This is a genomic window from Nocardioides sp. Arc9.136 (assembly GCF_030506255.1).
Taxonomy (GTDB): Bacteria; Actinomycetota; Actinomycetes; order Propionibacteriales; family Nocardioidaceae; genus Nocardioides.
In genome coordinates this window covers 4,223,608-4,334,390 of record NZ_CP113431.1, presented here as the reverse complement: position 1 = coordinate 4,334,390, position 110,783 = coordinate 4,223,608, and the positions used below count along the sequence as shown (strand labels likewise).

Annotated in this window: 110 protein-coding genes and 1 pseudogene (1 of these 111 running past the window's edge); 81 read left to right on the top strand and 30 right to left on the bottom strand. The window is 74.2% G+C overall.

Annotated elements, in window-relative coordinates; all coding sequences use genetic code 11:
- Positions 1-921, bottom strand: partial view of an ABC transporter ATP-binding protein gene (locus tag OSR43_RS20920; protein ID WP_302268759.1) — the 5' portion only. The gene continues 78 nt to the left of window position 1, outside the view; the window shows 921 of its 999 coding nt (coding positions 1-921); the start codon lies at positions 919-921; its stop codon lies beyond the left edge, outside the window.
- Between the two features lie 278 nt (positions 922-1,199).
- Here OSR43_RS20920 and OSR43_RS20915 point away from each other — a divergent pair, with 278 nt between their 5' ends.
- The 3 genes from OSR43_RS20915 to OSR43_RS20905 are packed head-to-tail and all read left to right on the top strand — an operon-like array spanning position 1,200 to position 3,480.
- The gene (locus OSR43_RS20915; RefSeq protein WP_302268758.1) at positions 1,200-1,895 is read left to right on the top strand and encodes a PadR family transcriptional regulator; all 696 of its coding nucleotides are present in this window, start codon (positions 1,200-1,202) and stop codon (positions 1,893-1,895) included.
- Positions 1,892-2,269: a DUF1707 domain-containing protein gene (locus OSR43_RS20910; RefSeq protein ID WP_302268757.1), complete on the top strand. Its 378-nt coding sequence runs from the start codon at positions 1,892-1,894 to the stop codon at positions 2,267-2,269. Before OSR43_RS20915 ends, OSR43_RS20910 begins: the two co-directional genes overlap by 4 nt.
- Positions 2,248-3,480 carry an acyl-CoA dehydrogenase family protein gene (locus tag OSR43_RS20905; RefSeq protein WP_367891506.1) on the top strand — a complete coding sequence of 411 codons (1,233 nt, stop codon included), beginning with the start codon at positions 2,248-2,250 and terminating at the stop codon, positions 3,478-3,480. The genes OSR43_RS20910 and OSR43_RS20905 overlap by 22 nt, the downstream gene beginning before the upstream one ends.
- A gap of 30 nt (positions 3,481-3,510) precedes the next feature.
- On the opposite strand, the gene OSR43_RS20900 is transcribed toward OSR43_RS20905, so the two are convergent.
- The 3 genes from OSR43_RS20900 to OSR43_RS20890 form a co-directional block, all read right to left on the bottom strand.
- On the bottom strand, positions 3,511-4,209 hold the full coding sequence (locus tag OSR43_RS20900; RefSeq protein ID WP_302268754.1) for an alpha/beta fold hydrolase: 699 nt from the start codon (positions 4,207-4,209) through the stop codon (positions 3,511-3,513).
- A gap of 36 nt (positions 4,210-4,245) precedes the next feature.
- Positions 4,246-4,614 (bottom strand): hypothetical protein, encoded by a 369-nt coding sequence (locus OSR43_RS20895; RefSeq protein WP_302268752.1) that lies wholly within the window; start codon positions 4,612-4,614, stop codon positions 4,246-4,248.
- Between the two features lie 65 nt (positions 4,615-4,679).
- Complete coding sequence (locus OSR43_RS20890) at positions 4,680-5,039, bottom strand: nuclear transport factor 2 family protein (RefSeq protein ID WP_302268750.1); 360 nt, start codon at positions 5,037-5,039, stop codon at positions 4,680-4,682.
- 143 nt (positions 5,040-5,182) lie between these two features.
- Here OSR43_RS20890 and OSR43_RS20885 point away from each other — a divergent pair, with 143 nt between their 5' ends.
- Positions 5,183-6,265 carry an acyl-CoA dehydrogenase family protein gene (locus OSR43_RS20885; RefSeq protein ID WP_302268749.1) on the top strand — a complete coding sequence of 361 codons (1,083 nt, stop codon included), beginning with the start codon at positions 5,183-5,185 and terminating at the stop codon, positions 6,263-6,265.
- 78 nt (positions 6,266-6,343) lie between these two features.
- On the opposite strand, the gene OSR43_RS20880 is transcribed toward OSR43_RS20885, so the two are convergent.
- Positions 6,344-7,669: an FAD-binding protein gene (locus OSR43_RS20880; protein ID WP_302268748.1), complete on the bottom strand. Its 1,326-nt coding sequence runs from the start codon at positions 7,667-7,669 to the stop codon at positions 6,344-6,346.
- Positions 7,670-7,744: 75 nt separating this feature from the next.
- Here OSR43_RS20880 and OSR43_RS20875 point away from each other — a divergent pair, with 75 nt between their 5' ends.
- The 17 genes from OSR43_RS20875 to OSR43_RS20795 all read left to right on the top strand — a co-directional run bounded on the left by OSR43_RS20875 (position 7,745) and on the right by OSR43_RS20795 (position 24,165).
- Positions 7,745-9,391: an MFS transporter gene (locus OSR43_RS20875; protein WP_302268747.1), complete on the top strand. Its 1,647-nt coding sequence runs from the start codon at positions 7,745-7,747 to the stop codon at positions 9,389-9,391.
- 72 nt (positions 9,392-9,463) lie between these two features.
- The gene (locus OSR43_RS20870) at positions 9,464-10,264 is read left to right on the top strand and encodes an SDR family NAD(P)-dependent oxidoreductase (RefSeq protein WP_302268746.1); all 801 of its coding nucleotides are present in this window, start codon (positions 9,464-9,466) and stop codon (positions 10,262-10,264) included.
- An 84-nt stretch (positions 10,265-10,348) separates the two neighbouring features.
- Complete coding sequence (locus OSR43_RS20865; RefSeq protein ID WP_302268745.1) at positions 10,349-12,289, top strand: FAD-dependent oxidoreductase; 1,941 nt, start codon at positions 10,349-10,351, stop codon at positions 12,287-12,289.
- A 93-nt stretch (positions 12,290-12,382) separates the two neighbouring features.
- A complete protein-coding gene (locus OSR43_RS20860) occupies positions 12,383-13,171 on the top strand; it encodes an enoyl-CoA hydratase/isomerase family protein (protein WP_302268744.1) in 789 nt (262 codons plus the stop codon).
- Between the two features lie 58 nt (positions 13,172-13,229).
- Positions 13,230-13,622, top strand: coding sequence for a Zn-ribbon domain-containing OB-fold protein (locus OSR43_RS20855; RefSeq protein ID WP_302268743.1), 393 nt, complete (start codon positions 13,230-13,232; stop codon positions 13,620-13,622).
- Positions 13,592-14,776 carry a thiolase family protein gene (locus tag OSR43_RS20850; protein WP_367891505.1) on the top strand — a complete coding sequence of 395 codons (1,185 nt, stop codon included), beginning with the start codon at positions 13,592-13,594 and terminating at the stop codon, positions 14,774-14,776. The genes OSR43_RS20855 and OSR43_RS20850 overlap by 31 nt, the downstream gene beginning before the upstream one ends.
- Positions 14,773-15,978: an acyl-CoA dehydrogenase family protein gene (locus tag OSR43_RS20845; RefSeq protein WP_302268741.1), complete on the top strand. Its 1,206-nt coding sequence runs from the start codon at positions 14,773-14,775 to the stop codon at positions 15,976-15,978. Before OSR43_RS20850 ends, OSR43_RS20845 begins: the two co-directional genes overlap by 4 nt.
- Positions 15,978-16,967 (top strand): phosphotransferase family protein, encoded by a 990-nt coding sequence (locus tag OSR43_RS20840; protein ID WP_302268740.1) that lies wholly within the window; start codon positions 15,978-15,980, stop codon positions 16,965-16,967. Before OSR43_RS20845 ends, OSR43_RS20840 begins: the two co-directional genes overlap by 1 nt.
- A gap of 33 nt (positions 16,968-17,000) precedes the next feature.
- Positions 17,001-18,227: an acyl-CoA dehydrogenase family protein gene (locus OSR43_RS20835; RefSeq protein ID WP_302268739.1), complete on the top strand. Its 1,227-nt coding sequence runs from the start codon at positions 17,001-17,003 to the stop codon at positions 18,225-18,227.
- Entirely contained in the window at positions 18,224-18,982 is a 759-nt protein-coding gene (locus OSR43_RS20830; protein ID WP_302268737.1) for an SDR family NAD(P)-dependent oxidoreductase, read from the top strand. Before OSR43_RS20835 ends, OSR43_RS20830 begins: the two co-directional genes overlap by 4 nt.
- A complete protein-coding gene (locus OSR43_RS20825; RefSeq protein ID WP_302268736.1) occupies positions 18,982-19,746 on the top strand; it encodes an SDR family NAD(P)-dependent oxidoreductase in 765 nt (254 codons plus the stop codon). Before OSR43_RS20830 ends, OSR43_RS20825 begins: the two co-directional genes overlap by 1 nt.
- Positions 19,743-20,804, top strand: coding sequence for an alcohol dehydrogenase catalytic domain-containing protein (locus OSR43_RS20820; RefSeq protein WP_302268735.1), 1,062 nt, complete (start codon positions 19,743-19,745; stop codon positions 20,802-20,804). Before OSR43_RS20825 ends, OSR43_RS20820 begins: the two co-directional genes overlap by 4 nt.
- Before the next feature lie 14 nt (positions 20,805-20,818).
- Positions 20,819-22,330, top strand: a complete 1,512-nt coding sequence (locus OSR43_RS20815) for a class I adenylate-forming enzyme family protein (RefSeq protein ID WP_302268734.1) — start codon at positions 20,819-20,821, stop codon at positions 22,328-22,330.
- A 105-nt stretch (positions 22,331-22,435) separates the two neighbouring features.
- Positions 22,436-23,056 carry a TetR family transcriptional regulator gene (locus tag OSR43_RS20810; RefSeq protein ID WP_302268733.1) on the top strand — a complete coding sequence of 207 codons (621 nt, stop codon included), beginning with the start codon at positions 22,436-22,438 and terminating at the stop codon, positions 23,054-23,056.
- An 80-nt stretch (positions 23,057-23,136) separates the two neighbouring features.
- On the top strand, positions 23,137-23,463 hold the full coding sequence (locus tag OSR43_RS20805) for an EthD domain-containing protein (RefSeq protein ID WP_302268732.1): 327 nt from the start codon (positions 23,137-23,139) through the stop codon (positions 23,461-23,463).
- Positions 23,464-23,467: 4 nt separating this feature from the next.
- Entirely contained in the window at positions 23,468-23,842 is a 375-nt protein-coding gene (locus tag OSR43_RS20800) for a YidH family protein (protein WP_302268731.1), read from the top strand.
- Positions 23,839-24,165, top strand: a complete 327-nt coding sequence (locus OSR43_RS20795) for a DUF202 domain-containing protein (RefSeq protein ID WP_302268730.1) — start codon at positions 23,839-23,841, stop codon at positions 24,163-24,165. Before OSR43_RS20800 ends, OSR43_RS20795 begins: the two co-directional genes overlap by 4 nt.
- 21 nt (positions 24,166-24,186) lie before the next feature.
- On the opposite strand, the gene OSR43_RS20790 is transcribed toward OSR43_RS20795, so the two are convergent.
- Positions 24,187-24,936 (bottom strand): SDR family NAD(P)-dependent oxidoreductase, encoded by a 750-nt coding sequence (locus tag OSR43_RS20790; protein ID WP_302268729.1) that lies wholly within the window; start codon positions 24,934-24,936, stop codon positions 24,187-24,189.
- Positions 24,937-25,052: 116 nt separating this feature from the next.
- Here OSR43_RS20790 and OSR43_RS20785 point away from each other — a divergent pair, with 116 nt between their 5' ends.
- Both OSR43_RS20785 and OSR43_RS20780 read left to right on the top strand, forming a co-directional pair.
- Positions 25,053-26,411: a DUF1254 domain-containing protein gene (locus OSR43_RS20785; RefSeq protein WP_302268728.1), complete on the top strand. Its 1,359-nt coding sequence runs from the start codon at positions 25,053-25,055 to the stop codon at positions 26,409-26,411.
- The gene (locus OSR43_RS20780) at positions 26,408-27,766 is read left to right on the top strand and encodes a DUF1254 domain-containing protein (protein WP_302268727.1); all 1,359 of its coding nucleotides are present in this window, start codon (positions 26,408-26,410) and stop codon (positions 27,764-27,766) included. Before OSR43_RS20785 ends, OSR43_RS20780 begins: the two co-directional genes overlap by 4 nt.
- On the opposite strand, the gene OSR43_RS20775 is transcribed toward OSR43_RS20780, so the two are convergent.
- Complete coding sequence (locus OSR43_RS20775) at positions 27,747-28,202, bottom strand: MaoC family dehydratase (RefSeq protein ID WP_302268726.1); 456 nt, start codon at positions 28,200-28,202, stop codon at positions 27,747-27,749. The genes OSR43_RS20780 and OSR43_RS20775 overlap by 20 nt on opposite strands.
- 200 nt (positions 28,203-28,402) lie before the next feature.
- Between OSR43_RS20775 and OSR43_RS20770 the strand changes: the two genes are divergently transcribed.
- From OSR43_RS20770 to OSR43_RS20760, 3 genes are all read left to right on the top strand, one after another.
- On the top strand, positions 28,403-29,455 hold the full coding sequence (locus tag OSR43_RS20770) for an extracellular solute-binding protein (RefSeq protein ID WP_302268725.1): 1,053 nt from the start codon (positions 28,403-28,405) through the stop codon (positions 29,453-29,455).
- 114 nt (positions 29,456-29,569) lie between these two features.
- Positions 29,570-31,237 (top strand): iron ABC transporter permease, encoded by a 1,668-nt coding sequence (locus OSR43_RS20765; protein WP_302268724.1) that lies wholly within the window; start codon positions 29,570-29,572, stop codon positions 31,235-31,237.
- Positions 31,238-31,332: 95 nt separating this feature from the next.
- Positions 31,333-32,460, top strand: a complete 1,128-nt coding sequence (locus OSR43_RS20760) for an ABC transporter ATP-binding protein (RefSeq protein WP_302268723.1) — start codon at positions 31,333-31,335, stop codon at positions 32,458-32,460.
- 22 nt (positions 32,461-32,482) lie between these two features.
- Here the strand turns inward: OSR43_RS20760 and OSR43_RS20755 are convergent, their stop codons facing one another.
- The gene (locus OSR43_RS20755) at positions 32,483-33,436 is read right to left on the bottom strand and encodes a zinc-binding dehydrogenase (RefSeq protein WP_302271743.1); all 954 of its coding nucleotides are present in this window, start codon (positions 33,434-33,436) and stop codon (positions 32,483-32,485) included.
- A gap of 79 nt (positions 33,437-33,515) precedes the next feature.
- Between OSR43_RS20755 and OSR43_RS20750 the strand changes: the two genes are divergently transcribed.
- The 5 genes from OSR43_RS20750 (at position 33,516) to OSR43_RS20730 (ending at position 37,856) form a co-directional block, all read left to right on the top strand.
- On the top strand, positions 33,516-34,538 hold the full coding sequence (locus tag OSR43_RS20750) for an NADP-dependent oxidoreductase (RefSeq protein ID WP_302268722.1): 1,023 nt from the start codon (positions 33,516-33,518) through the stop codon (positions 34,536-34,538).
- 63 nt (positions 34,539-34,601) lie between these two features.
- The gene (locus OSR43_RS20745; protein ID WP_302268720.1) at positions 34,602-35,780 is read left to right on the top strand and encodes a thiolase family protein; all 1,179 of its coding nucleotides are present in this window, start codon (positions 34,602-34,604) and stop codon (positions 35,778-35,780) included.
- A complete protein-coding gene (locus tag OSR43_RS20740) occupies positions 35,780-36,559 on the top strand; it encodes an enoyl-CoA hydratase/isomerase family protein (protein ID WP_302268718.1) in 780 nt (259 codons plus the stop codon). The genes OSR43_RS20745 and OSR43_RS20740 overlap by 1 nt, the downstream gene beginning before the upstream one ends.
- Before the next feature lie 41 nt (positions 36,560-36,600).
- Entirely contained in the window at positions 36,601-37,368 is a 768-nt protein-coding gene (locus OSR43_RS20735; RefSeq protein ID WP_302268716.1) for an SDR family NAD(P)-dependent oxidoreductase, read from the top strand.
- 32 nt (positions 37,369-37,400) lie between these two features.
- Positions 37,401-37,856, top strand: coding sequence for a MaoC family dehydratase (locus OSR43_RS20730; RefSeq protein WP_302268715.1), 456 nt, complete (start codon positions 37,401-37,403; stop codon positions 37,854-37,856).
- Positions 37,857-37,889: 33 nt separating this feature from the next.
- Here the strand turns inward: OSR43_RS20730 and OSR43_RS20725 are convergent, their stop codons facing one another.
- Positions 37,890-38,177: a hypothetical protein gene (locus OSR43_RS20725; protein ID WP_302268714.1), complete on the bottom strand. Its 288-nt coding sequence runs from the start codon at positions 38,175-38,177 to the stop codon at positions 37,890-37,892.
- Between the two features lie 227 nt (positions 38,178-38,404).
- Here OSR43_RS20725 and OSR43_RS20720 point away from each other — a divergent pair, with 227 nt between their 5' ends.
- On the top strand, positions 38,405-39,421 hold the full coding sequence (locus OSR43_RS20720) for a hypothetical protein (protein ID WP_302268713.1): 1,017 nt from the start codon (positions 38,405-38,407) through the stop codon (positions 39,419-39,421).
- A complete protein-coding gene (locus OSR43_RS20715) occupies positions 39,418-40,026 on the top strand; it encodes a hypothetical protein (RefSeq protein WP_302268712.1) in 609 nt (202 codons plus the stop codon). The genes OSR43_RS20720 and OSR43_RS20715 overlap by 4 nt, the downstream gene beginning before the upstream one ends.
- Before the next feature lie 15 nt (positions 40,027-40,041).
- On the opposite strand, the gene OSR43_RS20710 is transcribed toward OSR43_RS20715, so the two are convergent.
- From OSR43_RS20710 to OSR43_RS20700, 3 genes are all read right to left on the bottom strand, one after another.
- Complete coding sequence (locus tag OSR43_RS20710; RefSeq protein ID WP_302268711.1) at positions 40,042-40,998, bottom strand: LLM class flavin-dependent oxidoreductase; 957 nt, start codon at positions 40,996-40,998, stop codon at positions 40,042-40,044.
- A gap of 112 nt (positions 40,999-41,110) precedes the next feature.
- Positions 41,111-41,722 (bottom strand): YceI family protein, encoded by a 612-nt coding sequence (locus OSR43_RS20705; protein ID WP_302268710.1) that lies wholly within the window; start codon positions 41,720-41,722, stop codon positions 41,111-41,113.
- Between the two features lie 205 nt (positions 41,723-41,927).
- Positions 41,928-42,083, bottom strand: a complete 156-nt coding sequence (locus tag OSR43_RS20700; RefSeq protein ID WP_302268709.1) for a hypothetical protein — start codon at positions 42,081-42,083, stop codon at positions 41,928-41,930.
- Positions 42,084-42,344: 261 nt separating this feature from the next.
- Between OSR43_RS20700 and OSR43_RS20695 the strand changes: the two genes are divergently transcribed.
- A complete protein-coding gene (locus OSR43_RS20695; protein ID WP_302268708.1) occupies positions 42,345-44,060 on the top strand; it encodes a DEAD/DEAH box helicase in 1,716 nt (571 codons plus the stop codon).
- A gap of 59 nt (positions 44,061-44,119) precedes the next feature.
- Here OSR43_RS20695 and OSR43_RS20690 read toward each other — a convergent pair whose 3' ends face one another.
- Positions 44,120-45,067 carry an NAD(P)/FAD-dependent oxidoreductase gene (locus OSR43_RS20690; protein WP_302268707.1) on the bottom strand — a complete coding sequence of 316 codons (948 nt, stop codon included), beginning with the start codon at positions 45,065-45,067 and terminating at the stop codon, positions 44,120-44,122.
- A 28-nt stretch (positions 45,068-45,095) separates the two neighbouring features.
- On the opposite strand from OSR43_RS20690, the gene OSR43_RS20685 reads away from it, so the two are divergent.
- The 4 genes and pseudogenes from OSR43_RS20685 (at position 45,096) to OSR43_RS20670 (ending at position 49,207) form a co-directional block, all read left to right on the top strand.
- Positions 45,096-45,548: a MerR family transcriptional regulator gene (locus OSR43_RS20685; protein WP_302268706.1), complete on the top strand. Its 453-nt coding sequence runs from the start codon at positions 45,096-45,098 to the stop codon at positions 45,546-45,548.
- 50 nt (positions 45,549-45,598) lie between these two features.
- A pseudogene (locus OSR43_RS20680) lies at positions 45,599-46,492 on the top strand (NTF2-like N-terminal transpeptidase domain-containing protein); the annotation flags it as partial.
- Positions 46,493-46,640: 148 nt separating this feature from the next.
- Positions 46,641-47,534 carry a penicillin-binding transpeptidase domain-containing protein gene (locus tag OSR43_RS20675; RefSeq protein ID WP_302271742.1) on the top strand — a complete coding sequence of 298 codons (894 nt, stop codon included), beginning with the start codon at positions 46,641-46,643 and terminating at the stop codon, positions 47,532-47,534.
- Positions 47,535-47,740: 206 nt separating this feature from the next.
- Positions 47,741-49,207 carry an NAD-dependent succinate-semialdehyde dehydrogenase gene (locus OSR43_RS20670; protein WP_302271740.1) on the top strand — a complete coding sequence of 489 codons (1,467 nt, stop codon included), beginning with the start codon at positions 47,741-47,743 and terminating at the stop codon, positions 49,205-49,207.
- 56 nt (positions 49,208-49,263) lie between these two features.
- Here OSR43_RS20670 and OSR43_RS20665 read toward each other — a convergent pair whose 3' ends face one another.
- Positions 49,264-50,229, bottom strand: a complete 966-nt coding sequence (locus OSR43_RS20665; protein ID WP_302268705.1) for a hypothetical protein — start codon at positions 50,227-50,229, stop codon at positions 49,264-49,266.
- Positions 50,230-50,373: 144 nt separating this feature from the next.
- Between OSR43_RS20665 and OSR43_RS20660 the strand changes: the two genes are divergently transcribed.
- From OSR43_RS20660 to OSR43_RS20645, 4 genes are all read left to right on the top strand, one after another.
- Positions 50,374-50,946: a potassium channel family protein gene (locus OSR43_RS20660; protein WP_302268704.1), complete on the top strand. Its 573-nt coding sequence runs from the start codon at positions 50,374-50,376 to the stop codon at positions 50,944-50,946.
- Between the two features lie 114 nt (positions 50,947-51,060).
- Positions 51,061-51,450 (top strand): hypothetical protein, encoded by a 390-nt coding sequence (locus tag OSR43_RS20655; protein ID WP_302268703.1) that lies wholly within the window; start codon positions 51,061-51,063, stop codon positions 51,448-51,450.
- Positions 51,451-51,539: 89 nt separating this feature from the next.
- Positions 51,540-51,998 (top strand): DUF350 domain-containing protein, encoded by a 459-nt coding sequence (locus OSR43_RS20650; protein WP_302268702.1) that lies wholly within the window; start codon positions 51,540-51,542, stop codon positions 51,996-51,998.
- Positions 51,998-53,266, top strand: coding sequence for a glutathionylspermidine synthase family protein (locus OSR43_RS20645; protein WP_302268701.1), 1,269 nt, complete (start codon positions 51,998-52,000; stop codon positions 53,264-53,266). Before OSR43_RS20650 ends, OSR43_RS20645 begins: the two co-directional genes overlap by 1 nt.
- A gap of 104 nt (positions 53,267-53,370) precedes the next feature.
- Here the strand turns inward: OSR43_RS20645 and OSR43_RS20640 are convergent, their stop codons facing one another.
- The 5 genes from OSR43_RS20640 to OSR43_RS20620 all read right to left on the bottom strand — a co-directional run bounded on the left by OSR43_RS20640 (position 53,371) and on the right by OSR43_RS20620 (position 58,278).
- A complete protein-coding gene (locus tag OSR43_RS20640; protein ID WP_302268700.1) occupies positions 53,371-54,399 on the bottom strand; it encodes a LuxR C-terminal-related transcriptional regulator in 1,029 nt (342 codons plus the stop codon).
- A gap of 10 nt (positions 54,400-54,409) precedes the next feature.
- Positions 54,410-55,075, bottom strand: a complete 666-nt coding sequence (locus OSR43_RS20635) for a TIGR03086 family metal-binding protein (protein ID WP_302268699.1) — start codon at positions 55,073-55,075, stop codon at positions 54,410-54,412.
- Complete coding sequence (locus tag OSR43_RS20630; RefSeq protein ID WP_302268698.1) at positions 55,072-56,073, bottom strand: sigma-70 family RNA polymerase sigma factor; 1,002 nt, start codon at positions 56,071-56,073, stop codon at positions 55,072-55,074. Before OSR43_RS20630 ends, OSR43_RS20635 begins: the two co-directional genes overlap by 4 nt.
- A 61-nt stretch (positions 56,074-56,134) precedes the next feature.
- On the bottom strand, positions 56,135-57,694 hold the full coding sequence (locus tag OSR43_RS20625; protein WP_302268697.1) for a glycerol-3-phosphate dehydrogenase/oxidase: 1,560 nt from the start codon (positions 57,692-57,694) through the stop codon (positions 56,135-56,137).
- Entirely contained in the window at positions 57,691-58,278 is a 588-nt protein-coding gene (locus OSR43_RS20620; RefSeq protein ID WP_302268696.1) for a TetR/AcrR family transcriptional regulator, read from the bottom strand. Before OSR43_RS20620 ends, OSR43_RS20625 begins: the two co-directional genes overlap by 4 nt.
- A gap of 17 nt (positions 58,279-58,295) precedes the next feature.
- Here OSR43_RS20620 and OSR43_RS20615 point away from each other — a divergent pair, with 17 nt between their 5' ends.
- The gene (locus OSR43_RS20615; protein ID WP_302268695.1) at positions 58,296-59,915 is read left to right on the top strand and encodes an FAD-binding oxidoreductase; all 1,620 of its coding nucleotides are present in this window, start codon (positions 58,296-58,298) and stop codon (positions 59,913-59,915) included.
- On the top strand, positions 59,912-60,832 hold the full coding sequence (locus tag OSR43_RS20610; protein WP_302268694.1) for a diacylglycerol kinase family protein: 921 nt from the start codon (positions 59,912-59,914) through the stop codon (positions 60,830-60,832). Before OSR43_RS20615 ends, OSR43_RS20610 begins: the two co-directional genes overlap by 4 nt.
- Positions 60,833-60,949: 117 nt before the next feature.
- Here OSR43_RS20610 and OSR43_RS20605 read toward each other — a convergent pair whose 3' ends face one another.
- Positions 60,950-61,633 carry a pirin family protein gene (locus tag OSR43_RS20605; RefSeq protein WP_302268693.1) on the bottom strand — a complete coding sequence of 228 codons (684 nt, stop codon included), beginning with the start codon at positions 61,631-61,633 and terminating at the stop codon, positions 60,950-60,952.
- Between the two features lie 16 nt (positions 61,634-61,649).
- On the opposite strand from OSR43_RS20605, the gene OSR43_RS20600 reads away from it, so the two are divergent.
- The 3 genes from OSR43_RS20600 to OSR43_RS20590 all read left to right on the top strand — a co-directional run bounded on the left by OSR43_RS20600 (position 61,650) and on the right by OSR43_RS20590 (position 65,109).
- Positions 61,650-63,032: a GH1 family beta-glucosidase gene (locus OSR43_RS20600; RefSeq protein WP_302268692.1), complete on the top strand. Its 1,383-nt coding sequence runs from the start codon at positions 61,650-61,652 to the stop codon at positions 63,030-63,032.
- A gap of 80 nt (positions 63,033-63,112) precedes the next feature.
- Entirely contained in the window at positions 63,113-64,192 is a 1,080-nt protein-coding gene (locus tag OSR43_RS20595) for a sulfotransferase family protein (RefSeq protein WP_302268691.1), read from the top strand.
- Entirely contained in the window at positions 64,189-65,109 is a 921-nt protein-coding gene (locus OSR43_RS20590) for a hypothetical protein (RefSeq protein ID WP_302268690.1), read from the top strand. The genes OSR43_RS20595 and OSR43_RS20590 overlap by 4 nt, the downstream gene beginning before the upstream one ends.
- Positions 65,110-65,134: 25 nt before the next feature.
- Here the strand turns inward: OSR43_RS20590 and OSR43_RS20585 are convergent, their stop codons facing one another.
- Positions 65,135-66,280 carry a MalY/PatB family protein gene (locus OSR43_RS20585; protein WP_302268689.1) on the bottom strand — a complete coding sequence of 382 codons (1,146 nt, stop codon included), beginning with the start codon at positions 66,278-66,280 and terminating at the stop codon, positions 65,135-65,137.
- A gap of 45 nt (positions 66,281-66,325) precedes the next feature.
- On the opposite strand from OSR43_RS20585, the gene OSR43_RS20580 reads away from it, so the two are divergent.
- The 9 genes from OSR43_RS20580 (at position 66,326) to OSR43_RS20540 (ending at position 75,248) form a co-directional block, all read left to right on the top strand.
- Positions 66,326-67,240 (top strand): ABC transporter substrate-binding protein, encoded by a 915-nt coding sequence (locus OSR43_RS20580; protein WP_302268688.1) that lies wholly within the window; start codon positions 66,326-66,328, stop codon positions 67,238-67,240.
- Entirely contained in the window at positions 67,233-68,117 is an 885-nt protein-coding gene (locus OSR43_RS20575) for an amino acid ABC transporter permease (RefSeq protein WP_302268687.1), read from the top strand. Before OSR43_RS20580 ends, OSR43_RS20575 begins: the two co-directional genes overlap by 8 nt.
- Positions 68,114-68,866 carry an amino acid ABC transporter ATP-binding protein gene (locus OSR43_RS20570; RefSeq protein WP_302268686.1) on the top strand — a complete coding sequence of 251 codons (753 nt, stop codon included), beginning with the start codon at positions 68,114-68,116 and terminating at the stop codon, positions 68,864-68,866. Before OSR43_RS20575 ends, OSR43_RS20570 begins: the two co-directional genes overlap by 4 nt.
- Positions 68,867-69,038: 172 nt before the next feature.
- A complete protein-coding gene (locus tag OSR43_RS20565; protein WP_302268685.1) occupies positions 69,039-70,211 on the top strand; it encodes a CaiB/BaiF CoA-transferase family protein in 1,173 nt (390 codons plus the stop codon).
- The gene (locus tag OSR43_RS20560; protein WP_302268683.1) at positions 70,154-70,957 is read left to right on the top strand and encodes a glutamine amidotransferase; all 804 of its coding nucleotides are present in this window, start codon (positions 70,154-70,156) and stop codon (positions 70,955-70,957) included. Before OSR43_RS20565 ends, OSR43_RS20560 begins: the two co-directional genes overlap by 58 nt.
- A gap of 48 nt (positions 70,958-71,005) precedes the next feature.
- Complete coding sequence (locus OSR43_RS20555) at positions 71,006-72,490, top strand: NAD(P)/FAD-dependent oxidoreductase (protein WP_302268682.1); 1,485 nt, start codon at positions 71,006-71,008, stop codon at positions 72,488-72,490.
- Positions 72,491-72,568: 78 nt separating this feature from the next.
- Positions 72,569-72,763 carry a CsbD family protein gene (locus tag OSR43_RS20550; protein ID WP_302268681.1) on the top strand — a complete coding sequence of 65 codons (195 nt, stop codon included), beginning with the start codon at positions 72,569-72,571 and terminating at the stop codon, positions 72,761-72,763.
- A 208-nt stretch (positions 72,764-72,971) separates the two neighbouring features.
- Positions 72,972-74,501: a DEAD/DEAH box helicase gene (locus OSR43_RS20545; RefSeq protein ID WP_302268680.1), complete on the top strand. Its 1,530-nt coding sequence runs from the start codon at positions 72,972-72,974 to the stop codon at positions 74,499-74,501.
- Between the two features lie 51 nt (positions 74,502-74,552).
- Positions 74,553-75,248, top strand: a complete 696-nt coding sequence (locus OSR43_RS20540; RefSeq protein ID WP_302268678.1) for a CPBP family intramembrane glutamic endopeptidase — start codon at positions 74,553-74,555, stop codon at positions 75,246-75,248.
- A 132-nt stretch (positions 75,249-75,380) separates the two neighbouring features.
- Here the strand turns inward: OSR43_RS20540 and OSR43_RS20535 are convergent, their stop codons facing one another.
- Both OSR43_RS20535 and OSR43_RS20530 read right to left on the bottom strand, forming a co-directional pair.
- Positions 75,381-76,280: an NAD(P)H-binding protein gene (locus OSR43_RS20535; protein WP_302268677.1), complete on the bottom strand. Its 900-nt coding sequence runs from the start codon at positions 76,278-76,280 to the stop codon at positions 75,381-75,383.
- A 23-nt stretch (positions 76,281-76,303) separates the two neighbouring features.
- The gene (locus tag OSR43_RS20530) at positions 76,304-77,047 is read right to left on the bottom strand and encodes a MerR family transcriptional regulator (RefSeq protein ID WP_302268676.1); all 744 of its coding nucleotides are present in this window, start codon (positions 77,045-77,047) and stop codon (positions 76,304-76,306) included.
- A gap of 111 nt (positions 77,048-77,158) precedes the next feature.
- On the opposite strand from OSR43_RS20530, the gene OSR43_RS20525 reads away from it, so the two are divergent.
- The 4 genes from OSR43_RS20525 to OSR43_RS20510 all read left to right on the top strand — a co-directional run bounded on the left by OSR43_RS20525 (position 77,159) and on the right by OSR43_RS20510 (position 83,080).
- On the top strand, positions 77,159-78,370 hold the full coding sequence (locus tag OSR43_RS20525; RefSeq protein WP_302268675.1) for an acetyl-CoA C-acetyltransferase: 1,212 nt from the start codon (positions 77,159-77,161) through the stop codon (positions 78,368-78,370).
- A gap of 52 nt (positions 78,371-78,422) precedes the next feature.
- Positions 78,423-80,648 (top strand): 3-hydroxyacyl-CoA dehydrogenase NAD-binding domain-containing protein, encoded by a 2,226-nt coding sequence (locus tag OSR43_RS20520; RefSeq protein ID WP_302268674.1) that lies wholly within the window; start codon positions 78,423-78,425, stop codon positions 80,646-80,648.
- Between the two features lie 205 nt (positions 80,649-80,853).
- Positions 80,854-81,585, top strand: a complete 732-nt coding sequence (locus tag OSR43_RS20515) for an ABC transporter ATP-binding protein (RefSeq protein ID WP_302268673.1) — start codon at positions 80,854-80,856, stop codon at positions 81,583-81,585.
- A complete protein-coding gene (locus OSR43_RS20510) occupies positions 81,560-83,080 on the top strand; it encodes a hypothetical protein (RefSeq protein WP_302268672.1) in 1,521 nt (506 codons plus the stop codon). Before OSR43_RS20515 ends, OSR43_RS20510 begins: the two co-directional genes overlap by 26 nt.
- A gap of 55 nt (positions 83,081-83,135) precedes the next feature.
- On the opposite strand, the gene OSR43_RS20505 is transcribed toward OSR43_RS20510, so the two are convergent.
- Positions 83,136-83,687, bottom strand: a complete 552-nt coding sequence (locus tag OSR43_RS20505; protein WP_302268671.1) for a hypothetical protein — start codon at positions 83,685-83,687, stop codon at positions 83,136-83,138.
- Between the two features lie 40 nt (positions 83,688-83,727).
- On the opposite strand from OSR43_RS20505, the gene OSR43_RS20500 reads away from it, so the two are divergent.
- The 4 genes from OSR43_RS20500 to OSR43_RS20485 are packed head-to-tail and all read left to right on the top strand — an operon-like array spanning position 83,728 to position 87,540.
- A complete protein-coding gene (locus OSR43_RS20500) occupies positions 83,728-84,987 on the top strand; it encodes an acyl-CoA dehydrogenase family protein (protein ID WP_302268670.1) in 1,260 nt (419 codons plus the stop codon).
- Positions 84,984-85,778 carry an SDR family NAD(P)-dependent oxidoreductase gene (locus OSR43_RS20495; protein ID WP_302268669.1) on the top strand — a complete coding sequence of 265 codons (795 nt, stop codon included), beginning with the start codon at positions 84,984-84,986 and terminating at the stop codon, positions 85,776-85,778. The genes OSR43_RS20500 and OSR43_RS20495 overlap by 4 nt, the downstream gene beginning before the upstream one ends.
- On the top strand, positions 85,775-86,872 hold the full coding sequence (locus tag OSR43_RS20490; RefSeq protein WP_302268668.1) for a phosphotransferase family protein: 1,098 nt from the start codon (positions 85,775-85,777) through the stop codon (positions 86,870-86,872). The genes OSR43_RS20495 and OSR43_RS20490 overlap by 4 nt, the downstream gene beginning before the upstream one ends.
- Positions 86,872-87,540, top strand: a complete 669-nt coding sequence (locus OSR43_RS20485) for a histidine phosphatase family protein (protein ID WP_302268667.1) — start codon at positions 86,872-86,874, stop codon at positions 87,538-87,540. Before OSR43_RS20490 ends, OSR43_RS20485 begins: the two co-directional genes overlap by 1 nt.
- A 146-nt stretch (positions 87,541-87,686) precedes the next feature.
- Here OSR43_RS20485 and OSR43_RS20480 read toward each other — a convergent pair whose 3' ends face one another.
- Positions 87,687-88,445, bottom strand: coding sequence for an SDR family oxidoreductase (locus OSR43_RS20480; RefSeq protein WP_302268666.1), 759 nt, complete (start codon positions 88,443-88,445; stop codon positions 87,687-87,689).
- A gap of 137 nt (positions 88,446-88,582) precedes the next feature.
- Between OSR43_RS20480 and OSR43_RS20475 the strand changes: the two genes are divergently transcribed.
- From OSR43_RS20475 to OSR43_RS20405, 15 genes are read left to right on the top strand one after another with little or no spacing between them, the layout of a single operon-like run.
- The gene (locus tag OSR43_RS20475; protein WP_302268665.1) at positions 88,583-89,188 is read left to right on the top strand and encodes a PadR family transcriptional regulator; all 606 of its coding nucleotides are present in this window, start codon (positions 88,583-88,585) and stop codon (positions 89,186-89,188) included.
- Complete coding sequence (locus tag OSR43_RS20470) at positions 89,185-89,331, top strand: hypothetical protein (RefSeq protein WP_302268664.1); 147 nt, start codon at positions 89,185-89,187, stop codon at positions 89,329-89,331. Before OSR43_RS20475 ends, OSR43_RS20470 begins: the two co-directional genes overlap by 4 nt.
- Positions 89,328-90,050 carry an ABC transporter ATP-binding protein gene (locus OSR43_RS20465; protein WP_302268663.1) on the top strand — a complete coding sequence of 241 codons (723 nt, stop codon included), beginning with the start codon at positions 89,328-89,330 and terminating at the stop codon, positions 90,048-90,050. The genes OSR43_RS20470 and OSR43_RS20465 overlap by 4 nt, the downstream gene beginning before the upstream one ends.
- On the top strand, positions 90,047-92,686 hold the full coding sequence (locus OSR43_RS20460; RefSeq protein WP_302268661.1) for an ABC transporter permease: 2,640 nt from the start codon (positions 90,047-90,049) through the stop codon (positions 92,684-92,686). The genes OSR43_RS20465 and OSR43_RS20460 overlap by 4 nt, the downstream gene beginning before the upstream one ends.
- A 55-nt stretch (positions 92,687-92,741) precedes the next feature.
- Positions 92,742-93,380 (top strand): TetR/AcrR family transcriptional regulator, encoded by a 639-nt coding sequence (locus OSR43_RS20455; protein ID WP_302268660.1) that lies wholly within the window; start codon positions 92,742-92,744, stop codon positions 93,378-93,380.
- Positions 93,377-94,174 carry a TIGR03084 family metal-binding protein gene (locus tag OSR43_RS20450; protein WP_302268659.1) on the top strand — a complete coding sequence of 266 codons (798 nt, stop codon included), beginning with the start codon at positions 93,377-93,379 and terminating at the stop codon, positions 94,172-94,174. The genes OSR43_RS20455 and OSR43_RS20450 overlap by 4 nt, the downstream gene beginning before the upstream one ends.
- Positions 94,167-95,936 (top strand): acyclic terpene utilization AtuA family protein, encoded by a 1,770-nt coding sequence (locus OSR43_RS20445; RefSeq protein ID WP_302268658.1) that lies wholly within the window; start codon positions 94,167-94,169, stop codon positions 95,934-95,936. The genes OSR43_RS20450 and OSR43_RS20445 overlap by 8 nt, the downstream gene beginning before the upstream one ends.
- Positions 95,933-97,093, top strand: a complete 1,161-nt coding sequence (locus tag OSR43_RS20440; protein WP_302268657.1) for an acyl-CoA dehydrogenase family protein — start codon at positions 95,933-95,935, stop codon at positions 97,091-97,093. The genes OSR43_RS20445 and OSR43_RS20440 overlap by 4 nt, the downstream gene beginning before the upstream one ends.
- A gap of 29 nt (positions 97,094-97,122) precedes the next feature.
- Complete coding sequence (locus OSR43_RS20435) at positions 97,123-98,685, top strand: acyl-CoA carboxylase subunit beta (RefSeq protein ID WP_302271737.1); 1,563 nt, start codon at positions 97,123-97,125, stop codon at positions 98,683-98,685.
- A 5-nt stretch (positions 98,686-98,690) separates the two neighbouring features.
- Positions 98,691-100,592 carry a biotin carboxylase N-terminal domain-containing protein gene (locus tag OSR43_RS20430; protein WP_302268656.1) on the top strand — a complete coding sequence of 634 codons (1,902 nt, stop codon included), beginning with the start codon at positions 98,691-98,693 and terminating at the stop codon, positions 100,590-100,592.
- The gene (locus OSR43_RS20425; protein ID WP_302268655.1) at positions 100,589-101,755 is read left to right on the top strand and encodes an acyl-CoA dehydrogenase family protein; all 1,167 of its coding nucleotides are present in this window, start codon (positions 100,589-100,591) and stop codon (positions 101,753-101,755) included. The genes OSR43_RS20430 and OSR43_RS20425 overlap by 4 nt, the downstream gene beginning before the upstream one ends.
- Positions 101,756-101,807: 52 nt before the next feature.
- Positions 101,808-102,392: a hypothetical protein gene (locus OSR43_RS20420; RefSeq protein WP_302268654.1), complete on the top strand. Its 585-nt coding sequence runs from the start codon at positions 101,808-101,810 to the stop codon at positions 102,390-102,392.
- Positions 102,389-102,697, top strand: coding sequence for a hypothetical protein (locus tag OSR43_RS20415; RefSeq protein WP_302268653.1), 309 nt, complete (start codon positions 102,389-102,391; stop codon positions 102,695-102,697). Before OSR43_RS20420 ends, OSR43_RS20415 begins: the two co-directional genes overlap by 4 nt.
- A complete protein-coding gene (locus OSR43_RS20410) occupies positions 102,694-104,466 on the top strand; it encodes an alpha/beta hydrolase (protein ID WP_302268652.1) in 1,773 nt (590 codons plus the stop codon). Before OSR43_RS20415 ends, OSR43_RS20410 begins: the two co-directional genes overlap by 4 nt.
- Positions 104,463-104,978, top strand: coding sequence for a hypothetical protein (locus tag OSR43_RS20405; RefSeq protein WP_302268650.1), 516 nt, complete (start codon positions 104,463-104,465; stop codon positions 104,976-104,978). Before OSR43_RS20410 ends, OSR43_RS20405 begins: the two co-directional genes overlap by 4 nt.
- Positions 104,979-105,008: 30 nt before the next feature.
- Here the strand turns inward: OSR43_RS20405 and OSR43_RS20400 are convergent, their stop codons facing one another.
- A complete protein-coding gene (locus tag OSR43_RS20400) occupies positions 105,009-105,764 on the bottom strand; it encodes a DeoR/GlpR family DNA-binding transcription regulator (RefSeq protein ID WP_302268649.1) in 756 nt (251 codons plus the stop codon).
- 68 nt (positions 105,765-105,832) lie between these two features.
- Here OSR43_RS20400 and OSR43_RS20395 point away from each other — a divergent pair, with 68 nt between their 5' ends.
- Positions 105,833-106,216, top strand: coding sequence for a DUF4406 domain-containing protein (locus OSR43_RS20395; protein WP_302268648.1), 384 nt, complete (start codon positions 105,833-105,835; stop codon positions 106,214-106,216).
- Positions 106,217-106,232: 16 nt separating this feature from the next.
- Here the strand turns inward: OSR43_RS20395 and OSR43_RS20390 are convergent, their stop codons facing one another.
- Together OSR43_RS20390 and OSR43_RS20385 are read right to left on the bottom strand one after the other, a co-directional pair.
- On the bottom strand, positions 106,233-107,405 hold the full coding sequence (locus tag OSR43_RS20390; RefSeq protein ID WP_302268647.1) for an acyl-CoA dehydrogenase family protein: 1,173 nt from the start codon (positions 107,403-107,405) through the stop codon (positions 106,233-106,235).
- A 37-nt stretch (positions 107,406-107,442) separates the two neighbouring features.
- Positions 107,443-108,297, bottom strand: a complete 855-nt coding sequence (locus OSR43_RS20385; protein ID WP_302268646.1) for a 3-hydroxybutyryl-CoA dehydrogenase — start codon at positions 108,295-108,297, stop codon at positions 107,443-107,445.
- Positions 108,298-108,424: 127 nt separating this feature from the next.
- Between OSR43_RS20385 and OSR43_RS20380 the strand changes: the two genes are divergently transcribed.
- Positions 108,425-109,102 carry a TetR/AcrR family transcriptional regulator gene (locus tag OSR43_RS20380; RefSeq protein WP_302268645.1) on the top strand — a complete coding sequence of 226 codons (678 nt, stop codon included), beginning with the start codon at positions 108,425-108,427 and terminating at the stop codon, positions 109,100-109,102.
- Positions 109,103-109,275: 173 nt separating this feature from the next.
- Here the strand turns inward: OSR43_RS20380 and OSR43_RS20375 are convergent, their stop codons facing one another.
- Both OSR43_RS20375 and OSR43_RS20370 read right to left on the bottom strand, forming a co-directional pair.
- Complete coding sequence (locus OSR43_RS20375) at positions 109,276-110,295, bottom strand: LLM class flavin-dependent oxidoreductase (RefSeq protein ID WP_302268644.1); 1,020 nt, start codon at positions 110,293-110,295, stop codon at positions 109,276-109,278.
- Positions 110,296-110,309: 14 nt separating this feature from the next.
- Positions 110,310-110,627, bottom strand: coding sequence for a hypothetical protein (locus tag OSR43_RS20370; RefSeq protein ID WP_302268642.1), 318 nt, complete (start codon positions 110,625-110,627; stop codon positions 110,310-110,312).
- Positions 110,628-110,783: the final 156 nt, after the last annotated feature.

Here is a 110,783-nt window from a genome sequence, read left to right as displayed (position 1 = left end):
GAGGAAGACCGACTCGAGCGAGGCGCTGCGGGCCTCGAGGCCGGGCAGGCGCACGCCGCGGTCGGCCGCGGCGGTGAGCAGCGCGGTCAGCGTCGCCTGCAGGTCGCGGGACTCGATGGTCGTGGTGCCGTGGTCGGTGCCGACCCGGGCGACCGCGGGCAGACCGTGCAGGTCGGGGAGCCCGGCCGCGGTGCCCTCGAACCGGATCGTCGAGGGGTGGTCGGCGCCGAGCTGGGCGGGCGTGCCCTCGCGGACGATGCGCCCGGCGTGCATGATCGCCACCCGGTCGGCCAGCTCCTCGGCCTCCTCCAGGTGGTGGGTGGTCAGCAGCACCGAGCAGCCGCGGTCGCGCAGGCCCGCGACCAGCTCCCACACGCGGCGGCGGCTCTCCGGGTCCAGCCCGGTGGTGGGCTCGTCGAGCAGCACGACCTCCGGCTCGCCGAGCAGCGTGCACGCCAGGTCCAGGCGGCGCAGCTCGCCGCCGGAGAGGGCGCGGACCCGTACGTCGGCGCGGCCGGCCAGGTCGAGGTCGGCCAGCGCGTCGGCGACCGGCCGCGGGGCGGTCATCGTCGCCGCCCACATGCGCAGCGTCTCGGCCACGGTGAGGTCCGCCGGGAACCCACTGCTCTGCAGCAGCACGCCGGTCCGGCGCCGTACCTCCGCCCGGTCGGCCACCGGGTCCAGCCCGAGCACCCGGACCTCCCCGGCGCTCGGCGGCGCCAGCCCCTCGACCACCTCGAGCGCGGACGTCTTGCCGGCGCCGTTCGTGCCCAGGAGGGCGACGACGGTCCCGGCCTCGACCACCAGGTCGACGCCGCGGACGGCCTCGAACGCCTCGGGGCCCGTGCCGTAGGTCCGGTGGAGCCCCCGCACCTCGATGTGCGGACCGCTGGGGACGGCGGGAGCAGTGCTGGTCGTCATGCGTCCCACGCTCCCAGCGGATCCGGCGCTGCCCCAGTGCGCCGGCTCACCGGTCGGCCATGACATCTGTCAGGTCAGGCCCCGCGGGCGGTCCCGGCCCTCGGGCGGAACTCCTCAGGTGAAACCTGCGCTTCCCAGGGGAGGTTTCCCCCAAGAAGCGCAGGAATCCCCGGGGGGCCGGGGAATCCGACACCGGAGTCCTTGTCTGGACGGTCCTATCGACGTACAGTCACGATATATCGCGAACAGTTCGCGACACGTACTCGAAGGAGAGCGCCATGAAGCACCACCACCACCCCCAGCGCGGCGGCCCCGGACCCTGGGGCGCCTGGTCCGACCTGGGCGGCGGGCACCGCGGCGGCGGCCGTCGCGGCGGACCGCCGCCGTGGCTCGCCGGCCTCTTCGGCAGCCCGGGCGCCGGCGACGGCCGTCGCGGACCCCGCGCCCGCCGCGGCGACGTCCGTGCGGCCATCCTGGACGTGCTGGCCACGGCCGGCGAGACCGAGCAGCTCAACGGCTACCAGGTCATCCAGGCGATCACCGACCGCACGGAGGGCGCCTGGCGGCCCAGCCCCGGCTCGGTGTACCCGACCGTGCAGCAGCTCGAGGACGAGGGCCTGGTCGAGACCGACGCCGACCGCGGTCGCCGCGCGCTGCGCCTCACCGAGGCCGGCCGGGCGTACGTCGCCGAGCACCCCGAGGAGCTCGCCGCGGTCTGGTCGCCCTTCGAGGCGTCGACCCGCGAGGACGCCCGCGGCGGCGTCGACGTCCGTCCCGAGATCGGGCAGGTCATGAGCGCGGTCTGGCAGATCGTCACCACCGGCAGCGAGGGCCAGCGCCGCGCGGCCGTCGACGTCCTCGTCGACACCCGTCGCCGGCTGTACGGCATCCTCGCCGACGGCGACCCGGCCGAGGACCCGGCCGACGACCAGGCCGGGGACCGGCCGGACGACCGGCCCGCCACGGACGCATGAACGAGCACCTGCGCATCGGCGACGCCGAGCGCGACCGGGCGGCGGCCGACCTCGCAGAGCACTATGCCGAGGGCCGGCTGACCGCCGAGGAGCACGCGGAGCGCCTCGACCGGGTCTGGGCCGCCCGCACGCGGGCGGACCTGGGTCCCGTGTTCCGCGACCTGCCGGCCGCCCCTCCGGCCCGGTCCGTCCGGTCCGTGTCGGGCCGGGGGGCGGCCCGTCGGTCGGGGCCCTCGCCGGCGGTGCTCGCGGTCGCCGGGGGGCTGGTCGTGCTGACCGTGCTCACCCACCTGCCCCTGGTGCTGCTGGCGCTCGTGCTCTTCGTCGTGGTGCGCAGACACCGGCGAGGCGCGTGGTTACCCTCCGGTACGTGACGACACCCTCGTTCGACCTCGGCCCCGACCACCTCGAGCTGCGCGACTGGGTCCACTCCTTCGCCGCCGACGTCATCCGCCCGGCCGCGCCGGAGTGGGACGAGCGCGAGGAGTTCCCGTGGCCGGTGCTGGAGGAGGCCGCGAAGATCGGGCTCTACTCCCTCGACTTCTTCGCCACCCAGAGCTTCGACCAGAGCGGTCTCGGCATCCCGGTGACCATGGAGGAGCTCTTCTGGGGCGACGCCGGCATCGGCCTCGCCATCGTCGGCACCGCCCTCGCGGCCGCCGGCGTCAGCGCGAACGGCACGCCCGAGCAGGTCGGCGAGTGGGTCCCGGAGATGTTCGGCCAGCCCGGGGACCTGCGCCTCGGCGCGTTCTGCTCCTCCGAGCCCGACGCCGGCAGCGACGTGGGCGCGATGCGCACGCGTGCGACGTACGACGAGGCGACCGACGAGTGGGTCGTCAACGGGACCAAGACGTGGGCGACGAACGGCGGCCTGGCCGACGTGCACGTCGTCACCGCGGTCGTCGACCCCGACCTGCGCTCGCGCGGCCAGGCGTCGTTCGTCGTCCCGCCCGGCACCAAGGGCCTCAGCCAGGGGCAGAAGTTCCACAAGCACGGCATCCGCGCCTCCCACACCGCCGAGGTCGTGCTCGACCAGGTGCGCGTGCCGGGCCGCTGCCTGCTGGGCGGCAAGGAGAAGCTCGACGCCCGCCTGGCCCGCGCCCGGGAGGGCACCCGTGCCGGCGGCAACGCCAGCATGGCGACGTTCGAGCGGACCCGCCCCGCGGTCGGGGCCCAGGCCGTCGGCATCGCGCGGGCGGCCTACGAGGTGGCGCTGGACTACGCCGGGACCCGCGAGCAGTTCGGCCGGCCGATCATCGAGAACCAGGCCATCGCCTTCGCGCTGGCCGACATGAAGACCTCCATCGACGCCGCCCGGCTGCTGGTGTGGCGTGCCGCGTGGATGGCCAGCCAGGGCAAGACCTTCGAGGCGGCGGAGGGCTCGATGTCCAAGCTGGTCGCCGGCGAGACGGCCGTCAAGGTCACCGGCCAGGCCATGCAGATCCTCGGCGGCAACGGGTTCACCCGCGAGTACCCCGTCGAGCGGATGGCCCGCGACGCCAAGATCTACACGATCTTCGAGGGCACCTCGGAGATCCAGCGCCTCGTCATCGCCCGCGCGATCTCCGGGGCCCAGGTCCGCTGAGCCGCGGCGCGGGAGGCTCGCCGCCGGGGCTCAGCGCCCGGCGGTGACGACGAGCGCAGCCAGGTCCTCGGGCCGGGAGTACATCGCGAGGTGGCCCGCCTCGAGGTCCACCACCCGGCAGTCGCCGATCGCGGCGATCGCACGGTCCTGGTGTTCCACTGGCAGGGTCCGGTCCAGCGTCGTCCGGACGTAGGTCACCGCTCCCAGCCGCTGGAGCCCGGTGAGGTCGCTCGGCTCGGAGAGCAGCGCCGTGGTGTCGGCCTGCATGTCGGCGAGCGCCAGCCGTGTCCGCTCGTCGTCGAGGTCGTGGCACAGGGCGGCCCGGGCGGTCTCCTCGTCCAGGACGTAGGTGCCGTCGCCGGAACCGGCGAGCACCGCCTCCCGGATCCCCGGGTCGATGTTGTCGGCGATCGCCTCCCCGTGCGGCGGGATGGTGGAGGCCACCAGCACGCACGCCCGGAACCGCTCGGGCACCCGGTTGAGCAGGTGCGCGGCGGTGAGCCCGCCCGCGGAGTGGGCGACCAGGACCGCGTCGGTGACGTCGGCCGCCCGCACGTCCTCGGCGGCGGCGGAGACGAAGTCCTCGAAGGTGACCTCGGCGAGGCGGGCCGGGCGACGGCCTCGTCCCGGGAGGTCCACGACCACGCACGGACCGTCGAGGTGGGGCGTGACGAACCGCCAGCTGTCGCCGCCGTAGTTGGCGCCGTGGACGAGTACGTAGGTGGTCATCGGGGTCTCCTGGGACGGGGGTCGGTCGTGAGCGGCTCAGTCGGTGAACCGGACGGCGGGCGTGCGGCAGATCAGCAGGCGCCGCACCTTCCGGCCGCTCTCGTCGAGCTGGGCGCTGGCGTTGAAGGAGGCCTCGAACCCGCCGTCGCGCCGGGTCTCGCCGAGCACGAGCTCGGTGCCGTCGGTCCGCGCGCCGGCGAGGAGGTGGTGCGTGAGGACGCTGACCTCGCGCTGCTCGAGGTAGACCACGAGCCCGGCGCGGTCGCCGCGGAACTCGGCGGCCTGGCCTCCTGTGGAGAACAGGATGGAGAGCTGGAAGTCGTCGGTGATCATGTCGAGCACCCGCTCGGGGGTGCTGGAGTCCATGATCTCGAACCAGTCGCGCAGCAGGGGCGTCGTGGTCACGGTTCGGGGCTCCTCGTCCGGGTGGGTCGCGGTGGGGGTGGCGGGACAGGTGGCGGGGCCGGTGGTCACGGGAGCAGGCCCAGCTCGGGGTCGAAGGACACCTGGTAGCGCGCGATCAGGCCCTGCTCGTCGAGCCGGACCGCCGCCAGGAAGTGCCCGGTGGTGGTCGACCCGTCCTCAACCACCGCGCCGTAGACGAACTCCACGTCGTCCGCGACGGACGAGCGCCGGGGCACGTGGCGCCGGACGACGTCCCCGCGGCCGGACAGGTAGTCGACGAGGCCCTGGCGGGCCTCGCCGCGGACCGCGCGGCCGGGAAGGTGGATCGCGAACCGGACGTCGGGCGCCACCAGTGCCATGGCCGCGTCGAGGTCGCCGGCGTCGACGGCCGCGTAGTACCGGACAAGGGTCGAGGTGTCGGGCATGGATTGAACCTAGTTCAAGTCACTCGCGGCTGTCGACCCTTGTCTCCCGCGGATCGAGCACTTAACCTGAACTGAACTCAAATTAGTTCCAGTCGAGGAGGAGTGCCGTGGTGAACCCCTGGCCAGAGTCGGACCCGGCGGTCATGGCCCCCGTCGCAGAGCACGACGAGCTCCGCGAGGTCGTGCGCCAGGTGCTCGCCAAGCACGCCGGTCACGAGCAGGTGCGGAGTGCTGCCGCCACCGAGCGAGGCTGGTCCGAGGAGCTCTGGCAGCTCCTCAACGCCGAGCTCGAGGTGGCCGGCATGGCCGTCCCCGAGGAGCGCGGTGGCTCGGGGTACGGCGTGCGCGAGCTCGCCGTGCTCCTGGAGGAGGCAGGAGGGGCGCTCCTGCCCGAGCCGCTCCTCGCCTCGGCGGTGCTGGGTGCCCAGGCGCTCGCCGCCGCCGACAGTGCCGACGAGCACCGTCCGCTGCTCGACGCGCTCGTGGCCGGGCGGTCCGTGGCCACGGTGGCCCCGCTGCGGGGACCGGTCGCGCTCCGGGCCGAGCGGGACGGGGAGGCCTGGCTGGTCTCCGGCGTGCTCCCCCGCGTCCTGCAGGCCGGTGCGGCCGACCACCTCGTCTGCCGCGCTGCCTCCGAGCGGGGCGAGGTGCTGGTGGTGACCGGCCTGGCCGCCGCGCGGGTCGAGCAGCTCACGGTCGTCGACCCGACCCGGCGCCAGGCCCGGGTGTCGCTCGAGCGGTCACCCGCCGCGCTCGTGGTGGGGACCGCGCGCCACGACGAGGTCGTCGAGCGGCTGGCGCTGCTCGCCGACGTCGCCGTCGCGGCCGAGCACGCCGGCATCGTCGCCCACCTGCTGGAGGCCACCTGTGCCTACGTCGTGCAGCGCGAGCAGTTCGGCCGGCCGATCGGCTCCTTCCAGGCGGTCAAGCACCGCCTGGCCGACCTCCTCGTGGACCTCGAGCGCTCCCGCTCGGCCGTCCGGTACGCCGCGGCCGCCATGGACGCCGACCCGGTCTCGGCCGCGCTCCCGGTGGCCGTGGCGGCGGCGGTCTGCGCCGACGCTGCCGTCCGGACGGCGCACGAGGCCGTGCAGCTCCACGGCGGGATCGGCTTCACCTGGGAGCACTTCGCCCACGACTACCTGCGCCGGGTGCTCGGCGACGAGGGGCTCTTCGGTGCCTCCCGCGCGCAGCGCGCGACCGTGGCGGAGCTCATCGGCGTCTGACGCGCCAGGACGCGGCAGAGGAGGGGCGCCCGCCGGGCGCCCCTCCTCCCGTTCCCGGTGCGACGCGGTGGGTCGCGGTCAGTCCCCGCCGGTCGCCGTGCGGGCCGCGGCCAGCCCGAAGACGAGGGCGGACGCCAGTCCGCCCGCATAGGCACGGTCGTACAGCCCGCCGCTGTCGGACCCGGCGCACAGGAGCCCCGGCACGGGCGCTCCGTCCGCGCCCAGTACCCGGGCAGAGTCGTCGATGAGGACGCCGTAGAAGGGGAAGGTCACCGCAGGCACGCACTCCACGACGTACCACGGCCCCTCGTCCAGCGGTGCCGGGTCTCTGCGGCGCCCCGGGGAGACGGGCTCCTGCGCCGTGCTCGCGCGGTTGTAGGCCTCGACCTGGGCCCGGACGGCGGCGCCGTCGTAGCCCCACTCCTCCGGCAGGTAGTCGAGCTCGTCCAGGCTCTCGGCCAGCCCCACCCGTCCACCGCGCCTGCTGGCGACCGCGAACTTGTCGAGGGCGACGGCGCCCTCGACGTAGGAGCCCACGACCCAGTCGCGGTGGACGCGCGCGTCGGCGACCAGCAGGCCGCGCGACTCGGGCTGCTCCAGCAGCGCCATGGTCGTGAGGTGGTCCCCGAGGGTCTCGTCGGTGAAGCGCTGGTTCTCCAGGTTGAACAGCAGGGCGTGCTCGCTGTAGTAGAGCGAGAGGTCCACGAAGTCGGAGGGGTCCGCGAAGGTGATCCCGCTCGGGACGAGGTGGCCGTAGAAGCCGGCGTCCTGGTGCCCAGTGGCGGCACCGACTTCGGCGGCCAGCCGGTAGCCGGTCCCCGTGCTGTGCGGGTTCGACCGCAGCTGCATGCCACCCGCCCGCGGGTGGACGTGCTCGGCGAGCAGGTCGGCGTCGCCCTGGAAGCCGCCGGTCGCGAGCAGCGTCCACGGCGCCCGCAGCTCCTCGGCGGCTCCGTCCGCGCCCACGGCGAGGGCGCCCGTGACGCGTCCGCCCTCGGTGAGCAGCCGCTCGACGGTGGTCCGCAGGCGGACCTCCCCGCCGGCTTCGGTGACGAGGCGGCGGCACACGTCGACGTACTGGTTGGTGTCGAACTGGTGGCCGGAGCCGAACCCGAGGACCGGCACCGGCTCCCGGGCCTCGACCCCGGTGGACCGGATCCACGCGACGCCGTCGGCGAACCGGTCGACCAGGGCGTGCCGCAGTGTCTCGTCGCCGGCCGGGTTGACCTCGTCCATCACCTCGCGCGACGGCGCGGTCCAGGCGTACCCCGCGAACCGTGCCGAGCCGCCGACGTCGTCGGACACCTCGAGCACCACGACGCGCTTGCCGTCGCGGGTCGCGCGGGCCGCCGCGGTCAGGCCGGCCATCCCGGCGCCGATGACGAGCAGGTCGATCTCCTGCATGGAGGGGCTCCCTTCGGTGTGTGAGGTGCGTTACGGTAACCGAACTGACTTCAGTTTTCTAGGAGGCGACAGGCGGTGGACGCAGTCCCACAGCCCCCGGCGGACGCGCCCGCCGGGCCGCTGGCCGCGCTGCGCGTCCCGGTCTTCCGGTTGCTGGTCGGGGTGCAGCTGGTGAACGCCGTCGCGGTCTGGGTGCACGTGGTCTCCGTGCAGTGGATGCTCACCGAGCGTGGCGAGTCGGCCACGGTCGTGTCGCTGGCCCCGGCCGCGATGGCGGTGCCGTTCCTCGCCCTGGCGCTCCCCGTCGGCGTGGTCGTCGGGTTCGCGTCCCGCGAGCGGCTGATGGCCGCGGCCGCCCTGGCCTCGGGTGTCTCGGCGGCGGCGGCGGCCGCCCTGGCGGCCCTCGACGTCGACGGGGCGGTGCCGGCGCTACTCACGGTCGTCGTCGTCGGCGTCGCGCTCGTCGTCGTCGGCGTCGCGTGGCAGTCGTTGCTGCCGGAGACCGTCGGACGGCCGCTGGTGTCCTCGGCGGCCGTGGTCGACGGCGCGGTGTTCAACCTCGCGCGGGCGCTGGGTCCGTTGCTCGCCGGCGTGGGGCTGGGCCTGCGGGGCCCGGTGGTCACCTTCAGCGTGGTCGCCGCGCTGTTCGCCTGCTGTGCGGGCGTGCTCGCCCTCGTCGAGCTCCGCCGACCCGGACGGCGGGCGCCCCGCCGTCCGGTCCTGCCCGCCATCCGGGCCGCCCTGCGCTTCACGCGCCACTCGCCCTGGACCACCCGCCTGCTGCTGCGGATGACGATGTTCGGGCTGCCCGCCGCGGCGCTGTGGGCCCTGGTGTCGATCGTCGTCCACGACCGGCTCGGGCTCGGGTCAGGCAGCTTCGGCGTGATGATGGCGCTGCTCGGCGTCGGCGCGGTCGCGGCCACGCTCCTCCTCGGCGGGTTGCGCCGCCGGTTGAGCGTGCGAGCCTTCGCGGCGGTCGGCTCCGCGGCGTACGCGCTCACGCTCCTGGCGATGGGCTTGGCCACCACCGCCGCGGTGGTCGCGCCCTTCCTCGTGCTCGGCGGCGTCGCCTGGGTCGGGGTGCAGAGCACCTGGATGATGCTGGCCCACCAGGCGCTGCCGGACTGGGTGCGGCCGCGGGTCATCGCGCTGGTGCTCTTCCTCTTCCAGGGCACCCAGGCCGTGGGTGCCCTGCTCTGGGGCGTCGCGGCCGACCTGCTCGGCACCTCGACGGCGTTGGTGCTGGCTGCCGCGCTGATGACCGCGTCGCTGGGCGTGCTGCTCTCCTCAGGCCTGGGGTCCAGTGCGGGCATCGAGCCGGTCCTCGCCGACCCCGACGCGTCCGTCGCCGCCCTGGTCGCCGACGCGGGCGAGGGCGAGCTGGTCGTGCGCTACGAGTACGTCGTCGCGCCGGCGCGGTTGCCGGGCTTCGAGGCCGCGCTGGCCGACCTCCGGCTCTCCCGCCTCCGCCTGGGTGGGTGGTCGTGGCGGGCCCGCGTCGTCGACGCGTCGGCCGACGGACTGCGGTGGGTCGAGACCTACCGCGTCGCCGGTCGCGAGGAGCTCCTCGAGCAGGAGACCGTCCGGTTGACCGTCCCCGAGCAGCGGCTCCGGCACGCCGTGCGACGCGAGGCCGTGCGCGTCGCAGGCCCGCACGTGCTGCTCCCGACCGACCCGACGGCCGACCCGGCCGACCCGGCCGACCCGACCGACCCGACCTGAACCCCTGTCCGACCCGCCCGACCCGCCCGACCCGACCGGCCCCCCCGGGGCCTCGACCCGCAGGAGAGCACCATGACGCAGCACCCCCACACCTCCGGCCGCTTCGCCGGACAGGTCGCCCTGGTCACCGGAGGCGGCTCGGGCATCGGCGCCGCCGTGGCGCGCCAGCTCGCGGCCGAGGGGTGCGCCCAGGTGCACGTTGCCGACGTCGCCGAGCGCAACGCAGCCGACGTGGCCGCCGGCGTCGGCGGCGTCGCGCACGCCGTGGACGTCGCGGACGCCGCCTCCGTCGACGCCGTCGTCGGCTCGGTGGTCGGGACCGCCGGACGCCTCGACGTCGTCGTGCACACCGCCGGGGTCGACGACCCCGCCGCCAAGGCGCGCATCCTGGCCGCCCAGGAGAGCGGCCACCCGGTCGACGTCCTCTGCGAGCTCGACGACGAGGCGTGGCGACGGGTGATGTCGATCAACCTCGACGGCACCTTCCACGTCCTGCGTGCGGCCGTGCGGGCGATGCGGCCCCAGGGGAGCGGGGCGATCGTCACCGTCGGGTCCTCTGCCGCCTTCGACACCCTGGTCGGCTACCCGCACTACGCCGCGTCCAAGGCCGGTGTGCACGCGCTGTCGCAGTCGGTGGCCAAGGAGGCCATCGCCCACGGCATCCGGGTCAACACCGTCGCGCCGGGCCCGGTGGACACGCCGATGGCCTCGCGCACCCCGGCGGCCGTCCGGCAGGCCATGGAGGCGACGGGCGCGATCGGCTACGCGAGCGCCGAGCAGCTCGCGGACAACATCTGCTACCTCGCCTCGACCGGGGCCGGGAACGTCGTCGGTGCGGTGCTGCTCAGCAACGGCGGCCGCTTCACCGTCTGACGGCTCCTCCGCCGCCAGCCCCGGCCCACCAGCACCGGCCCACCAGCCCCCAGCACGCCAGCCCTCAGCCCGGCGAGGAGCCCCATGACCGACTTCCCCCACGTGTTCTCGCCGTTCGCCCTCGGCTCGATGACGCTGAAGAACCGCCTGGTGGCCCTGCCCGCGGGGACGAGCATGGCGCAGGGCGGTGTCCCGACCCACGGGGACACCGAGCACTTCGAGCGGCTCGCCGCCGGCGGGGTCGGGCTCGTCATCGGCGGTGCGACCGTCGTCCACCCCACCACCACCCTGCGCTCCCGCAAGCTCGTGGAGGCCTACCTCGAGGAGTTCGTGCCCGCCGCCGCGGCCAAGGTCGAGGTCGTCCACCGGCACGGCGCCCGCTTCATCGGGCAGCTCTGCCACCTGGGCCGCGAGTTCATAGGGGGCGAGTCGGACTCGCCCCCCGTGGCACCGTCGGCGGTCAAGACCGCGCGGGACGCCTACCCGCCGCACGAGCTCACCGTCCCCGAGATCGAGTCGATCGTGGAGGGCTGGCGGATCTCCACCGCCCACCTGGTCGCCGCCGGCGCTGACGGGGTCGAGATCCACGGGGCGCACGGCTACCTCCCGGCCCAGTTCATGTCGCCGCTGACCAACCGGCGCACCGACGACTTCGGCGGCTCCTTCGACAACCGGATGCGCTTCGTGCGGCTGGTCGTCGAGGCGATGCGCTCGGTGACCCCGGAGGGCTTCGTGCTCGGGGTCCGGCTCAGCGGGGAGGAGGAGGTCCCCGGCGGGATGGGGGTCGACGACTGCGTCCGCATCGCCGGGGACCTGGCCGGGCGCGGGATCGACTACGTCAGCATCACCCACGGCACCCGCGGCACGTACGTCAAGGACTCCACGGGCCCCGACGCGGTGGCCGTGCCGTCGGCCGCGCGGGTTCGCGCGGCGACTGGGCTCCCGACGCTCGTGGGTCAGCGCATCCGGGACGCGGCCACCGCCGACCACATCGTGAGGTCCGGCCACGCCGACCTCGTCGGCATGGCGCGGGCGCTGATCGCCGACCCGGACCTGCCCGTGAAGTCGCGGGACGGCCGCCTGGGCGAGGTCCGGGGCTGCCTCGGGATCAACCAGGACTGCCGCGCCTTCGACCCGCACCTGCACTGCGCCGTGAACGCCGAGGTGGGCCGGGGCCGGCACCCGGCGGTCGGCCGGCGGGCGGCGGAGGTGAAGGACGTGTACGTCGTCGGCGGGGGCCCTGCGGGTCTCGAGGCGGCCCGGGTGGCGGCCGGCCGCGGGCACCGGGTGGTGCTCTTCGAACGGGCCCGGACCCTCGGGGGATCGGCCCGGGTGGCGGCTGCGTCGCCCCACCGGGCGACGTTCATCGACGTGGTCGACTTCCTGGAGCGGGAGCTCAGGCGGTTGCGGGTCGAGGTCAACCTGGCCGCCGGCATCGACGCCGAGGACCTCGCGGAGGTCCGCCGGCTGGCCGGGCACGTCGTCGTGGCGACCGGCTCGCGGTGCGCCCCCGTCCCGGCCGCGCTCGAGGGACGACCGGCCGTCACGGTCGACGACGCCATCCTGGGCCGCCTGCCGGACCTCTCCCCGCGGCGGGCCGTCGTGTACGACGAGGGCGAAGGGTTCTGGCCGGCGTACAGCGCCGCCGAGGCGCTCGCGCAACGCGGCTGGCGGGTCACGTTCGCGACGCCGCTGACCGCGCTCGCGTCCCGCGTCCCGGCCGAGAGCGCGGGTCCCCTGCTCACCCGGCTCGGCGCGGCCGGGGTGGACCTGCGCGTCGCTCATGCCCTGGAGGTCCCGGCCGGTGCCTCGGGACCGGTGCTGCTGCGCCCGGTGTTCGGGGGTCCCGTCCTCGAGCTCGACGACGTGCTGACGGTCTGGCACCGGCCCCGTGTGCCGGTGCTCGACCTCGGGCCGGTCGCGGACCGCTCGGACCCGGCCGTGAGCGTGGTCGGGGACTGCGTGAGCCCGCGCCGGCTCAGCCACGCCATCGCCGAGGGCTACCGCGCCGGAGCCGAGATCTGAGGCGGTTCCGGGCCGACGACCGCAGGGGGTTGACACCGTAGTGAACTCAGTTCAAACTAAACTGAATCCAGTTCGGTTCTGAAAGGACCTGCCATGATCGACACCGACCACGTCCTGCTCGAGAAGGACGGCGACGTCGCCCGCGTGTGGCTCAACCGACCGCACAAGAAGAACGCAGTCACCGTCGAGCTCCTCCACCGGCTCGACGAGATCATCAAGGAGGTCGACGAGGACCCCGAGCTCAAGGTCCTCGTCCTGCGGGGCGTGGACAACCAGTTCTGCTCGGGCTTCGACCTCGACGAGCTGCTCTCGGACTTCATCGGCACGACCACCGCCATGGACGTCGCCGTGCTCTCGGCCCAGGTGTGCGACCGCCTCTACCAGATGAACACCCCCTCGGTCGCGGTGCTCGAGGGCTACGTCACCGCCGGTGGCTTCGAGCTGATGATCTCCTGCGACTTCGCGATCGCCTCGGACGACGCCAAGATCGGCGACTTCCACATCCGCCGGGCCCTCTTCGGCGGCGCCGGCCCGATCTACCGCCTCCCGCGGATGATCGGCCTGCGCAAGACCAAGGAGCTCATGCTCACCGGCAAGCTGCTGTCGGGCCAGGAGGCGAAGGACTTCGACCTCATCAACGACTCCGCGCCGGCCGACCGGCTCGACGCGTGCGTGGAGGAGTTCATCTCCACGCTCACCGACAAGAGCCCCTACATGATGCGGCTGACCAAGATGGCCATCAACCAGGGCCTGGACGCCGACGTCCGCTCGCTCATGGTCATGGAGCACCTGGCGGTCGGCAACGCGCTGCAGTCCGAGGACGGCAAGGAGGGCGTGCAGGCGTTCCTCCAGAAGCGCGAGCCCAAGTGGGTCGGTCGCTGACCCGACCCGTCCTGGGGGCCCGTCCCCCGATGCCGCTCTGGAGCAACGAGGAGATGTCGTGAACGTCGACGTGGCCGCGTCCACCCGTCCGTCCCTGGTGGGGAGCCGGTGCCGCCCGTGCGGGAACGTGGCGTTCCCGGTGGCCGCCGGCTGCCAGCGGTGCGGGAGCGCCGAGATGGAGCCGCTCGAGCTGGCCCGGCAGGGCACGGTCTGGGCGCACACGGTGCAGCGCTTCGCGCCGAAGTCCCCTCCCTACGTGCCCCCGGCGGCGGGCTTCGCGCCCTTCGCCGTGGGGTACGTCGAGCTGGCCGACGGCGTCCGCGTCGAGGCCCGGCTCGAGTGCGGCGACCCCGCTGAGCTGGACGGCGCCGAGGTGACCCTGGTGGCCACCGAGCCGGTCCCGACGTTCGCCACCGCACCGTGGCTGGCGGCTGGGGAGGCCGCGCGGTGAGCGGCGTCTCGATCGTCGGAGCAGGTCTGTCGCGGTTCGGCCGTCAGCCCGGTGTGACCGGTCGACAGATGGCCGTGCAGGCGATCCACGCCGCGCTCGACGACGCCGGGATCGCTTGGCCCGACGTCCAGGTGGCCTTCGGCGGGAGCGACGGGTCCGGTCTCGCCGACACGCTGGTCTCGGACCTCGGCCTCACCGGCATCCCGTTCACCAACGTCAAGAACGGCTGCGCCACGGGCGGCAGCGCCCTGGTCTCGGCGGTCAACTCCATCCGGTCCGGCGCCGCCGAGATCGCGCTGGCGGTGGGCTTCGACAAGCACCCGCGCGGGGCGTTCGACCCGCGTCCGGAGGACTGGGGACTGCCGGCGGGCTACGGCGAGGCCGGCCTGATGGTCACCACGCAGTTCTTCGCGATGAAGATCTGCCGCTACATGCGCGAGCACGGCATCAGCGAGGCGACGCTCGCCAAGGTCGCTGCGAAGGCGTTCCGCAACGGCGCCGTCAACCCCAACGCCTGGCGGCGCGAGGCCCTCACCGAGGAGCAGGTCGCCGCCTCCGCCATGGTCAACGACCCGCTGACGCAGTACATGTTCTGCTCGCCGGGAGAGGGCGGGGCCGCGATCGTCGTCGCCTCCGAGGCCGTGGCCGCGCGGCTCGGCGCCCGGCAGGTGCGGCTCCTCTCGGCTGCCACGCGCACGCGCGGCTTCGGCTCCTTCGAGGTCTTCAGCCCCTCCATCCAGGGCCAGGGGGCACCCTCGAGCGTCAGCTCGGACGCGGCCGCGGCGGCGTTCGAGGCCGCCGGAGTCGGGCCGGCCGACATCGGGGTCGCCCAGCTGCAGGACACCGAGGCGGGTGCCGAGGTCATGCACCTGGCCGAGTGCGGGTTCTGCGAGCACGGGGAGCAGGAGGACTGGATCGCCCGCGGCGCTACCGAGATCGGCGGCGTCCTGCCGGTCAACACCGACGGCGGCTGCATCGCCAACGGCGAGCCGATCGGCGCCTCGGGCCTGCGGCAGGTGCACGAGGTCGTGACGCAGCTGCGGGGCGAGGCGGGCGACCGCCAGGTGGCCGGTGGGCCCCGACTTGGCTTCACCCACGTCTACGGCGCTCCCGGCATCAGCGCCTGCACGGTCCTGGAGGCGGTGGCCCGATGAGTGCGAGCACCCCGACGCCCACCCTGGAGGAGTTCGTCGCCGAGGCGCGTGACTGGCTGGCCTCGGTCGCCGAGCCACGATCCGCGCGCCCCTGGGGCGAGGGCAGCGACGACGTCGCGGTCTTCGAGAACTGGACCGCCGAGGAGGAACGCGCCGAGACCGACCGGATCAGCGCCTACGAGCGGGCGAAGTTCGACGCCGGCTTCGGCGCGGTCACCTGGAGCAGGGAGCACGGCGGCCGCGGGCTGCCGATGTCCTACCTCCTCGCCTTCCGCCGGGTCGAGGCGGAGTTCGACGTCCCCCGGCGCACCGAGATGTTCCCCGTGACCCAGCAGCTGGTGGCGCCCACGGTCGCGCAGTGGGGCACCGCCTCCCAGCGCGAGCGCTGGGTCCGCGCCCTGCTGCGCACCGACCTGATCGCCTGCCAGCTGTTCTCCGAGACCGAGGCCGGCTCCGACCTCGCGGCCGTCCGCACGCGGGCGGTGCGCGACGGGGAGGGGTGGCGCCTCGACGGGCACAAGGTCTGGACCTCGGGGGCCCGCGTCGCCGACCTCGGCATCGCGGTGACCCGGACCGATCCTGACGTCGCCAAGCACGCCGGCCTGACCGTCTTCCTCGTGCCGCTGGATGCCGAGGGCGTCACGGTGCGACCGATCCGGCAGATGACCGGCGGCTCCTCCTTCAACGAGGTGTACCTCGACGGCGTGCGCCTCGACGACGAGCACCGGCTCGGGCCCGTCGGTGCGGGCTGGAAGGTCGCGCTGACCGTGCTGGCCTCCGAGCGGCTCGACTCGGGCAACCTCGGCCTCGAGAACGCCGACCGGGCCGTCGAGCTCGCGCGCAACCTCGGTCGCCCGTTGAGCGAGCTCGAGCGGGACCGCGTCGCGGACCTGGTCACCCGCAGCTACGTCCAGCGCCTCACCGGCATGCGGGTGGCCGCGGCCGTGGTGGCCGGCGACGACCCCGGGCCGGAGGCCTCGGTCGGCAAGCTGCTGGCCACCGACACCATGGCCCGCACCTCGGAGGTCGTCCGGATGCTGCTCGGACCCGACCTGACCGCGGACAGTGGCGCGTGGGGGACCTGGGCCTGGACCGAGCACGTCCTCGGCGCACCCGGCTACCGCATCGCGGGCGGCACCGACGAGATCCAGCACAACATCCTGGCCGAGCGCGTGCTCGGCCTCCCGAGGGAGCCGCGCTGATGCCCACCACCACTGAGGACACCGCAGACACCGCGACCACCGCGCTGCGCGGTCGGGTGGTCGCCGCGCTGCGCGAGCAGGGCTACGACGGCGAGCCCGGTGCCCTCGAGCCGATGCTCGGCGGCCACTCCGGACTGACCTACCGCATCGCGCTCGGCGAGGAGCAGTTCGTCGTCAAGTCCGTGCCGCCCGGGCAGCGCGCCGTCGGTCGGCACGACATGCTCCGCCAGGCTCGGATCATGACGGCGCTGGGCGGCACCGAGGTCCCGGTGCCGGCGATCCGCGCCACCTCCGGCGCCGAGCCGGCCTGGTTCGCCATGGACCTCGTCCGAGGCGAGTCGCTCGAACCGGTGCTGGACGACCCGGCGGTCGAGCCGGCGCTCGCCGCGGCCCGGATGCGCCGCGCCGCCGAGGTCCTGCCGCAACTGCACGGCGTACCCCTGGACGCCCTGCCGGTCGACGGCGACCCGCTCGGCCCCGCCGAGGAGCTGGCCCGCTGGGCGCGCACCATGGGCGCCGTCCCGCCGGAGCTGGTGCCCGGGGCCGCCGAGCTCGAGCGCAGGCTCGCGGCCCGCGTGCCGGACGCGGTCGACCCCGTGCTGGTCCACGGCGACTACCGGCTGGGCAACATCATCTCCTCCGGCGAGGAGCCGGCCGCGCTCATCGACTGGGAGATCTGGAGCCCCGGCGACCCGCGGGTCGAGCTCGGCTGGTTCCTGGTCTTCGCCGACGGCGCCAACTTCCCCGGCGTCGGGCGCGAGGTGCCCGGCCTCCCCTCCGCCGAGGAGCTCGTCGAGCTCTACGTCGCGGGCGGGCCGCCGCTCGGCGAGCTCGCCTGGTTCGACGCGCTCGGTCGCTTCAAGATGGCCGCGATCATGGGCCACAACCTGCGCCGGCACCGCGAGGGGCGTCACCACGACCCCGACCAGGAGAAGCTGCCCGCCACGATCGAGCGGCTCGTCCGCACCGGCCTCGACCGGCTCTCCTGAACCACCACCCCGAACGGCACCGAGAGGCACACCGTGGACTTCGAGTACTCGCCCCGCACCACCGAGCTGGCGGAGAGGCTGCAGACCTTCATGCGCGAGCACGTCTACCCGGCCGAGGCGGTCTACGACGCGCAGCTGCTCGAGGGCGACGACTACCACGAGCAGCCGCAGGTCATGCGCGAGCTGCAGCAGGTGGCGCGCGAGCAGGGCCTGTGGAACCTGTTCATGACCCACGACGGGCTCGGCGCCGGCCTGACGAACCTCGAGTACGCCCCGCTGGCCGAGATCGTGGGGCGCTCGATCATCGGCAACGAGGCCATCAACTGCTCCGCGCCCGACACCGGCAACATGGAGATCCTTGCGATGTACGGCACGCCGGAGCAGAAGGAGCAGTGGCTGCGTCCCCTGCTGGACTGCGAGATCCGGTCGGCCTTCGCGATGACCGAGCCGGCGGTGGCCAGCTCGGACGCCACCAACATCACCTCCACGATCCGCCGCGAGGGCGACGAGTACGTCCTCAACGGGCGGAAGTGGTACACCTCCGGCGTCCTGGACCCCGACTGCCGGCTGATCATCTTCATGGGCAAGTCCGACCCGACCGGGCCCACGTACCGGCAGCAGAGCATGGTCCTGGTGCCGGCCGACGCGGCGGGCGTCGAGGTCGTCCGCGACCTGCCGATGTTCGGCTACCGCGACCGCCTGGGCCACGGGGAGGTGCAGTTCACCGACGTGCGGATCCCGGTGACGAACGTGCTGGGCCATGAGGGCGACGGCTTCGCCATCGCCCAGGGCCGGCTGGGCCCGGGCCGCATGCACTACGCGATGCGCGCGATCGGCATGGCCGAGCGCGCGATGGACCTGATGTGCCGGCGCGCCCTCGAGCGCGAGGCGTTCGGCGGGCCGCTGGCCGACCGCGGCGTGGTCCGCGAGTGGATCGCGCGCAGCCGCATGGAGATCGACCAGGTCCGGCTGCTCACCCTGCGTGCCTCCTGGCTCATGGACACCCGTGGCAACGCCGCGGCCCGCACCGACGTCGCCGCGATCAAGGTCGCCGCGATGGAGACCGCGCACCGCGTGGTCGACCGGGCGGTGCAGACATGGGGCGCTGCCGGCGTCAGCGACGACACGGTGCTCGGCCGGCTCTACTCCCTCACCCGGGCGCTGCAGATCGCCGACGGCCCCACCGAGGTCCACCTGCGCACGATGGCCCGGCTCGAGCTCAAGGCCCAGGCCGCGGCGGGCGCGGCGGTGGCGTCGTGAGCGCGGCCGACCTCACCGGCCGGGTCGCCCTGGTCACCGGCGCCACCCGCGGCCTGGGCCGCGCCGTCGCCGACGGGCTCGCGGCGGCGGGCGCCACGGTCGTCGTCTCGAGCCGCAAGGCCGAGGCCTGCGCCGAGGTCGCGAGGCAGGTCACCGAGGCCAGCGGCGTGCAGGCCCACCCGCTCCCGCTGCACGTGGGCGACTGGGACGCCATCGAGCCGGCCGTGGACTCCGTCGTCCGCGACCTGGGCCGCATCGACGTCCTCGTCAACAACGCCGGGATCGCTCCGCTGGCGCCGTCGGCGTACGACGTGGGCGAGGCGCTGTTCGACAAGACCATCGACGTCAACCTCAAGGGACCGTTCCGCCTGATGGCGGTCGCCGGCCGGCACATGCACGCCGCGGGCAGCGGGTCCATCATCAACGTCTCCAGCATCGGGGCCGAGCGGCCCAGCCCGCCGGAGGCGACGTACGCCGCGTCCAAGAACGGCCTGAACGCCCTGACCCGTGCCTTCGCCCAGGAGTACGGCCCGCAGGTGCGGGTCAACTGCGTGATGCCCGGTGCGTTCGCCACGGACATGGCCGCGGGCTGGGACGAGGAGTTCATCGGGCTGGTCACCGACCGGCTGCCGGCCGGCCGGCTCGGGGACCCCCGAGAGCTGGCGAGCCTGGTCGTCCACCTCGCCTCGGACGCGAGCGGGTACACGACCGGGGCGCTGATCCCGGTCGACGGCGGCCGGACGGCGGTCTACTGATGGCCGGCCTGCCCGCGCTCTTCGACCTCACCGGGCGCGTCGCCGTCGTGACCGGCGCGTCGTCGGGCCTCGGTGACGGCTTCGCCCGGACGCTCGCGGCGGCCGGCGCGACGGTGGTCGCCGCGGCCCGGCGCGCGGACCGGCTGGCCGCGCTCGCCGCCGAGGTCCCCGGCCTCGTCCCGGTGCAGTGCGACGTGACCGACCCTGCGGACCGGGAGCGGCTGGTCGCGACGGCGGGGGAGATCAACGGCGGCATCGACGTCCTGGTCAACAACGCCGGTCGCGCCGGGCCGCCGGACGCGCTCACCGAGACCGCGGACGAGTTCGGCTCGGTCCTCGACCTCAACCTGACGGCCGGCTTCCACCTCGCGGTCGCGGCGGTCGCGGCCCTGCCCGAGGGGCGCCCCGCGTCGATCGTCAACGTCTCCTCCGTCGTCGGCCTCGTCTCCACGGCACCCATCGGGGGCGCCGGGTACGCCGCGTCGAAGGCCGCCGTGGTGGGCTTGACCCGTGAGCTGGCCGGCCAGTGGGGACGACGCGGGGTCCGGGTCAACGTCGTCGTCCCGGGATGGTTCGACACCGAGATGACCGACGGGCTGTTCACCAACGAGAAGTCGGCCGGCTGGGTCCGGCGCGGCACCATGCTCGGCCGGGGCGGCCAGGAGGGGGAGGTCGACGGCGCGCTGCTGTTCCTCGCGTCGGACGCCTCCAGCTACGTGACCGGCCACGTCCTCTGCGTCGACGGCGGCTGGACCGCCCGGTGACCGGTCTCCCCGCCACGATGCGCGCGCTGCGGCTCCACGCCTGGGGCGTGCCGCCGGCGCTCGTCGAGGTGCCCGTCCCGCAGCCCGTCGGGGAGGAGGTCCTGCTGCGCGTCGAGGCAGCCGGGCTGTGCCACTCCGACCTGCACGTGATGGACGCCGCCGAGGGCGTGCTGCCCTACGAGCTGCCCTTCACCCTCGGCCACGAGGTCGTCGGGACCGTCGTGGCGACCGGCGACGCAGCGGGCGATGACCTGGTCGGGGGGCGGTACGCCGTGCACGGGATCTGGGCGTGCGGCAGCTGCCGCCGGTGCCGGACCGGCCGGGAGAACCACTGCCCCTCCCTCAGCGGGCCGGTCGGGGCCGGCCTCGGCCGCGACGGCGGGCTGGCCGACTTCGTGCTGGTCCCGTCCGCCCGCCACCTGGTCGACGCCGAGGGCGTCGACCCGGTCGCGCTGGCGCCCCTCACCGACGCCGGGCTGACCGCGTTCCACGCGCTCCGCCCGCACCGGGAGCTGCTCGCCGGGGCGCGGGTCGTCGTCGTCGGGGTCGGGGGGCTCGGCCACCTCGCGCTGCAGCTCCTCGCGGCGGCTGGGCCGGCGGAGGTGGTCGCGGTGGACCCGCGCCCCGAGGCGCGGGAGCTCGCCGCACGGCTCGGCGCCACGCGGTCGGTCGGGTCCGTGCTCGACGCCGCCGCGCTCGTGGCCGGCGCGGGAGGCCCCGACGCCGACCTGGTCCTGGACTTCGTGGGCTCGCCGGAGACGGTGGGCGCCCTGCCCTCCCTGGTCGGTCCCGGGGGACAGGTCGCGCTGGTCGGCTCGGCGGGCGGTCGGATCACCGTCGCCAAGGGCGCCGAACTGCCGCGCGGCTGGGGCGTCGCCGCGCCGTTCTGGGGGACCCGGGACGACCTCGAGGCGGTGGTCGCCCTCGCCGGGGCGGGCCTGCTGCACGCAGAGACCGAGACCCACAGCCTCGACGACGCACCGGCCGCCTACGACCGCCTGCGCACCGGCGCGGTGAGCGGTCGCGCGGTCGTCGTACCCACCCCACACTCGGACTGACAGGAGAGCAGGGCATGCATCAGCTGGCGCAGGAGCTCGTGGAGCGCGCGGAGCGGACACCGGACGCACTGGCGGTGGTCGACGGCTCGGGCGAGCACACCCTCGGGGAGGTGCTCGCCGAGGCGAGGCGGATGGCCGACCTGCTGGAGTCGTCGCTCGAGGGCGCACCGACGGTGCTGGTCCAGGCCGACAACACCTGGCGGACCCTCGCGGCCGCCGTGGCCGTCGGGCTCCGCGGTGGGCTGGTGGCCGTCATCAGCGCCCACGCCAACCGCTCGGAGTACGACCTCGCGCTCGAGGACGTCCGGCCCGACGCGGTCGTCGCCGCGCCCGACACCCTGGCGGGCTGGCAGGTCGACTCCGCGGCCCTCGCGCCGGCCGGGACCGTGCTGGACGGCTGGCCGCTGCACGCCGCCGTGTCCGGCCGCACCGCCGGCACCGAGCGCTGGGCCGGCGGTGTCGTCATCGCGATGACCTCGGGGTCCACCGGACGCCCCAAGTGCGTGGTCCAGTCCGAGGCTGCGCTGAGGTACGCCGGGCAGGCGACCATCGACGCGATCGGGCTGCGCCCCGGCGACCCGGTCGGCGCCCTCGTGCCGCTCTCGTCGGTCGCGGCGTTCTGCTTCGGCATGCACCTGCCGGCCATGCTCGGCAGCCCGATGGTCTGCCTGGAGAAGTGGCGGCCCGAGGACGCGGTCGCGCTGCTGCGCGACCGGTCGGTGGCCTGGACGATGCTCGTGCCGACCATGGCGCTCCAGCTCTCGCTCGTCCCGGGGTCCGCGGGCGCGCTCTCCCGGCTCCGGGCGATGACTGTCGGGGGCGGACCGATGAACCGCCAGGCGCTCCAGCAGGCGGAGGAGCACCTGGGCACGTCGTTCCTCCGGGTCTTCGGGATGTCGGAGTGCCTCGGGCACACCACGCCGCTGCCCTCCGACCCCGCCGACCTGCGGCTGGGGCGCGACGGTCGTCCCTTCCCGGGGACCGAGGTCCGGGTCGTCGACGCCGACGGGCGCCTGCTCCCGGGCGGCACGACCGGCAACGCACAGGTGCGCGGCCCGTCCCTGTTCCTCGGCTACGCCCGCGACGGTGCCCCGCAGCGGCCCGACCTGACCGACGACGGCTTCCTGCCCACGGGGGACCGGGCGCGGGTCAACGACGACGGGACGATCAACATCCTGGGCCGGGAGAAGCAGGTGATCATCCGCGGGGGCCGCAACATCGACATCAACGAGGTCGAGGCCGCGATCGCCGCGATCCCCGGCGTCGCGCAGGTCTGCGTCGTCCCGGTGCCCGACCCGCTCCTCGGCGAGCGGGCGGCCGCCCTCGTGGTCTCCAGCGGGCCGGCGCTCTCGCTGGAGGACGTGCGCCGGCACCTCGAGCAGGCGGACTTCCCGAAGTTCAAGTGGCCCGAGTTCGTGCACGCCGTGCCGACGCTGCCGCAGAACCGGGTGGGCAAGCTGAACCGCGTCGAGGCGGTCTCGCTGGCGGCCGACCTCTCGGGCGCGGCCGCGGGGCAGGCCCCGTGAGCGCGCCGCGGGCTCGGCGGCGGCGGTGCGCCGGCGCCGTCGCTGGCCGACCTGAACTCATCTCGTTTACGCTGCGGCGTCAGCCGACGACCGAGGACGTGTGCCATGACCGCTGAGACCACGACCCGCGCCGAGGGACCGCGCTCCAAGCGCCGGCTCATCCTGGACGCGGCCATCGACAACTTCGGCGAGGTGGGGTTCGAGCACACGAAGTGGGCCACGATCGCCGGTCAGGTGGGCATCGGGCAGACCGCGCTGTACCACTACTTCGAGTCCAAGACCCACTGCCTGCTCACGATCATGAGCGACGAGCTGCTGCGGGCCCAGGAGCGCAGCCGCAAGGCGACCTCCGGTGTCGAGGACCTCGACGAGGCGCTGCGGGCGGCGGTCGCCAGCTCCTTCGACGTCACGCCCCGCGAGAGCCTCCAGGCGCGCATCCTGCTCAGCCACCAGGACCTGCTGGTCTCGCCCCGCGCCTCCGAGCGCGAGGAGGCCGAGCGCGTGCGGTCGCGCGAGCTGGTTCGCGAGATCGAGTCGGAGTGGGCCGCGCTGCTGCGCGAGGGCATGGACGCCGGGGTGTGGCCCCGCCGCGACGAGAAGGTCCTCGTGCGACTGGTGCTCGGGCTGCTCAACAGCGTGTGGCGCTGGTACCGGCCCGGCGGCCCGCAGTCCCTCGCCCAGATCTCCGACGAGGTGGTCGAGGCCACCGTGCGGCTCGTCCACTGACCGACGGCCCCGCCGGCCCGCCCGGCGCCGGGGCCGGTCACGTCCACATCACCCGAACCGGATTCACTTCAGGGAGTAGCATGTTCAACCTCGTCCTCCTCGCCAGCAAGCCCGACGACTGGACCCACGAGCAGTTCATCACCTGGTGGCGCGGCGAGCACGCCGACGTGACCTACGGCCTCCCGGGCCTGCGCCGCTGGCAGCACACCGAGGTGCTCGACGCGATGGACGACAAGCACTCGGCCGGGTGGGACGGGGTCTCCGTCCTGAGCTTCGACTCCCGCGCCGATCTCGACGCCGCCCTCGCCAGCGAGGAGTGGAAGCGGGCCGTCGCCCACGTCGGCCGGATGCGCGGTCGCCGCATCGCCGTCATGGGCGAGGAGCGGACCATGGTCGCGGAGTCCTGAGCAGGTGGACGACCCGAGCCGCCCGGGCGACACGCGCTGGCCTCGCTGGGTCTACGGCGAGGGCGAGGACCCGGACTACCGGTTCAGCTTCGCCAACGAGCGCACGTGCCTGGCCTGGATGCGGACGTCGATCGCGCTCCTCGCGGCAGGCGTCGCCCTCGACGTCGTGGACCTGCGGGTCGGGTCGGGGTCGAGCCGCTGGCTCGCGGTCGTGCTCGTCGCCCTCGCCGCGCTGTCGGCCGTCGCCGCGTGGGTGCAGTGGGCGCTCGCCGAGCGGGCCCTGCGCCGGTCGCGTCCGCTCCCGGCCCCGAACGTCACCCTGCTGCTCGCCGCCGGCCTGGCGTGCGCAGCGGTCGGGCTGCTCGTGACCGGGCTGTGAGCCGAGGGCCGGCGGGGAGCGTCGGCGACACGGGCGCGTCGCCCCAGCGCACGGCCCTCGCCTGGCAGCGGACGGCGCTCACGCTGGTCGCCGGCGCGGCGGTCACGGCACGGCTCTCCGGGCCCGGTGCCGGGCTCGGCGCGGCGGTCGCGGTCCCCGCCGCCCTGCTGGGCCTCTGGGTGGCGGTCGCCGGCGCCAGGCGCCACGGTCCGCGCGGGGGACGGCGACGGCTCGTCCGGCGCGACGGACGGGTCCTCTTCGCGCTCGCGCTCGCGTCGACCGCGATGGCGGGCGGCGTGCTCACCACCCTGCTCCTCAGGTGAGCAGGCGGCCGCCGCCACCCCTCAGCGGGCGGTCCAGCCGCCGTCGGCGTACAGCTCCGCACCGGTCATGAAGCCGGCATCGTCGCTGCCGAGGAACGCGACCGACCCCGCGATCTCCTCCGGTCGCCCCAGCCGCCCCATCGGGGTGTTGGCCAGCATGCCGCGGTGGCGCTCGGAGCCCTCGTAGCGCTCGAGCAGCTGCGGTGTCTCGACGAAGCCCGGGTGCAGGGAGTTGACCCGCACGCCGCGGGTCGCCCAGTGGAGCGCGGCGTTCTTGGTCATCGTGCGCACCGCGCCCTTGGCCGCGTGGTAGGCGATGCTGTTGCCGAATCCGCCGGTGCTGCCCAGGATCGAGGCGACGTTCACGATCGACCCGCCGCCGGAGCGCTCGATGAGCGGTCCCAGGTGCTTCATGCCGAGCCACACCCCGGTCTGGTCCACGGCGACGACGCGCTGCCAGCGGTCGAGCTCCTCGTCCTCCACCGTCGCGATGCTGCCGATGGCGGCATTGTTGACCAGGACGTCGAGGCCGCCGAGCTCCCGCTCGACCCGCGCCGCGAGGGTGCGCCACTGCTCCTCGACGCTCACGTCCAGGGAGGCCGTGAGGTGGGGGCCGCCGGGCAGCCGGCCCGCCGCGTCCTCGAGGTCGGCCGACGCCAGGTCGGCCAGCACCACCCGGGCGCCCTCGGCCGCGAGGCGCAGGCAGACGGCCGTGCCGATGCCGCCGCCTGCTCCTGTGACGAGGACTCGACGACCGTCGTACCGCTGCATGGGCGCTCCTGGGGCTCGGTGCTTGCTGGGACCGGGTGGCTTGATGGTGAAGGGGGCCGGTAGTAATGTCACACGAAGTTGAAGTGAGTTCAACTCAACCGTCGTGAGGAGCCACCGTGCGCACGTACGTCGTCGGCGAGGTCGACCAGCTCGAGCGCTCGTCCGCGCCGGACCTGCTGCCGGCCGACCCGGGCGCGGCTCGCGACCTGGCCTGCAGCGCCGCGTTCGAGGCGACGCTGTACGGCCTCCCGGCCGTCCTGCAGTACGCCCAGATGGTGGCGCAGGTGGGAGCCGCCGGCGACGGCGGGCCGCGGGTCGCCTTCAACCAGTTCGCCCACGGGGAGGGCCTCGCGGGTCCGGACCACTCGGCCTTCCGGGTGCCGAACGTCGACACCGTCTACTCCAACGTCTGGTTCGACCTGACCCGCTCGCCGGTGCAGGTCGTCCTGCCCGACTTCGGCGACCGCTACTTCACCCTCAACCTCCTCGACATGCACAGCAACGCCTCGAACATCAGCCTCCGCACGCACGGTCGGGGGCCGCACCGCGTCCTCCTCGCCCCGGCGGGCTGGACCGGCACGGTGCCCGACGGGTGCTCCCTGTTCCGCGTCGCGACGCCGCTGGCCTGGGGGCTGCTGCGGGTGCAGGCCGCCGGCGAGGAGGAGGTCCGTGCGGTCCGCGCGCTCCAGGACGCCGTCGTGGTCGAGCCGCTGGTGCGTGGCGGCGAGCACCCGCACCTCCCGCCGGTCACGCCGGAGGGGGTCGAGCGCGACTGGGAGGAGTTCATGACCGCGTTGCACGCGGTCGTGGACACCTGCGGGGCGCCGGTCGAGGAGACGGCCCTGGTGCGTCGCTTCCGCACCGTCGGCGTCGGCGGCGAGGCGCCGTTCTCCGCGAGCGCCCTGACGGAGGCGGTCCGTGCCGGGGCGGCCGAGGGCTTCGACGCCGCCTTCGAGCTGCTGCGCCGCTCGCGGTCACAGCTCGGGCGGCCGGTCGGCGGCGGGTGGACCCGGGTGGCGGACAAGGGCCGGCACGGCGACAACTTCACCGCTCGCGCGGTCATGAACTTCGTCGGCCTGGGCGCCAACGTCGTCGAGGAGAACACCTCGTTCAACACCTTCGTCGACGCCGACCTGGAGCCGCTCGACGGGACGCGCGGGGGCTTCGAGATCGAGCTCGCGACGCTCCCGCCGGTCGACCACTTCTGGTCGCTGACGCTCTACGAGGTCGAGACCGGCCAGGTCCACGCCAACGAGGTCGACCGGTACTCCGTGGGCAGCACGACGAGCGGCTGCGGGGGGCCGGTGGTCGTCCGCCTCCAGCACGACCGTCCGGCTGCCGACGACGACTCGGGCGCCACCTGGCTCCCCACGCCCCGGGGCCGCTTCTTCCTCGTGCTCCGGGCCTACGGTCCGCGCGCGGCGCTGCTCGACGGCACCTGGACGCCTCCGCCCGTGCGGCCGGTGGGCTCGTGAGCAGGCCGGTGACCGCCGCGGAGCCGGTCGACGACCTGCACGAGGCGCTCGTGCGGGTGCTGGTCTGGGCCTACCCGCTGGTGTTCGCGGCACGCCTGCGCCGGGCCATGACGACCGCGGGGGAGGACGGCCCCAGCGAGCGCTCCGCCGCCGCGCCGTCAGGCGAGCTGGGCCACCAGCGGCTGCTGTCCGACCCGTCGTACCGGGTCGGCGTCGCACCCAACGTCGACACGCTCTACAGCGTGGCGTGGGTCGACCTGGCCGCGGGGCCCGTCGTGCTCGAGGTGCCCCGGGTCGTGGACCGCTACTACACCTTCCAGATCGGGTTCGCCGACTCCACCAGCGTCGCGTACGGCCTGCGCACCCATGGCGAGGTGCTCCCGCCCGTGTGCGTCCGCGCGGCCGGGACCCCGGCCCCGCCGGTCCCCGGTGCGGTGCACGTCGAGAGCCCGGCCCGGCACGCGATGATCGCGGGGCGGATCCTCGTCGAGCCGGACGACCCGGCGGACCTGGCGGCCGTCCACGAGCTGCAGGACCGGGTGTCGCTGCGCCGGTGGCCCGTCGACGGCGCGGCCCCGGCACCCGCGCCTGCCCCGACCCGCGAGGACCGGGGTCGTCCGCCCGCCACCGGGGCGCTGGCCGACCTCGCCGACCTGGCCGAGGTGCTCGCCGGGTGGCCGGACCCGGACGTGGACGAGCAGCTCGCCGCGGACCTGCGCGCCGCCGGGTTCGACGACCGCCTCCGCTGGGTCGCGACCCCCGACGCGGCGGTCGCGGAGCGGGCGGGGCGCACGAGCAGGGAGCGGATCGCGGCCGCCGTGTCGACGACGGGCACGAAGGTGAACGGGTGGTCGGTCAACTACCGGGGCGTGGACTTCGGTCCGGACCGGCTGCTGCGGGCGGCGGTCGCGCACTCCCAGATCTACGTCAACCCCGCGGCCGAGGCGCTCTACCCCGTGACCGAGGTCGACGCCGAGGGCCGGAGGTTGAGCGGAGCCCACCGCTACGAGCTGCGGTTCGGACCCGACGAGCTCCCGCCGGTGCGCTACTTCTGGTCCCTGACCATGTACCACGCGGAGGGCTTCCTCGTCGCCAACGAGATCGGCCGCTACGCGATCGGGGACCGGACCGACGGCCTGCGCCGGGAGCCCGACGGGTCGCTGGTCGTGCAGGTCTCCCACGAGCCCCCCGACGCGGGCGTCGCCAACTGGCTCCCTGCGCCCGCGGGCGGGTTCCGGCTGATGCTCCGGCTCTACGGGCCCACCGAGGAGTGCCTCGCGGGGTCGTGGCGTCCGCCCGCCGTCCGCGCCCTCGGCCGGACCGGGTGCGAGCCCGTCACGGCTCCACCAGCATGAGCGCCTCGGCCACGCAGGCCGGCCGGTCAAGCCCCTTCACCTCGATCGAGTAGCGCACGCGGGCGAGCACGCCGGTGCCCGAGTCGGTGACCTCGACCAGGTGCCCGCGGGCCCGGACCCGGTCGCCGGGCCGGACCACCGCCGGGAAGCGGACCCGGTCCAGGCCGTAGTTGACCGCGCGACCGATCCCCGCGAAGTCGAAGAGGTCCGAGCTCAGGCGCGGGAGAAGCGACAGGGTGAGGTAGCCGTGGGCGATGGTCGACCCTGTCGGGCTGGCCGCCGCCCGCTCCGGGTCGACGTGGATCCACTGCCAGTCCTCCGTCACGTCCGCGAAGGCGTCGATGCGCTCCTGGGTGACGGTGAACCACGGGCCGGGCGGCAGGTCCACGCCCGCGCCCGCCCTGAGCTCCTCCACGCCGTGGAACGTGCGCGTCATGAGGGCCTCCTCTGGCGGGGCCGGTGGTCGGGGTGAGCGTTCCGGCCGGGTGGGGGACGGTACCGGGGTCTGCGGGTAATATGAACTGAATTCAGTAAATGATCTTTGGCAGGGTTGTCAGAGAGGTGATGGGGGTCATACAGTCGCAACTGAACCAACTTCACTTTAGTGCTTCACACGTCGTCCCCGAGGAGACGCTCATGAAGATCAAGCGCCGGACCGCCCTGGCGGTCGGAGGGCTGTTGACCAGCCTCACCCTGACCGCGTGCGGTGGGGGGTCGGAGGGTGGCGGCGAGCTCGCCGGCAGCTGGGAGGAGATCGTGGCGGCCGCGGAGGACGAGGGCGAGGTCACGATCTACTCGACGCACGCGCCGGACAACCTGGAGCTGCTGAAGAAGGCCTTCGAGAAGAAGTACCCCGACATCGAGCTCACCTACGTCCGCGGGACCGACGCCGACATCCTGCCCAAGGTCGAGGTGGAGAACGAGACCGGCCGCGGTGCTGCGGACGTGCACATGACGACCGACGCCGGCTGGATCGACCGCAGCCTCGAGGCCGACTACTCCGTCGACGTCGTCGGGCCCAGCTTCGACGAGGAGGCGTACGACCGCGCGGCCAGCGTCATGGAGGACAAGTGGTTCCTCACCAGCGCCACGATCTTCGGCATGGCCTGGAACACCGACAAGTACCCCCAGGGCCTGAAGACCCCGGAGGACGCGCTGGCGCCCGAGCTGAACGGCAAGATCGGCGTCTCGAACCCCGCCGGCATCCCGACGTACGTCGACATGTACCGCCGCATCGACGTCGACTTCGGCGAGAACTACGTCGAGCGGCTCGCGGAGGCCAAGCCCCGCGTCTACCAGAGCGCCGTCGCCATCGGGCAGGCCATCGCCTCGGGCGAGATCTGGGCGTCGCCGGTGGTGGGGACCACCGTGCTCACCGAGAAGGACGCAGGCGCCCCGATCGGCTTCGGGGTCCCGGAGAAGCCCTTCGGCGTCCCGTGGTACAGCCACGTGCTGGCGTCCGCCCCGCACACCAACGCGGCGCAGGTCCTGGCCGACTTCCTCGTGACCCCCGAGGGCCAGGCCGCCATCTCGGCGGACTACATCCCCGTGCTGCCCGACGTCGAGGGCACGGGCATCCCCGGCACCGACGTCCTCGCCCAGGAGGTCGACCTGCCCGACCCCGACACCCTGGACCAGGAGTCCGTGAACGCCTACCAGGCCGAGTGGGAAGACCTCTTCCTCGGCTGACGCACGACCTCCCGGGGCGGCGCGGGCACCGAGCCCGCTCCGCCCCGGCCCCCCGATCAGCACGACGACGAGACCAGAGGACCCGAGATGACCGTGACGAGCGTGGTGCCGAGGATGAGAGCCGACACCCGGGTCTGGCGCAGCCGGCTGGGGTACGGCGCACTCATCCTGGTGCTCGGCTACCTCATCGTCATGCCGCTCTACCGGCTGCAGGCGCTCGCCTTCGAGGACGGCGCCGCCGGGTACGAGGCGCAGTTCGGCCGCTCCGACATCGGGCAGACGCTGCAGACGACGCTCGTCCTGGCGCTGGTGTCGCTGGTGATCGCGATGGTGCTCGGCACCGTCCTGGCCTTCGCCACGAGCCGGCTGCCGCGCCGCCTCGGCTTCCTGCGGATCGTGCCCCTGCTGCCGATCGTCATGCCGTCGGTCGCCAACGTCGTGGGGTGGGCGTTCCTCCTGTCCCCGGGCCCGGGCTACCTCAACACGCTGATGCGCCAGCTGCCCTGGTGGGACCACCTCGAGTCCGGACCGGTCAACGTCTACAGCCCCACCTGGATCATCATCATCACCGGCTTCGGCCTGACGTCGTTCGTCTACCTCTTCGTCAGTGCCGGCATGCAGAACATCGGGTCCGACCACCTCGAGGCGGCGCAGGTCAGCGGGTCGTCGACGCTCGGCGTCTTCTTCAAGGTCGTGCTGCCGCTGCTGCGGCCCTCGCTGGTCTACGGCAGCGGCGTCGCGCTGCTGCTGGGCCTCGGCCAGTTCACCGGTCCGCTGCTGCTGGGCCAGAACGAGGGGGTCAAGGTCCTCACGACCGAGATGTACCTGCGGACCTCGGAGTCGCCCACCAACTTCGCGGCCGCGGCGGCGGCCGGCTCCCCGCTGGTGATCCTGGGCCTGCTGGTCATCTTCGGCCAGCGCTACCTGCTGGGCAACCAGGCCCGGTTCGTCACCCACGGCGGCAAGTCGTTCGCGCCGACCTCCGGCCGGTCCGCCTGGGCCGCGGTGGTGGTGGCGGCGTACGGCCTGTTCGCGCTGGCCCTGCCGATGCTCGGCGTCGTGATCGTGTCGCTGACGCCGTACTGGTCCGGCGACCTCAGCTGGGACCTCTTCACGCTCTCCAACTACCGCGAGCTCGTCGAGACTCCGGGCATCCTGGAGTCGGTCACCACCAGCGTGGTCACCTCGCTCATCGCGGTGGCGATCTGCGTGCCGCTCGGGCTCGGCGTGGCGACCCTGGTGGTCCGCGGCCGCCACGTCCCGGTGATCCGGCTGCTCGGCGACGTGATCACGGCGCTGCCGCTCGGCATCCCGGCGGTCATCTTCGGTGTGGGCTTCCTGCTCACCTACACCCAGCCGCCGTTCGTCCTCTACGGCACCCGGACGATCATCATTCTCGTCTACGTCGTGCTGATGATCCCGTTCGCGACGCGGATGCAGATGACGGCGCTGATCTCGATGGGCAACACCTACCAGGAGGCCTCGGCGGTCAGCGGGGCGAGCCCGCTGGTCACGAGCCTGCGGGTCACGCTCCCGATGCTCAAGCCCGCGGTGCTCAGCGCGGTGGCCCTGATGTTCATCCTGCTCACCCACGAGTTCGCGGCCTCGCTGATGGTCCGCTCGGCGACGACGCAGGTGATGGGCACGCTCCTCTACGACCACTGGAGCAACGGCTCCTACACGCTCGTGGCGGCGATGGCGATCCTCATGTCGGCGGTCACCGCCGCCGGGGTCGCCGTCGCGATGCTCGTGGGCGGACGCAACGTGCTCGACAACCTGTGAGGACCGACCGGTTGACACGACCGGTCGCCCACCGCATCATGAATCGAATTCAGGTCAGGGGGCGTGACGCCTCCGTGTTTGGAAGAGGTACCGCGATGGCTGCGAAGTTCAGGGTCAACGGACTGCACAAGGCGTACGGCTCCAACGTCATCGTCGACGACCTCGACCTGGAGATGGAGGAGGGTGAGTTCCTCGTCCTGCTCGGCCCGAGCGGTTGCGGCAAGACCACCACGCTGCGCTGCCTCGCCGGCCTGGAGACGCCCGAGTCCGGCTCCATCGCCTTCGGGGACCGCACGGTCTTCGACTCCGAGCGCCGGGTGAACGTCCCGGCCCACAAGCGCGACGTCGGGATGGTGTTCCAGTCCTACGCGCTGTGGCCCAACATGACCGTCCGGAAGAACATCGCCTACCCGCTGAAGGTGCGCAAGATGCGGGAGGCGCTCGCTGCCGGACGGGTGGAGGAGGCGGCCGACATGGTGCACTGCGGCCACCTCCTGGACCGCTTCCCCTCCCAGCTCAGCGGCGGGCAGCAGCAGCGGATCGCCGTCGCCCGCGGCCTGGCGGCGCGTCCGGACCTCGTGCTCTTCGACGAGCCGCTCAGCAACCTCGACGCCCGCCTGCGCGACCAGGTGCGGACCGAGATCCACCGGCTCCACGAGAGCCTCGGCTTCGGTGCGGTCTTCGTGACCCACGACCAGTCCGAGGCCTTCGCGCTCGGCGACCGGCTGGCGATCATGCGGGCCGGCCGGATGGAGCAGGTGGACACCCCGCAGACGGTCTTCGACCACCCGGCGACCGACTACGTCGCGGAGTTCATCGGCATGTCCAACCGCCTCGAGCTGCACCGCACGGCCACCGGCTGGCGCACGCGGGCCGGCGTCGACGTGGTGGTCGAGCGCGAGCTCCCCGACGTCGCGGCGGTCGTCGCACGGGTCTGGCCCGACGACATCGCGCTCCACCGCGACGCCAGCACCGTGCCGGCGCACACCGTGGCCGTGGAGGCGACGCTGCTGTCCTCGGAGTTCGGCGGACGGCACTACGACGTGACCGTCGCCGCCGGCCCCGAGGAGTTCCGGCTGCGGGCCGCCTCCTCCAGCCACGGCGCGTGGCTGCGCGGGGCGAGCGAGGGCGAGCCCGTGGTGATCAGCTTCCGCCCCGACGTCATGCAGGTCTTCCCGCTGGAGGGAGCGGTGGCCGAGCGTCCCCTGGTCGGCGCGCCCTGACCGGCGGCCCGCCGACCAGGCGTCAGGCGGGCCCGTCCACGAGCACGACCAGGCGCCCGGTCAGGCGGCCCGCGCGCAGCCGCTCGATCCCGTCGGGCACGTCCTCGAAGGCCAGGTGCTCGACCGTGGGGGTGATCTCGCCGCGGGCGAGGTGCTCGTAGACCTGGGCGATGTCGTCCTTCGTGCCGCCCGAGGACCCGTGGACGTGCGCGAGCTTGTGGACCACGTCCGCCGTGACCAGCGTGGTGTGGACCGCGCCCATCCCGACCATCACGATGTCGCCGCCCTTGCGGATCGCCGCCAGTGCCGCGGCCGTCGTCGAGCCGAACCCGGCGAAGTCGACGACGGCGTCGAGCTCGAGACCGGCCAGGTCCTCGGCGGCCCCGTGGACCGACGCCAGCCCCATCGTGCGGCCCAGGGCGGCGGCGCCGGGGCTGGTGTCCGCCGCGTGCACCTCCGCGCCCCGCAGCAGCGCGATCTGGGCCCCGAACTGCCCGAGACCGCCGAGGCCGATGATCCCGACCCGCGAGCCCGGACCGACGCGCGCCACCTCCACGACCGCGTGGTGGGAGGTCATCCCGGCGTCGGTGCCCGCGGCCGCCAGGTCGTAGGGCAGGTCGTCGGGCATCGCGACCAGGTCGGTGGCTGGGGCGAGGGTGTACGCCGCGTACCCCCCGTCGCGGCTGTACCCGGGCACCGTCGCCCCGAGGGGGTGGACGCCGACCCGGTCGCCCGGGGACCAGGAGTCCACCCCGGCGCCGAGCGCCGCGACGTCGCCGGCGATCTCGTGCCCCAGGGTGATCGGGTTGCGCGTGATGTTCTCGGCCCACGACGGCTCGTCGAGCTCGCCGACGTCGGAGTGGCACATGCCCGCCGCGCGGACGCGCACCAGCACCTCCCCAGGTCCCGGGCTCGGCACCGGCACGTCGTGCAATGCCAGGGGGTTGCCGGTGCCGGTCCATCGCCAGGCACCCATTGTCCTCAACACCGAACTGAAGTTAGTTTGGTTTCGAGCGAGGTGTCCAGTGCCGCGCCACCAGGTGGGAGGAGCAGACATGAGGTGCACCGAGGTGCGGATGAGCTCCTACCCCGACGGTGACGTGGGCCCGGCGCACTTCGGGCTCGCCGACGTGGAGCTGCCTGCGCCCCGTCCCGGCGAGGTCCTGGTCCGCAACACGTGGACCTCGGTCGATCCCGGGCTGCGCCTGCGGATGCGCCGGCACGCCCCGGCGGGGTACTTCGCGGCGTTCCCGCTGGACGCGCCGCTCGACGGCGTCCTGACGGTCGGGGAGGTGCTCGAGTCGCGCGCCGACGGGTTCGCGGCCGGCGACACCGTCTGGCACCCGTTCGGCTGGCGCACCCACGCGGTGGTCGACGCCTCGGCGACGTACATGAACGGAGCCGGCAGCCTGCGGGTGCTGGACACGGCCTCGACGCCGGCGTCGTGGTACCTCGGACCGCTGGGAGCGATCGGGCTGACCGCCTGGGCCGGCCTGCACGTGGTCGGGGCCCTGGGCGGCGGCGAGCGGGTCTGGGTCTCCGCCGCGGGCGGGGCCGTCGGCTCGCTGGTGGCCCAGGTGGCCGTCCTGCTCGGCCACCGGGTGGTCGCGAGCGCGGGGTCGGCGGAGAAGGTGGCCTGGCTGCGTGACGAGGTCGGCGTCGAGGCGGCCTTCGACTACCGCGAGGAGCCGCCGGCGCAGGCGCTCGCGCGGCTCGCGCCCGAGGGCCTCGACGTCTACTTCGACAACGTCGGCGGCGACCACCTCGAGGCCGCCCTCGACGCGATGCGCCCGCACGGGCGCATCGCCCTGTGCGGGTCCGTCTCCGACTACGAGTCCGAGCCGCGCGGACCGCGCAACCTGTTCCTGGCGACGGCCAAGCACCTGACGCTGGCGGGCTTCCGCGGCAGCCTCCACCTCGACCTGCTCGACGACATGCAGCGGCGGCTCGGCGGCTGGCTGCGCGACGGGGTCGTCGCCCACCGCCAGAGCGTCTACGAGGGCCTCTCCCAGGCCCCGGTCGCGCTCCAGGACATGTTGGCGGGCCGGACCACCGGCAAGACGCTGGTCCGGCTCTAGCCAGCGCGGCGGCGCGCCGCCGCCCACCTACGCGGATGACCCACCCACAGGAGAGACAACGAGATGGACAACGAGAAGGTCGTCGTCGTCGACGGCGCCCGCACGCCGATCGGCAGCTTCGGCGGGATGTTCAAGGACGTGCCGGGCTTCGAGCTCGGGGCGGTCGCGACGCGGGAGGCGCTGCGGCGTGCCGGTGTCGGCGCCGAGGACGTCGACGAGGTGGTGATGGGCTGCATCGGCCAGGTCGGCGCGGACGCCTACAACGCCCGTCGGGTCGCGATCACCGCCGGGATCCCGCAGTCAGTGCCGGCGTACACCGTCAACCGGCTGTGCGGCTCGGGCCTGCAGGCGGTGTGGTCGGCGGCGATGCAGATGCGCTGGGGCGGGGTCGATCTCGCGGTCGCCGGCGGTGACGAGTCGATGACCCGGATGCCGTTCTACGACTTCGGTGCGCGCAGCGGCTACAAGCTGGGCGACCGGCAGCTGGTCGACGGCACCGTGATGATGCTCACCGACCCGTTCGGCGGCATGCACATGGGCGTGACCGCCGAGAACGTCGCGGCCAGGTACGGGGTGTCCCGGGCCGAGCAGGACGAGTTCGCCGCGGAGTCCCAGCGGCGTGCCGCGACGGTGGAGGCGAAGGCGGCGTTCGCCGAGGAGATCGTGCCGGTCGAGGTCGGTGGACGGAGGCCGTTCACCGCCGAGGTCGACGAGCACCCCAAGCCCGCCACCACGGTCGAGACGCTGGCCGGGCTGCGGCCGGCGTTCGCGAAGGACGGGACGGTCACGGCCGGGAACTCCTCGGGCATCAACGACGGCGCCGCGGCGCTCGTCCTGGCGCGCGAGTCGGCGGCGGCCGAGCGCGGGCTCACCCCGATGGTCGCCCTCGAGGCGGTGACCACGGCGGCGATGGAGCCCGGGCTGATGGGCTACGCCCCTGTGCTGGCCCTGCAGTCCTTGTTCGATAAGACCGGCACCACGCCTGCCGACATCGGGATCGTGGAGCTCAACGAGGCGTTCGCGGCCCAGGCGGTCGCCTGTGTCCGCGACGCCGGGCTGGACCCGGAGCGGGTCAACCCCTACGGCGGCGCGATCGCGCTGGGCCACCCGGTCGGCGCCACCGGTGCGAATCTCACGCTGCGGGTCGCCAAGGACATGGTCCGCCGCGACCTCGAGCTCGGCGTGGTCTCGATGTGCATCGGCGGCGGCCAGGCCCTGGCCGCACTGTTCCGGAGGATCTGATGGTCGTCCCGGCGGGCGGCGCCCAAGCGCCGGTGCGCCTCGAGGTCCGCGACGGCATCGGCCACGTCGTGCTCGCGCGGCCGGCCGCGTCCAACGCCGTCGACCTCCGCACCGCGCACGCACTCCGCGACGCAGTGGCGGCGGCTGCAGCGGACGACGCCGTGGGCGCCGTCCTGGTCACGGGTGAGGGGAAGCGCTTCTGCGCGGGCGGCGACGTCGCCTCCATGCTCGCGGTCGAGGACCGTGCGGCCCACCTCGAGGAGCTGGCGGGCGCGGTCGACGAGGCGCTGGTCGCGCTGCACCGGATGGAGAAGCCGGTCGTCGCCGCCGTGCAGGGTGCGGTCGCCGGCGCGGGCCTGGCGGTCATGCTCTCCTGCGACCTCGTGGTTGCCGAGACGTCGACCCGCTTCGTCAGCGCGTACGCCGGGGTGGGGCTCACCCCCGACTGCGGCCTGTCCTGGCTGCTGCCGCGGGCGGTCGGTCAGCAGCGCGCCCTCGAGCTCCTGCTGACCCCCCGGGTGCTGACCGCCGACGAGGCCCACGCCTGGGGCCTGGTCACCGAGGTGGCTGCCGACGGCACCGCGGGAGGCCGGGCCGCCGAGATCGCGGGCCGCCTCGCCGCCGGTCCGGCGTACGCACTCGGCCAGGCCCGTCGCCTCGTGCGCACCGGTGGGGACACCGATCGTGCTGCCGTGGGCCGCGACGAGGCCCGCACCATCGCCCGTGCGGTCGCCACCCCGGCGGCGACCGCCCTGCTCGACCGCTTCGGCAGACGCTGAACCACCGCACACTCACGAGAACCACGGAGAAGGAGCACATCATGGGTCGATTCGACGGGCGGGTTGCCGTCGTCACCGGAGCGGCGCGCGGGATCGGGTTCGGCACCGCCACGCGGTTCGCCGAGGAGGGCGCGTCGGTCGCGGTCATCGACCTCGACGAGTCCGCTGCCGCGGAGGCGGCCGGGCGGCTGCCGGTCACCGGTGGCGCGAAGGCGGTCGGGATCGGCGCGGACGTGGCCGACGCGGCCTCGGTCGACGCCGCGGTCGAGCGGGTCGTGGCCGAGCTCGGCGGGATCCACGTGCTGGTCAACAACGCCGGGATCACGCGCGACAACCTGCTGTTCAAGATGACCGAGACCGACTGGGACCTGGTCCTGGGGGTGCACCTGAAGGGTGCGTTCCTGATGACCAAGGCCGCCCAGAAGCACTTCGTGGAGCAGAAGTACGGGAAGATCGTGAACCTCTCCAGCGTCTCGGCGCTGGGCAACCGGGGGCAGGCGAACTACTCGGCGGCGAAGATGGGCGTGCAGGGCTTCACCCGCACGCTGGGCATCGAGCTGGGCCCGTTCGGGATCAACGCCAACGCGGTCGCGCCGGGCTTCATCGCCACCGAGATGACCGACGCCACCGCTGCGCGGTTGGGGATGGACGTGGAGGAGTTCCGCAAGCTCAACGCGGAGGCCAACCCGGTGCGCCGGGTGGGCTACCCCGAGGACATCGCGGCCGCGGTCGCGTTCTTGGCCAGCGACGAGGCGTCCTACATCACCGGCCAGACGCTGTACGTCGACGGCGGCGGCAAGCTCGGATGACGGCGACCACCAGCACGCACGAGGAGCAGGGCATGCGTACGTTCTCCAGCTTCGAGGAGGTCGCCGCGGCGGCCGGCACCGACATCGGCTCGACCGACTGGGTCGAGATCGACCAGCAGCGGGTGGACCTCTTCGCCGAGGCCACGGGCGACCACCAGTGGATCCACGTCGACGTCGAGCGCGCGAAGGACGGCCCGTTCGGCGGGACCATCGCCCACGGCTACCTCACCCTGTCGCTGGTCCCGTGGCTGGGCAGCCAGGTCTTCACCCTCGACACCCCGGGCGCGAAGCTGAACTACGGCGTCAACAAGGTCCGCTTCCCCCACCCGCTCCTGGTGGGCAAGCGCGTCCGCGGCCACGTCGCCTTCGGCGAGGTCACCGACATCCCGGCCGGCAAGCAGGCCGTCATCGCCTACACCGTCGAGATCGAGGGCGAGGCCAAGCCCGCCTGCGTCGCCGAGACCGTCGTCCTGCTCCTCGTCGGCTGACCGGCGCCGGCGGTCACGACCGCGGACGGGGCGTCAGCCCGCCTCGTCGAAGCGCAGGCCGAGCGCGTCGCGGACCTCGTCCAGGGTCAGCCCGGCCGCCTCGAGGAAGCGCCGGACCACCGTCTCCTCCACCGCGTCGTCCACCGGCACCCCGGGCTCGGTCGAGCGCTGCAGGAGGTCGCCGGCGACCGCGGTGAGGGCTTCGCGCTCGGTGCAGCCGATCCGCCGGTACGACGCCAGCAGCCGCTGCTCCGCCGGGCCGATCCATCCGAGCCCCTCCCGCCGCTCGTCGGCGGGGGCGGGGTCCTGCGGGTCGGTCATGCGGTCCTCCTGGATCAGCGGGGTGCGTGCGCGGGCGGACCCGCGCGCCGTCCCCCCGGAGGCACGCGGATCCGCGAGCGCCCAGTCTCGGCGCGGGTTGGGCCCGGCGAGGCGCGGTTTCCCACGTGTGAGGTGTTCCCGGACGATCCCGAACAGCCTCCGGCCGGCCCGGACGCGACCTAGGGTGGCGCCGGACGCGCACTCGGCTCGGGAGGGGGCACGCGGACGTGGAGGTCGACGACGGCAGGGCGACCCGGCTCGGTGAGCCCGGCGGGGGTGCCCGCTGGGACGGGCTGGCCGAGCAGCTGCAGGCGCTCCGGCGCGCGGCGGGCGAGCCCTCGTTCGCCGAGATCGCCCGACGCGTCGCCGAGCAGCGGCTCGCCGCGGGTGCCGACGAGCACGCCGCGCGGGTGGCCCGCACGACGGTGTACGACGCGTTCCGCACCGGCCGGGCCCGGGTGAACGTCCCGCTCGTCCGCGAGATCGTCCACGCGCTCGACGGCGACGCGGCGCTGGTCGACGGCTGGCTGCGGGCGCCCGCCCCCGTCGCCGCCCCCGTCGCCGCCCCCGTCCCCGCGCCCGTCCCCGCGCCCGCGCCGGCCGACCCGGCCGCCCAGGCCACCGAGCCGGCCGAGCGGGTCCGCCCCGCCGGGGTGCTGCTGCTCATGACCGCCTGCGTGCTGGTCAACCTGCTGGGCCGGTCGTTCGTCGACCTGCTCGCGCTGCCGGTCTACCTCGACATGGTCGGCACCGCGGTCGCCGCGATCGCGCTCGGCCCCTGGCGCGGTGCGGCGGTCGGCCTCGCCTCGAACCTCGCGGGCACGCTCAGCAGCGGCGAGGAGTCGATCCCGTTCGCCCTGGTGAACATCGCCGGCGCGCTCGTCTGGGGGTACGGCGCCCGCCGGCTCGGACTCGGCCGCACCCTGCCGCGCTTCCTCGGCCTGAACGCCGCGGCCGCGCTGGTCTGCACCCTCGTCGCCGTCCCGATCCTCGTGCTGCTCTACGACGGCAGCACCGGCCACGGGGAGGACGCGGTGAGCGCCACGTTCCTCGCCGCGACCGACCGCCTCGTGGTCGCCGTCGGTGCCGGCAACGTCCTGGTGTCGCTGGGGGACAAGGTGATCAGCGGCTTCGTCGCGCTGGTGGCGATCTCCGCCCTGCCGCCGGCGGTCCGGGCCGGGGTCGACCTGCCGCTGGGCCCCACAGGAGCTCCTGGGGGGCCCCCGGCCCGGCGGGCCGCGTGAGGTCGCGATTCCACGGGCGCATCGCCGGCGTGGGCACCACCAGCGGGGTGCGGGTGGTGGTGGGCCACTGGCACGCGACCCCGCTGCGCGCGTTCTCCGACGCGATGGTGGAGACCGCCGCCGGGCACCGGCTGCTGCTGGCCCCGCACGCCGAGGCTGCCGAGTTCATCGCCGCGACGTACACCTTCGACGAGGTCCGCATCGAGCCGTTCGCCGTGACCGAGCACGCGGCGGAGGGCGGCAGCCGCTGGGAGGTGCGGTCCCCCTCGCTCGCCCTCGACCTCACCGTCGGCGGCCGCACCGCGCTCGGCCGGCTGCTGCGCCTGGTCCCGCCCCGGCTGGCGACCGCGCCGGCGTTCGGCGCGCTCACCGACCCCCTCGCCCGGGTCCTGCTGGACGGCGTGCGCACCCGCGGGTCGGCGGCCGGCACCCGGCGCGAGTGGTACGGCGCGACCGACCACCACGCCGTCACCGCGGCCACCGGCAGCCTGGAGGGCGCCGACCTGGGCTCGCTGGCGCCGGTGGAGCCGCCTCCGCGGTTCGGGTTCTCCTCGACCCCGCGCCGACCCTCGGTCACGAGTGTCGTGACCACCGTCCAGGAGTAGCCGGGACGGGCCGGGTCAGGCCCGCACCGCCGGCATGACCGTCTCGCAGACCAGCCGCAGCGACGCCCAGGACGGCTCCGCCGGGAGACCGCCGCAGGCGGGGTGGCAGGTGACCAGCCGGACCTCGCGGGAGCGGACCCGCTCGACCAGGTCCTCGGGCGTGACCACGAGGTACACCCCGGCCTCCTGCATCTCCTCGACGGAGCGCGAAGGGTCGAGCACGTGGGAGGCGGCGTCGCCGTGCCAGGACTGGTACGCCGCGGCGTCGGCCAGCAGGTGGTGGCCCCAGCGCTCCCAGAACTCCTCGGGCCGCTCGGCGCAGAACACGTTCGCCGGTCCGGGTGGCGCGGTCAGCACGACGCCCGGCTCGCGGCCCAGCTCGCGGCACGCCGCGACGTACTCCTCCCGGAGGGCGGGGTCGGAGTGCTGGGGCTGGAAGGAGAGCCCGAGCCGGGCCGCACGGCGGGCGGCGGCCGGGGTGCCGCCGCCGTACAGGAGGAAGGGGTGGGGGTCGCTGAAGGGCCGCGGCGTGACCCGTCCGGTGGCCCACGCGTCGAGCACCGCGGTGATCCGCTCCTCGACGTCGCGCCCGCGGGTGCGCCAGGAGCGGTCGAACAGGTCGTACTCGACCTCGCGGTAGCCCAGCCCGAAGGTGAGGCTGACCCGTCCCGCGGCCAGGTGGTCCAGGACCGCGATGTCCTCGGCCAGCCGCAGCGGGTCGTGCAGGTTGGCCAGCAGCGCCGCCACGGTGATCGGCACCCGCGAGGTCACCGCCGCCATCGCCGAGGCGACCAGCAGCGGGGAGGGCAGGTAGCCGTCGTCGGACGCGTGGTGCTCGGAGAGCATGATCGCGTCCTGCCCGTGGGCGTCGACGTACGCCGCCTGCTGCAGCGACCGGGCGTAGACCTCCTGCCGGGTGGCGGCGTCGCCGCCGGGGACGCGGAAGTCGTAGCGGGTGACGAACGAGACCATGGGCGACAGCGTGGCCTGCCGGCCCGGCCACGTCGAGGGCCCGGCCGTCCCGGTCCGGACGTGCGACCGGGGCCGCCCACCTCGGTGGACGGCCCCGGTCGGGGGAGTCGGGTCAGGCGTTCTTGATCGCCGAGACGTCGAACTCGAGCTTGATCTTCTCGGAGACGAGGACGCCGCCGGTCTCGAGCGCGGCGTTCCAGGTCAGGCCCCAGTCCTTGCGGTTGATGGCGGTGCCGCCCTCGAAGCCCACGCGGAGGTTGCCGAACGGGTCCTGCGCGGAGCCGGTCTCGTCGAAGGCGATGGTGACGGGCTTGGTGGTGCCCGCGATCGTCAGGTCGCCGGTGATGGCCCAGGTGTCGTCGTCGACCTTCTCGACCTTGGTCGAGCGGAAGGTGATCTCCGGGTTGGTGCCGGCGTCGAAGAAGTCGGCGGAGGTGAGGTGGCCGTCGCGGTCGGCGGAGCCGGTGTCGATGCTGGCGGTCTTGATGGTCAGCGAGACGTGGGAGGCCGACGGGTTCGCGGCGTCGATGTGCGCGGTGCCCTCGAACTCCTTGAACGCGCCGCGGACGGTGGTGACCATCGCGTGGCGGGCGCTGAAGCCGATCCGGCTGTGCGAGGCGTCGATGGTGTAGTCGCCGGTGATGTCGGCGACGGCCGTGGTGGCGGCGTCGAAGACGGGCTCGGCGGCGGCGGGGGTCTCGGACTTGCGGCTGAAGATGCTCATGGGGTGCTCCAGGTGCGGGGTGGTGGTGGGGTGCTCGTGGAAGCATCCACGAGTTTCGTTCAAAGTTCAACCACCGGAACGGACCAGGGTCCGGTTTCATTCCCGTCGTCGGGAGGATGGTCTGGACCGACCCTCCGGAACGCACCACGGCCGCGCCCCTCGTGGGGCGCGGCCGTGGTGGCTGGCTGCTGCGGACCGGCTGCGGTCAGGCGGCGTGGTACGTCGCCGTGGTGCGGCCGAGGGCCACGCCCTCGTCGAGCCAGCGGGCCTCCATGTGCGTGCGGCCGCGGCTGTCGACGACGGGCACCCAGCACATCGTGGGTCGCGTGCGCGACCCCGTGGTCACCGTGGATTCCTGCATGGGACACCTCCTGTTCACCTTCTGTTCACCCAGCGTAGCCGATCCCCACCAGCGTGACCAGGAACCGCCCGGAACGGGCGCGACGCTCCACCTCGGGGTCGCTGCGGCGGCGTACGTGCCGAGCACGCTCCCGAGGGGATGCGGCGAGGCCTCCGCAGCCGTCCCCGGCCGCCGCCGCGGTGGTCTCCGGCGGGCGCGGTGACCCAGCGCACCGCGACGCGGAAGAGCGGCCCGGCGCGCCGAACCTCTACGGTGGGGAGGGTGAGCACCACCGAAGACGCCCCTGCCCCCACGACCACCTTCGCGGACCTGGGCCTCGACGACTCCGTGCTGCGCGCCCTCAAGGACGTCGGCTACGAGACGCCGTCGCCCATCCAGGCCGCCACCATCCCCCCGCTGCTCGAGGGTCGCGACGTCGTCGGCCTGGCGCAGACCGGCACCGGCAAGACCGCCGCCTTCGCGCTGCCGATCCTCAGCAAGCTGGACCTGAAGCAGAAGACGCCGCAGGCGCTGGTGCTCGCCCCCACGCGTGAGCTCGCGCTCCAGGTGTGCGAGGCCTTCGAGCGGTACGCCGCGCACCGCAAGGGCGTGCACGTGCTCCCCGTCTACGGCGGCCAGGCGTACGGCGTCCAGCTCTCCGCGCTCCGCCGCGGCGTCCACGTGGTCGTGGGCACCCCCGGCCGGATCATGGACCACCTCGACAAGGGCACCCTCGACCTGTCCGAGCTGCGCTTCCTGGTGCTCGACGAGGCCGACGAGATGCTCAACATGGGCTTCGCCGAGGACGTCGAGACGATCCTCGCGAGCACGCCCGAGGACAAGAACGTCGCGCTGTTCTCCGCGACGATGCCCGCGCAGATCCGCCGGCTCTCCAAGAGCTACCTGCGCGACCCGCAGGAGATCACCGTCAAGGCGAGCTCCACGACCGCCGCGAACATCACCCAGCGCTACCTGCTGGTCAGCTACCCGCAGAAGGTCGACGCCCTCACGCGCATCCTAGAGGTCGAGAACTTCGAGGGGATGATCGTCTTCGTCCGCACCAAGCACGAGACCGAGACGCTCGCCGAGAAGCTGCGCGCCCGGGGCTTCTCCGCCGCTGCGATCAACGGCGACGTCGCGCAGGCGGTCCGCGAGCGGACCGTCAACCAGCTGAAGTCGGGCAAGCTCGACATCCTCGTCGCCACCGACGTCGCGGCCCGCGGCCTCGACGTCGAGCGGATCAGCCACGTCGTCAACTACGACATCCCCACCGACACCGAGTCCTACGTCCACCGCATCGGCCGCACCGGCCGCGCGGGCCGGACCGGCGACGCGATCTCGTTCGTGACCCCGCGCGAGCGCTACCTGCTCAAGCACATCGAGAAGGCGACCCGGCAGCCGCTGACCCAGATGCCGCTGCCGAACGTCGACGACGTCAACGCCACCCGGCTCTCCCGCTTCGACGACGCGATCACCGAGGCGCTGGGCCAGACCGACCGGATCGAGAAGTTCCGCGACATCATCGGGCACTACGTCAAGGAGTACGACGTGCCTGAGGTCGACGTGGCCGCCGCGCTCGCCGTCGTGGCGCAGGGCGACACCCCGCTGCTGCTCGACCCCAAGGCCGAGGTGCGCCCGCCGCGCGTCGACGACCGTCCCGAGCGCAAGGACCGGGGCGACCGTCCCGACCGCGGCGAGCGCAAGCCGCGCGGGCGCACCGACGTCCCGATGGCGACGTACCGGATCAACGTCGGCAAGCGGCACAAGGTCGAGCCGCGCCAGATCGTCGGCGCGATCGCCAACGAGGGCGGCCTCCAGCGCGGGGACTTCGGGCACATCCAGATCCGCCCGGACTTCTCCCTCGTCGAGCTGCCGGCGGACCTGTCGCCGACCGTCTTCCAGAAGCTCGAGGAGACCCGGATCTCCGGCAAGCTCATCGAGCTCCAGCCCGACAACGGCCCGGCCCGCCCGGCCCGCAAGCCGCGCCACAAGGGCTGACCCGGCGGCCGGTCCCGACCGGCCCCACCGTGGTGGCTCCTCCGGCGACCGTCTGGTCGCTAGAGGAGCGCCGCCACCATCGCGGCCCCGGCGACCATGCCGGACGCCGCGGCGACGAGCACGGAGGCCATCGGCATCGGCAGTGCGGCGACGTGCGCCATGTCGCCGGCGGCGTGCACGCGCGGCAGGCTGGTGCGGCCCATGACGTCGACCTCCACGCCGCCCGACGGCAGCGTGGCCAGCCCGAGCTGCTCGGCGAACGGCGCGGCCTGGGTGCTCACCGGCACCACGAAGACGCCGGCGTGCTCCTCGGTGGAGCCGTCGGCGAACGTGACGGTCGCACCGCCGGCGCTGCGGCAGAAGCCGACGACCGGCTCGCTCCGCACCTCGACGCCGTCGGGCAGGTCGGCCTCGAGGGGCGCACCGTCGGCGAGCACGGTCAGGCGGGACGCCACCGGCGCCATGATCCGGGTCAGGTGACCGGCGGCCGGCCCGGCGCCGAGGACGGCGACCGACCGGCCGGCGTACTCGTGGCCGTGGCAGAACGGGCAGTGCGCCGCCTCCCGGCCCCAGAGGCCCGCGAGGCCCGGCTTGTCGGGGAGGGTGTCGCGCAGCCCGGTCGCCAGGACCAGGCCCCGGGCGCGCACGGTGCTGCCGTCGGCGAGGTCGACGGCGTACCCGCCCTCGTCCGGCGCGACGCGCTCGGCGCCGACGGCGCGCACGTCCACGGTGTCGTACGCCGCGAGCTCGGCGCGGGCCGCCGCGCGCAGCTCCGCCGGCGGGGTGCCGTCGTGGGTGAGGAAGTTGTGCATCGCGTCGGCCGTCTCGTTGCGGTAGCGGCCGCTGTCGAGCAGCAGCACCGAGCGGTGCACGCGGCCGAGGGTGAGCGCCGCCTGGAGGCCGGCGGGGCCGCCGCCGACGACGACCGCGTCGTACCGCGCTCCGGTGCTGCCGGCGGGCGAGTCGGCTCGAGAGGTGGCTGCTGAGGTGGCTGCTGAGTTGTCCATGGTCAGCAGTCTGTGAGTTCATGTTGACATGAAGTCAAGCGAGCGCATCCAGCGGTGGTCGGTGGGCGACCTGGCGAGCCGGTTCGGGCTGGCGACGCACGTGCTGCGGCACTGGGAGGACGTCGGGCTGCTGTCGCCGGCCCGGGACGCCTCCGGGCGGCGCCGCTACGGCCAGGACGAGGTGGTGCGGGTGGCGGTGATCATCCGCAGCAAGGCAGCGGGGATGACCCTCGAGCAGATCGCGGTGATGCTCGACGCGGAGGCCGCGGACCGGCACGCGGTGCTCCAGGCGCACCTCGACGACCTCGACCGGCGGATGAAGGAGATGGAGCGGTCCCGGGAGATGACCGAGCACGCGCTGCGCTGCGGGGCGCACGACATCGCCACGTGCCCCCGCTTCAAGGCCGCCGTCACCGACCTGGTGGAGGGCAAGATCGACGCCTTCCCCACCGGTCAGCAGATCCACGCCTCGCTGGGCTGACCCCGCCCGGGCCGGACGGGCTGTCGCCGACGGCTGGTAGAAGGGTCTGCATGCGTGCTCCCGCCCGTCTCGCGCCCGCCGCCGTCCTGCTGCTGACCGCGGCCCTGGCCGGCTGCTCGGGCGAGGACTCCGCGCCCGGCCCCGAGGAGGCGGCCGCCGAGCTCGCCCGGGGCCTCGCCGCCGGTGACCTCGACGGCGTCGCGCTCGCCGGCGCCACGGCCGCCGAGGCGCAGGAGTCCTACGACGCGGTGGTCGCCGGCGTCAGGTCCGAGGACCAGGCGCCCTCGGTCGAGGTCGGTGACGTGCGCGAGGCGGCCGAGGGGTCGGAGGAGGAGGAGGCGAGCGCCGCCACCGCGACCCTCACCTGGTCCTGGCCGGTCATGGACGGCGAGGAGTGGACCTACGAGTCCCAGGCGGAGCTGCGCCGTGCGGGCGAGGAGTGGCAGGTCGCCTGGGACCCCTCGGTGGTCGAGCCCGGCCTGGCCGAGGGCGAGGTGCTCGACCGGACCACGATCTCGCCCGACCGCGGGGAGATCACCGGCGCCGGCGGCACGGCCCTGGTGACCGACCGGCCCGTGGTGACCTTCGGGATCGACAAGCCGCGCGCCCCGCTGCGGCAGGCCGTCGCGGACGCCCGCGGGCTGGCGGCGCTGGTCGGCACCGACCCGGCGGCGTACGCCGCGCAGGTGCGCGAGGCCGGCGACGAGGCGTTCGTCGAGGCGATCACCTACCGCGACGACGAGGTCCCGCCGGCGGTCAGCCAGGGCATCGGTGCCCTCGACAGCGTCATCGCGATCCCGGGCCGGCGACCGCTCGCGCCGACCAAGGAGTTCGCCGCGCCCCTGCTCGGCACCGTCGGCGACGTCACCGCGGAGATGATCGAGGAGGACCCCTCCCTGCAGGCGGGTGACGAGGCCGGCCTCTCGGGCCTCCAGGCGCGCTACGACGACCAGCTTCAGGGCACCCCGGGCGTCCTGGTCGAGGCGGTGGGCGCCGACGGCGCGGAGCGCGAGCTGTTCCGGGTCGAGCCGACCCCGGGGGGAGGAGCTGCCCACCACGCTGGACGTCGACCTGCAGCTCGCGGCCGAGCGGGTGCTGGCGCAGGTCGGCCCGGCGAGCGCGCTGGTGGCGGTGCGTCCGAGCGACGGCGCGGTGCTGGCAGCCGCGAACGGGCCGGGCAACGCGGGTCTCAACATCGCGACGTACGGCCAGCTGGCCCCGGGGTCGACGTTCAAGACGGTCTCCAGCCTGGCCCTGCTGCGCGCCGGGCTGCGTCCGGGGACGAGCGTGCCCTGCACGGCGACGCTCACCGTCGACGGGCGGCGGTTCACGAACTACTCCGACTACCCCGCCTCGGGGCTCGGCGACGTGCCGCTGCGCACCGCGGTGGCCAACAGCTGCAACACCGCCTTCATCTCCCAGCGCGACGAGCTCGAGCGGGGGTCCGGCACCGACGCGCTCGCCGAGGCGGCCGGCTCCCTCGGCCTCGGCGTCGACCACGACCTGGGGTTCCCGGCGTTCTTCGGCAGCCTCGAGCCCCCCGCCTCGGAGACCGCGGCCGCCGCCGACCTCATCGGCCAGGGCAAGGTGCTGGCCTCACCGATGGTCATGGCGACGGTGATGGCGAGCGTGCAGGAGGGCACGACCGTGGTGCCGCGGCTGCTCGAGCAGGTCGAGGTCTCGGTCCCCGAGGGCGTCGAGCCGCTGCAGCCGGCGGAGGCGCGGGCCCTGCGCTCGCTGCTCCGCTCGGTGGTCACCGACGGGAGCGGTGCCCAGCTCGCCGACGTCCCGGGGCCGCCGGTGCTGGCCAAGACCGGCACCGCGGAGTTCGAGGACGGCGGGCGGATCGACACCCACGCGTGGATGGTCGCGGCCCAGGGCGACCTGGCGGTCGCGGTCTTCGTGGAGCGCGGCGAGTCCGGCTCGAGCACGGCCGGCCCGCTGCTCGAGTCGTTCCTCAGGGCGGCCCGCCGGGCCGGGGGTTGAGACCGGGCCGACGGGCCGACGGCCCGACCCTGGCGTGGGGACGCCGGTGGGCCGGGCAAGGGAGAACCCCTCGCCGCATGGGGTCGGCAAGGGGTTCGTGCCGTCTTCTCGGTGCTCCCTCCGAAGTCGACATGCAAAGCATTCCACGCACGTCAAGGCCGTGTCAGCCATTTGGTCGAAGAGGTCGAGGTGACAGTCTCGGAGCCATGACCGGACCGAACCGTCTCCCCCTGATCACCGACCAGCAGCGCAACCTCCTCGTCGGCGGGCAGTGGCGCCCGGCCGAGGACGGCGCACGCTTCGAGGTCATCGACCCGGCCGACGGCTCGGTCCTGACCGACGTCGCCGACGCCTCGGTCGCCGACGCCGCCGACGCCCTCGACGCCGCCGCGGAGGCCCAGGTGACCTGGGGCCGGACGCCACCGCGCGAGCGCGGCGAGATCCTGCGCACGGCGTTCCAGCTCGTCAACGACCGCGCCGACGACTTCGCGCGGCTGATGAGCCTGGAGATGGGCAAGACGGTCGCCGAGGCGCGGGGCGAGGTCGGCTACGGCAACGAGTTCTTCCGCTGGTTCTCCGAGGAGGCGGTGCGCATCCACGGGCGCTACATGGCCAACCCCGCGGGCGGGAGCCGGTTGCTGACCCTGAAGAAGCCGGTCGGCCCCTGCCTGTTCGTCACGCCGTGGAACTTCCCGCTCGCCATGGGCACCCGCAAGATCGGGCCCGCCATCGCCGCGGGCTGCACGATGGTCGTCAAGCCCGCCGCCCAGACGCCGCTGACCATGCTGGCGCTGGCCGGGGTGCTCGCCGAGGCCGGGCTGCCCGACGGCGTGCTCAACGTCGTCACCTCCACCCGCGCCGCCGAGATCAGCGAGGCGCTGCAGGCCGACGACCGGCTGCGCAAGGTGTCCTTCACCGGGTCGACCGCGGTCGGGCGGATCATGGTGCGCCAGTCGGCCGATCGGCTCCAGCGGGTCAGCATGGAGCTCGGCGGCAACGCGCCGTTCCTCGTCTTCGCCGACGCCGACCTCGACGCCGCCGTCGACGGCGCGATGATCGCCAAGATGCGGAACATGGGCGAGGCCTGCACCGCCGCGAACCGGTTCCTCGTGCAGGCCGAGGTCGTTGAGGAGTTCGGTCGCCGGCTCGCCGAGCGGATGGGCGGGCTGACCCTCGGCCGCGGGCAGGACGAGGGCACCGACGTCGGGCCGCTGATCGACGAGAAGGCAGTGGAGTCGGTCAGCCAGCTGGTCACCGACGCCGTGCACGACGGCGCCCGGGTGGTCGTCGGCGGCGAGCGGCACGACGGGCCCGGCTACTTCTACCCGCCGACCGTGCTGCTCGACGTGCCCCAGGACTCCGCGATCAACGCCGAGGAGATCTTCGGCCCGGTCGCGCCGATCACGACGTTCGCGACCGAGGAGGAGGCGGTCGCGAAGGCGAACGACACCGAGTACGGCCTCGCCTCCTACGTCTACACCCGCGACCTGGCCCGCACGATCCGGCTGGCGGAGTCCCTGGAGTTCGGCATGGTCGGCGTCAACACCGGCCTGATCTCCAACCCCGCGGCGCCGTTCGGCGGGGTCAAGGCCAGCGGCTTCGGCCGCGAGGGCGGGTTCGAGGGCATCGAGGAGTACCTCGAGACGACGTACGTCGCGCTGCCGGCCGGCTGAGGGTCCCCTCCCGGCGCCTCGTGATGTCCCGCGCACGCGCCGGCGCACGCTGGGCATCACGAGGCGGTCAGGTGGTGCAGCCAGCGGTCCCAGCCGCGGCCGAGCGGGTCGCGGCCGGGCACCGGCGGGCGGTCGCTGCGCCACCAGGCGAACACGTCGGCGCCCTCGCGCAGCCGCAGCCAGAGGGGTACGGCGAGCCGCGGGCGGCCGCCGCGGACCGCGTCGAGGGCCGTCCCGGCGAGCCGGCCCACCGCGTCGGCGTACCGCTCGGGGACCAGGTCGGCGCCGGCCACGGGTGCGCCCGGGAGCGCGACCTCGAGGTCCAGCAGCACGTGGTCGTCGCGGGCCTCGAGCCACCAGTGGTCGGCCGGGACCGGCAGCGCCGGGGAGGCGACCGAGCGCTGCACGCGCTCGACGAGCTCCTGCTCGGCCGGGCCGACCCGGCCGTCGACGAGCACCGTGCCGGCCCCGGCGACGAAGCGCCAGGTCGTGGTCCGGTCGCCGTACGCCGTCCGTGCGGCCTCCTGCACGTCGTGGGCGAGCCCGCCGCCGGCGTCGACCGCCACGGTGGTGCTGCCCGGGGCGACGGTCCAGGTGAGCGGCCCGAGCAGGGCGTCGCTCGTCCGGCGGAACGCCTCGACCGCGGAGCGGGCCCCGCCGGTCGCGAACGCCTCGTCGCCGACGAGCAGGTCCTCGGGGTGGTCGGCCTCGCGCAGCTCGAGCCGATAGGTGGACCAGCCCCCGTCGCCGCCCGCCTCGGCGACGCCCCGCGCGACCCGGGCCACCTCGCCGACGCCGGCACCGGACCGGACGGTCACCGCCACCTGCGCCCCGCGGTCGGCGGACGGGCCGGCCACCGACACCTCCGCCACCGCGGGGAGACGGCCGACGTCGGCCCGGACGCCCATCGCCCGGTCGACCTGCGTCCCGGCGCAGCCGGCGAGCGCGGCGAGAGCCGCGAGGACCAGGGGTGCCGGCAGCAGGGCAGCGGTCGCCACCAGCCGTCCCCCCCAGGTCGCCATGGCTCCCATGGTGGGCGGCGACGCGGCGGGCGTCCGGCGATCGGCCGAACTCGTGCCGCCGGCAGCGGCCACGGCGACCGGGTGGGTTGAGCACGACCCCGGCGGGGAAGGAACGTGCGGCCGGCCCCCGCACGTTGGAGAACGATGGACACCCCTCGCAGCACCGACGCCCCCACCACCCCCACCGGTGCCGCGAGCGCGGCTCGGGCCGCGCGCCTCGCCCGTCCCGCACGGAGGCTGGTCAACCACCCGTGGCTGCTCGTCGTCGGGATCCTCGGGACCTGGGTGGGCTGCTCGTTGCTCTACGCCGCCCTGGAGGACAAGGGGCCGGTCGAGTCGCTGTGGTGGGGCGTCGTGACCGGGTCCACGGTCGGGTACGGCGACTCCTACCCCGCCAGCACCGCGGGCCGGGTCGTGGCCGTGGTGCTGATCGTGACCATGCTCGTCCTCGTGCCGATCGCGATCGGCCACGTGATCGCCGGCCTGGTGCACGACCGCAACCAGTTCACCCACCTCGAGCAGGTCGCCCTCGCCGAGACGATCGAGTCGCTCCACGACCGGGTCGAGCTGCTCCAGCACCTGGTGGTGGACAGCCTGGTCGACGTCCACGGCGAGGACTGGGTGCGCGAGCGGCTGGCCAGCCACCGCCACGACGACGCGAGCCCGGACGACGTGGACGACCGGATGCTGGCGGCGTTCCGGGACCAGGAGTCCTGAGCCGTACCCCCGACCGGGCACTCTTGACCCACAGGCCCGAGACACAGCACGAGACGCAGCACGCGACACAGCCCCCCAGCACGCACGCACCGCACCCCTCGGAGGACCCAGCCCATGACCACCACCACCCGGCGGCGGATGCGCTCGACGAGCGTCGCCCTCGGCGTCACCGCGCTGATGGCGGCCGGCCTCACCGGCTGCTCGTCCTCGGCCGACTACGCCGCGGTCTGCGTCAACCCCGAGACCGAGGAGCGCGTCGACGACGACCAGTGCGACGACGACAGCGACTACAACGGCGTCGGCACCGGCTTCTTCTGGTACTACCTCGGCGCCAGCTCGCGCGTGCCGTCCGTCGGGGCGCCCGTCTCCGGCGGCACCTGGAACGGCTCCTCGCTCTCCGGCAAGGTCCAGCGCGGCGGCCTGCCCTCGACCGGCGGCTCGACGGTGAAGTCGACGACCAAGACCGGCGGCTTCGGCGGCAGCAGCCGCGGCTTCTCGGGCTGACCCCCCGCCCGACCGCCCGACCGCCCGACCGCAGCCACCCGCCCAACCCGCGCCGCGCCGTACCCCTCCCTGACCTGCGAAGGAACTCGATGTCCGACCTGCTCAACGCCCTCGGCCACGCCATCGTCTACGCGGTGCTCGCCGGCATCCTGCTGGTGGTCGCCTACTACGTGCTCGACCTGGTGACCCCCGGCCACCTCGGCAGCCACCTGCGCGGCATCGACGAGCGCGGCGAGGAGTCGGTGCACGCGGCGAGCCGCTCGGCCGGTGTCGTGACCGGTGCGTGGCTCGTCTCGAACGCGGCCGTGCTGTTCACCGCGATCTGGACCAACGGCGAGACCGACCTGGGGTGGGCGCTGGCCTGGACGGTGTCCTTCGGGGCGCTGGGCATCGTGCTGAACGCGGTGATGTTCTTCGTCATCGAGGCGATCACCCCCGGCGACCTGCGGCGGATCGTAACCTCCGCGGGTCCGGTGCGGCCGCTGGCGTACGTCGCCGCGGCCGTCGCCCTCAGCACCGGCGCGATCGTCTGCGCGAGCATCGCCTGATGTGGCGCCACCGCGCTCGACCGCGGCCTGACTGGGAGCGGATCGTCACCGAGCAGGGGCTGATCTTCCCGACGACCGACAAGCCGGACGGCACGAAGGTGCCGTACTGGAACGAGGCCGCCTGGTACGAGCTGACGATGGACGAGGTCGAGCTGCTGGAGTCCTCGACCGAGGAGCTGTGGGCGATGTGCGTCGACGCGGCCGGGCACATGGCCGCGACGATGACCGACCAGCGGCTCGGGCTCCCGCCCGGCACGCTCGCCCTGGTCCGGGAGTCCATCGCCCGGGAGGACCCGGCGGTCTACGCCCGCTTCGACCTCGCCTACGGCGCGGACGGCTCGGTCAAGATGCTCGAGGTCAACGGCGACACCCCCACCGGGCTCGTGGAGACCGGCGTCGCGCAGTGGCGCTGGATCGAGGACGTCATGACCGACATCGACCAGTGGAACAGCGTCCACGACCGGCTGGTCAACTGTTGGCGGCGGTTGCTGAACTTCGGCGCCCTCGGCGACGGCCGCGTGCACTTCCTCTACGACCTGGGGGAGGAGGGCTCCTACGACGGCGGCGAGATGGAGATGACGGTCACCTACCTGATGGACTGCGCCATCCAGGCCGGCGTCACCGCGCTCGCGCAGCCGATCGCCGAGGTGGGCTGGAACCCCGACGCGCGCGAGTTCCGCGACGTGCACGACCAGCCGATCCGCACCGCCTTCAAGCTCTACCCCTGGGAGGAGATGCTCGGCGAGGACTTCGGCCGGCTCGTCGTCGACCGGGCCGAGCGGCAGCCCGTGCGGTGGTTCGAGCCGCCGTGGAAGGTGCTGCTCTCGACCAAGGCGATCCTGCCGGTCCTGTGGGAGCGCAACCCGGGCCACCGGCTGCTGCTGCCGGCGTACTTCGACGAGCCCCGCGACCTCGAGGAGTGGGTCGCCAAGCCGCTGCACGGGCGCGAGGGCGACAACATCCGCATCCACCTCGCGGACGGGTACGAGACGCGGATGCCCGGCGTGTACGGCGAGGAGGGATTCGTCTACCAGGGCTACACCCAGCTGCCGGTCTACGAGGGCAACCACGTGGTGCTCGGCTCCTGGATCGTCGACGGCCAGGCGGCCGGGATGATCGTCCGCGAGTCCGACGGCCCCGTCACCGACTACTTCAGCCGGGTCGTCCCGCACGCCATCAGCGACGCGCTCTCCCCCGACGACGCCCAGGTCCAGGCCTGGATCCTCGACCGGGTGTCGGCCGACGCGCCGCGGCTGCCGCCGGCCTGAGGGCTGCCGGTTTCCCCGGTCCCCCGGGGATTCCGGCACTTCTCAGGGGATGCATCGGCCGAGGAGTGCTGGTTTCCCCGGTTCCCCGGGGATTCCGGCACGGCTCAGGCCGGCGCCCCCAGCGTGCCCGCGAGGCGGGTGCGCGAGCTGATGCCGAGCTTGCGGTAGACGTGGGAGAGGTGCCACTCCACCGCCTTGACGGTGACGACCAGCTGCTCGGCGATCTGGCGGTTGGTGAGGCCGTCGGCGGCCAGCCGGGCGACGCGTCGCTCGGAGGCGGTCAGCGCCGCGAGCGCCTCGGACTGCACCTGGCGGGGTGCCTCGCCCAGGCGGTCGAGCAGGCGGCGTACCCGCCCCTGGAGCGGCCACAGCTCCTGGCGGCCGGCGTACTCCTCGGCGCCGCGGAGCAGGGCCAGCGCCTCGACGGCGGCCCCCGGGTCGTGGCTGAGCAGGAGCAGGCCGGCGAGGTCGGTGTCGACCTGGGCGGCGAGGCGGTCGGCGACGGTGCCGTCCAGCGCGGCGCGGGCGCGGCGCAGCAGCTCGGTGCGGTGCGCGCCGGAGTCGGCGGTCGCCACGGTGCGCAGCGCGACCGCGACGGCGTACGGCGACCCGGAGGCCTCGGCCAGCGCCAGGTGCTCGCGCGCCAGGTCGGCACCCTCGCGGAACCGGCCGATCCGCACCAGGGCGAGGGCCGCTCCGCTGCGCCAGGGGAGCTCCAGGACGTGCTCGGGGCGGGGCGTGGTGCCGGCGAGCACCGCGCCGGCTTCGGTGAACCGGTCCAGCGCCAGCTCGGCGTCGGCCAGCGCGGAGGCCACCTCGCCGCGGGCGTGGAGGGCGTACGCCGCCACGTCGCCGAGGTCGCCGAGGTCGCCGAGGTCGCCGAGGTCGGCCTCGAGCGGCTCGGCCGTGCGCTCGACGTACGCCCCGAGCCGGTCGCCGATCGTCATCGCGTCCGCGAGGTCACCGCGCGCCAGGCGGCACTCCACCGCCGCCGCGGCCGCTCGGACGCCCTCGCGCACGGGCAGCCCGCCGCGGAGCCGGGTCAGCGCCGAGAGCGCCTCGACGACCCGGCCGGCCCGGACCGCCTCGGTGACCCGGTCGACGGCATCGGCGGGGTCGGCGGGCTCGGGCACGGCCGCAACCCTAGGAAGCCAGCCCGTCGGGCGTACCCGCTTCGCCGGAGATCGGGGGCGGTGGTCCAGCCAGGTGCCCGGTCCCGGCCGGCCCGGGATCCCGGCCGAGGAACGCCAGCAGCTGCGCGCCGTACGTCGCGTCGTCGGGTACCGCGCGGACGGGCCCGAACCGCACCCCCCGGTCGGCCGGGTCGACCACGACGCCCGCGACCGCCAGCAGCCCGCGGGCGAGGTCGTCGGGGAGGGCCCGGCCGCGACCGGTGGCGCGACCGACGTCCCAGGCGTGCACGGTGATCTCCAGCGCGGCGGCCGCGACCAGCACCGGTCCGGCGAGACCGGCGTCGCCCACGGCGACCGGACCGCGACCGTCCCCGGTGGCGCGGCCGTCGTCGCGGGCGGCGCGCGTCCAGGCGGCGAGCAGGGCGCACGCCTTCTCCCGCAGCGCGTCGACCCGGGTCAGCGCCGGGGGCGGCGGCTCTACCTCGACCACCCCGCTGGCCGCCTCGGTGAAGGCGTCGAGCGCGTCCTCCATGTGCCCCAGCAGGGCCCGCAGGGTCCAGGCGGTGCACGGCGTACGGCGGTCGAGGTCCGCCTCGGTGACGTCGGCCAGGGTGCCGCGGGCGTAGGCCAGGGACCGGTCGAGCAGCTCGACGGCGCCGTCGAGCGCGCGGCTCACGGGACCGGCTGGGTCTGGGGCCCGTCCTGGGGCCGGTGGTCGGCGGGCAGGCGGTCGGGCAGGCCGAAGGTGGTGAACAGGCGGGCGTCGAAGAACGCCGTCACGTGCCGCACCCGGTCCCCGTCCAGCTCGATGACCTGCAGCTGGAAGGGGGTGAAGTCGCCCTCGGGGGTGCGCATGTAGAGCCCGTACGCCGGCTGCCCGTTGGCCCAGGTCGCCAGCATCGGCATGTCGTGCTCGCCGCCGGGGCACTCGTTGCCGATCAGCCAGCCGATCGCGGTGGCGCCCTTGAACCAGCTGGTGAACGGCGGCATGTCCCAGGTCGCCTCGGCGGTCAGCATCGACACGATGGCGCCGACGTCCTTGCGCCAGAAGGCGTCGACGTACCGCTCGAGCAGCTGCTGCTGCGCGTCGCTGAGGTCCGGCTCGACGGTGTCCTCGGTCAGCCCGCGGTCCTTCATCTGCGCGTGCGCGCGCTGGAGGGCGGAGTTGACCGCGGCGACGGTGGTGTCGAGCGCCTCCGCGACCTCCGCGGCCGACCAGCGCAGCACGTCGCGCAGGATCAGCACCGCGCGCTGCTTGGCGGGCAGGTGCTGGAGCGCCGCGACGAACGCCAGCCGGATCGAGTCGCGCTCGGCGACGACGACCGCCGCGTCGGGCACGGGCTCGAGCCAGGCGATCTCGTGGTCGGTCTCCAGCGCCTCGCCGGCCATCTGGTCCGGCGTGCCCAGCCCGGCGGGCAGCGGGCGGCGGGGCCGGCCCTCGAGGTTGGTCAGGCACACGTTGGTGGCGATCCGGTAGAGCCAGGTGCGCACCGAGCTGCGGCCCTGGAAGTCCGCCGACGCCTTCCACGCGCGCAGGAAGGTCTCCTGGACGAGGTCCTCGGCCTCGTGCACCGAGCCGCTCATCCGGTAGCAGTGCGCCAGCAGCTCGCGCTGGTAGCGCTCGGTGAGCGTCGGGAAGTCGCTCAGCTCGGGGTCGGTCGTCGTCGCGGTCATGCCGTCTGCCTCCACCTCGGTCAGTCTGCTCTGCACCACCGACCCGCGTCGAGGGAGAAAGTCATCGGTTCCCGGGCGCGGCGCCGGCGACCAGCGCCAGCGCCCGGCGCGCGGCCGGCTCGGCGAGCGCCCGGTCGGCGGGGACCAGGCCGACGCGGGTACGTCGGTCCAGCAGGTCGGCGACGTCGTGCGCGCCCTCGTGGGTCACCCCGAAGACGAGCTCGGCCAGCGTGACCGCGACGCCCTCGGCCACGGGGGCCAGCAGGTCGTCCTCGGCCAGGCCGGTCACCTCGACGGCGTCCGCCAGGACCAGGGCGGCGTCGGTGCCGTAGCGCCGCACCAGCCGCTCTGGCTGCTCGAGCGCGGCCAGCCGGTCGCGCGGAGCGGCCCCGAGCAGTGGCAGGGCGCGGGTGCGGCACGGGCCGGCCGCGAGACCGGCGGCGGGTGGCGTGGCCAGGGCGGCGTCGACCGCGTCCTGCGCCATCCGGCGGTACGTCGTGAGCTTGCCGCCGACCACGGTCACCACCCCGGAGCGACCGATGAGGACGGCGTGCTTGCGCGAGAGGTCCGCGGTGGAGCCGCCGGCACCCGACTCCAGCAACGGGCGCAGCCCGGCGAAGGCGCCGACCACGTCGGAGCGGTGCAGCTGGCGGGCGAAGCAGGCGGAGACCACGTCGAGCAGGAAGCCGATCTCCGGCTCGGTCGCCTCGGGCACGTCCGGCACGGGCCCGTCGACCGGCTCGTCGGTGAGCCCGACGTACACCGTGCCGTCGGGCTGGGGCAGGACCAGCACGAACCGGTTGGTCTCCCCGGGCACCGGCGCGAAGACCGACACCTGCAGGCCGGGCAGCGCGTCGGCGCGGAGCACCAGGTGCGTGCCGCGGCTCGGGCGCAGGACGACGTCGTCGTCGAGCTCGCCGGCCCACACGCCCGCGGCGTTCACGACCGCCCGGGCGGTGACCGTGGTGGTGGCACCGGTCAGCTCGTCGCGCAGCCGCACCCCGGTGCCCGTGGCGCCCAGCACCCGGGCGCGGGTGCGGACGACCGCGCCGTGCGCCGCGGCGGTGCGGGCCACGGTCGTCACGAGCCGGGCGTCGTCGACCAGCTGCCCGTCCCAGCTCAGCATCCCGCCGCGCAGCCCCGCCGGGCGCAGCGGCGGCGCCAGCGCGAGCGTCTCGGTGGCCGAGAGCCGGCGCGGGCGGGGGAGGGTCTCGACGGCGGTGCGGGCGCCGCGGCGCAGGGCGTCGCCGGCGCGGAGGCCGACGGAGGTGAGCGCGGCCTGGGCCCGGGTGACGCTGCTGGTCAGCGGCACCACCACCGGCATCGGCCGGGTCAGGTGGGGCGCGGTGACCTCCATCAGGACGCCGCGCTCGACGGCGCTCTCGTGGGCGACGCCGACCTGGCCCTTCGCGAGGTAGCGCAGGCCGCCGTGGACCAGCTTCGAGCTCCACCGCGAGGTGCCGTACGCCAGGTCGTGGGCGTCGACGGCCAGCACGCTCAGGCCACGGGTCGCCGCGTCGAGCGCGACGCCGGCGCCGGTGATGCCCAGCCCGACGACGACCAGGTCGACGTCGGTCGGCGCCCCGGCGAGGCCCGGCGTGATCCGCTCGGGGGACCTCACGGCTGCAGCGTCCGGGTGAGCACGGTGCGCATCTCCTGCTCGAGCGCCTCCTCGGGGACGGCGTCGTCGACCATGGTGTGCGCGGAGAGCACGAAGCCGTGGGCGGAGAGCACCAGCCCGCGGGCCATCGCGGCCGGGTCGCCGGCCCGCACGTCGCCGGAGGCCTGCGCCTCCCGGAGCGCCTGCTCGACGAGGTCGAGGATCAGCTGCTGGGAGCGCCCGCGGCGGTCGAGGAGGTAGGGCAGGACCAGCTCGGGGTCGAGCTCCACGATCCGCACGAACAGCTCGTTGCCGCGCAGGACCTTCACCGTGCGCACCAGCTTGTCCACGAGCCGCTCGACCACCGGCCGGCCCGGGGCGTCCTCGGCCTCGGCCGCCACGACCACCTCGGTCCACTCGCGGGTCATCAGGTCCGCGAGCAGCTGCCGCATGTCCGACCAGGTCCGGTAGATCGTCATCCGCGAGACGCCGGCCCGGCGCGCGACCTCGGTGAGCGTCGTACGCCGCCAGCCTAGGTCGAGGATGCAGGCCCGCGCCGCGTCGAGGTAGGCGTCCCGCGGGTCGTTGTGACGAAGTGACGTCATGTGTCACAGTGTAACGCATGACGCCTCCCCCGCTCCCGGTCGCGCCGACCGCCGCCGTCGGCGAGATGCACCCCAGCCGCTGGGGCGACCCGGCCCGCGCCGCCGCCCTGCCGGACTCGGCCCGCGGCCTGGTCGAGGCGGTCTTCGGCCTCGACCAGCGTCCGGCGGCCGCCGACGTGGTCGTGCCGCCGTCCGCGCTGGCCGCCGAGGTGCTCGACGCGCTGCGGGGTGCCGTCGGCGCCGACCACGTGCTGCTCGACGACGCGACCCGGCGGCTCCGCACGCGGGGGAAGTCGACCCCCGACCTGCTCCGGCAGCGGGCCGGCGACCTCGGCGACGCGCCCGACGTCGTCGTCCGGCCGGGCGACCACGAGCAGGTCGCGGCGGTCCTCGCGGTGGCCGTGGCGCACCACCTGGCGGTCGTGCCGTTCGGTGGCGGGACGTCGGTGACCGGCGGCCTGGCCGCGCGGCGGGAGGGGTACGCCGGGGTCGTCTCCCTCGACCTGGTCCGGATGAAGCGGCTGCTCGCCGTCGACCACACCTCGATGACCGCGACCCTCGAGCCCGGGCTGCGCGGCCCGGAGGCCGAGGCGCTCCTCGCGGCCGAGGGCCTGGTGCTCGGCCACTACCCGCAGTCCTTCGAGCACGCGACGATCGGCGGCTTCGCCGCGACCCGGTCCAGCGGGCAGTCCAGTGCCGGGTACGGCCGGTTCGACGCGCTCGTGGTGGGCCTCCGCGTCGCCACGCCCCGGGGCGAGCTGCGGCTCGGCAGTGCCCCCGCGAGCGCCGCAGGCCCGGACCTGCGCCAGCTGCTGCTGGGCTCGGAGGGCGCCTTCGGCGTCATCACCGAGGTGACCGTCCGGGTGCGCCGACTGCCGGCGGAGAAGGTGTACGAGGGCTGGCGGTGGACCTCCTTCGAGGAGGGCGCGACCGCGATGCGCACGCTGGCCCAGGCAGGGCTCCTGCCGACGGTGCTGCGGCTCTCCGACGAGCACGAGACCGCGATCAACCTCGCGCGTCCCGACCATCTCGGCGGCCCCGACGCGGGCGGCTGCCTGATGATCGTGGGCCACGAGGGGGAGCCGGAGCAGGTCGCGGCGCGCCGCGGCGCGGTCGCCGCCGTGCTGGCCGGCCTCGGCGGCACCCCGCTGGGCGAGGAGCCGGGCCGGGCCTGGGCGCACGGCCGCTTCGACGCGCCGTACCTGCGCGACTCGATGCTCGACGTCGGCGTCCTCGTCGAGACGCTGGAGACCGCGACGTTCTGGTCGAGGGTGCCCGAGCTGTACGACGCGGTCCGCGCCGCCCTGACCGGGGTGCTCGCCGGCGAGGACGGTGCGAGCCCGGTGCTCGTGCTGTGCCACATCAGCCACGTCTACGAGACCGGCTGCTCGCTCTACTTCACCGTCGCCGCCGCGGGCGGGGACCGGCCGCTGGAGCGGTGGCTGGCGGCCAAGGCCGCCGCCGGCCAGGCGATCACGGCCGTCGGGGCGACGATCACCCACCACCACGCGGTCGGCACCGACCACCGGGACTGGCTCCCCGCGGAGATCGGCGAGCTCGGCGTCTCGGTCCTCCGTGCGGTCAAGGCCGACCTCGACCCGACCGGGATCCTCAACCCCGGGGTGCTGGTCCCGTGACCCGCTCCTTCACGTTCCTGGTCAACCCCGCCTCGGGCGGCGGCGCCGCGCCGGAGGCGGTCGTGCCGGTCGCCCGGCTGCTGCGGGACGCGGGCGCGACGGTCGACGTGACGTACTCACCCGGCCCTCGCGCCGTCCCCGCCCTCGTCGCCGCGGCGGTGGCCCGCGGCGACGTGGTCGTCTCGGTCGGCGGCGACGGGATGCTCTCCTCGCTGGCCGGCGAGGTCTCGGCGGCGGGCGGGACCCTGGCGGTGCTGCCGGCCGGCCGCGGCAACGACTTCGCCCGGATGCTCGGCCTGCCCTCCTCGCCCGAGGAGCTGGCGTCGCTGCTGCTCACCGGCGAGCCGCGCCGCGTCGACCTGCTGTGCGCGTCGTCCCGCGGCGCGGCGCCGCGCGAGGTCGCCGGCTCGGTCTACTGCGGGGTCGACGCCCGCGCCGCCGAGCTCGTCGACGGTGCGCACCGGCTGCCGCGGAGGCTGCAGTACCCCTACGCCGCGGTCCGTGCCCTGCTCACCTACGCGCCCGCGCGCTACCGGCTGCGCGTCGACGAGGAGGAGCGCGAGGTCGAGGCCGCGACCGTCGTCGTCGCGAACTCCGCCTACTACGGCAAGGGCATGAAGATCGCCCCCGCCGCCACGGTCGCCGACGGCCTGGTCGACGTCGTGGTCATCGAGGCCGCCTCCAAGGCCGCACTGGTCCGCGCGCTGCCGAAGGTGTACGACGGCGGGCACGTCGACCTCGACGAGGTCACCGTGCTGTCCGGGCGGCGGGTCGAGCTGCGGGCCGACCCCTCGCGGGCCGGCGGCCGGCCGGTCCCCGTCGGCGGCGACGGCGAGCCGCTCGGCGTGCTGCCCGGCCTCGCCGACGCCCCGCTCGTCGTCGAGGTGCGCCCCGGCGCGCTCGCCGTCCTCTGCTGACGTCCTCGGGCGGGCCTGCTTCTCAGGGGAAACCGGTGCTTCTCAGGGGATGTTTCCCCTGGGAAGCGCCGGATTGCCCGGGGGGCCGGGGATTCCGACACCCGCCCGCGCCCCGACTCACCCCGCGAACGTCCACACGAGCAGCTCGGTGGGGACGGCGGCGGTGACGGGGTGCTCGGGCTCGTCGGTGAAGAGGAAGGCGTCGCCGGCGGCGAGCGGCTCGGCGAGCGAGCTGCGGACCAGGGCGCCGCTGACGACGTAGGTGTGCACCTGCGCCGCGGCGGGGAGCGTGAGCGTCTCGAGGGCGTCGAGGCGCGCGAGGTGGAGGGTGGCGCCGGCCTGCGGCGCGAGGACCTCGACCAGACCGCCGCCGGGCACGGCGGTGGCCGGCACCGGCAGGACGTCGTACGTCGGCTCGTCGTCGGCGCGGTCGGGGTCGGCGGCGAGCCAGACCTGGACGAAGTGGGCCCGGCCGTCCTCGGTCGCGTGCTCGGCGTGCTCGACGCCCGAGCCGGACCTCAGCACCGCCACCTCGCCGGGCGCCAGCACCGCGTCGTGGCCGTGGGAGTCGGTGTGGTGCAGCCGCCCGTCGACGACCCAGGTGACGATGTCGAGGCCGCTGTGGCGGTGGGTGTCGAAGCCCTTGCCCGCGCCGAGGTGGTGTTCGTCGTGGCACACCATCGGGCCGAAGCGCAGCCGCTGGGCGTCGTAGTGCTCGCCGAACGAGAACGCGTGGTGGGTCACCATCCCCGGCGCCCGGCTCAGGAAACGTGCGGAACTGCGGCGGATCTCGGTCGTCACGTCCATGATTGTGCCCGTGGCCGCCCACCCCTCCGACCCCGCCGCCCGCGGCCTGCCCCAGCTGCCGCCGGGGTTCCGCTTCGGGACCAGCACCGCGGCGTACCAGGTCGAGGGCGCGGCCGCCGAGGACGGCCGCGGGCCGTCGGTGTGGGACACCTTCAGCCACACGCCCGGCCGGACCAAGGACGGCCACACCGGCGACGTCGCCTGCGACCACTACCACCGGTTCCACGAGGACGTCGCGCTGATGAAGGACCTCGGGGTGGGCGGCTACCGGCTCTCGCTGTCGTGGTCGCGGATCCAGCCGACCGGCCGCGGCACGCCGAACGCCCGGGGCCTCGACTTCTACGACCGGCTGCTCGACACCCTGCTCGCGGCGGACGTGCAGCCGATGGTCACGCTGTTCCACTGGGACCTGCCGCAGGCGCTCGAGGACGACGGCGGCTGGCTCAACCGGGCGACGATCGACCGGTTCGCGGAGTACGCCGCGATCGCCGGCGAGCGGTTCGGCGACCGGGTGGAGCACTGGGTGCCCGTCAACGAGCCGAACGTCGTGATGATGATGGGCTACGGCATCGGCATGCACGCCCCGGGCCGGACCCTGATGTTCGACTCGCTGCCCGTCGCCCACCACCTGCTCCTCGCCCACGGCCGGGCCGCGATCGCGCTGCGCGACTCCGTGCCGGCCGGGGTCACCGCCAGCGTGGGCTGCGCCAACAACCACGCCCCCATGTGGCCGGCCTCCGACGACGCCGCCGACGTGGGCGCCACCAAGCTCTTCGACGCGATGTGGAACGGGCTGTTCATCGAGCCGATGCTGCTCGGGCGCTACCCCGTCGACATCGCGCCGCTGCTCGAGGACGTGGTCGAGGACGGCGACCTGGCCACGATCCGCCAGCCGCTCGACTTCTACGGGGTCAACTACTACAACCCGATGAAGATCGGCGCCGCGGCCGAGGACGCCGAGCTGCCCTTCGCGTTCCGCGAGCTGCTGGGGCACCCCACGACCGACGTCGGCTGGCCGGTCGTCCCGGACGCCCTGCGCGAGTGGCTGATCATGTTCCGCGCCCGCTTCCGCAACGCGCTGCCGCCGCTCTACATCACCGAGAACGGCGCGGCGTACAACATGGGCCCGGACGCCGACGGCGTCGTCGACGACCAGCCCCGGATCGACTACATCGACGCCCACCTGCGCGCGGTGGCCACGGCCGTCCAGCGCGGGGTCGACGTCCGCGGGTACTACTGCTGGTCGCTGCTGGACAACTTCGAGTGGTCCGAGGGCTACTCCCAGCGCTTCGGCCTGGTCCACGTCGACTACGAGACGCAGGCGCGCACGCCCAAGCGCTCCTACCAGTGGTACGCCGACGTCATCGCCGCCCAGACCCGCTCGATCGGCTGAGACCGCACCTGCCGGTCGAGCGGCACCGGGCGACCGGCGGGTGGAAGGCGTGGCCTGGTGCATCTTCTAGGCTGAGCGCCATGTCGACGACCGCTGCCCCGCCGGCCCCTCCGGTCAAGCGGCGGGTGGTGTTCGTGGTCGGATCCGGCCGCAGCGGGACGAGCACGATGTCCGGCACGCTGCAGACCCTCGGCATGCACGTGCCGCAGCCGGAGGTGCAGGCCGACGAGACCAACCCCAAGGGCTTCGGCGAGCCGCAGTGGGTGGTCGACTTCCACCACGAGCTGCTGCAGCGCTGCAACGTCGCGGTCTCCGACGCCCGGCCCGCCGCCTGGTTCGAGGCCGGCAAGCTCGCGACGTTCGAGCCGCTGCGCGGGCGGCTGCACGACTGGCTGGAGCAGCAGTTCGTCGAGGGCGGCCCGGAGGTCGTCGTCAAGGACCCGCGACTGGCGTGGTTCATGGGCCTGTGGCGCAGCGCCGCCCTGCGCTGCGACGCGACACCGGCCTACGTCACGATGCTCCGCCCGCCGACGGAGGTGGTCGGCAGCAAGCAGAAGTACTACGCCGGCGGCCGCACCTCGACCACCTCGGGCGAGGTCAGCCGGACGGCCGCGTGGGTGAACATGATGCTGCACACCGAGCGCTCGACGCGGGGGAGCGCCCGGGCCTTCGTGCGCTACCACGACATGCTCACCGACTGGACGATCCCGGTCTTCGGCCTCGGCCAGCTCTTCGACCTCGACGCGGTGAAGTCGGCCTCGGCCAACGACATCCGCAAGGTCCACCAGTTCATCGACCCGAACCTGCGCCGCGTGCAGCTGACCTGGGACGACGTGCGCGTCCCGGCCCGGCTGCGGGAGGTCGCCGAGGAGTCCTGGCAGCAGCTGGACCGCCTGGCCGAGCCCGACGGCGACACCCCCGAGGTCCACGACCGGCTCGACGAGCTGCGCACGGCGTACGCCGAGCTCTACGAGGAGGCGGAGGCGTTCAGCGAGTCCACCGCCCTGGCCGCCAAGCGCGAGGGCCAGCGCCAGCAGCCGGCGCCCGACCAGCTCGCACCCGGCCGCCGCGGTGCCGAGCGGATCCCCCACGGCGTCCGCGCGATGGTGCCCGCCGGTGCCCGCCGCGGCCTGCGCAAGGCGCTCGGCAAGCAGCGATGAGCGCGCCGGACATCGCCTGCCTCGAGGGCGACGCGACGTACGACGTGCGCTGGGCGTGGCAGGACGGGCCGCTCGACCCCGGGCTGACCTGCGTGTTCCGCGTGAAGAACGAGGCCCGCAACCTGCCCTGGGTCCTCCCCCCGATGCTGCGGGCGGTCCAGCGGGTGGTCCTGGTCGACAACCAGTCCGACGACGGCACCCCGGAGGTCGCCCGGCGGGTGGCCGAGGAGTGCGGCGCCGGCGACCGGATCACCGTCACGACCTACCCCTTCCGGGTCAGCCGCGCCGGCACCGAGCACCTCGCGACGCCGCCGCACTCGGTGCACTCGCTGACGCACTTCTACAACTGGTCCTTCTCCCACGTCCGCACCGGCTACTCGATGAAGTGGGACGGCGACATGGTGCTGACCGGCGAGGGCGAGGCGCTGCTGGCCGACCTGTCCTGGCAGCTGCACGGCTCGGGCGCGGTGGTCGCCGTGCCGCGCCACCCGCTGAGCATCGAGAGCGAGTCGGTGGCCTGGATCGACCTGGGGTTCCGCTTCCTGGAGCCGTGGGTCTACCCGATGGGGGAGCAGTTCACCTTCGTCAAGGCCTTCGAGTGGGAGGTGCGGGAGTTCCCGGAGACCTCCGAGCGGATCGTGCTGCCCGAGGGCCTGTGCGTGGAGCTGAAGTGGCTGGACCAGGACGAGTTCGCGCACTGGAGCAGCGCCGAGGACTTCGACTCCTCCCGTGCGCCGCGCAAGCGCCGCGAGTGGGAGGTCTACTCCGCGCTGCGCGAGGGCCGCGGGCACGAGGTGCCGGGGCTGCACCGGATCGAGGCGCCGCCGGGCGTCCACGTCGTCGACCACGTGACCCGCACCTGGCTGCCGCAGGCGGAGCGGCCGCTGGTCCGTCGCCGCGGCCGGCTCGACGTCTGACCCGCGACCGTCACGTCCGCGGGGCTCAGCCCACCAGCGCCCGCGCCAGCCGCAGCACGGCCTCGCGGAGCCGCTCGGGCGACGTCGCGACGTTCAGCCGGACGTGGCCGGGCAGGCCGGGGTGGTAGTCCTGACCCGGCGCCACCCGCACCCGCCCCCGCTCGAGCGCGACCGCCGCGGGGTCGTCGTGGCCGTAGGCGCGCAGGTCCAGCCACGCCAGGTACGTCGCCTCCAGGGGCCGCATCCGTGCCTCGGGCAGGTGCTCGGCCAGCAGCTCGGCGAGCAGGGTGCGCTGGCCGTCCAGCCGGTCGAGGAGGGCGTCGAGCCACGCGTCGCCCTGCTCGTACGCCGCCACGGCGGCCACCTCGCCGAGCGGTGACCAGGAGTCGTTCTGGGCGATCGGCACGCCGGCCAGCCGCGCGGCCGTCGCCGGGTCGTCGGCCACGACCTGGGCGCACCGCAGCCCCGCCGTGTTGAACGCCTTGGACGCCGCCACGACCGCGACCGCGTGCTCGCCGGTGCCCTCGAGGGCGAGGTAGGGCACGTGCTCGGCTCCGGGGAGCACCAGCGGGGCGTGGATCTCGTCGCTGACCACCCGGCCGCCGTGCCGCGCCACCACGTCGCGGATCCCCTCGAGCTCGGCGGGCGTGTAGACCTGCCCGCACGGGTTGTGCGGCTGGGTCAGCAGCAGGGTCGAGGCCCCGTCGGCGAACATCCGGTCCAGCCGGTCGAGGTCGATGGTCACCCGCTCCGCGTCCGGCTCGACCGGCAGGTCCCACCGCTCGCGGCCGCACACCGCCGGCAGGTCCAGCTGCGGCGCGTACGCCGGCAGCGGCAGCACCACCGGTCCCGGCCCGCTCAGCACGTCGACCGCCAGCCGCACGCCCGCCGTCACGTCGACCGTCGGCAGCACCTGCGCCGGGTCCACCCGCCAGCCGAACCGCCGCTCGGCGAACCCGGCGTACGCCCGGCCCAGCGCGCCGCCGCCCGGCTCGAACGACGGGTAGCCGGTCACCCCGAGCGAGACCGCCTCGGCCAGGGCGTCGGCCACCGCCGGCGCGAGCGCGTAGTCCATCTCCGCCACCCACGCGGGGAGCACGTCCTCGGGCACCTGGCCCCACTTGTGGACGAGCGCGCGGCGGGCCTCGGTGTCGCTCAGGTCACGTATCACCCGGTCATTGAACACGGGACGAGTCGAGTCCCTACGATTCCACCCATGCGCTCGCGTCGTGCCGCCCTGGCCGCCCCCGTCCTGCTGACCGCGTTCGCCACCGGGCTGGTCTCCGCGTGCGCCCCGGTCGAGGACGACGAGCCGGACGCCGCGAGCGACTCGAGCAGCGCCTCCGCCGACACGAGCGCCAGCGCCGACGCCGACCCGGCCGCCTGCGTCGAGGGCGCCCCGCTGGTCGAGGACGGCCGGCTCACCATCGGCACCGACTCCCCGGCGTACGAGCCGTGGTTCGTCGACGACGACCCCACCAACGGCGAGGGGTTCGAGTCGGCGGTCGCCTACGCGGTCGCCGAGGAGCTCGGCTTCTCCGAGGACGAGGTCTCCTGGGTGACCGTGCCCTTCAACTCCTCCTACGCGCCGGGCAAGAAGACCTTCGACCTCGACATCAACCAGGTCTCGATCACCCCCCAGCGGGCCGAGGTCGTCGACTTCTCCGAGGGGTACTACCAGGCCGCGCAGGCGGTGATCACCCTCGAGGACTCCCCGCTCGCCGGCCTCGAGAGCGTCGAGGAGCTCGCCGACCACAAGCTCGGCGCCCAGACCGGCACCACCTCGCTGACCGCGATCCGCGACGTCATCCAGCCGGCCAGCGACCCGCTGGTCTTCGAGGACACCAACGCCGCCAAGCAGGCGCTCAAGAACGGCCAGGTCGAGGCGATCCTCGCCGACCTGCCGACCGCGTTCTACATCTCCGCCGTCGAGATCGAGGGCAGCACGATCGTCGGGCAGTTCCAGCCCGAGACCGGTGAGCAGGAGGAGTTCGGGATGCTCTTCGAGAAGGGCAACCCGCTGCGCGACTGCGTCGACGCCGCGCTCGCGAGCCTCCGCGAGGACGGCACGCTGGCCGAGATCGAGCAGGAGTGGCTCTCCGACGTGGTGAGCGTGCCGACGCTTGACTGACACCCCCACGGCCACGTCCACCCCCACCGGCGGGGGCTGGACGCCCAGCGACCGCGAGCTCGAGCGGCGAGCCGTGCGCCGCCGCCTCCGGCTGCGCTCGCTGAGCGTCGCCACGGGACTCGTGGTCCTGGTGCTCGTCGCGCTCGGCGTCGCCCTCACCAGCTCCCCGGGGTGGCCGAACGTCCGGGAGCTGTTCTTCTCCTGGGAGCACGCCAAGGCCGTCTTCCCCGACGTGCTGGACGGGTTCTGGCTCAACGTCCGGCTGTTCCTGGTCTGCGAGGTCGTGATCCTCGCCCTCGGCCTGCTGGTGGCGCTCGCACGGGTCGCCCGCTCGCCGTACCTCGCCCCGCTCCGCGTCCTGGCCGTCGTCTACACCGACCTGCTCCGCGGCGTGCCCACGCTGCTGCTCGTGCTGATGCTCGGCTTCGGGATGCCGGCGCTCGGGCTCCAGGGCGTGCCGATCAGCGGCACCTTCTGGGCCGGCGTCGCGCTGGTCCTCTCCTACAGCGCCTACGTCGCCGAGGTCTTCCGCGCCGGCATCGACTCCATCCACCCCTCGCAGGTCGCCTCCGCCGAGGCGCTCGGGCTGAGCCGCCCGCAGGCGCTGCGGTACGTCGTCGTGCCCCAGGCCGTCCGCCGGGTCGTCCCGCCGCTGCTCAACGACTTCGTCTCGCTGCAGAAGGACACCGCGCTGGTCTCGGCCGTCGCGGTCTTCGACGCGGTCTTCGCCGCGCGCGACTACGCGGCGTACAACTTCAACTACACGCCGTACGTCGTCGTCGCGGCGTTCTTCGTCGTGCTGACCGTCCCGCTGGCCCGGCTCACCGACTGGCTGCAGCGGCGCTGGCTGGCGCGGGAGCGGGCGGGGCAGCTGTGAGCGCTCCCTCCTCCCCGGCGCTGCTCGAGGTCCGTGGCCTGCGCAAGACCTACGGCGAGCGGCTGGTCCTCGACTCGGTCGACCTCGACGTCCGCGCCCACGACGTGGTCTGCCTGATCGGCTCCTCGGGGTCGGGCAAGTCGACGCTGCTGCGCTGCCTGGACCTGCTCGAGGACGTCGACGACGGCACCATCACCCTGTCCGGGCAGGAGATCAGCGACCCGCTGGTCGACCCGCGCGAGGTCCGCAAGCGGGTCGGGATGGTCTTCCAGGCCTACAACCTCTTCCCGCACCTCTCGGTCCTCGACAACTGCACGCTCTCCCCGCGGCGGGTCCACGGCGTCTCGAAGGCCGACGCGGAGAGCCGGGCGCTGGCGCTGCTGGACCAGTTCGGCCTCGCCGAGCACGCACGCAAGCACCCCGACCGGCTCTCCGGCGGCCAGCAGCAGCGGGTCGCCCTGGTGCGGGCGCTGTGCACCGGCCCCGAGCTGCTCCTCCTCGACGAGATCACCGCCGCCCTGGACCCCGAGCTGGTCGGCGAGGTGCTGACCATCGTCCGCGACCTCGCCGTCGCCGGCACCACGATGGTGCTGGCCACCCACGAGATGGCCTTCGCCCGCGAGGTCGCCACCAAGGTGTGCTTCCTGCACCAGGGCCGCATCCTCGAGCAGGGACCGCCCGACCAGCTCTTCACCGCCCCGCGCGAGGAGCGGACCCGCCAGTTCCTCGCCCGCGTCCTCCCGGCCTGACCGCCTCCACCCCCGTCGACCGCCCGTCGACCGACTACCCGAAGTCCCGGCCCGGTGCCGTCCGACCAGTTCGGCGTGGCGCACCACCCACTTGTGGTCGTCCGTCGTCGTGGGCGCGCGCCGGCGAGACGACCCTCGCGACCGTGACAGTGGTTCTGTCATGATCCGGCCCATGAGTGAGACGAGCACGGGCATCGAGCTGGGCCGGGGGACCGGGCCGCTCCGGGGCGTCAAGGTCGTGGAGATCGCCGGGATCGGGCCGGGCCCGCACGCGTGCATGCTGCTGGCCGACCTCGGGGCCGACGTCATCCGCGTGGAGCGGCCGGGCGGCCAGGCGCTCGCCGGCGGCGCACACAACCTGCTCAACCGCGGCCGCCCCAGCGTGGCGCTCGACCTGAAGAACCCCGAGGCCGTGCGGACCGTGCTCGAGCTGGTCCGCGGTGCCGACGTGCTCGTCGAGGGCATGCGCCCCGGCGTGATGGAGCGGCTCGGGGTGGGCCCGGAGGACTGTGCCGCGGTCAACGAACGGCTGGTCTACGGCCGGATGACCGGCTGGGGCCAGGACGGGCCGCTGGCCCAGGCCGCCGGGCACGACATGAACTACATCGCGATCACCGGCACCCTCTTCGGCCTCGGCCAGGACAAGTCCAGGCCGCACTTCCCGAGCAACCTCGTCGGCGACTTCGGCGGCGGGTCGACGTACCTCGTGATCGGGATCCTCGCCGCGCTGCTCGAGGCGAAGGTCAGCGGGAAGGGCCAGACCGTCGACGCCGCCATCGTCGACGGCACCGCCAGCCTCAACGCGATGACCGCCGCGTTCATCGCCGGCGGCCAGTTCCGCGAGGAGCGGGCGGTCAACCTGCTCGACGGCGGCGCGCCGTTCTACGACGTCTACGAGACCTCCGACGGCCGGCACATGTCGGTGGGGTCCCTGGAGCCGCAGTTCTTCGCGCGGCTCGTCCAGCTGCTCGGCGTCGAGGACACCTGCCCCGGCCAGTTCGAGATGGACCGGTGGGAGGAGATGCGCGCGCTCTTCACCGAGACCTTCCGCGGTCGGACGCAGGCGGAGTGGGTCGAGGTGTTCGAGGGCACTGATGCCTGCGTGGCCGGCATCATCCCCATCAGCGAGGCGGCGGAGCACCCGCACATGAAGGCGCGCGGCGTCTTCGTGACCCGCGACGACCTGCTCCAGCCCGTCCCGGCCCCCCGCTTCAGCCGGACCGGGGCGACGCTGGGCACCCCGCCGTCGCGCGAGGCCGGCGAGCACACGCGCGCCGCGCTGACCGCGTGGGGCGTGCCGGACGTCGACGGGCTGATCGAGCGCGGAGTGGCGGTGCAGGTCTGACCAGGCCGTTCCTCTTCCTCGGGACCCGTGCGGAGGACGCCGCCGCGGACGGGGAGTACGACGCCGTCCTCCTCGCCACCGGCCTCGACGAGCGCGACGTACGCCGCGTGCGGCTCGAGCAGCAGCCGCTGGAGGAGGCCCTCGGCGGACCGGTCGACCTCGACGACTGGTCCGGCGTCGTGCTGGGCGGCGGGCCGTTCAACGTCAGCGACCCGCCGGACCAGAAGTCGCCCGTCCAGCACCGCGTCGAGGCCGAGCTGCAGGACCTGTCCACGCGGGCGGTCGCGGCGGACCACCCGTTCCTGGGCTGCTGCTACGGCATCGGCACGCTGGGCGTCCTGCGCGGCGGCGTGGTCGACCGGACGTACGGCGAGCCGATCGGCGCCGTCGAGGTCACGCTGACCGATGCGGGCCGCACGGACCCGCTGACCGGCGGGCTGCCCGAACGGTTCGCGGCGTACCTCGGCCACAAGGAGGCCGTCTCCCGCCTGCCCGACGGCGCCGTGCTGCTGGCCTCCTCGGCCACCTGCCCGGTGCAGGCGTTCCGGATCGGGCGCAACGTCTACGCCACGCAGTTCCACCCCGAGCTGGACGTCGAGGGGCTGTGCCTGCGCATCGACGTCTACGAGCACCACGGCTACTTCGAGCCCGGCGGGGCCGAGGCGCTCAAGGCGCTGGCCCGCGCGGCGAGCGTCACCGAGCCGTCCCGGCTGCTCGCCCGCTTCGTCGAGCGGTACGCACGGTGAGCGGCGTCACGCTCGACTCCTTGTTGAACATCCGTCAATAATGGGCGGGTGAGCACCCCCCAGCACGCACCCGAGCCCACCACCGAGCACGCTCCCGCGCCCGAGCACGTGGACGTCCTCGTGATCGGCGCCGGCCTCTCCGGCATCGGCGCGGCCTGCCGGCTGCGCGAGGAGCACCCCGGACGCAGCCTCGCGGTGCTCGAGATGCGCGAGGTGAGCGGCGGGACGTGGGACCTCTTCCGCTACCCCGGCATCCGGTCGGACTCCGACATGTTCACCTTCGGCTACCGGTGGCGGCCCTGGCCGAGCGACACCGCGCTCGCCGACGGCCAGCTGATCCTCGACTACCTGCGCACGGTCGCCGAGGAGCACGGCGTGGACCGGCTGATCCGCTACCGGCACAAGGTGCTGGGCGCCTCGTGGGACTCCGACACCTCGCGGTGGACCGTGCGCGTCTCCACGCCCGAGGGCGAGAAGGCGCTCACCACCGACCTGCTGTGGAGCTGCGCGGGCTACTACGACTACGAGTCCGGCCACTCCCCGGTCTTCCCCGGCCAGGACGACTTCGCCGGCCGCCTCGTCCACCCCCAGCAGTGGCCCGAGGACCTCGACACCACCGGCAAGAAGGTCGTCGTCATCGGCAGTGGCGCCACCGCGGTCACCCTGGTCCCCGCGCTCGCGGGCACCGCCGAGCACGTCACCATGCTGCAGCGCTCGCCCACCTACATCCTGTCCCGGCCCGGCCGGGACCCGTGGGCCAAGGCGCTCGCCAAGCTGCCGGCCAAGGTCAGCTACCCGATCGTGCGGTGGAAGAACATCCTGCTCGCCATCGGCACCTACAAGCTCGCCAAGAGCCGGCCGCGGGTGGTCAAGGGCGTCGTGCGCGCCGGCGTACGTCGCCAGCTGCCCGAGCACGTCGACGTCGACACCCACTTCAAGCCGTCGTACGACCCGTGGGACCAGCGGCTGTGCTTCGTGCCCGACGGCGACCTGTTCAAGGTGCTGCGCAGCGGCGACGCCTCGATCGTGACCGCGGCGATCGACACCTTCACCGAGAAGGGGATCCGGCTGACCGACGGCAGCGAGCTCGAGGCCGACGTGGTCGTCAGCGCCACCGGCCTGAGGCTGCTGCCCTTCGGCGGCATCCCGCTCGAGGTGGACGGCAAGCCGGTCGAGCTGTCGGAGACCATGTCGTACAAGGCGCTCATGCTCAGCGGCATCCCGAACTTCATCTACACGATCGGCTACACCAACGCCTCGTGGACGCTGAAGGCCGACCTGGTCGCCGACTACGTCTGCCGGATGCTGCGGCACCTCGACGAGACCGGCAAGCGGTCCTTCGTGGCCGACCGGGACCCCTCGGTCGACGAGCGGCCGTTCCTGGACTTCTCCTCCGGCTACGTCCAGCGGGCGCTCGACGGGCTACCGCGCCAGGGCGACCGGGCGCCGTGGAAGCTCGACCAGAACTACCTGACCGACGTCCGCACCATCCACCGCGACGCCATCGACGACGGGGTGCTGACCTTCCGCTGAGCTGCCCGGGGGTTTCCGGGTCCGGCGCGGCGGTCACCGGTACGGCGTACCCGACCGCACGACCACAGGAGGTCAGACATGGGACTGGGCGACAAGCTGAGCAACAAGGCCGAGGAGCTCGGCGGCAAGGGCAAGGAGTCCGCCGGCGAGGCGACCGGGGACGACCAGCTCAAGGCGGAGGGCAAGGCCGACCAGTCGTCGGCCAACCTCAAGAACGCCGGCGAGAAGGTCAAGGACGCCGCGGGCGACGTCAAGGACGGCCTCACCAAGTAGCAGCATTCCCGCTCCGGCGGGAGAGACATGTCACCCCTCGACGATGGGGTGTTGTGCGGGTCGCATCCCTACAGTGGGGGTGCGGCCCGTTCCAGTTTCGCCCCGGAGCCGTTCTTGATGCGTCGAGCACCTCCCTGGTCACCAGGGCAGCAGCTCCGCGCCGTCCCATGGCGAGACACCCGCCATCGGACGGATCTGTCACACCTTCATGCCTTCGAACACCAGCACCACCCCCACCACCGGCTTCACCTCCCTCGGCGTCCCTGCCGACCTCGCCGCGGTCCTCGCGCAGCGCGGCATCCTCGAGCCCACGCCGATCCAGGCCAAGACGCTCCCGGACTCCCTCGCGGGCCGCGACGTCCTGGGCCGTGGCCGCACCGGCTCTGGCAAGACCTACGCCTTCCTCCTCCCGCTCGTCGCCCGCCTGGCCGCCTCCGGCCGCCCGGCCGCCGCACGCAAGCCCCGCGCGCTCGTCCTGGCCCCGACCCGTGAGCTGGTCGGCCAGATCGAGGAGGCGCTCAAGCCGCTCGCCGACGCCTTCGGCCTCACCACGCTGACCGTCTTCGGCGGCGTGGGCCAGAACCCGCAGGTCCGCGGCCTGCGCGCCGGCGTCGACATCCTGCTGGCCTGCCCCGGCCGCCTCGAGGACCTCATCGGCCAGGGCCACTGCGACCTCGGCTCGGTCGAGGTGACGGTGCTCGACGAGGCCGACCACATGGCCGACCTCGGCTTCCTGCCCTCGGTGCGCCGCCTGCTCGACGCGACCCCGGCCCGCGGCCAGCGCCTGCTGTTCTCGGCCACGCTCGACAAGGCCATCGACGTCCTGGTCAAGCGCTTCCTGCACGAGCCGGTCGTCCACCAGGCCGACTCGGCCCAGTCGCCGGTCAGCGCGATGGACCACCACGTCCTGCACCTCTCCCGCGAGCACCGCGTCCCGGTGCTGGTCGACCTGGCGAGCGCGCCCGGTCGCACGGTGGTCTTCACCCGCACCAAGCACGGCGCCAAGGCGCTGACCCGCCAGCTCAACAAGTCCGGCGTGCCGACCGTCGAGCTGCACGGCAACCTCAGCCAGAACGCCCGCACCCGCAACATGGAGGCCTTCCACTCCGGCAAGGCCAGCACGCTGGTCGCCACCGACATCGCGGCCCGCGGCATCCACGTCGACGACGTCGCGCTGGTCGTCCACGCCGACCCGCCGGCCGAGCACAAGGCCTACCTGCACCGCTCGGGCCGCACCGCCCGGGCCGGCGCCGCCGGCACCGTCGTCACCCTGATGACCGACGAGCAGGTGCGCGACGTCCGCGACCTGACCCGTGCGGCCGGCATCAAGCCGACCATCACCCGCCTCGCGGGCACCGACCACCCGGTCCTCACCCAGCTCGCCCCCGGCGAGCGGCAGGTCGTCCCCGGCGGCCTCGTCGTCGAGGCGCCCGTCGAGCAGGGCCGCTCCGGCGGCCAGGCCGGCGGCACCGGCGGCGGGCGCTCCGGCTCCGGCCGGCGCTCCTCGCGCGGTGGCCGCGGTCGCTCCGGCGGCCAGGGCGGCTCCGCCTCGGGCGGCTCGCGCGGCGGGTCCGGTGCGGGCAGCTCGGCCAAGGCCGGCGCGCCCTCCTCGGCCGGCGCCAAGGGCGGCTCCGGCGGCTCCGGCGGCCGGGGGCGGCGTACCGGCGGTGCGGCGTCCGGCGGCTCGACCGGTGGCAGCCGGCACAGCGCGGCGTCGTTCAGCACCGGGCGCCGCTGACCTCGTGGCACGAGCCGGGCGGGGCAACGGGGCGTCCGTAAGGTCGTTGACGTGAGCCCCGTCCGAGCCTGGTTCCAGCGAGCGCTGTGGGACGTCGTCCCGCGCGACCACCGCCAGACCGCCGCCGCCCTGCGGCGGCGGCAGGTGGTGACGATGGCGGTCGTGGTGGTGGGCGCGGTCGTGCTGGGCCTCTCGCTGCGGATCGATCCCGGCAGCGGCTGGTTCTACGTCTCGACCGCGGCCCTCGCCGGCGTCTGGACGGTCGGCGCCTTCGCCTCCGGGCCGCTCCACCTCGGCCGCATCGCCTGGCGCGACGGGCTGACCCGGCCGGTCGTCACGCCGGTCCTGCTCGGCGCCGCGATCGTCGGGGTCTTCGTGCTCGGCGGCCTGGTGATCCGGGAGATTCCCTACCTCCAGGGACAGGTCAGCTCGGTCCTCGACTACGCCGACCAGGGCTCGCTACCGCTGCTCGTCCTGATCACCGCGGTCAACGGGATCGCCGAGGAGCTGTTCTTCCGCGGGGCGGCGTACGCCGCGATCCCGCGCCGGCCGGTGCTGTGGACGACCGTCGCGTACGTCGTCGCCACCGCCGCGACCGGCAACCCGATGCTCGCCTTCGCCGCCATCCTGCTCGGCGTGATCGTCGGGCTCGAGCGGCGTGCCTCCGGCGGCATCCTCGCCCCGATCCTCACCCACTGCACCTGGTCGCTCTCGATGCTGCTGGTCCTGCCGCCGGTCATCGGCTGAGGGCGGGGCGGCCGGCGGGCGGATGTTTCATCGGCCAGCCGATGAAGCTCCCGGTTGGCCGATGAAGTTTCATCGGCCAAGCGACAGGTTCAGCGGCCAGCCGCTGAAGCTTCCAGCGGCGCGGCAGGGGCCTCAGCCCGCCGCGGACTCCCGGTCCTCGGCGAGCGCCGCCTCGACGGCCTCGGCGTAGGTGAGCGGCTCGCCGGGGACGAGGTCGCGGATCGAGTCGTCGGTGACGATGACCTCGTTGCCCATCGACTCGATCAGGTTCGCCGCGGTGGTGGCGTCCACGCCGGTGACCAGCTTGATCCAGTACTGCGACAGGATCGGGGTGCCCAGCGGCACGTGGATGATCGGCAGCCGCCGCCCGTGCATCACCGCGCCGGCCTGGGCCAGCATGTCGGCGTACGTCAGCTGGTCGGCGCCGCCGATCTCGAAGACCCGGTCGTGCGCCTCCGGCACGTCGACGACGCCGGCGAGGTAACGGACCACGTCCGCGATCGCGATCGGCTGGGTGAGGGTGGAGGCCCAGCGGGGGACGATCATCGCCGGCAGGTTCTTGACCAGCCGGCGCGTCATCTCCCACGAGATGCCGCCGGAGCCGACGACGATCGCGGCACGCAGCACGGTGACCGGCACGCCGGACTCGCCGAGCAGCCGCTCGACCTCGCGCCGCGAGCGCAGGTGAGCGGAGAGGTCCTCCTCGTCCGAGCCCAGCCCGCCGAGGTAGACGATCTGGTGCACGCCGCTCGCGGCGGCCGCCAGGCCGAAGCCCTTCGCCGCCGCGGCGTCCTTGCGCTCGAAGTCGTCGTCGTCGAGGGAGTGCACGAGGTAGACCGCGACGTCGACGTCCTCGAGCGCCTCGGCCAGCGAGCCGGGGTCGTGGACGTCGCCGAAGACCGCCTTGCCCGGGCCGTCGTAGGTGTCGGGATGGCGGGTCATCGCCTTGACCGTGTGCCCGCGCTCGACGAGCTCGGGGACGAGCCGGGCGCCGACGAAGCCGGTCGCGCCCGTGACCAGGACGGTGCTCATGGGACCACCCTAGGGACGCGGTCCTAGGACCCCCGGCCGGCGCGCGCCTCGATGCGGGCCCGGCGGTCGGAGTCCATCGCGGCCTCGTACGCCGCGACCAGGCTCGCGATCGACAGCGGCTTGAGCCGCTCCACGACCTGCTGGATCCGCTCGGGCGGTGCCCCGGCCTCCTTGTACGCCGGCCACACCATCGTCCGGAACAGTTCGTTGAGCTCCTGGGCGATCTGGCGCCCGTGCGCGGCGTACACCTGGGCGGCCGCGACGGCCGCCTCCGTCGGGAACCCGAGGTCGACCAGGCCCAGCCCCACCTGAAGCTGGGAGGCGGCCACCTCGAACCGGCCGCGCCGCGGCCGGCGGACGATGCCCAGCGCCTCGAGCGTGGCCAGCGCGTCGTCGTCCAGCGCCCGCCCGGCCCGCTTCTCCAGCTCCGCGCGCGACATCTCCACGGGGACGTCCGCCTGCCACGGCGCGAGCATCGCCCGGTGCAGGGCGATGTCCTCGGGGGCGGCGTCCTCGGGGATGCCGGCGAGGTACTTCTCGATCGCGGCCAGGGTGAACCCGTGGCCCTGCAGCTCGCGCACGAGCTCCAGCCGCGCCACGTGGTCGGGGGTGTAGTAGCCGCTGCGGCCGCGCCGGATCGGCGGCGGGACGAGCCCCTTGGTCGTGTAGAAGCGCACGTTGCGCACGCTCATCCCGACCCTGCTGGTGAGCTCGTCGAGCGTCAGCAGCTCCCGAGCGGCCTCCAGCCGCTCCTCCGTCTGCGTCACGTGCGCTCCTCTCGTGAGCCAGACCACAACCAGCCCGCCCTTGACCGTGACACCGATGGTGTCACAATCGGGGGACCACCATCACAGACGCACCCAGACGCTAGGACGGTCATGGCAGAAGCATTCGTGTACGACCACATTCGTACGCCGCGCGGCAAGGGCAAGGCGGCCGGCTCGCTGCACGAGGTCAAGCCCGTCGACCTCGTGGTCGGCCTGCTGGACGAGATCAAGTCGCGCAACCCCTCCCTGGACCCCGAGCGCGTCGACGACGTCGTCCTCGGCGTGGTCTCGCCGGTCGGCGACCAGGGCGGCGACATCGCCAAGACGGCCGCGCTGGCCGCCGGCTACCCCGACACCGTCGCGGGTGTGCAGCTCAACCGCTTCTGCGCCTCGGGCCTCGAGGCCGTCAACCAGGCCGCGTCCCGCGTCCGCGGCGGGTTCGAGGACCTCATCCTGGCCGGCGGCGTGGAGTCGATGAGCCGGGTGCCGATGGGCTCCGACGGTGGCGCGTGGGCCTCCGACCCCGCCACCGCGCTGAAGACCGGCTTCGTGCCGCAGGGCATCGGCGCCGACCTGATCGCGACGATCGAGGGCTTCAGCCGCAACGATGTCGACGCGTACGCCGCGGAGTCCAACCACCGCGCCGCCAAGGCGTGGGCCAACGGCTACTTCGCCGACTCCGTCGTCCCCGTCCGCGACATCAACGGGATCGCCGTCCTGGACCGCGACGAGCTGATCCGCCCCGACACGAGCGTCGAGAGCCTCTCGGGCCTCAAGCCGTCCTTCGCCCAGATCGGCGCCGACGCCGGCTTCGACGACGTGGCGCTGGAGAAGTACCACTGGGTGGGGAAGATCGACCACGTCCACCACGCCGGCAACTCCTCGGGCATCGTCGACGGTGCCGCGATCATGGCGATCGGCAGCGAGGAGGTCGGCCAGCAGCTCGGCCTGACCCCGCGCGCCCGCATCCTCGCGACCGCGGTCTCCGGCGCCGACCCGACGATCATGCTGACCGGTCCGGCCCCGGCCGCCCGCAAGGCGCTGGCCAAGGCCGGCCTCGAGGTCGGCGACATCGACCTGTTCGAGATCAACGAGGCGTTCGCCGCGGTGGCCATGCGCTTCATGCGCGACATGGGCATCACCGACGAGATCACCAACGTCAACGGTGGCGCGATCGCGATGGGCCACCCGCTCGGTGCGACCGGCGCGATGATCCTCGGCACGCTCGTCGACGAGCTCAAGCGCCGCGACCTGCGCCGCGGCCTCGCCACGCTCTGCGTCGGCGGCGGGATGGGCATCGCCACCATCGTCGAGGTCGTCTGACCGCGCGCTGCTCCTCCCGACACCGATCTCACCTGAACGAACAGGACTCCGAATGACCACCAGCACCACCGAGCAGACCGCTGTCCGCTACGAGCGCGACGCGGACGGGATCGTCACCCTGACCCTCGACGACCCGAACCAGTCGGCGAACACCATGAACGACCTCTACATCTCCTCGATGAAGGCCGCCGTCGAGCGCCTGCACGCCGAGGTGGCCGAGGACGAGCAGAGCGTCACCGGCGTCGTCGTGGCGAGCGCGAAGAAGACCTTCTTCGCCGGCGGCGACCTCAAGAGCATGGTCACCGCGACCCGCGAGCAAGCCGGCGACGTGTTCGCGATGGCCGAGGACGTCAAGTCCGCGCTGCGCCGCCTCGAGACCTTCCCCCGCCCGGTCGTGGCTGCCATCAACGGCGCCGCGCTCGGTGGTGGCCTCGAGATCTGCCTGGCCACCAACCACCGGATCGCCGTCGACGACTCCTCGGTCGTCGTGGGCCTCCCCGAGGTCAGCCTCGGCCTGCTCCCCGGCGGTGGCGGCGTGACCCGCATCGTGCGGATGTTCGGCCTCCAGGAGGGCCTGATGGGCTTCCTGCTCGAGGGCAAGCAGTTCAAGGCCGCCCAGGCCAAGGAGAAGGGCCTGGTCGACGAACTGGTCGCGACCCGCGAGGAGCTCGTGCCGGCCGCGAAGGCGTGGATCAAGGCCAACCCCGAGGCGAGCAGGAACCCCTGGGACGCCCCCGGCTACAAGATGCCCGGCGGCAGCCCGAAGTCGCCGGCGCTGGCCGGCTTCCTCCCGGCGTTCCCGGCCCTGCTGCGCAAGCAGACCAAGGGCGCGGTGTACCCCGCCGCCCGCGCGATCCTCTCGGCCGCCGTCGAGGGCGCGCAGGTCGACTTCGACACCGCCTCGCGCATCGAGTCGCGCTACCTGACCCACCTGGTCACCAACCAGGGCTCGAAGAACATGATCCAGGCGTTCTTCTTCGACCTGCAGGCGATCAAGTCCGGCTCGCTGCGCCCGCAGGGCATCGAGCCGTGGAAGGCCACCAAGGTCGGCGTGCTCGGCGCCGGCATGATGGGCGCGGGCATCGCCTACGTGTGCGCCCGGGCCGGCATGGAGGTCGTGCTCAAGGACGTCTCCGACGAGAACGCCGCCAAGGGCAAGGCGTACTCGGAGAAGATCAACGCCAAGGCCGTCTCCCGCGGCAGGCTCAGCGAGGAGGGGTCCGCCGAGATGCTCGGCCGGATCACCGCCACCGGCGACCCCGCCGACCTGGCCGGCTGCGACCTGGTCATCGAGGCCGTCTTCGAGGACCCCTCGCTCAAGGCGAAGGTCTTCGCCGAGGTCGCGCCGTACGTCAACCCCGACGCGCTGCTGTGCTCGAACACCTCCACCCTGCCGATCACCGAGCTCGCCGAGGGCGTCGACCGCCCCGCCGACTTCATCGGCCTGCACTTCTTCTCGCCCGTCGACAAGATGCCGCTGGTCGAGATCATCAAGGGCAAGGAGACCTCCGACGTCGCCCTGGCCAAGGCCTACGACGTCGTGCAGCAGATCAAGAAGACCCCGATCGTCGTCAACGACAGCCGCGGCTTCTACACCTCGCGCGTCATCGGCTTCATGGTCAACGAGGGCATGGCGATGCTGGCCGAGGGCGTGCAGCCCTGGACCATCGAGCGCGCGACCACCCAGGCCGGCTACCCCGCGCCGGTGCTGCAGCTCTCCGACGAGCTCAACCTCGAGCTGATGGACAAGATCGCCAAGGCCACCCGAGCGGCCGCCGAGCGCGACGGCCAGGACCTGGCCGAGCACCCCGGCACCGCCGTCGTGACCCGCATGCTCGAGGCGGGCCGGGCCGGCCGCCTCCGCGGCAAGGGCTTCTACGAGTACGACGAGGCCGGCAAGCGCCAGTCGCTGTGGTCGGGCCTGGGCGAGCTGTTCCCGGTCGCCTCCGAGCAGCCGTCGATCCAGGACTGCAAGGACCGGATGCTCTTCGCCGAGGCGCTGGAGACCGCGAAGTGCTTCGAGGAGGGCGTCATCACCTCGGCGGCCGCCGCGAACATCGGGTCGATCATGGGCATCGGCTTCCCGCCGATGACCGGTGGCGCCGCGCAGTTCATGACCGGCTACGAGGCTCCGGCCGGGTCCGCGGCAGCCGGCGAGATCGGCCTCGCGGCGTTCGTCAAGCGCGCCGACGAGCTGGCCGAGACCTACGGCGACCGGTTCCGCCCCACGCAGTACCTGCGTGACCTCGCGGCCTCGGGCGGTTCGTTCCCCGCCTGATCGGCTGCTGCTCGGCCCGCTCGGCCCGTGGTGGTGCAGGGGTCCCCGGTGAACCGGGGACCCCTGCGCTTACCGGGGTAGATCTGCCCCGGCAAGCAAGGGACTGCCCCGGGAAGCACGCGCCCGACCGCCGCCGACCGCCCCCGAGCGGCCCGACCCGCCGCATCCCGCCGCGCGAACGGCCGGCGCGGGCGACAATGGGTCGGTGACCCTTCCCCCCGGCGGCCACCCGGTGCAGGTGCGCGACCTGCACGTGCGCTTCGGCGAGGTCGAGGCCGTGGCCGGGGTCGACCTGGTCGCGGAGGCGGGGCAGGCGACCGCCCTGCTGGGGCGCAACGGCGCCGGGAAGTCCACGACGATGCGCGTGCTGGCCGGCGTCGTGCCGCCGACCTCGGGGACTATCACCGTCGCGGGGCACGACGTACGCCGGGACCCGCTGGCGGTCAAGCGCGCCGTCGGCTACTGCCCCGACGTGGGCGGGCTCGTCCCGCGGGCCACCCCCTGGGAGCACCTGCAGCTCGCGGCGCGCCTGCGGCGGCTGCCCCGGACCGACCCCGGCTGGGAGGACCGGGCCCGCGACCTGCTCGAGCGCTTCGAGCTCGGCGACGTGGCGCACCGGGTGACCGCGGGCTTCTCCCACGGGATGGGCCGGCGGCTGTCGGTGGTGCTCGCCGTCCTGCACCGGCCCGCGGTGCTGCTGCTCGACGAGCCGTTCGACGGGGTGGACCCGATCGGCGTCGAGGCCACGATGGACGCCATCGACGACGCCCGCGCCCGCGGTGCGTGCGTCCTGGTCTCCACCCACCTGCGCGAGCTCGCCGTGGAGGCCTGCAGCACGGTCACGGTGCTGCGCGGCGGCGCCCGGGTCGCCACGGCCGACGCCGCCGACATGACCGGCGAGGAGGGAGCCCGTGCCTACCGCGGCCTCCTGGACTGACACCACCCGCGCGCTCGCCGATGTCGGGCACCTGGTCCGCTTCCGCGCCGCGACGGTACGCCGCCGGGGCTCGGCCGCCTGCGTGACCACGGCGTTCGTCGGGCTCACGGCCGCGGCGGCCGTCGTGCCGGCGTACGCACCCGGCGCCGGCGGCCCCGGTCGCGCCTTCGAGCTGCTCCTGCTGCTGCCGACCGCGCTGGCGGGCTTCCTCGGCCTCGCGGTCGTCTCGGCGGTGGCGTCGGGTGGCGGGCGGGAGCTCCTCGACCGCGACCCGGCCGCCGTGCTGCCGGTGAGCCCGACCACCGACCACCTGGGCGCGCTGCTGCTGGCGCCGCTCAACATCGCCTGGCTGCTGCAGGGCTGGACCCTGCTCGGCACCACCGCCTACGCCCTCGGCCCGGCGGGCCTGGCCCCTGCCCAGGCGGTGGTCCTGGTGTGGCTGGCCGTGGCCACCGCGCTCGCCCAGGTCGTGGCCTGGACCTTCGAGGGGGTGCGCCGGACGCGGCACGGCATCGCGGTCGTGCGCGTGGTGACCGTCGTCCTGCTCGGCGCCGCGCTCGGGCTGCAGGCCGCCGGCGCGCTGGTGCCGCTGCTGGACCGGCTGCCGACGCGCCAGGTCGTCGTCGGGATGGTCGGCGGGGTGTCCTGGTCGTGGGCGGCGACCATCGCCGCGCTGCTCGTGGCCCTCGTCGTCGCGGTCGCCCTGGGCGCGGTGCCGGCCCACCTGGCGGCGCGGCGCACGCCCCGCGACGAGGTGGGCGTGGAGTCCGGTCGGTACGCCGCCCGCCGGCTGCCCCGCTCGGACCTGGCCGCCCTGGTCCGCACCGACCGCGGGTCGGTGTGGCGCGCGCTGCCGATGCGCCGGGGCATCGCGGTGCTGGCCGTCGGACCGGGCGCGGTGGCGCTGCTCGGCGACCTGCCCTGGTCGACGATGACCGTCCTGCCGGGGCTCGTCGCCTCCGGCGGCGCCCTGCTGTTCGGCGTCAACGCCTGGTGCCTGGAGGGCCGCGGGGGGCTGTGGCGCGAGAGCCTGCCGGTGGCCCCGGGGACGGTGTTCGCCGCCCGGGCGTGGGTGCTGGCGGAGTTCCTGCTCGTCGCGTCCGGGGTCACCGTGCTGCTCGCGGCCGTCCGGGCCGGCGTGCCGTCCCCGGCGGAGCTGACCGCGCTGGTGTGCACCGTCCTCGTGGTCACCGTGCAGGTGGTCGCGGCCGCGATGCGCTGGTCGGCCCGCCGCCCCTACGCCGTCGACCTGCGCTCCGCCCGCGCCACGCCGGCCCCGCCGCTGGCGATGGTCGGCTACTCCACGCGGCTCGCGGTCTCCACCACCCTCACCGGCCTCGTCTTCTCCGGCCTGGCCCGGGTGCCCGCCTGGGAGGTCTCCGCGCTGGTCGCGGTGCCGTTCGTGTGCTGGTCGCTGGTCCGGCTGCTGCGCGCGCGTGCCCTCTGGCTCGACGCCCCCGCCCGGGCCCGCGTCGTGATGACCGTCGCGGGGTGACCGGGAGGGGTGTCCAGCGACCACACGGTCGCTGAGGAGGGCAGCGACCGCGCCCTCACCCCGTGGTGGGGGTCGCGGAGGCCGAGCAGTCGGCCTGGGCGTCGGTGAGGGCGGCGACGGCGGGAGAGCCCCAGTCGCCGGTGAGGGTGCCGACCACGGCGTCGCGGACGGCGTCCTCGTCGAGGGCGTCGCGCAGGCACGCGGCGTACTCCCGCCAGTCGACCTTGCCCTTGGTGAAGGCGACCTGGGCGCGGGCGGACTCCTCGACGAAGTCCATGCACCCGAACATCGCGTCCACCCACTGCTCGGCCAGCGCCGGCTCGAGCGCGGGGGAGGTGGGGGCGACCGACCCGTCGACGAGGACGCCGGCGGCCTCGAGCTCCTCGACCGGTACCTCCGCGAGCAGCGCGTCGGCGAAGCACTCGCCGTCCGCGGTGTCGGTGGCGCTCGCGTGGTCGCCGGCGTACAGCGCGGCGAGGCCGTCGCGGACCTCCGCCGCGGCACCGGCCGGACCCGGCGCGGGCGCGCCGTCGGGGTCCTCGCTCCCGCCGGTGCACCCGGTGAGCGGGACGAGCAGGAGGGAGGCGGCGAGAGCTGTGCGCAGCACCCGGTGACTCTCCCACTACTCGCTGGTTAGGGTGCGCGGCATGGACTTCTCCCCGTCCCCTCGTGCCGCCGACCTGACCGAGCGCGTGCGCGCGTTCCTCGCCGAGGAGGTCGAGCCGGTCGAGCCGCGGTTCCACGCGGACCTGGCCGAGGCCCGCCGCACGGGCGACCCGTGGTCGCAGCCGCTCGCGCTGCTCGAGGAGCTCAAGGGGAAGGCCCGCGAGCGCGGCCTGTGGAACCTCTTCCTCCCGCACGAGCACGCCGGTGAGTACGCCGCGCGGTTCGGCACCGACGGCGGCGAGGGCCTGACGAACGTCGACTACGCCCCGATCGCCGAGCTGACCGGTCGCTCCGCGATCGCGCCGCTGGTGCTGAACTGCAACGCGCCGGACACCGGCAACATGGAGGTGCTGCTCCGCTACGGCAGCGAGGAGCAGAGGCGGGAGTGGCTCGAGCCGCTGCTCGACGGGCGGATCCGCTCGGCGTTCACGATGACCGAGCCAGGCGTCGCCTCGTCCGACGCCACCACCATGGAGGCCACCGCGGTCGTCGACGGCGACGAGGTCGTCGTCAACGGCCGCAAGTGGTGGTCGACCGGCGTCGGCCACCCCGACTGCCGGATCTTCATCTTCATGGGGCTCACCGACCCCGACGCCGACCGGCACCGCCGGCACTCGATGGTGCTGGTGCCCCGCGACACCCCGGGCGTGAGGATCGAGCGGCTGCTCGACACCATGGGCATCCACGACGAGCCGCTCGGTCACGGCGAGGTGTCCTTCACCGACGTCCGCGTCCCGGTCTCGAACATCATCAGCGGCCCCGGCGAGGCGTTCGCGATCGCCCAGGGGCGGCTCGGCCCGGGCCGGGTGCACCACTGCATGCGGCTCATCGGCCTGGCCGAGATGGCGCTGGAGCTGGCCTGCCGGCGTGGCCTGGAGCGCACGGCGTTCGGCAAGCCGATCATCAACCTCGGCGGCAACCGCGAGCGGATCGCCGACGCCCGCATCGCCATCGACTCCGCCCGGCTGCTCGTCCTCGACGCCGCCTGGAAGCTCGACGTCGGCGGCCCGCTCAACGCGCTGTCCGAGGTCTCCCAGATCAAGGTCGCCGTGCCGAACATGGCCCAGCAGGTCATCGACATGGCCATGCAGCTCCACGGCGGCGGCGGCCTGTCCAGCGACTTCCCGCTGGCCGCGGCGTGGACCGCCGCCCGCGCGCTGCGCCTGGCCGACGGTCCCGACGAGGTGCACCGCGGGGTCGTCGCGCGCCTCGAGCTCGGCAAGTACGGCGCCAAGCGATGACCGGGTCGATGACCGGCCAGGGGCGGCGCGTCCTCGTCACCGGCGCGGCGTCCGGTCTCGGCAAGGCGCTCACCGAGGCGTTCCGCGCGCGCGGCGACGAGGTGCTGGCCACCGACCTCGCCGAGGGGGCGGACCTTCGCCTCGACGTCACCTCCGGCGACGACTGGGCGGCCGCGGTCGACCACGTCGAGCGCACCTGGGGCGGCCTGGACGTCCTGGTCAACAACGCCGGTGTCGCCGGCGGCGGTCGGCTCGACGTCGCGACGCTCGACGAGTGGCAGTGGATCACCGAGATCAACCTGTTCGGCGCGGTGCGCGGCACCCGGGCGTTCGTCCCGCTGCTCAAGCGGCAGGGCTCGGGGCGGATCGTGAACGTCGCCTCGCTGGCCGGCCTGGTGCACCCGGGCGGGATGGCGTCGTACAACGCGGTCAAGGCGGCCGTCGTCGCCCTCACCGAGACCACCGGCCACGAGCTCGCGTCGTACGGCGTGACCGCGCACGTGGTGTGCCCGTCGTACTTCCGCACCAACCTGATGACCTCGCTGCGCGGCCACGACACCGCGCTGGCGGCCGTGATGAGCAAGCTGGTCGAGGAGTCGCCGACCACCGCCGAGGAGGTCGCCGCGGCGGTCCTCGAGGGGATCGACCGGGGCGACGAGGTGATCCTCCCGGACCAGGCGGCCCGGGACGCCTACGCGCTCAAGGTCGGCGACCGCGCGACGTACGACGCCGTCATGCGCGCGCGGGCCGCCAAGCTCGACCGGATGGGCAACGAAGGAGCACCTGCATGAGCACCGAGGGCACGCGTGACGGCAACCCGGCCAAGCCGGTCCGCGAGGAGGACGCCTTCGACGCGGCCGCCGTGGCCGCCTGGCTCGACGAGCAGGGCGCGGGCGTGGGGACGATCGACGAGGTCCGCCAGTTCAGCGGCGGCGCGTCGAACCTGACCTACCTGCTCGTGGCCGGCGACCGCGAGCTGATCCTGCGCCGCCCGCCGTCGGGCCGGAAGGCCGCCGGGGCGCACGACATGGGCCGGGAGTACCGCATCCAGTCCGCGCTCGCGCCGGTCTTCCCCTACGTCGCCGGCATGGTCGGCCACTGCACCGACGAGGCGGTGATCGGCTCGGAGTTCTACGTGATGGAGAAGGTCCCGGGCCTGATCCTGCGCTCGGAGTTCCCGCGCGAGGTGAGCGCCGAGGAGGCCGACGCCCTGTGCGAGCGCGCCCTGGACGTGCTGGTCTCGCTGCACTCCGTCGACGTGGCCGCGGTGCCGGAGCTCGCCGCGCTCGGCCGCGGCGAGGGGTACGTCGGCCGGCAGGTGCGCGGCTGGGTCGGCCGGATGGCCGACGCCCGCACCGAGGACACCGGCGACTGGTCCGACGTGGTCACCTGGATCGAGCAGCACCAGCCCTCGGACGTCGCGCAGGTGCTGATCCACAACGACTTCCGCTTCGACAACCTGGTGCTCGACGACGACCGCGGTCGGCTGGAGGTCCGCGCGGTGCTCGACTGGGAGATGGCGACCGTCGGGGACCCGTTGATGGACCTCTCCTCGACGCTGGCCTACTGGGTGGAGGCGGCCGACGACGACCTGTTCCAGCTGTTCCGCCGGCAGCCCACGAACGCGCCGGGGATGTGGACCCGCGACCAGCTGGTCGAGCGCTACTGCGCACGCATGGGCTTCGAGATCAGCGCGGACCAGGGGCTGTTCTACGAGGTCTTCGGGCTGTTCCGGCTCGCGGTCATCGCCCAGCAGATCTGGTACCGCTACGTGCACCGGCAGACCACCAACGAGTCGCACGCGGTGCTCGGCCAGGTGGTGGCCTACCTCGAGGCGCGCTGCCGCCGGCTGCTCGCGGAGCACGGCTCCGGCGCTCCGGCCTGATGGGCCTCCTGCTGCTGGTCCGCCACGGCCAGGCGTCCTTCGGGGCCGACGACTACGACGTGCTCTCCGCGACCGGGCACGAGCAGGCGCGCCTGCTCGGCGCTCAGCTCGCCCGCCAGGGCGTCACGGCGGACGTCGTCGTCCGCGGCGACATGCGCCGGCACCGCGAGACCGCCGAGGGCGTGCTCGAGGGCGCCGGCTGGTCGACGCCGGTCGAGGTCGACCCCGGCTGGGACGAGTTCGACCACCTCGGCGTCGTCGCGGCCCACCCCGACCTGGCCTCGCCGAGCCTGGACCGGCGCGAGTTCCAGCGGGTCTTCGAGGAGGCGACCGCCCGGTGGACCTCCGGCGCCGACGACGCGGCGTACCCCGAGCCGTGGGCGGGCTTCCTCGGCCGCGTGCGCGGCTCGCTCGAGCGGGCCTGCGCCCAGGCCGGCCCCGGCGGCACGGTCGTCGTGGTCACCTCCGGCGGCCCGATCGCCGTGGCCGCCGCGTCGCTGACCGACCCCGACGGCGACGCCGTGACGACGGCCCGGCTGTGGGGCCGGTTCAACACGGTGGTGGTGAACTCCTCGTGCTCGCGCGTCGTGGTCGGCTCCACCGGCGCCCGGCTGCTGACCTTCAACGAGCACACCCACCTCGCGGGGGACACCCTCACCTACCGGTAGCCGGGTCCGCTCCGCCGGTGGGTGGCAGGAAGGCCGCGGAGCGTCAACATCCCAAGTCAACTTGGGATGTGAAGGTTCCCTGCCATCGCAATGGCCGCGGAGCGGCTGGATCGGCCGCGGAGCACCCCGGTACGGCGCCCCACCCGTCACATGAGCTTCTTGAACACCCCGAGCGGCGCGTGCTTCATGACCACCGAAAGCGGGGCCCAGGGCAGGCGCGGCACGCAGGCGGAGTCGACCTCCTTCTCCACGGCCTCGACCATCGCGCGCACGCCGACGTCGGTGGGGACCATCATCTTGGTCCGCTGGGCGACCTTCTCGTTCATCTCCGAGGCGATGTAGCCGGGGTAGAGCACGGTGACCTTGACGGTCCGCCCGAGCGGCTTGCCGTGCAGCTCGTTGCGGATGCCCTCGGCGAGGTAGGCCGCGCCGATCTTGGTGGCGGCGTACGTCGTCATGGTCTTCGGCATGCCACGCATCGCGGACATCGACGACACCATCACCAGGTGGCCGGCCTGCTGGTCGCGGAAGGCCTCCATGGCGGCCTCGGTCTGGGTGAGCGCGCCGACGAAGTTCGTCATCGCCGTCTCCTTGTTGGCCGCCTGCCCGCCCGTGCCGAGGGGCGCGCCCTTGCCGAGCCCGGCGTTGACGACGACGCGGTCCAGGGAGCCGAGGTCGCGTCGGAAGGCGCGGAAGGTCTCGAAGACCGCCTCGTCGTCGAGCACGTCGAGGGTGCGCGTCTCCACGCGCCGGTCGGGGTGGGCCGCGAGGATCTCGGCCCGCAGCTCGGTGAGCCGCTCCTCCCTGCGGGCGCAGAGGGCGAGGTCGTTGCCGCGCGCGGCGAACTGGCGGGCCATCTCCGCGCCCAGCCCGCTGGACGCGCCGGTGATGAGGATCGTCGTCATGGCGCGGAGTCTGCCCTGCGCGCCGGAGGAGCGACGCAGACGCCCGGTCGCGGCGTGCATACGTGGTATACATACCGAGTATCCAGGCCCGTTCGGCAACGTGCCGACGCGGGTCGCCCACGACGCGGAGGTCGACGATGTCGGTGAAGCAGGCGCTGCTGGCGCTGCTCGAGCAGGGGCCGATGTACGGCTACCAGCTGCGCAGCGAGTTCGAGCAGCGGACCGGGGCGACCTGGCCGCTCAACGTCGGGCAGGTGTACACGACGCTCACCCGGCTCGAGCGCGACGGCCTGGTCGAGGGGGCCGGCGAGGACGGCGAAGGCCACGTGGTCTACCGGATCACCGGCGCGGGCCGCGAGGAGGTCGCCACCTGGTTCACCACGCCCGTGGCCCGGACCCAGCCCCCGCGCGACGAGCTCGCGATCAAGCTCGCGCTGGCCGTCACGGTCCCGGGCGTCGACGTCGGGACCGTGATCCAGCAGCAGCGCAGCGCCACGATGACCGCCCTGCAGGACTACACCCGGCTCAAGCGCAGCGGCCGCGCCGCCAACCCGGTCGAGCCGGCGGACCTCGCCTGGAGCCTGGTCCTCGACTCGCTGGTCTTCGACGCCGAGGCCGAGGTGCGCTGGCTCGACCACTGCGAGGCCCGGCTGCGACGAGCGGCCGTGGAACGACGCGACGCCGCGCCCGGCGCGCCGGCGGGCGACCGCGGTGCCGCGGCCGAGCAGGAGCGCACCCGGTGAGCGCCCTGACCGAGGTCGACCACGGCCGGTTCCGGCGCGCCGAGCAGCGCTGGCTGCGGCAGTCCGCCGAGCGGCTCCGCGCCGCCGCCACCCTGCGGCGCCGGGCCGCGCTGCGCTCCCGCGAGGCCGGGGAGTCCCGATGACCGCCGTCCTCCACCTCGAGCAGGTCACCCGCGTGCACGGCGAGGGCGACACCGCCGTGCACGCCCTGCGCAGCGTCTCCTTCTCCGCCCACGCCGGCGAGCTCGTCGCCGTGATGGGCCCCTCGGGGTCGGGGAAGTCCACGCTGCTCACGCTCGCCGGCGGCCTCGACCGCCCGACCTCCGGCACGGTGGCCGTCGAGGGCGTCGACCTCGGGTCGCTTCCCGCCCCCGAGCTGGCCCGGATGCGGCGTACGTCGCTCGGCTACGTCTTCCAGGACTTCAACCTCATCCCCGCCCTCACCGCCGCGGAGAACGTCGCCCTGCCCCGTGAGCTCGACGGCGAGCGGGCGCGCGCCGCCCGCCGGCACGCCCTGGCGGCGCTGGAGGAGGTCGGCATCCCCGACCTGGCCGACCGCTTTCCCGACGAGATGTCGGGCGGGCAGCAGCAGCGGGTCGCGATCGCCCGCGCGATCGTGGGCGACAGGCGGCTGGTCCTGGCCGACGAGCCCACCGGCGCCCTGGACACCGAGACCGGCGAGGAGATCCTGCGGCTGCTCCGTGCCCGGTGCGACGCGGGCGCCGCCGGGGTGCTGGTCACCCACGAGGCGCGGCACGCGGCGTGGGCGGACCGGGTCGTGTTCCTGCGCGACGGCGTGGTCATCGACGAGACCGGCTCCGCGCCGGTCGACGCGCTGCTGGACCAGGACGCAGCCCGGTGAGCCGGGCCTCCGGATGGCGGCCGGCGCTGCGGATCGCCTGGCGCGACGTGCGCCGCGCCCGGGCGCGCACGGCGCTCGTGCTCGTGATGGTGGTCCTGCCCGTGCTCGGCGTGACGGCGGCAGCGGTCGTCATCGCGACCGAGGACGTCAGCGGCACCGAGTCCCTCGCGAGCCGGATCGGCGCGGCGGACGCCCGCGTCGACGTCGCGCGCGGCGCCGTGTCGGCCGCCCAGGCGCCCGACCCCGAGGACGCCGCGAGCTGGAGCACCGGCGGCCGGGGCAGCGGCTCGCCTGCCGCGCCCCAGCTCGAGGAGGCCCTCGGCCGGGACCTGCCGGTGCTGCGGTGGGAGCGGGGGAGCGCGCTCGTCACCACCGAGCGGGGCGTCGTCGACGTCGAGGCGTCGGTCCTCGACCTCGCCGACCCGCTCGCGGCGGGCCTCTTCACCCTCGAGGAGGGTCGCCTGCCCCGGGCGGACGACGAGGTCGTCGCCAACCGGGCGCTGGCCGAGCGCGGCTTCGCCCTCGGTGAGGAGGTCGAGCTCGCCGACGGTGCGACGTTCGAGCTCGTCGGCCTGGGGGAGTCGGCGTCGGTGCGCAGCACGCCCGTGCTCGTGGGCACGGCCGCCCGGCTCGTGGGGCCCCGTAGCGACGGGGCGTCCTGGCTCGTCGGCGGCGGCCCGGTCACCTGGCCCGACGTGCGAGCCCTCAACGACCTCGGCGCGCTCGTCGTCAGCCGCGCGGTCCTCGAGGACCCGCCGCCGGACTCCGAGGTCCCGGCTGACGTGCGCCCCTCGGGCGGCACCGACGACGCCTGGCTGGCGATCGTGGCGCTCGTCGCCGTCATGGTCCTCATCGAGGTCGTCCTCCTGGCCGGCCCGGCGTTCGCCGTCGGGGCGCGCCGCCAGTCGCGCACCCTGGCCCTGCTCGCCGCCAGCGGCGGCACCCCGCGGCAGGCGCGTCGGGTCGTGCTCGCCTCGGGCGTCGTGCTGGGCGGCCTCGGCGCGACCATCGGGGTGCTGCTCGGCCTGGGGGCGGGTGCTCTCGCGGCGCACGTGCTCGAGGGCCACTCCAGCACGTGGTTCGGTCCGTACGACGTGCCGTGGCTGCAGGTCGGCGGCGTCGCGGCGTTCGGGCTGCTCAGCGCCCTCCTCGCCGCCGTGGTGCCGGCGTGGCTGGCGTCGCGCCAGGACGTCGTCGCGGTGCTCGCCGGCCGGCGGGGCGACCGGGCGCCCACGTTCCGGTCGCCGCTCCTCGGCCTGGCCCTCCTCGGGGTCGGCGTCGCGGGGTCGGCGTACGGCGCGCTCCAGGGCTCGGGCGGGGAGCTGGCCATCGCGGCCTCGGCCATCCCCACCGTCCTGGGCATGGTCCTGCTCGTGCCGGTCGTGCTCGTCGCGCTCGCACGGGGCTCCCGCCGCCTGCCGCTGGCCCTGCGGTACGCCGTCCGCGACGCCGCCCGGCACCGCACCCGCACCGTCCCCGCCGTCGCGGCGGTCGCGGCGACGGTCGCGGGCGTGGTCGCCCTCGGGATCGCCAACGCCAGTGACCGCGCCCAGGACGAGGCGCTCTACAGCCCCCAGCTGGTGGACGGCGACGCGATCGTCCGCGGGCCGCTCACCACCGACGCCGACTGGCAGCGGGTCCAGGACCTGGTCGCGCCCGAGGTCGACGGCGAGGTGACGCCGGTCCGGGGGCTCCGCGAGGTGACGGAGCCGGACGTCTACCGCGAGGTACGCGTCCGGGTGTCGGGGAGGCGGGGCCTGCTGAGCTCCACCCGCAGCGCCGCCGGCAGCACGGTCCTGGTGGACGACCGCGTCCCCCGGGTGCTCGCCGAGCGCCTCGCGCCCGGCGAGAGCGACCGCGCGGACGCGGCCCTCTCCTCGGGACGGGTGGTGGTCCTCACCGACCGGCGGGTGGTGCCGGTCGACTCGGTCCGGCTGGCCGTCGTCGACCGTCCGACGTCGGGTGGGCGCTCCCGCGTCGTCGAGCGCGCCGAGCTGCCGGCGACGCTCGTCCGGGTGGGCGGCTTCGACACGCCGGCCCAGGCCGTCCTCCCCGAGGCGCTGGCCGCGGGGGCCGGCCTGCGCGTCGGCACGGTGTCGCTGGAGGTGCGGGGACCGGTCAGCGAGGAGGAGCAGCGCGACGTCGACGAGGTGGTCAGCGGCATCGACCCGGACCTCGACGTCTACGTCGAGCGGGGCTTCGCGACGGAGGACGACACGTGGATCCTCATGGTCGTGCTCGGGACCCTCGGTGGCGTCCTGATGCTCGGCGGCACGCTGACGGCCACCGCCCTCGCGCTCTCCGACGCCCGCCCCGACCTCGCCACCCTGGCCGCCGTGGGCGCGTCGCCCCGCACCCGCCGGTCGGTGGCGGCGGCGTACGCGCTCGTCGTCGGCCTCGTGGGCGCGGTGCTCGGCGCGCTGGTGGGCGCCGTGCCCGGGGTGGCGGCGTCCTTCCCGCTGACGAGCAGCACCTGGAGCGACGTCGACGCCACCGGCGCGGCGCTGCCCGACCACTTCCTCGCGGTCCCGTGGCCGCTCGTGGCCCTCGTCGTCGTGGGGCTGCCCCTGGTGACGGCCGGGCTGGTCGGGCTGACCAGCCGCGGCCGGCTCCCGCTGACGGCGCGGCTCGACTGACGGAAACAAACAGTCAGGCTTGACTGTTTGTGCGGACGAGGGCCATGCTGGCCGGGTGAGCACCCCGTCCGGCAGCACCCGCGTGCGCCAGGAGGAGCGGACCCGCGCGATGCGGGCCCGGCTGCTCGAGGCGACGGTGGAGTGCCTGGTCGAGCGCGGCTTCAGCGGTACGTCGACCACGCTGGTCAGCGAGCGGGCCGGGGTCAGCCGGGGCGCCCAGCTGCACCACTTCCCGACCAAGAACGCGCTCGTCGTGGCCGCGGTCGCCCACCTCTCGGAGGTGCGCCGCGACGAGCTGGCCGCGGCGGCCGAGGGGCTGCCGACCGGCCGGCGACGTACCCGCGCCGTGCTGCAGGTGCTGGGCGACCACTTCGCCTCGCCGCTGTTCGTCGCCGCCCTCGAGCTGTGGGTCGCGGCCCGCACCGACCCGGCGCTCCTGGAGGCCGTCGCCCCGCTCGAGCAGCGGATCGGCCGCGAGACCCACCGGATGACCGTCGAGCTGCTCGGTGCCGACGAGTCCCGACCGGGCGTGCGCGAGCTCATCCAGGCGACGCTCGACCTGGTGCGCGGCCTGGGCCTGGCCGACACGATCACCGACGACGCCCGCCGGCGCCGCCGGATCCTCGACCAGTGGGCCGACACGCTGGACGCCGCCCTGGCCCGAGGCACGACCACCCCCGGAGGGGACGCATGAGCCTGCTCGACGACCTGCTGGTGGACCTGCGCGCGGAGGGCGACCAGCTGCACGCCGTGGTCTCCGGGCTCGACGCCGAGGGTTGGGCCACGCCCACCCCGGCACCGGGCTGGACCGTGGCGACCCAGGTCGCGCACCTGGTGTGGACCGACGAGGTCGCGGTGCTCTCGGCACGGGCCGCGACCGGCGCCGCCCCCGCGTGGGACGAGCTCGTGCAGCGCGCCGGCGCCGACCCGGAAGGCTTCGTCGACGCGGGCGCCCACGAGATCGCGCGGCTCGCGCCGGCCGCGCTGCTCGCCCGCTGGGGCGGGGCCCGCGAGGCGCTGACCGCCGCCCTGCGCGACCTGCCCGCCGGGGCGAGGATGCCGTGGTTCGGCCCGCCGATGTCGGCGACCTCCATGGCCACCGCCCGGTTCATGGAGACCTGGGCGCACTCCCTCGACGTCCACGAGGCGCTCGGCCGCGACCTCGAGGTCACCGACCGGGTCCGCCACGTCGCCCACCTCGGCGTCCGCACCCGGGACTTCTCCTTCGCCACCCGCGGGCTCACGCCGCCGAGCGACGACGTCCGGGTGCAGCTGGTCGCCCCGAGCGGCGCCACCTGGACGTGGGGTGCCGAGGACGCGGCTCAGTCGGTCACCGGCTCCGCCGCCGACCTCGCCCGCCTGGTGACCCAGCGCGTGCACCGCGCCGACACCGACCTGGTCGCCGTCGGCCCCGACGCCGACCGCTGGCTGGACGTGGCCCAGTGCTTCGCCGGGCCCCCGGGAGAGGGGAGGCGGCCCCGTGGCTGACCCGACGACGGCACCGCTGCGGATCGGGAACTGCTCGGGCTTCTACGGCGACCGCCTCGCCGCGATGCGCGAGATGCTCGAGGGCGGCCGGGACCGGCACCGCCTCGACGTGCTCACCGGCGACTACCTCGCCGAGCTCACCATGCTCATCCTGGGCAAGGACACGATGAGGGACCCCTCGCTGGGCTACGCGCGGACCTTCGTCCGCCAGCTCGAGGACTGCCTCGGCCTGGCGCTCGAGAGCGGCGTCAAGGTGGTCAGCAACGCCGGCGGGCTCAACCCCGCCGGGCTGGCCGACCGGGTCCGCGAGATCGCCCGCGGGCTCGGCGTCGACGTCGCGGTCGCCCACGTCGAGGGCGACGACCTCCGTCCGCGTGCCGCCGAGCTCGGCCTCGAGGGCGCGCTGACCGCCAACGCCTACCTCGGCGGCTTCGGCATCGCGGCCGCCCTCGCCGGCGGCGCCGACGTCGTGGTCACCGGCCGGGTCACCGACGCCAGCCTGGTCGTCGGTCCGGCCGCCGCGCACCACGGCTGGACCCCCGAGTCGTACGACGAGCTGGCCGGCGCCGTCGTCGCGGGCCACGTCCTGGAGTGCGGGACCCAGGCCACCGGCGGCAACTTCTCCGGCTTCCGCCAGCTCATCGGCAGCGGCCGGATGGACCCGACCAAGCCGCTGGGCTTCCCGCTCGCCGAGGTCGCGGCCGACGGGTCGAGCGTCATCACCAAGCACGCCGGCACCGGTGGCGCGGTCACCGTCGACACCGTCACGGCGCAGCTGGTCTACGAGATCCAGTCCACCCGCTACCTCGGCCCCGACGTCACCACCCTGCTCGACACCGTCCGCCTCGAGCAGGTCGGCGACGACCGGGTCGCGGTCACGGGGGTCCGCGGCGAGGCGCCGCCGGAGCAGCTCAAGGTCTGCGTCAACGAGCTCGGCGGCTACCGGAACGCCGCCGAGTTCGTGCTCACCGGGCTCGACATCGACGCCAAGGCCGACTGGCTGCGCGAGCAGCTGGCCCCCGCGCTCACCGCCGAGTCGGTGACCTGGACCCGCTCCGCGCTGCCGCCGGCCGACGCCGACACCGAGGAGGGCGCCTCCGCCCTGCTGCGCGTCACGGTGATGGACCCCGAGGCCGGTCCCGTCGCCAAGGCCTTCACCGGCCCCGCGGTCGAGCTCGCGCTCGCGTCGTACCCCGGCTTCACCATGACCGGCCCGCCCGCGCAGCCCACGCCGTACGGCGTCTACCGCGCGGCGTACGTCGACCGCTCGGCCGTGACCCACACGGTCGTCCACCCCGACGGCCGGCGCGAGGTGGTGCCCGACCCGCCGACGGCCCCCGCGGCCGCGCACGAGGAGGCGGCCGACGCCGGCCGCCGGCCCTCGCCGTACCCGGCGCCGACGGACTCGCTGACCCGCCGGGCACCGCTCGGCACCTTCGTCCACGCCCGCTCCGGCGACAAGGGCGGCGACGCCAACCTCGGGCTGTGGGTGGCCCGCACCGGTGACGCCGGGCTCGACCAGGCGCGGACCACGTGGCTCGCCAAGCTGATCACGCCGCGCAAGGTGCGCGAGCTGGTCCCCGAGGCCGCCGACCTCCCCGTTGAGGTCTACCTGCTGCCGAACCTCGGCGCCGTCAACGTCGTCATCACCGGCCTGCTCGGGCGGGGCGTCGCCGCGTCGACCCGCTTCGACCCGCAGGCCAAGGGGCTCGGCGAGTGGGTCCGCTCACGCGTCGTGCACGTCCAGGAGGGACTGCTGTGACCAACCGACCGAACGACCCGGGCGACGGGGACCACCGTCGCGCGCTCACCGGGCTCGGGGCGGAGTTCACCCGCCGCGAGATCGCCCCGCACCTCGCCGACTGGGAGGCCGCTCGCGAGATCCCGCGCGAGCTGCACCGCAGCGCCGCGAAGCAGGGGCTGCTCGGGATCAGCTTCCCCGAGGAGCAGGGCGGCGAGGGCGGCGACCTGCTCGACACCGTCGCCCTGCAGGAGGGGATGCTCTCGGCCGGCGCCTCCAGCGGCCTGCTCTCGGCGCTGTTCACCCACGGCATCGCACTGCCGCACACCTCCGCGCACGGCTCGGCCGACCTCGTCGACCGCTACGTGCGTCCCACCCTGGCCGGCGAGAAGATCGGGTCGCTCGCGATCACCGAGCCCGGTGGCGGCTCGGACGTGGGCAACCTGCGCACCACGGCCGTGCGCGACGGCGAGCACTACGTCGTCAACGGGTCGAAGACGTTCATCACCAGCGGCACCCGCGCGGACTTCGTGACCACCGCGGTCCGCACCGGTGGCCCCGGCGCCGGGGGCGTCAGCCTGCTGGTCGTCGACACTGACACGCCCGGCTTCACCGTCGACCGCAAGCTGGAGAAGATGGGCTGGCACTGCTCCGACACCGCGGAGCTGTCCTACGTCGACGTCCGGGTGCCGGTCGGCAACCTCGTCGGCGAGGAGGACGCCGGCTTCTGGTACATCGCCGAGCAGTTCGTCGTCGAGCGGATGGCCCTCGCGGTCCACGCCTACGGGATCGCCGGCCGGTCGCTCGCGCTCGCCGCCGAGCACTGCCGGCAGCGCGAGACCTTCGGGGAGCCGCTGGTCAAGCGTCAGGTCGTGCGCCACAAGCTGGTCGAGATGCACCGCCGGGTCGAGGTGGCCCGGGCCTACACCCACGAGGTCGCCCGCCGCCACGTCGCCGGCGAGACGGTCATCGCCGAGGCCTGCCTGGCCAAGCAGACCGCGTGCGACGCCGCGACGTACGTCTGCCACGAGGCGGTGCAGCTCTTCGGCGGCACGGGCTACATGAACGGCACCGAGGTCGAGATGCACTACCGCGACGCCCGCCTGCTGCCGATCGGCGGCGGAGCCACCGAGGTGCTCACCGACCTCGCCGCCAAGCTGCTGGGCTACACCTCGTGACGGCCGGGACGGGCGCGAACCGGGAGGCGATGCTCGCCAAGGTCGCCGAGCTCGACGCCGAGCACGCCACGGCGGTCGCCGGCGGAGGGGAGCGGTACGTCGAGCGCCACCACGCCCGCGGGAAGCTGACGCCGCGCGAGCGGATTGAGCTGCTCGTCGACGAGGGCTCGGCGTTCCTCGAGCTCTCCCCGCTCGCCGGCTGGGGCTCGGACTTCACCGTCGGGGCGAGCGTGGTGACCGGGATCGGCGTCGTCGAGGGCGTCGAGTGCCTGATCACCGCCAACGACCCCTCGGTCAAGGGCGGGGCCTCGAACCCGTGGACGCTGAAGAAGATCTTCCGCGCCAACCAGGTCGCCGAGGAGAACGGTCTCCCGACGATCTCCCTGGTCGAGTCCGGGGGCGCGGACCTGCCCACGCAGAAGGAGATCTTCATCCCCGGCGGTCGCCTGTTCCGCGACCTGACCCGGGCGAGCGCCCGCAAGGAGCCGACGATCGCGCTGGTCTTCGGCAACTCGACCGCCGGCGGCGCCTACGTGCCCGGCATGTCCGACTACACCGTCATGGTCAAGGAGCAGGCCAAGGTCTTCCTCGGCGGCCCGCCGCTGGTGAAGATGGCCACCGGCGAGGAGGCCGACGACGAGTCGCTCGGCGGCGCCGAGATGCACGCCCGCACCTCCGGCCTCGCCGACTACCTCGCCGAGGACGAGCGCGACGCCATCCGCATCGGCCGGCGGATCGTCGCCCGGCTCAACTGGCGCAAGCCCGCTGCGCCGGTCGAGCAGCGAGCGCGGGCGTACGCCGAGCCGGACGCCGACCCCGACGGCCTGCTCGACCTGGTCCCGACCGACCTCAAGGAGCCGTTCGACCCCCGCGAGGTGGTCGCACGCGTCGTGGACGGCGCGAGCGCGGCCAACGGGGTCGCCTTCGACGAGTTCAAGCCGCTGTACGGCACGTCGCTGGTGACCGGCTGGGCGCGCATCCACGGCCGGCCGGTCGGCATCCTCGCGAACGCCCAGGGGGTGCTGTTCTCCGAGGAGGCGCAGAAGGCGACCCAGTTCGTCCAGCTCGCCAACCAGACCGACACCCCGCTGCTGTTCCTGCACAACACCACCGGCTACATGGTCGGCCAGGAGTACGAGCAGGGCGGGATCATCAAGCACGGCGCGATGATGATCAACGCGATCTCCAACTCCACCGTGCCGCACCTGACCGTGGTGATGGGCGCGTCGTACGGCGCCGGCAACTACGGCATGAACGGCCGCGCCTTCGACCCGCGCTTCCTCTTCACCTGGCCCTCGGCGAAGTCCGCCGTCATGGGGCCCGCGCAGCTCGCGGGCGTGATGAGCATCGTGGCGCGAGCCGCGGCGGAGGCCAAGGGCCGCGACTTCGACGAGGCCGGCGACGCCGCGATGCGGCAGTTCGTCGAGGCCTCGATCGAGGAGCAGAGCCTGCCGTTCTTCCTCTCCGGGATGGTCTACGACGACGGGGTCATCGACCCCCGCGACACCCGCACCGTGCTCGGCATCTGCCTGTCCGTCATCGAGAACAAGCCGATCGTCGGCACCGACCGCTTCGGCGTCTTCAGGATGTGAGCCGGATGATCACCAGACTGCTCGTCGCCAACCGCGCCGAGATCGCCAGCCGCGTCTTCCGGACCTGCCGCGACCTGGGCATCGAGACCGTCGCGGTCCACTCCGACGCCGACGCGGACCTGCCCTACGTGCGCGAGGCCGACCTCGCTGTGCGCCTGCCCGGCAGCGCGCCGGCGGAGACCTACCTGCGCGTGGACCTGGTCCTCGACGCGGCCCGCCGGGCCGGTGCGGACGCGGTCCACCCCGGCTACGGCTTCCTGTCCGAGAACGCCGCGTTCGCGCGCGCCGTGGTCGACGCCGGGCTGACCTGGGTCGGACCCGCTCCTGCGTCGATCGAGGCGATGGGCTCGAAAATCCGCGCCAAGGAGATCATGCGCGAGGCCGGCGTACCGGTCCTCGAGGCGCCCGAGCACCCGACCGAGGCCGACCTGCCGCTGCTGGTCAAGGCCTCGGCCGGCGGCGGTGGCCGCGGCATGCGCGTCGTGCGCACGCTGGACGACCTCGACGCGGAGGTGGCGCGGGCCCGGGCCGAGGCCGAGTCGGCGTTCGGCGACGGCACCGTCTTCGTCGAGCCGTACGTCGAGCGCGGCCGCCACGTCGAGGTCCAGCTGGTCGGGTCGGTCGTCTTCGGCGACCGCGACTGCTCGGTCCAGCGCCGGCACCAGAAGGTCGTCGAGGAGGCCCCCGCGCCCGGGCTGCGCGACGAGGTCCGCTCGGCCGTGCACGACGCGGCTCGGAAGGCGGCCGAGGCGATCGACTACCGCGGCGCCGGCACCGTCGAGTTCCTCTACGACCCGGCCACCGAGCGCTTCTGGTTCCTGGAGATGAACACCCGGCTCCAGGTCGAGCACCCCGTGACCGAGGCGGTCCACGGCGTCGACCTGGTCGCCCTGCAGCTGGCGTCCGCCGAGGGGGGCGGGGCGGCCGACCGACCGGGACCGCCGCAGGGGCACGCGATCGAGGTGCGCCTCTACGCCGAGGACCCGGCCGCGGACTACCAGCCGCAGAGCGGCGTGCTGACGACGTTCGAGGTCCCCCGGGTGCCGGGGATCCGCGTGGACGCCGGCTTCGGGTCGGGCTCGGAGGTCACCACGCACTACGACGCCATGCTCGCCAAGGTCGTCGCCCACGCGCCGAGCCGGGAGGAGGCCGCCCGCAAGCTGGCCGGCGTGCTCTCCCGGGCGCGCATCCACGGCGTGGTCACCAACCGGGACCTGCTCGTGGACGTCCTGCGCTCGCCGGAGTTCCTGGCCGGCGACGTCAGCACCGCGTTCCTCGGTGACCTCGCGCCCGAGGGCGCCGCCGAGGACCCCGGCGCGGCCGTCGCCGCGGCCCTGGCCCTGGCCGAGCGGGCCGGTGCCGCGCGCACCGTCCAGCGCGGGGTCCCGGTGGCCTGGCGCAACGTCGTCTCCCAGCCCCAGCGCACCGGGCTCGAGCACCGCGACGGCACCGTGACCACGGTCGAGTGGCTCGGCACCCGCGACGGGTACGTCGTCGACGGGCACGGCGTGGTCGCGGCCGGCTGCGAGCGGGTCACGCTCGAGCGGGACGGCGTGCGCACGACGTACGACGTCCTCGTCGGCGGGCCGCACGGCCGGGAGGTCGTCGACGTCGACTCCCCCCGCGGCCACGCCCGGCTCGCCCGGGTGCCGCGGTTCGTCGACCCGGCCGAGCAGGTGGCGAGCGGGAGCCTGCTCGCGCCCATGCCAGGCACGGTCGTGCGGGTCGCGGTCGAGCAGGGCCAGCAGGTCGGGGCCGGCCAGCCGGTGCTCGTCCTGGAGGCCATGAAGATGCAGCACACCGTGGCGGCGCCGACCGCCGGCACGGTCACCGAGCTCCCGGTCACCACCGGGCAGCAGGTCGCAGCCGGCGAGGTGCTCGCCGTCGTCGAGGAGGAGCAGTCATGAGCCATGCGTTCACCGAGTCCGAGGAGCGCCAGGAGCTGCGCAAGGCGGTCTTCGCGCTCGCCTCGAAGTACGGCCACGAGTACGTCGCCGAGAAGGCCCGCACCGGCGGCAAGGTCACCGAGCTGTGGCACGACATGGGCGCCCACGGCTTCCTCGGCGTCAACATCGCCGAGGAGCACGGTGGCGGCGGTGGCGGCATGGGCGACCTCTCGGCGGTGCTCGAGGAGGCCGCGGCGGCCGGCGCGCCGATGCTGATGATGGTCGTCTCCCAGGCGATCTGCGGCTCGGTCATCGGCCGGTTCGGCACCCCGGAGCAGAAGGCGCGCTGGCTGCCGGCGATCGCGTCCGGGGAGTACACGATGGCCTTCGCCATCACCGAGGCCGACGCCGGCTCGAACTCCCACAACATCACCACCACGGCCACCAAGGACGGCGACGGCTGGGTGCTCAAGGGCCAGAAGACGTGGATCTCGGGCGTCGACGAGGCGCAGGGGATCCTCGTGGTGAGCCGGGCGGCCGACGCACGGACGGGCAAGCTCAAGCCCTGCCTGTTCGTCGTCCCGACCGATGCGCCGGGCCTGGAGAAGCAGCCGCTCGAGATGACCTTCGACGCCCCGGAGAAGCAGTGGACGCTGTTCTTCGACGACGTCCGGCTCCCCGCCGACGCGCTCGTCGGCGACGAGGACGCCGGCCTGCTGCAGCTCTTCGCCGGGCTCAACCCCGAGCGGATCATGGGGGCGGCGTACTCGAACGGGATGTCGCGCTTCGCCCTCGCCAAGGCCGTCGAGTACGCCAAGACCCGGAAGGTGTGGAAGGACCAGCCCATCGGCGCCCACCAGGGCATCGCGCACCCGCTGGCCAAGGTCAAGATCGAGCTCGAGCAGTCCCGCCTGCTCCAGCAGAAGGCCGCGGCGCTCTACGACGCCGGCGACGACATGGGTGCCGGCGAGTACGCCAACATGGCCAAGTACGCCGCCGGCGAGGTCGCGTGCAACGCCACCGACATCGCCGTCCACACCCACGGCGGCTCCGGCCTGACCCGCGAGCTCGGCCTGGCCAACATGCTCGTCGCTGCCCGGCTCGGCCGGATCGCCCCCGTCAGCCGCGAGATGATCCTGAACTTCGTCGCGATGCACTCCCTGGGCCTGCCGAAGTCCTACTGACCCGGGGCCCGCGGCCGGTGTGAGCCGGCCGCGGGGCGGGTATGCCCCGGGCATGCCCACGTCGCCCGCGAGCCCGTTCACCACCGGGTCCGACGCCGCCGAGCAGGTGGCGGCCGACCCGTTCTGGTCGGTGGTCCGCCGCCGGCACCCCGACATCGACGTCGTCGTGCTCCCGGCCGAGGCCGCGGTCGGCCCGGCAGCGGTCGAGGTCGAGGCGCGGCCGGAGGTAGAACCCGCGTCCGAGGCCGCCCGGGTCGAGGCCCACGCGGTCGCGCTGTGGACCTCGCTCGTGGGCGGCGAGCCGACCGAGGTCCGCAGCCGCTGGACCTCCGGTCGGGCGCCCGCCACCTCCCGCGTCGAGACCACGCTCCGGCTCGACGACGCCGACCCGACCGGCGGCGTCGCGGCGGTGGGCCGCGGTGCGGAGTCGCTGGAGCAGGACGGCTGGCACGTGCTCGCACCGCCCGACGGGCTGCCGCGCGTGCTCGCCGGACGAGGCGACGGACTCGCCCACGAGGAGCTGCAGCTGGTGCTCGCACCGGCCGAGTCGCGGCTCGTCCTCCGGCTCCGCTCGGCCGACGTCCGGCTCGCCCCGGCGCCCGGGGGGCCCGGGACGTCCGAGGGGGAGCAGGCATGAGCACCCTCGGCGCGGAGTACTCCGAGCTCTCGCTCGGCAGCACGAACTGGCGCGCGCTCGCCGACCTGATGACCTCGACCTCGCGCGACCTCGAGGGCCAGGGCACCGGGGCGCTGGCCCCCAGCGTCCAGGGCGCGGCGCAGGCCTTCCTCACCGCGTGGGCCGGGTACGCCGCGGAGAGCTCGGAGCTCGCCACCGGCTTCGCCGACGCGCTCGACGCCCGGATCGACGACTACGGCACCACCGACCAGGGCGCCGACAGCCGGTTCACCGACCTCGACGGACGACTGGGGCCGGCCCGGTGACCGTCACGATCGACGTCCCCCCGTCCCAGCCGGCCGAGGTCATCAAGCCCGAGGGCGACCCCGGCGGCGCGGACACGCTGGCCGAGGCCCTCCACACCGCCTCCGGCCGCTACGAGGAGTTCTCCGACGAGGCCGCCCGGATCCAGTGGATCGGAGGCTGGTTCGGCGCCGCCGCCGACTCCTACCGCGAGGCCACCGCCGAGGCCGGCGACGAGCACGCGGCGATGGGGACGACCGTCGAGCGCGTCGGGCGGGCGGTGACGGCGTACGCCGACACGCTGCGCGACCTGCTGCGCACCTACGACGAGCAGGTCGAGCGCAAGCGCTCGCTCGACGACCGCCGCACCGCCCTCATCGCCGACATCGGCGCCACCACCGAGGCCACGCCGGAGGTGGTCGCGGCGCTGCGGGAGCGGGCGACCGAGCTGCGGATCGACTACTCCGAGCTGGTCACCGACCACGACGACCTCCAGCGACGCGTGCGGGAGGCCGAGGACCTCCTGCGACAGGCGTTCCAGGCCGGGACCTCGCTCGACGCGGCGCTCTCCGACGACGGCGGGATCCCGCAGTTCGCGCAGGACGCCATGGACCGGCCCGGTGCGCCCGGGACCGGCGCGACGCCGGAGGAGGTGCGCGACTGGTGGGAGGGGCTCAGCGAGGCCGAGCGCGAGGCGGTCGTCGCGTCGTACCCCGAGCTGGTCGGCGCCGCCGACGGCCTGCCTGCCAGTGCCCGCGACGACGCGAACCGGGTCGTGCTCGACGACGACCTCGCGACGCTGCGTGCCAAGGCGGAGGACGGCACGATCTCCGAGGCCGAGCAGCAGGTGCTCGACAACGCCGAGCAGGCCGAGCAGGCGCTCGAGGACGCCGACGCCTTCGAGGACCCGATCACCGGCGAGCGGCCCGGCGGCGTGCTCTACCTCTACGACCCGGGCGCCTTCGACGGCGACGGCCGGGTCGCGGTGGGCGTCGGCGACCTCGACACCGCCGACGACGTCGCGGTCTTCACGCCCGGCATCACCACGACGATGGCGGACACCACCGGCTACACCGGGCAGATGATGAACCTCTACGAGTCGACCCGCTACAACGGCGACGGCTCGAGCGTGGCGACGCTGTTCTGGCTCGGGTACGACGCGCCGGACGCCTTCTACGACCCCGCCACGCTGACCGAGGGGCGCGCCGAGGACGGCGGCCGGCGGCTGGCCGACATGGTCGACGGCCTCCGCGCCTCGCGCTCCGACGACCCGGCGCACCTCACCGCGATCGGCCACAGCTACGGCTCGACCGCCACGTCGTACGCCGCCGGCGACTTCGACCTCGCCGCCGACGACGTGGTGCTCGTCGGCAGCCCGGGCGCGGGCCCGGCCGACCACGCCGACGACTTCAGCGTGGGCGAGGACCACGTGTACGTCGGCCGCGACAGCCGCGACTTCGTGGCCGTGCTCGGCGACGAGGGGTGGATCGGCAAGGGCGGCCTCGGCCTCGGGACCGACCCGTCCTCCGACGACTTCGGCGCGACCCGGTTCGAGGCCGAGGACGTCGACCGCAGCTGGCACCGCAACACCGACGAGGCGCACGGCTCCTACCTCGCCCACGACTCCGAGTCGCTGTACAACATCGGACTGGTCGTCGACGGGCACGGTGGGGACGTGAACACCGCCGAGCACAGCTACGACCCCTGGTACGACGCCCCCCGCGACCCCGAGTGGGACCGCGACCCGAGCAGCGGCGTCGAGGGCGAGTCGCGGACGAGGGACCAGGGGTGAGGCGCGCGGTGCGCGCGAGACTGGTGACCCTGACCGTCCTGGCCCTCCTGGGAGTGACGATGACCGCGTGCGGCGACCCGAAGGTGTCATCCGAGAAGGGCGCGGAGGACACCGCGGCGTCCCGAGCGGCCGTCGAGGACGCCGCGCGCTCCCTGGCCGCCGTCGCCGCCGAGGTGGGGCTCGACCTCGCGCCGCTGGCCGGCTCCTGGTCGGTCTGCACCGTCGAGCCGCCGTCGATGGAGTACTCCGCCGGCGGGTCGGCGAAGCCCACCGGGTCGACCGCCGAGGCGATCGCCGCCCTGACCGACGCGCTGGAGGCCGAAGGCTGGACGGTCGAGAACGCCGGTACGACGCCGCGTCCCTACGGGGTGCTCACCCGCGACGACCTGCGGGCCACGATCGGGGAGTCCCGGCGCCACCCCGGCGAGGTCGATGCCGGGGTGGGCGGTCCGTGCGTCGACACGACCAAGGAGCAGGACGAGCTGCTCGGCGAGAAGTACGAGATCAGCTGAGCCGCGGAGCGGCACGGGGCCGGGAGGGGCTCAGGGCTGTCGCAGGTCGACGCCTGCCGCTCGGAGCTCGGCCACCCCGCGCTCCGGTGCCCCGGCGTCGGTCAGCACCGCGGTGACCGCCGTGAGCGGGACGACCTCGAACGGAGAGGCGGCGCCGATCTTCTCGCTGCTGCCCAGCACGTAGGTCTCCGCGGCTCGGGCGACCCAGGCGCGCTTCACCGCCGCCTCGTCGGCGTCGCCGGTCGTCAGGCCGGAGGTGGGGTGGATGCCGGTGACGCCGAGGAAGAAGGCGTCGACCCAGACCCGCCCGATGGCCTCGTGGGCAGCCGCGCCGGCGGCGACGACGGAGTGCTTGAAGAGGCGGCCGCCGACGATGACCACCTCGACGGTCGGGTGCTCCGCGAGCTCGACCGCGATGGTCGGGCTGTGGGTGACGACGGTGGCCCGCAGGTCGGGTGGGAGCAGGCGGGCCAGCTGGCGGGCGGTCGTGCCGCCGTCGACGGCGACGGTCTGCCCGGGGCGCACCAGCGCAGCGGCGAGCCGGGCGACCTCGGTCTTGGCGTCGGTGGCGATGGAGGTGCGGGCGGCGAAGTCGGCGACCGCGGGGGAGGCGGGGAGGGCACCCCCGTGCACGCGGTGCAGCAGGCCCTCGGCCGCGAGCTCGCGCAGGTCGCGACGGACGGTGTCCTCGGACAGGTCCCACGCGGCTGCCAGCTCCTTGGCGACGACCCGGCCCTCGGCGCGGAGGGTGGCGAGGATGCGGTCCTTGCGCTGGGCGGCGAGCACGGGAGGACTCTAGACCGTCCGCACGTAAATGCTTGTTCGTGCACGTTTCTGCACGCTATTGTCGGAGCATGACGAAGCCCCTGATGATCCTGATCGCCGGTCCCTACCGCTCCGGCACCGACGACGAGCCGGCGCGGCTCGCGGCGAACCTGCGCGCCCTCGAGGCCGCCGCCTGGCCGGTGTTCCGGTCCGGGCACGTGCCGATGATCGGCGAGTGGGTGGCGCTGCCGGTGCTGAGCAGCGCAGGGGCCGAGGGCCTGGGCGACCCCCTGGCCGAGCAGGTGATGTACCCCACCGCCGAGCGCCTGCTCCAGCACTGCGACGGCGTGCTGCGCCTGCCCGGCGCGTCCCGCGGGGCCGACCAGGACGTCGCCATCGCGCGCGAGCGCGGCATCCCGGTCTGGCACTCCGTCGAGGAGATCCCGGGCTACGTCGCGGACGACGCGGCCTGATCCGCCCGTCGAGGGCTCAGAGGTCGGACTGGACCCCGGCGAGCAGCTGCCGGGCCATCACGATCCGCTGCACCTGGTTGGTGCCCTCGTAGATCTGGGTGATCTTCGCGTCTCGCATCATCCGCTCGAGCGGGTAGTCGCGGGTGTAGCCGTAGCCGCCGAGCACCTGCACGGCGTTCGTGGTGACCTCCATGGCCACGTCGGAGGCGAAGCACTTCGCGGCCGCGCCGAAGAAGGTGAGGTCGGCGTCGCCGCGCTCGGAGCGGCCGGCGGCGGCGTACGTCATCTGGCGCGCGGCCTCCACCTTCATGCCCATGTCGGCGAGCATGAACTGCAGGCCCTGGAAGTCCGCGATCGGCTGCCCGAACTGCCGGCGCTCGCGGGCGTAGGCCAGCGCGTGGTCCAGGGCGCCCTGGGCGACGCCGACGGCCTGGGCGGCGATCGTGACGCGGGTGTGGTCGAGGGTCCGCATCGCGGTCGCGAAGCCGGTGCCCTCGGCGCCGATGATCCGGTCGCCGGGGATGCGGACCTTGTCGAGGTAGACCTCGCGGGTCGGCGAGCCCTTGATGCCGAGCTTCTTCTCGGGGGCGCCGAAGGAGACGCCGGGGTCGGACCTCTCCACCACGAACGCCGAGATGCCCTTCGAGCGCTTCTCGGGGTCGGTCACGGCGAGGACGGTGTAGTACTCCGACTCGCCCGCGTTGGTGATCCAGCGCTTGACCCCGTCGAGGACCCAGTCCTCGCCGTCGCGGACCGCGCGGGTGCGCATCGAGACCGCGTCCGAGCCGGCTTCGGGCTCGGAGAGGCAGTAGGAGAAGCCGCCCTCGCCGCGCGCGAGCGCGCCGAGGTAGTGCTTCTTGAGCTCCTCGGAGCCGGCGATCTGCACCGGCAGCGAGCCGAGCTTGTTTACCGCCGGGATGAGCGAGGCGGACACGTCGGCGCGGGCGACCTCCTCGATGACGATCACCGTCGCGAGCGCGTCGGCGCCGGCGCCGCCGTACTCCTCCGGGACGTGCGGGGCGTGGAAGTCGGCCGCCAGCAGGGCGTCGGCCGCCTCGCGGGGGAAGCGGGCGTTCTCGTCGACGTCCGCGGCGTACGGCGCCACCTTGGCGTCGCAGATCGCGCGGACGGCCTCGCGGACCGCCCGGTGCTCCTCGGAGAGGTCGTAGAGGGGGAAGTCGGTGCTCATCGGCTGGTTCGTTCTCCGGGTGGATCGGTGGGGCTGGTCAGTAGGTGTAGAAGCCGCGGCCGCTCTTGCGGCCCAGGAGGCCGGCGTCGACCATCCGCTGGAGGAGCGGCGGAGCGGCGTACAGCGGCTCCTTGAACTCCTCGTAGAGCGACTCCGCGACGGCCTTGGTGGTGTCGAGGCCGATCAGGTCGGCGAGCGCGAGCGGGCCCTGGGGGTGGGCGGCGCCGAGCACCAGGCCCTGGTCGATGTCCTCGGCGGAGGCGAAGCCGGACTCGTACATCCGGATCGCGGAGAGGATGAACGGCACCAGCAGCGCGTTGACGACGAAGCCGGCGCGGTCCTGGCAGTCGATGGCCTGCTTGCCCAGGCGGTCCTGGACGAAGGTGCGGCTGCGCTCGGTGGTCTCCGGCGCGGTGAGCAGGCTCGGGACGAGCTCGACCAGCCTCAGCACCGGGACCGGGTTGAAGAAGTGGATGCCGAGCACGTGCTCGGGGCGCCGGGTCACGACGCCGAGCTTCATGATCGGGATCGAGGACGTGTTGCTCGCCAGCACCGCGTCGGGGGCGGTGACGACCCGGTCGAGGGTGCGGAACAGGTCGACCTTGGCGGTCTCGTCCTCGACGATCGCCTCGACGACGAGGTCGCGGTCGGCCAGCGCGTCGAGCTCGGTGGCCGGTCGGACGCGGGCGAGCACGTCGTCAGCGGACCCCTCGGCGGCGGAGAGCTTGCCCTTGCTCTCGGCTCGGCGCAGCGACGCCTCGAGCCGCGACATCCCGCGGTCGACGGCCGCCCGGTCGGCGTCCACCACCACGACGTCCAGCCCGGCGCGTGCGCTGACCTCGGCGATGCCGGCTCCCATCAGGCCGAACCCGACCACTCCCACGCGATCCACGTCGTTGCTCCTCCCCGGCCGGCCCCACCGTGGGACCGGATACCGTCCACACGGTACTGCGTACCGTCTAGGCTGCGGCCGGCAGGTGCCGGTGCGGGTCGCCCGGTCCGGGAGAGGGAGGTGGCGCATGACGGAGCCGAGTGCGCGCGAGCGCATCGTCGACGCGGCGTTCGACCTCTTCGCCGAGCGCGGGTACGACGCGACGACCGTGGAGGACATCGCCGCGCGGGCGGGGGTCGGGCGGACGACGTTCTTCCGGCAGTTCCGCTCCAAGGAGCACGTGGTCTTCCCCGACCACGAGCAGCTGCTGACCGCGATCGAGGCGCGGCTGTCCACGGCGACGCCGCGCACGGCGGTCGTCGGCGTCTCCGAGGGGGCCGGGCTGGTGCTCCAGCACTACCTCGACGAGGGGGAGCGCGCCCGGCGGCGCTACCGGCTCACCCGGAGCGTGCCGGCGCTGCAGGAGCGCGAGCGGTCGGGCATCCGCCAGTACGAGCGGATCTTCACCCGCCACATCCACGCCTGGCTCGGCGGCTCGCCCACGAGCCTGCTGCGGGCCGAGCTGATCGCGAACGCGGTCGTCACCGCGCACAACCACGTGCTGCGCGCCTGGCTGCGCGAGCAGCTGTCCTCCACCAGCGAGGCGCGCCGGGCGTTCCGGGCCGCGATGGCCGAGGTCGAGTCGCACGTCGACCTCCCCGGCCGGGAGGGCGCCCCCGCCGAGGGCCGGCCCGCGGTGCTCGTGCTCCGCGACGCCGCCGAGCTCGACCGCCTGCTCCCGCAGATCCGCGACCTGCTCGGCTGAGGAGGCCGGGAAGCGTCAGGAAAGGCCGAGAACCTTCAACATCCCAAGTGAACCTGGGATGTTGAAGGTTCTCTGCCGTTGCAACAGCCGTGGAGCGTCGACATCCCAAGTGAACCTGGGATGTCGCACCGCCCGGTCCCCCGAAATTCGGCGGAGGAGGACGTGACTCGGGGTCAGCGCCAGCCGAGGGCGGGCGCGACGTGGGTGAGCAGCGCCTCGAGGACGTGGGCGTTGTAGTCCACGCCGAGCTGGTTGGGGACGGTGAGCAGGAGGGTGTCGGCGGCGGCGACGGCCTCGTCCTCGGCGAGCTCGCGGACGAGCTGGTCGGGCTCGGCGGCGTACGTCTTGCCGAACCGGGCGCGGATGCCCTCGAGCACGCCGACCTGGTCCTGGCTGCCGGACTCGCGGCCGAAGTAGGCGCGGTCGGTGTCGTCGACCAGCGGGAAGATGCTGCGGCTGACCGAGACGCGCGGCTCGCGCGGGTGCCCGGCGGCGGCCCAGGCGGCGCGGAAGCGCTCGATCTGCTCGGCCTGGAGCCGGTGGAACGGCACGCCGGTGTCCTCGGAGAGGAGCGTGGAGCTCATCAGGTTCATCCCCTGCTGGGCGGTCCACTCCGCGGTGGCACGGGTGCCGGCACCCCACCAGATGCGGTCGCGCAGGCCGGGGGAGTGCGGCTCGATGCGGAGCAGTCCCGGCGGGTTGGGGAACATCGGGCGCGGGCTCGGCTCCGCGAAGCCCTCGCCGTCGAGCACCTGCAGCAGCACCTCGGTGTGCCGGCGGGCCATGTCGCCGTGGTCCATGCCCTCGGGCGGCTCGTAGCCGAAGTAGCGGAACCCGTCGACGACCTGCTCCGGTGAGCCGCGGCTGACGCCGAGCTGGAGCCTGCCGCCGGAGATCAGGTCCGCGGCGCCGGCGTCCTCGGCCATGTAGAGCGGGTTCTCGTAGCGCATGTCGATCACGCCGGTGCCGATCTCGATCCGGCTGGTGCGCGCGCCGACCGCGGCCAGCAGCGGGAACGGCGAGGCGAGCTGGCGGGCGAAGTGGTGCACCCGGAAGTACGCCCCGTCGACGCCGAGCTCCTCGGCGGCGACCGCGAGGTCGATCGACTGCAGCAGCGCGTCCGAGGCCGACCGCGTCTGCGACTGCGGCGACGGCGTCCAGTGGCCGAACGACAGGAACCCGATGTTCTTCATGACTGGTTGAACATTCACGAGCCCTCGGGTGTTCCGCCCTCGCGTCGCTCGTGCAGCCGCTGCTGCGCCGCGGGGAGGAACTCCAGGCAGGGCGCGTCCGACCCCGGGTGCTTCTCGCTGAGGTGGAACGTCCACCGGTCCATCGCGGCCATGAAGCCGTTGTCCGCCCCGGGCCGGTACGCCGACCACGCGCGGCCGTCGCGCACCGTGCACTCGGTGCACGCGATCTTGTAGACCAGCTGGTCGGCGGCGTCGACGTCGACGGTCACCTTCGCGAGCGGGCCGGCCTGGGCCGCCGCACGTCTGCCTCGAGCGGCTCGGCTCGCCGTCATGTCCTGCCCCTGCCTCGTGCGCCTGCGTCGGTCGCGACGAGGGTACGCCGGGCGCCGGTGGCTCGGCCCGTGGAGGCGGGCGGGGCGTCCCCGGCTGGGGGGAAGTCGGAGACGCCCCGTTCGCGTCACCACCCGCCGGCCGCTGCTCCGGCGTTG

What these genes read in the sequence shown, in the direction of transcription:
- OSR43_RS20915 (WP_302268758.1), top strand. Translation starts at nt 1,200, where the DNA reads ATGAAGCACCACCACCACCCCCAGCGCGGCGGCCCCGGACCCTGGGGC.
- OSR43_RS20910 (WP_302268757.1), top strand. Translation starts at nt 1,892, where the DNA reads ATGAACGAGCACCTGCGCATCGGCGACGCCGAGCGCGACCGGGCGGCG.
- OSR43_RS20900 (WP_302268754.1), bottom strand. Translation starts at nt 4,209, where the DNA reads ATGACCACCTACGTACTCGTCCACGGCGCCAACTACGGCGGCGACAGC.
- OSR43_RS20890 (WP_302268750.1), bottom strand. Translation starts at nt 5,039, where the DNA reads ATGCCCGACACCTCGACCCTTGTCCGGTACTACGCGGCCGTCGACGCC.
- OSR43_RS20885 (WP_302268749.1), top strand. Translation starts at nt 5,183, where the DNA reads ATGGCCCCCGTCGCAGAGCACGACGAGCTCCGCGAGGTCGTGCGCCAG.
- OSR43_RS20880 (WP_302268748.1), bottom strand. Translation starts at nt 7,669, where the DNA reads ATGCAGGAGATCGACCTGCTCGTCATCGGCGCCGGGATGGCCGGCCTG.
- OSR43_RS20870 (WP_302268746.1), top strand. Translation starts at nt 9,464, where the DNA reads ATGACGCAGCACCCCCACACCTCCGGCCGCTTCGCCGGACAGGTCGCC.
- OSR43_RS20865 (WP_302268745.1), top strand. Translation starts at nt 10,349, where the DNA reads ATGACCGACTTCCCCCACGTGTTCTCGCCGTTCGCCCTCGGCTCGATG.
- OSR43_RS20860 (WP_302268744.1), top strand. Translation starts at nt 12,383, where the DNA reads ATGATCGACACCGACCACGTCCTGCTCGAGAAGGACGGCGACGTCGCC.
- OSR43_RS20845 (WP_302268741.1), top strand. Translation starts at nt 14,773, where the DNA reads ATGAGTGCGAGCACCCCGACGCCCACCCTGGAGGAGTTCGTCGCCGAG.
- OSR43_RS20840 (WP_302268740.1), top strand. Translation starts at nt 15,978, where the DNA reads ATGCCCACCACCACTGAGGACACCGCAGACACCGCGACCACCGCGCTG.
- OSR43_RS20825 (WP_302268736.1), top strand. Translation starts at nt 18,982, where the DNA reads ATGGCCGGCCTGCCCGCGCTCTTCGACCTCACCGGGCGCGTCGCCGTC.
- OSR43_RS20815 (WP_302268734.1), top strand. Translation starts at nt 20,819, where the DNA reads ATGCATCAGCTGGCGCAGGAGCTCGTGGAGCGCGCGGAGCGGACACCG.
- OSR43_RS20810 (WP_302268733.1), top strand. Translation starts at nt 22,436, where the DNA reads ATGACCGCTGAGACCACGACCCGCGCCGAGGGACCGCGCTCCAAGCGC.
- OSR43_RS20805 (WP_302268732.1), top strand. Translation starts at nt 23,137, where the DNA reads ATGTTCAACCTCGTCCTCCTCGCCAGCAAGCCCGACGACTGGACCCAC.
- OSR43_RS20790 (WP_302268729.1), bottom strand. Translation starts at nt 24,936, where the DNA reads ATGCAGCGGTACGACGGTCGTCGAGTCCTCGTCACAGGAGCAGGCGGC.
- OSR43_RS20775 (WP_302268726.1), bottom strand. Translation starts at nt 28,202, where the DNA reads ATGACGCGCACGTTCCACGGCGTGGAGGAGCTCAGGGCGGGCGCGGGC.
- OSR43_RS20770 (WP_302268725.1), top strand. Translation starts at nt 28,403, where the DNA reads ATGAAGATCAAGCGCCGGACCGCCCTGGCGGTCGGAGGGCTGTTGACC.
- OSR43_RS20765 (WP_302268724.1), top strand. Translation starts at nt 29,570, where the DNA reads ATGAGAGCCGACACCCGGGTCTGGCGCAGCCGGCTGGGGTACGGCGCA.
- OSR43_RS20760 (WP_302268723.1), top strand. Translation starts at nt 31,333, where the DNA reads ATGGCTGCGAAGTTCAGGGTCAACGGACTGCACAAGGCGTACGGCTCC.
- OSR43_RS20755 (WP_302271743.1), bottom strand. Translation starts at nt 33,436, where the DNA reads ATGGGTGCCTGGCGATGGACCGGCACCGGCAACCCCCTGGCATTGCAC.
- OSR43_RS20750 (WP_302268722.1), top strand. Translation starts at nt 33,516, where the DNA reads ATGAGGTGCACCGAGGTGCGGATGAGCTCCTACCCCGACGGTGACGTG.
- OSR43_RS20745 (WP_302268720.1), top strand. Translation starts at nt 34,602, where the DNA reads ATGGACAACGAGAAGGTCGTCGTCGTCGACGGCGCCCGCACGCCGATC.
- OSR43_RS20740 (WP_302268718.1), top strand. Translation starts at nt 35,780, where the DNA reads ATGGTCGTCCCGGCGGGCGGCGCCCAAGCGCCGGTGCGCCTCGAGGTC.
- OSR43_RS20735 (WP_302268716.1), top strand. Translation starts at nt 36,601, where the DNA reads ATGGGTCGATTCGACGGGCGGGTTGCCGTCGTCACCGGAGCGGCGCGC.
- OSR43_RS20730 (WP_302268715.1), top strand. Translation starts at nt 37,401, where the DNA reads ATGCGTACGTTCTCCAGCTTCGAGGAGGTCGCCGCGGCGGCCGGCACC.
- OSR43_RS20725 (WP_302268714.1), bottom strand. Translation starts at nt 38,177, where the DNA reads ATGACCGACCCGCAGGACCCCGCCCCCGCCGACGAGCGGCGGGAGGGG.
- OSR43_RS20710 (WP_302268711.1), bottom strand. Translation starts at nt 40,998, where the DNA reads ATGGTCTCGTTCGTCACCCGCTACGACTTCCGCGTCCCCGGCGGCGAC.
- OSR43_RS20705 (WP_302268710.1), bottom strand. Translation starts at nt 41,722, where the DNA reads ATGAGCATCTTCAGCCGCAAGTCCGAGACCCCCGCCGCCGCCGAGCCC.
- OSR43_RS20700 (WP_302268709.1), bottom strand. Translation starts at nt 42,083, where the DNA reads ATGCAGGAATCCACGGTGACCACGGGGTCGCGCACGCGACCCACGATG.
- OSR43_RS20690 (WP_302268707.1), bottom strand. Translation starts at nt 45,067, where the DNA reads ATGGACAACTCAGCAGCCACCTCAGCAGCCACCTCTCGAGCCGACTCG.
- OSR43_RS20685 (WP_302268706.1), top strand. Translation starts at nt 45,096, where the DNA reads ATGAAGTCAAGCGAGCGCATCCAGCGGTGGTCGGTGGGCGACCTGGCG.
- OSR43_RS20670 (WP_302271740.1), top strand. Translation starts at nt 47,741, where the DNA reads ATGACCGGACCGAACCGTCTCCCCCTGATCACCGACCAGCAGCGCAAC.
- OSR43_RS20665 (WP_302268705.1), bottom strand. Translation starts at nt 50,229, where the DNA reads ATGGCGACCTGGGGGGGACGGCTGGTGGCGACCGCTGCCCTGCTGCCG.
- OSR43_RS20660 (WP_302268704.1), top strand. Translation starts at nt 50,374, where the DNA reads ATGGACACCCCTCGCAGCACCGACGCCCCCACCACCCCCACCGGTGCC.
- OSR43_RS20655 (WP_302268703.1), top strand. Translation starts at nt 51,061, where the DNA reads ATGACCACCACCACCCGGCGGCGGATGCGCTCGACGAGCGTCGCCCTC.
- OSR43_RS20650 (WP_302268702.1), top strand. Translation starts at nt 51,540, where the DNA reads ATGTCCGACCTGCTCAACGCCCTCGGCCACGCCATCGTCTACGCGGTG.
- OSR43_RS20645 (WP_302268701.1), top strand. Translation starts at nt 51,998, where the DNA reads ATGTGGCGCCACCGCGCTCGACCGCGGCCTGACTGGGAGCGGATCGTC.
- OSR43_RS20630 (WP_302268698.1), bottom strand. Translation starts at nt 56,073, where the DNA reads ATGACCGCGACGACGACCGACCCCGAGCTGAGCGACTTCCCGACGCTC.
- OSR43_RS20620 (WP_302268696.1), bottom strand. Translation starts at nt 58,278, where the DNA reads ATGACGTCACTTCGTCACAACGACCCGCGGGACGCCTACCTCGACGCG.
- OSR43_RS20615 (WP_302268695.1), top strand. Translation starts at nt 58,296, where the DNA reads ATGACGCCTCCCCCGCTCCCGGTCGCGCCGACCGCCGCCGTCGGCGAG.
- OSR43_RS20595 (WP_302268691.1), top strand. Translation starts at nt 63,113, where the DNA reads ATGTCGACGACCGCTGCCCCGCCGGCCCCTCCGGTCAAGCGGCGGGTG.
- OSR43_RS20590 (WP_302268690.1), top strand. Translation starts at nt 64,189, where the DNA reads ATGAGCGCGCCGGACATCGCCTGCCTCGAGGGCGACGCGACGTACGAC.
- OSR43_RS20580 (WP_302268688.1), top strand. Translation starts at nt 66,326, where the DNA reads ATGCGCTCGCGTCGTGCCGCCCTGGCCGCCCCCGTCCTGCTGACCGCG.
- OSR43_RS20565 (WP_302268685.1), top strand. Translation starts at nt 69,039, where the DNA reads ATGAGTGAGACGAGCACGGGCATCGAGCTGGGCCGGGGGACCGGGCCG.
- OSR43_RS20550 (WP_302268681.1), top strand. Translation starts at nt 72,569, where the DNA reads ATGGGACTGGGCGACAAGCTGAGCAACAAGGCCGAGGAGCTCGGCGGC.
- OSR43_RS20545 (WP_302268680.1), top strand. Translation starts at nt 72,972, where the DNA reads ATGCCTTCGAACACCAGCACCACCCCCACCACCGGCTTCACCTCCCTC.
- OSR43_RS20535 (WP_302268677.1), bottom strand. Translation starts at nt 76,280, where the DNA reads ATGAGCACCGTCCTGGTCACGGGCGCGACCGGCTTCGTCGGCGCCCGG.
- OSR43_RS20525 (WP_302268675.1), top strand. Translation starts at nt 77,159, where the DNA reads ATGGCAGAAGCATTCGTGTACGACCACATTCGTACGCCGCGCGGCAAG.
- OSR43_RS20520 (WP_302268674.1), top strand. Translation starts at nt 78,423, where the DNA reads ATGACCACCAGCACCACCGAGCAGACCGCTGTCCGCTACGAGCGCGAC.
- OSR43_RS20500 (WP_302268670.1), top strand. Translation starts at nt 83,728, where the DNA reads ATGGACTTCTCCCCGTCCCCTCGTGCCGCCGACCTGACCGAGCGCGTG.
- OSR43_RS20495 (WP_302268669.1), top strand. Translation starts at nt 84,984, where the DNA reads ATGACCGGGTCGATGACCGGCCAGGGGCGGCGCGTCCTCGTCACCGGC.
- OSR43_RS20490 (WP_302268668.1), top strand. Translation starts at nt 85,775, where the DNA reads ATGAGCACCGAGGGCACGCGTGACGGCAACCCGGCCAAGCCGGTCCGC.
- OSR43_RS20485 (WP_302268667.1), top strand. Translation starts at nt 86,872, where the DNA reads ATGGGCCTCCTGCTGCTGGTCCGCCACGGCCAGGCGTCCTTCGGGGCC.
- OSR43_RS20480 (WP_302268666.1), bottom strand. Translation starts at nt 88,445, where the DNA reads ATGACGACGATCCTCATCACCGGCGCGTCCAGCGGGCTGGGCGCGGAG.
- OSR43_RS20475 (WP_302268665.1), top strand. Translation starts at nt 88,583, where the DNA reads ATGTCGGTGAAGCAGGCGCTGCTGGCGCTGCTCGAGCAGGGGCCGATG.
- OSR43_RS20465 (WP_302268663.1), top strand. Translation starts at nt 89,328, where the DNA reads ATGACCGCCGTCCTCCACCTCGAGCAGGTCACCCGCGTGCACGGCGAG.
- OSR43_RS20450 (WP_302268659.1), top strand. Translation starts at nt 93,377, where the DNA reads ATGAGCCTGCTCGACGACCTGCTGGTGGACCTGCGCGCGGAGGGCGAC.
- OSR43_RS20435 (WP_302271737.1), top strand. Translation starts at nt 97,123, where the DNA reads ATGCTCGCCAAGGTCGCCGAGCTCGACGCCGAGCACGCCACGGCGGTC.
- OSR43_RS20430 (WP_302268656.1), top strand. Translation starts at nt 98,691, where the DNA reads ATGATCACCAGACTGCTCGTCGCCAACCGCGCCGAGATCGCCAGCCGC.
- OSR43_RS20425 (WP_302268655.1), top strand. Translation starts at nt 100,589, where the DNA reads ATGAGCCATGCGTTCACCGAGTCCGAGGAGCGCCAGGAGCTGCGCAAG.
- OSR43_RS20420 (WP_302268654.1), top strand. Translation starts at nt 101,808, where the DNA reads ATGCCCACGTCGCCCGCGAGCCCGTTCACCACCGGGTCCGACGCCGCC.
- OSR43_RS20415 (WP_302268653.1), top strand. Translation starts at nt 102,389, where the DNA reads ATGAGCACCCTCGGCGCGGAGTACTCCGAGCTCTCGCTCGGCAGCACG.
- OSR43_RS20395 (WP_302268648.1), top strand. Translation starts at nt 105,833, where the DNA reads ATGACGAAGCCCCTGATGATCCTGATCGCCGGTCCCTACCGCTCCGGC.
- OSR43_RS20390 (WP_302268647.1), bottom strand. Translation starts at nt 107,405, where the DNA reads ATGAGCACCGACTTCCCCCTCTACGACCTCTCCGAGGAGCACCGGGCG.
- OSR43_RS20380 (WP_302268645.1), top strand. Translation starts at nt 108,425, where the DNA reads ATGACGGAGCCGAGTGCGCGCGAGCGCATCGTCGACGCGGCGTTCGAC.
- OSR43_RS20375 (WP_302268644.1), bottom strand. Translation starts at nt 110,295, where the DNA reads ATGAAGAACATCGGGTTCCTGTCGTTCGGCCACTGGACGCCGTCGCCG.
- OSR43_RS20370 (WP_302268642.1), bottom strand. Translation starts at nt 110,627, where the DNA reads ATGACGGCGAGCCGAGCCGCTCGAGGCAGACGTGCGGCGGCCCAGGCC.